This is a genomic window from Actinomadura madurae (assembly GCF_047130825.1).
Classification (GTDB): domain Bacteria; phylum Actinomycetota; class Actinomycetes; order Streptosporangiales; family Streptosporangiaceae; genus Spirillospora; species Spirillospora madurae.
Genome location: NZ_CP083237.1, coordinates 4,712,557 through 4,823,603, shown reverse-complemented (window position 1 = coordinate 4,823,603; position 111,047 = coordinate 4,712,557). Strand labels below are relative to the sequence as shown.

Sequence of the window (111,047 nt, the reverse complement as noted above, 5' to 3'; positions counted from 1 at the left end):
GGACGTATACGGGGCTTCCGCCAGGCGCGGCGGTGTTCGACTGGAACCAGTGCTCGCCATTCGAGGGGGGAAGACGATGGCAATGGGAGACCAGATCGGTCACGACTCGGGGCAGGTCACCGGGACGCGCGTGCTGCCGCCGACCGAGCAGGGCGAGGCCCGGGTCGAGGTCTCGTTCGAGTCCCGCGGCCGGCTCCTCGACGAGGACACCGTGGACATGGGGACGTACGTGTCGGTCCTCGGCGCCGACGGCGTCCTGCGCGGCAAGGGACAGGGCTGCACGATGTCCGCCGACGGCGACACCCTCCTGTGGGAGGGCGCGGGAACCGGCAGGCTGCTGAAGGACGGGGCGACCTCGTTCCGCGGCGCGATCTTCTACCGGACGACGTCCGAGAGGTTCGCGCGCCTCAACGGCATGGCGGCCATGTTCGAGTACGACGCGGACGCGAGCGGCAAGACCGAGTCCAAGATCTACGAGTGGAAGTAGCCGCCGGGGAGGCGATGCTCCGCTGAACGGCGCCCGAGAAGGCGGGAATCGCGTTCCGGGCGCGCGTTCGTTCGCGCCCGCACGCGCCGGCGCGGGGTGCGTTCAGCCGGAGATGGGGAAGTTGGCGCGGAAGGTGTTGTGCGGGTTGTGACGGCGTTCGAGGTCGCGGAGGCGAAGGAGCGCGGCGGGCGTGAAGGCGTCGGCCGGGGTCTCGCCGGGGCTGAGAAAGGTGAAGGGTTTGCGTCCGCTCAGCTGGAGGGCATCGGCGAGTGAGCGCTGCTTCGCGGTGATGGCCTCGGCTGTCGGCGAGTCGGCCGGCACGCCGAACATGTAGAGCGCATAAGGCTCGGTCAATGGGCCGTGAGGGCTGTCGGACGGGTGGGTGAACGCGCCGCCCAGGTGGCGTATCTGCACATTCAGCAGCGGGGCGATCGGGTCGGCCAGCAGGATTTCGGCCGCTGTGTCGTCCAGTCCGGTGAGCAGTTCGGCGCGTGAGGAGCCCGCACCGGGGTCCGTGGGCTCGGCGGTGATGGTGCCGAGTTCGGCGACCGTCATGGGCCGTCTGCTGTCGGCGACGGGACGGGGCAGGCGGTCCAGCGGGCTGAGCAGGTCGCATGCCGCGGCGGCCTGGCCGAGGAAGGCGGCATCGACGGCGATCATGGGGTCGGAGCCGGGGAAGTGCAGCAGGTCCAGCCAGAGCGTCAGGTCGTCGGGGGCGGTGGCGGTGAGCCGGCGGTAGGCGTCCATGACGTCGGGGGCGTGGTCGATGGGCCACAGCATCCGTCCGCCGTACAGGTGCGGCGCACGGTGGAGGGTGAGTTCCAGGGCGGTGACGATCGCGAAGGAGCCGCCGCCCCCGCGCATGGCCCAGAAGAGGTCCGGGTCGGTGTCGGCGGTGATGCGCCGCTGCCGCCCTTCGGCGTCCACGATGTCGAAGGCCGTGACGCTGTCGGCGACCCAGCCGTGGGTGCGGCCGAACCAGCTGAGCCCGCCGCCGAGGGCGACACCGGTGACGCTGACGACCGGGGAGCTGCCGGGCAGGCCGGTCAGGCCGTGCGGCGCCGCGGCGGCCTGGAGGCCGCCCGAGGACACGCCCGCGCCGACACGGGCGCGCCGGGCGACCGGATCGATCTGGAGGGAGTCCAGGCGGTGGGTGCGCAGGAGGACGGCGCCGTCCAGGTTCGTGGTGGCGCCGTGGCCGTTGGGCTGGACCGAGACGGCCGTTCCGCGGTCGCGGGCGAAGCGGACGACGGCCGCGACGTCGGCGGCGTCGGCCGCTTCGACCACGGCGGGAACGGCCTGGTCGACGGCGAGGTTCCAGGGTCGCCGCGCCTGGTCGAAACCGTCGTCGCCGGGAAGCAGGACCCGTCCGCGGACGACGGTGCGCAGGTCGTGGAGCTTACTGATCATTGTGGTCCGATCTCGGGTGGAGAGCGCAGGTCACAGCGCTGGTTGGCACGTTCCACCCTCGTCCGGCGGGAGGGGCCGATCAATGCGGCCCTGTGCAAGAATCGTGAAGCTGAAGTTAACGATATGGAGGTGTCATGCTGGAACGTCACGAGCTGGAGGCGTTCCTGACCCTGGCCGAGGAGCTCCACTTCGGCCGCACCGCCGAGCGCCTGCACGTGTCCACCGCCCGGATCAGCCAGACGATCGCCAAGCTGGAGCGCCGGACGGGGGTGCCTTTGTTCGTCCGTACCAGCCGCCGGGTCGAGCTGACCGCGGTGGGCCGGCGGCTGTACGAGGAGGTCCGGCCCGCCTGGGACGAGATCGCCGAGGCGTTCGCGAGGGCGATCGACGCCGGCCGCGGCCTGACCGGCGCCCTGCGGGCGGCCTTCGTCGGTGCGGCGGGCGGGCAGCTGCTCGCCGGAGCCGCCGAGTTGTTCCGCCGCCGCCTCCCGGACTGCGACGTCCGGCTCCGCGAGGCGCAGATGGTCGATCTGATGCCCTGGCTGCGCGATGGCCAGGTCGATCTCGCGCTGGGCACGTTCCCCATCGACGAGCCGGACATCGTCACCGGTCCCGTGCTGGTGTCCGAAGCGCGCTCGCTCGCCGTGTCGTCGAAGCATCCGTTCGCCCGCCGCAGCTCGATCACGCTGGAGGATCTGGCGAGGGTGAAGCTGCTCCAGCTACCGGACACCCTGCCCGTCTCGCTGCGAGAGGACCGCACTCCGCGCGTCACCCCCGCGGGACGGCCGATCGAACCAGGCCCTTCTGCCTCGACGTTCAACGAGATGCTCACCCTCATCGGCGCCGGCCACGGTGCCTTCCCGGTCGGCGCCCAGGCCACGCGCTACTACGGTCGTCCCGACGTCGCCTACATCCCCATCAGCGACGCCCCGCCGCTGCGATGGGGCCTGCTGTGGCGGGCCGACGCCGCCACCGCACGGGTCCGCGCCTTCGCCCAGGCCGCCCACGACGTGGCCGCTTCCTCCTGAACGGTGCCCGCGCGCGGGAGGGGTCTTGCGTGCTGGGACAATGGAGTCGCCAGTTGACGGCCTGGAGAGAGGCGGCCCAGCGTGACAGACCTATCCGTATTCGCCGAACTGGTGCCGCTCGATCACGGTTTGTGCGTGGTCAGCACGTTGCGGGGCGATGGCGGCGTGCAGTCGTCGGTGGTCAACGCCGGGGTGCTGGACCATCCGGTGCGGAAGGATCAGGTCGTCGGGTTCGTCGCCACCGGCGGCTCCCGCAAGCTGGCCCACCTGCGCGCCGACCCCCGGATCACGATCGTCGCCCGGGCGGGCTGGCGCTGGGCGGCCGTCGAGGGAGAGGCCGAACTCATCGGCCCCGACGACCCGCGTCCCGAGATCGACGGCGAAGCGCTCCGTCTGTTGCTGCGGGACGTCTTCGTGGCCGCCGGCGGCACTCACGACGACTGGGAGACCTACGACCGGGTGATGGCGGAGGAGCGGCGCGCCGCCGTGCTCATCACCCCGCGCCGCGTCTACACCAACCCGCCGGCCTGACGGCGCGCGTCCGTCAGAACCAGTACTCCTTGAGATAGGCCATGCCGAAGAAGAGAAGGGCCGGAATGAAGAACAGGAGGAGGACCGGCCAGGCCGCCCAATCCCACGTGAAGATCATGACCCCGAGGTAGAACACGCCGACCAGGGTGAGTAGCCCGCCGAAAACCAAGCATTTCGTCACGAAGATGGTGTGCGACATCGCCCGAAACCTCCCTGGCACTAGGACGCGATCGGCGGTGCGCGCGTTCCGCCTCCCGGCCTACGCTTCACGGACCGGGGTCGTCGCCGGGTCGGTGAAGTAGGCGGCGGTTTCGGGGTCCGCCGGGTAATACGACTCGATCGCGACCTCGTCCAGCGTGATGTCCATCGGGGTGCCGAACGTGGTGATGGTCGAGAACAGCCGCAGTTTCCGGCCGTCCAGACGGATGATCATCGGGATGGCCACGTCGGAGTCGACCGCGGGGCCCGGCTCCTCGGGTCCGGGGGCGAGGAGTTCCTCGTAGAGCGCGGTGAGGCCGGGGTCGGGGGCGGCGGCGAGCTGGCGCCTGATGCGGCGGCGGAACATCGCGCGGACGTCGGCCAGGTTGACGACCAGACGGGCGAAGCCGCGCGGGTCCAGCCCCAGGCGGACCAGGTTCATCGGCGGGCCGAGCAGCTCGGGGTCGACCTCGGCGAGGAACGCGTCCACGGCGCGGTTGGTCATCAGGATGTTCCAGTGGCGGTCGAAGACCAGCGCCGGGTACGGCTCGTGCGCGCGGAGCACCCTTCCGACCGCGTCGCCGGCCGCCGAGAGCGCGCCGCCGTCAAGCGGACGCTCGGTGTAGCGGGGCGCGAAGCCGGCGGCGAGCAGCAGCCGGTTGCGCTCGCGCAGCGGCACGTCGAGCTGGTCCGCGAGCCGCGACACCATGGCGGCGCTCGGGTTGGTCTTTCCGGTCTCGACCAGGCTGACGTGCCGGGCCGACACGTCGGCGGCGATCGCGAGATCGAGCTGGCTGAGCCCCCGGCGATGCCGCCACTGCCGCAGGAGGTCCCCGATGGTGTGCACGGATACCGAGGGTACTCATCGTGGCTCGGGACGCCATGAAATGGCATTTCATCGACAATCCGCGAGGCCTCCGGAAACACTGCGTCCATGAGCGCAGAAATCAAGAACTTCGTCCAGCGGGCGCTGGCGGAACTGATCCAGACGGGCGATGTCGACGCGTTCGGGAAGTACCTGAGCGATGACTTCGTCCACCGTCGGCCGGACTCGACCAGGAACAGGGTCGAATGGCTCGCGGCCCTGCGTTACGCGCTCGGGCCGCTCGCCGGGATGCGGGTCGAGATCCTGCATGTGCTGGCCGACGGCGACCGCGTGGTGATGCACTCACGGCGCGGGTTGCCCGGCGGTCCGGAGATCGTGGTCGTCGACGTCCTGCGGGTTCAGGACGGGCTGGTCGCCGAGGTCTGGGAGATCATCGAGCCGGTTGCGCAGGCGGCGGCCCATCTGGAGTGGTGGGAGACCGCCGGCCGCTGACCGGGGGGTTCGGCGTCAGTACGCGTCGGGGCCTTCGATGTAGCGGGCCAGCCACGCCGCCACGTACGGGCGCGGATAGGTGTCCAGGTCGTTGCCGTAGTGCTCGGGCGCGAGCAGGCGGTCGTGCGGGAAAGGGCCGTCGCCGTAGTCGTAGTTCACGGTCGTCTCACCGTGGTCGGTGACGGTCAGCATCAGCCGCCACCACGGCCCGGCCGGCATGTGCGCCGCGGCGTCCCGCTGGTCGCGGACGAGTTCGGCGACCGATTCCGGCACCGGGACGACCACCGAACCCTGATGGGACGAGAACCGCAGGTGGGAGATCTCGGCGGAGACGGTGAACGCGAAATCCGCCCATAGCCACCGCCACCCGTGCGGCCCGAGCAGGGCCAACTGCTGCACGATCGGCTCGATCCGCTGCGCGGCCTCGACACCGACCTCGTTCTCGTGATCCCTGTCGCCTCGGCCGACGATGGCGAAGTCGTCGACGGCCCGCCGATCGTCCGGCCCGTCCTCCGCCAACCACTGCGCGAACTCCTCCATGTACTCGTCGGCGTTCAGCCCGGCCCGGGGAGGACGGGGAACGCGTTCCTGGGCATTCGGCGGGGGATCCGAGGACGACACCTCTTCGACGAGGCCGGTCTCCCCCACGAGGAACACCAACCGCCCCACCGGCATCTCCAGGAACGCCACGGGGTCGCTCTCGTCGACGTCCACCGACGCGTACACGCACCAGCCGCCCTCGTAGCGATCCGCCACCAGTCCGTCGGTGGGGTAATCCAGGTTGCGCGACCTGATCCTCTTCACCACCAGGGCGATCGCCTGCGCCTCGTCCATTCGGTCGGCCTCCCGCATGTTGATCAAGGTGACCCTATGTGACGAGGTGAAGGCGGGGAAAGGCCCAATTGGTAGCTTGGGACGGGTGGAGGTCAGCTTCGAAGAGGACCACATCTGCTTTCGGCGCTACGACTTCCGCGGCGCCACCGTCCACCCCAGCGGAATGGTCACGCCCGCGCGGATCCGTGACGCCGACTGGAAGGCCGTCCGGCCCGAAATCCGCACGACCCAGGGCGAGACCCTGTTCGTTCCCCATGACCAGGCGGCCGATCTGGAGGCGTTCTGCCATCGGCACGGCATCGCCCGGAGATCCCGTCCCGACACCTGGGATGATCTGCTCGAACCGTTCCTCGACACCTCGTTCGACCCCGAACACGAGCGCGCCACCCTCGAACGGCTACGCGAAGCCGGGTTCCCTCCGGACGAGGTCACGCGCATACGGCGGCGGCTCGCTCCCCTCATGCTCGCCTACAACTTCGACGCCATGGTCTGGGAATGGACCTTCCTCGGCCTGTTCGACCTGCTCACCGCCGCCAACGCCCCGATCGTCGAACCGGGCCTGCAAGACGCGCTCGGCGACCCCGTGACGTTCTACGACTGGACCATGGAAGTAGCCGAACGGCACCGCTGAAGCAGCGTCCGCCCGACTCAGGTGAGCGCTTCGCGCTGCGCCTTGGTGAGGCGCGCCACCACCAGGTCGTAGGAGTGGTCGATCATCTCCAGCACTTCCTCGCCGGGCACCGAGCCGTCGAGGGTCACCGTGTTCCAGTGCCGCTTGTTGAGGTGGTAGCCGGGTGCGACCGCGCTGTAGCGCCGGCGCAGGTCGGCTGCCAGGTCGGGGTCGCACTTGAGGCTGACGCTCCCCGGCTCCGCGCTCAGCGGCACCAGCGCGAACATGCGGCCGGCCACCTTGAACACGGCCACCTCGTCACCGAACGGGTAGTCCTCCGCGGCCCCCGGCTTCGCCAGGCACTCCGCGATCACCCGGTCGCGCCGCGCGTCGTCCGCCATCACCGGCTCACCTGCCCGTCCTGCGCCGCCGCTACCACTCCCAGTACACCAGCCGCCTGCGACACCGGCGCCGCTCCAGGTCGGGTCGGTGCGGGGAAGGGGGAATGTGATGGCTATCACGCCAACTTTTGGTGTGCATTTCTGATCATGCGTTTTGATCTCCGTGTGGGAAAAGGGTTCGAACCAAACTGGGGCCGGCTTCATCGTATTGAGGTATAGGGGGGCACGGTTCCAGGGCTGAAAGTCGGGTAAGCCGCCGTGTCGTAATGGAGAGAACATGCGACTCGGAAAGGCGGCCGTCTTCGGTCTCGTCTTCGGAACGATGACGATCGGTCTTGCCGCGCCCGCGATGGCCGACCCGGGGGACGTCCTCGTCCAGCCGGGGCAGGCCCACCCCGGCGGCAAGGTCACCGTCGTCGGCAAGAAGTGCGCGACCGACGGCACGGCGGGCTCGCTGGCGTTCGTCGGCGGGGCGGTGCCGCTGAACGGGGCCGAGGAGGTCGACGGCCGGGCGGGCCTGGCCACCGTCAAGGACGACACCGTCCCCGGCACCTACACGGTGCTGGTCAGGTGCGGCGCCCACCGGTCGACCGGCCAGATCGAGATCGTGGACGGCAAGGCGCACCCGAAGACGAAGGCCACCCCGACCGGCGGGGTCGGGACGGGCTTCGGCGGCGGCGCCGGCGGCCCGGACACCGCCCTCCTGGCGGGCGGGGGCGTCCTGCTGCTGGCGGGGGCCGGGCTCGGGGCGATGGCCGTCCGGCGGCGGGGCGGTGCGGCCGCGTCCTGACCGGCGTCCGGTGGCCGTCCAAAGGGAAATCTCGTCGAGCGGGTGAGAGAGGTATGCGGGGAAAGGTCGGGTTGCGGGTGGTGGCGCTGGTTCTGCTGACCGGTGGCCTTCTCGTGGTGGGGCTGGGGCTGCGCGGTCCGGGGGGTCCGCCGCAGCCGCCCGCGTGGGCGGCGACGCCTCGTCCGGTCGATCACCACGGGCCGGTGCTGCCCCGCTCGCTGCCCGTCGAGGTGACCGTCCCGTCGATCGGCGTCCGGGCGCCGCTGACCAGGCTCGGCCTGGCACCGGACGGCTCGGTGCAGGTCCCGTCGGCCGACCGGCCGGACGAGGCCGGCTGGTACACCGGCGGGCCGGCCCCCGGAGAGCGCGGCGCCGCCGTGATCCTGGGCCATGTCGACTCCAAGAACTGGGGCGCGGTCTTCTACGACCTGGGCCGCGTCAGGCCGGGGCACCGCGTCGAGGTGAAGCGGGCGGACGGTCAGGTGGCCGTGTTCACCGTCGAGTCCGTGGAGCGGGTCGCCAAGGACCGGTTCCCCACCCGGCGCGTCTACGGCCCGCTCGACCACGCCGGCCTCCGCCTCGTCACCTGCGGCGGCCCGTTCGACCGCGGGAAGGGCAGCTACCGCGACAACATCATCGTCTACGCGTCCCAGACGGCCGTCCGCCGCGGTCCGTGAACCACGACGTAGATCGCGCCGGCGACGCGGAAACCGGGGAGGAATCCGGGCGCGGCGGTCATCAGGGGGCGGTGATGGGGGCGATGCGCGGCGAGGCCAGACGCAGGTAGTCGTCGGTGACCAGGGCGATCGAGCGGTCCAGCCGCGCGGCGTTGAAGAACAGCTCGGGCGCCTGGAGCAGCGCCGGATCGGCGACGACCTCCAGCCGGGGGTTGTAGGAGAACGGCAGTACGGTGCCGCTGACACTGCCGGCCAGTTCCTCGGCCCTGTCGCGACCGGCGAAGGCGACATAGGTGCCGTCCAGCAGGGCCTTGACGGCCTGCAGGTCGAGGCGCGCGTCACCGGGCACCACGGCCAGCACGTACCGGCTCTGCTTCTTGCCGATCTTGACCATGACGACCAGGCATTTGGCGGCGTGCGCGACGTCGTGGCCGCGCATCTCGCTGACCACCTCGGTCCGCCCCTCGGGCGGGTGGTCGATCAGCCGGTAGCGCGCGCCCGCCGCGTCCAGGTCCGCGATCAGCCGCTCGTACAGGTCCGCGCGCTCGGCGGCGGTGACGCCCGCTCCGCCCTCACCACTCACTGCTCAGTGCCTCCTTCGCCTCGGCGATCCGGTCCTCGTCCCGCCGGTAGAACACCCACTGCTTGATCTTCGTGCCGTGGACGAGCCCCGCCCGCGACAGCACGCGCAGGTGCTCGCCGCAGGTCGGCTGGCTCACGCCCAGCTTCTGGGCGATGAACAGCGAGCAGACCCCGTCCCGGACGAGGTCGCCGTCCCGCTGCGGCGGGAAGTGCCGCTCCGGGTCGCGCAGCCACTCCAGGATCAGCAGCCGCTTGTCGTTGGCCAGCGCCTTCACCAGCTCCACGTCCAGCATGGCGATGATTATGGCAGTTAGCTTATTTACTTTCTACTCGTCGGCGCGTCATTCCAGCATGTCGGTCTGGTGTGCGATGGCGCTGCGCACCAAGGCGACCGTGTCCTCGGCCTGCCGCAGTGCCGCTTCCGCCGATACCTCCCGGACGTAGCGCCCGGAGCCGGTGAGGACGCGCTGCGGATCCTCCAGCAACGCCCCCTTGTGGAAGACCAGCTTGACCCCCTTCTTGGTCACCGCGATGCCGCACAACCAGTGATGCCAGTCGTCCGCCGTCGTGAAGGTCAGCCGTCCCCACTTGATCGCCTGCTCCAGCCGTGGATCGGCGGAGAGGACCAGCGCGGACAGCTCCTCGGCCCGGCCGCGGCCCTGCGCGTCCAGGCCGCCCAGCCATTCGTGGACTGCCGTTCCGTCACCCATGGGCCCATGCTCGCGCCCGGCGCCGACAGTTCGGACGGCTCCGGCCGTTCGAAGCAGGCTTCGTCACCTGACGTGCTCGTCGAGGAGCCGGGCGAAGCCGTCGTGGAGGCGGGTCAGGCCGAACTCGAAGAGCTCCTCGAACGAGAAGTCGAAGGTGTCCTCGGAGAGGTCGGCCATGGTGGGGTAGTCGCCGCTGGTGAGCGCGGCCGTCAGGGTCGGCTCCTGGGCCCGCCAGAACTGCTCGTTGCTGACGCCGGTCCGCGCCTCGGCGCGGCGCTCGTTGATGTAGCGGCGCGCGACGCCCTCGACGTAGTCGACCTGGGTGCTGATCATCATCATCAGCGTCCGGTCGGGGAGCCCGAACGGGCGCAGCAGGCGCAGGAACCGGTCGAGGCCGCGCAGGCCGTTCGGGCCGAGGAGCGGCCGGCTCTGGTCCACGAACGGGTACCAGGGGTGGTCCAGGCACAGCCGCCAGTGGTACCGGGCGTCGGCCGTGAGGATCTCGCGCCAGGTCCGGCCGTCCGGCTGCGCGGCCTCCTCGGGGAAGTCGACGACGTGGTCGAGCATGAGGTCCAGCAGCTCGCTCTTGCCGGGGACGTAGCGGTAGAGCGACATCGTCCCCACGCCGAGGCGGGTCGCGATCGAGCGCATCGACAGCGCGTCGAGCCCCTCGGTCCGGGAGAGCTCGTCGGCGACCTCGACGGCGGCCGCGACGATCCGGTCCAGGCTGAGCGTGGCCGGGCGGCCCCGCGGGGGGCGGGTCCGGTCGCCCCACAGCAGCTCAAGGCTCCTTCCGAGGTCGCGGGCGTCGTCGTGCTCCGTCGTCATGGACATGACGCTACAACCACGCCGCCGGACCGGCGGCCCGGACTTTGGGTATGGTGTACTCTAATTCGCGTATGGCATACGCAAACTAGGGAGGCGGCATGCCGGAGGACGTGATCCTCGCCGAGGGGGTCCGCAAGGTGTACGGGGAGAAACGGGCGCTCGACGGCTTCGACCTCGCGGTGCCGAGGGGCATGGTCTACGGCCTGCTCGGGCCGAACGGCGCCGGGAAGACCACCGCCGTCCGCATCCTGGCCACGCTCGTCCGCCCGGACGGCGGCCGGGCGCGGGTCACCGGCCTGGACGTCGCCGCGCAGGCCCGGCGGGTGCGCCGGCGGATCGGGCTGGCCGGGCAGCACGCCGCGCTGGACGAGGTCCTCACCGGCCGGCAGAACCTGCGCATGTTCGGCCGCCTGTACCACCTCGGCAAGAAGCGCGCGGGCGAGCGCGCGGAGGAGCTGCTGGAGCGGTTCGACCTGCTGGACGCCGCCGACAAGGGGGTGAAGGAGTACAGCGGCGGGATGCGCCGCCGGCTCGACCTCGCGGCGAGCATGATCCTGACACCGGACGTGCTGTTCCTCGACGAACCGACCACCGGCCTCGACCCGCGCGGCAGGAACGAGGTGTGGGGATCGGTCCGGTCGCTGGTCGAGCAGGGCACGACCGTGCTGCTGACGACGCAGTACCTGGACGAGGCCGACCAGCTCGCCGGGCGCATCGCCGTCATCGACCGGGGCCGGGTCATCGCCGACGGCCCGCCCGACTCGCTGAAGCGGCTGATCGGCGGCGACCGGATCGAGGTCGTGGTGCGCGATCCCGCCACCCTGGCCGCGACCGCGGCCGTCGTCGCCCGGGTCGCGTCCGCGGAGCCGCTGGTCGACGAGGGCGCGGCGCGGGTGCACGCGCCCGTCACCGACCGGGTGGCGGCGCTGACCGAGGTGGCCCGCACGCTCCAGGACGACGGCATCGCGGTGGAGGACATCGGGCTCCGGCGCCCGACCCTGGACGAGGTGTTCCTGCGCCTCACCGGGCACCCCGCCGAGGACACGAAGGTGAAGGTGGAGGCATGAGCGTTCACGGCGGGACCGCCGCCGGCGAAGGCGCCGGCGCGCGGCTCTACTGGGCCGCCGCGGACTGCTGGACGATCGTCCTGCGGGGCCTGACCCACTACGTCCGGCAGCCGAGCAACATCGCCTGGCAGCTCGGCTTCCCCATCGTCTCGGTGCTGCTGTTCGGCTACGTCTTCGGCAGCGCGATGTCGGTTCCCGGGGGCGGCGACTACCGCGAGTTCCTGATGCCGGGCATGTTCGGGATGACGATGGCGATGGGGTTCATGAACACCGCGTACGTCGTCGTGTACGACAGCTCGCGCGGCGTCACCGACCGGTTCCGCTCCATGCCGATGGCGCCCTCGGCGGTCGTGACGGGACGCGGCGTCGGCGACCTGATCGGCGCGACGCTCGACCTGCTCGTGCTGGCCCTGACCGCGCTGGCGATCGGCTGGCGCTCCGGCGGCGGTGTGCTGGACACCCTCGCCGCGTTCGGCCTGTTCCTGCTGCTGCGCTTCGCGCTGATCTGGATCGGCGTGCTGCTCGGGCTGCTGGTGCCGAACGAGGAGGCCGCCGGGAGCCTGTTCGCGGTGGCGTTCCCCTTCGCGATGATCTCCAGCGCGTTCGTGGCGCCGTCCCTCATGCCGGACTGGCTCGGCGCGGTCGCGCGGTGGAACCCGGTGTCGGCGACGGTGACCGCGTCCCGCGAGCTGTTCGGCAACCCGGCCGCCGTCGGCGGCACCTGGGTCGAGCAGCACGCCCTGCTGATGGCGATCGTCTGGCCGGTCGTGATCACGGCGGTCTTCCTGCCGCTGGCGGTCCGCCGCTACCAGCGCCTCAGCCGCTGAGGCCGCCAGCCCAGGCCGGCGTCCAGCCGTCGGGGCAGGGGGTGTACGAGCCGGTGAGATGGTCGCGGAGCCGGACGAGGGCCGGGTGCGGGTTGCCGGTGTGCCAGACGAGCGAGTGCGGGTAGACGGGGGTCGGGCCGTGGACGGCGATGCGCCGCAGGTCGTCGTCCACGGGCCAGACGAGGCGGGTCCCCTCGCCGACGAAGGTCGCCAGCGACGGGGAGTCGGCGATCGTGTCGAGGAGCGGCTCGGTGCCGAAGTGCGGCCCGACCGTGTCGATGGCGATGCCGAACGCGGCGGCCAGGTCGTCGTAGAAGGCGGCCCATTCGGTGCCGGGGACGAGCGCGGGCATCCAGATCCGGTGCCCCGCGAGCCGGTCCGGGCCGACCGACCGGGCGGCGGCGAGCCGGTGGCCCGGCCCGGTGAGGAGCTGGACCGGCTCGTCGCGGACCCGCGCGGCCTCGATCCCTCCCGGGAGGGCGGACGGGACGACGGCGCGGAACGACGCGTCGATCGTCCCGTCCTCGACGGCGGCGATCGCCGCGTCCAGGTCGAACAGCGTCACCACGTCCAGCTCGATCGCGGGGTGGGCGCGGTGGAAGCCGCGCAGCAGCCCGGCCGGCTCCAGCCGCCGCCCGATCACGTCCACGCGCAGCGCCCGGCGGCCGGGGCGCACGGACGCGGCGGCCCGCTCCTCGGCCCGCAGCAGGTCGCGGGCGTGCGGCAGGAACGCCTGCCCGTCGATGGTGAGCCGCGCGCCGCGCGGCGTCCGGGTGAACAGCCGCACCCCGAGGTCCGACTCCAGCGCGGCGACGCGCTTGGACACGGCCTGCTGGGTGATCGACAGGTCGTCGGCGGCGCTCTGGAACCGGCCCGCGTCCGCGACGGCGACGAAGGTGCGCACGGCGTTGAGATCCACCCCGCCACGCTAGCGGCGACAACCCGTGGTTGTGGCGGCCCACCGGCGGTTGTTTGATCATCCGCCCGCCGCCCGGTTGGATCCCTGGGGCCGACGTCGGTGCGGGGAGGGGTGCGCGGGCCTATGGGGACAAGCCGGTCGCTGGGACGGCCGTTCGGGTGGCTCTGGGCGGCCTACGCGACGAGCACGTTCGGGACGTATCTCGCGTTCGACGCATTTCCCCTGATCGCCATCGTGGTGCTGGACGCGGGACCGGCCCGGGTGTCGCTGCTGGCCGCCGCGGGGCTGCTGGTGGGGGCCGCCCTGGCGGTGCCGCTCGGACCCTGGATCGAGGTGCGCCGCAAGCGGCCGGTGATGATCGCCATGGACCTCGTCCGGTGCGCCGCGCTGCTGACCGTCCCGGCCGCCTACGCGCTCGGCGCGCTCACCTTCGGCCAACTCGTGGTTGTGTCGATCCTCGTCGGCGCGGCCGACATCGCCTTCACGGCGGCGAGCGGCGCCTGCCTGAAGGCGCTCGTCCGGCCGGACGACCTGCTCGCCGCCAACGGGCGGTTCGAGTCGACGCTGTGGACCGCGACCATGCTCGGGCCGCCGCTCGGCGGAGCCGCGATCGGAGCGTTCGGACCGGTGACGACCGTGGCGGCCAACGCGGTCAGCTTCCTGCTGTCGGCGGCGGGCATCCGCGCGATCGGCGGGACGGAGCCGCGTCCGCGGCCCCGCGGGACCCGCCTGCGGGCCGGGGACCTGCTCGAAGGGTGGCGGCACATCCTGACAGATCCGGTGCTGCGCCCGCTCTTCCTCAACGTGATCCTCGTCAACGGGCTGATCGTGGCGACCGCGCCGGTGCTGGCCGTCCTGATGCTCGGCCGCCTCGGCTTCGCGCCCTGGCAGTACGCCCTGGCGTTCGCGGTCCCGTGCGCCGGCGGCCTCATCGGGTCGCGCCTGGCGGGCCCGCTCGTCGCGCGGTTCGGGCGGCGCCGGGTCATGCTCGCCGCCGGGTCCCTGCGCGCGTGCTGGCTGCTCGGGCTCGCCTTCGTCCAGCCCGGCGCCGCCGGGATCGCCCTGGTCATCGCCGTCGAGTTCGGCCTGATCACCTGCATCGGCGTGTTCACCCCGCTGCTCGCCACCCACCGCCTGGAGCGGACGCCGCCGGACCGGGTCGCGCGCGTGCTCTCCGCGTGGTCGGTCACCGGCAAGCTCACGATGGCGGGCCTGACCGCGCTGTGGGGCGTGCTGGCCGGCCTCACCGGCCCCCGCCTCGCGATCGCGGGGGCGGGCGTCCTCGTCCTCGCGACCCCGCTGCTGCTCCCCCGCGCCGCGCGGGCGCGGCCGGAGCGCGAGCCGGCCCTCGACCCGACGCCTTGACGCAGGTCAGAGCCCAGTGCGAGCGTGAGAAGCGATGGTGAAAGGGGGACCCATCATGCCGGAAATCAAGAGCATCGAGAAGCCGGACGAGCGGCGCGACTTCCCGCGGGGGCACCTGGAGGTCGTCAACCTCACGGGCCTGGTCTTCGGGAAGGCCACCTTCGAGCCCGGATGGCGCTGGACGGAATCGGTCAAGGACATCGCGGGGACCGACCTCTGCGAGGTGCACCACAACGGCTACATCATCTCGGGCCGGATGCGCATCCTCACCCGCGACGGCGCCGAGGGCGAGGTCGGCCCCGGTGACGTGTTCGTCGTAGCGCCCGGCCACGACGCCTGGGTCGTCGGCGACGAGCCGTGCGTCGCGCTCGACTTCGCCGGCGGCATCGGCGAGTACGCGAAGGCGCCCGGCTCCTGAGAGACACCGGCCGCACCGCGGGGGCCGGGGACACAGGGGTGCCCCCGGCCCCCGCGGCGCTCGCTCCCGGCGCTCCGGTCTGGCGAGAGTTGACGAGGCCGGGCGGGAGGCGGGCGGGTAGGTTTCAACAATGAACAGTCGGCCGACTCTTGAGGACATCCGGCGCGCGCCGAAGGTGCTGCTGCACGACCACCTCGACGGCGGGGTGCGGCCCGCCACCGTCATCGACCTGGCGGGGGAGTCCGGGTACGCGGACCTGCCCGCGACCGACGCCGGTGAGCTGCGGACGTGGTTCGAGGAGGCGTCCAACTCGGGGTCGCTGGAGCGGTACCTGGAGACGTTCTCCCACACCGTCGGCGTGATGCAGACCGTCGAGGCGCTCACGCGGGTGGCGTACGAGTGCGCCGAGGACCTCGCGAAGGACGGCATCGTCTACGCGGAGGTCCGGTACGCGCCCGAGCAGCACCTGCGGGCCGGGCTGTCGCTGGAGCAGGTCGTCGAGGCCGTCCTGGACGGGTTCGCGCGGGGCCGCGAGGACTTCGGCATCCGCGTCGGGACGCTCGTCACGGCGATGCGCCACCAAGCGCGCAGCATGGAGATCGCGGAGCTGGCCGTCCGGTACCGGGACGCGGGCGTCGTCGGGTTCGACATCGCGGGCGCCGAGGCCGGGTACCCGCCCACCCGCCACCTGGACGCGTTCGAGTACCTGCAGCGGGAGAACGCGCACTTCACCATCCACGCGGGCGAGGGGTTCGGGCTGCCGTCGATCTGGCAGGCGATCCAGTGGTGCGGCGCCGACCGGCTCGGGCACGGCGTCCGCATCATCGACGACATCGAGGTGGACGGGGACGAGCCGCGGCTCGGCCGGCTCGCCGACTACGTGCGCGACAAGCGGATCCCGCTGGAGATGTGCCCGACGTCCAACATCCAGACGGGCGCGGCGAAGTCGATCGCGGAGCACCCGATCGGGCTGCTGCGGCGGCTGAGCTTCCGCGTCACGGTCAACACCGACAACCGGCTGATGAGCGGCACGACGCTGTCGGAGGAGTTCGCGAAGCTCGCCGACGCGTTCGGCTACGGATGGGACGACCTGCAGTGGTTCACGGTGAACGCGATGAAGTCGGCGTTCGCGCCGTTCAACGAGCGGCTCGAACTGATCAACGGGGTGATCAAGCCCGGTTTCGCGCAGCTCAAATGGAGCGGCGCCCGGCCCCTGGCATGATCGGGCCATGACCATTCGCTCCACCGGAGGACGCGTCGCCGCCTACGCGTGGTTCGTGTTCGCCGTGCTGAACTTCGCGGACATCTTCGTCGGCTTCACCGGTGACCCCGACTACTCGCTGACGACGGCCGTGATCGCCTTCCTGCTGCTGTTCGGCTGCGGCATCGCCTACACCGTCGGGCTGCGCCCGCTGATCGCCGGGGACGACGACGGGGTCACGGTCCGCAACCCGCTGCGCGACGTCCGGGTGCCGTGGGGCGCGGTGCGCAGGATCGAGGGCCGCAACGCGGTGACCGTGACGTTCGCCGGCCCGGACGGCGTGGAGCTGGAGGCGCGCGCCTGGGTGCTCCAGACGTCGCCGCGCGCCCAGGCCAAGGCCGAGGCGCGGGCGGAGAAGGAGGCCCGGAAGAACCAGGGCCGGAACCTCGACCTGCGGGGACGGACGCCGACGACCTACGCGGCGCAGCAGCTGAACGAGCTGAAGGACCGGCGGCGACCGAAGGCCCGGTCCGGCGCCCCCGACAAGGCGGCCAGGGCGAAGGCCGAGGCGGCCGCCGGGAAGCCCGCCCGGGGGACCGTCCGCTGGTCGGTTCCGGCGGTGGCGGCGCTGGCCGTCCCGCTGGCCGTGCTGATCGTGCTGGTGATCGTGGGGCTCGTCAGCTGAGCATCGCCGAGAGGTCCGCGCGCAGGGCGTCCAGGCCGGCGGCGGCGCGCGCCCGGACAGCGGCGACGTCCTCGTCGACGGGCAGGACGACCTCCAGGTAGCACTTCAGCTTCGGCTCCGTCCCCGACGGCCGGATCACCACCCGCGACCCGCCCGCCAGGCGGAACCGCAGCCCGTCGGTCGCCGGGAGCCCGCCCGACGGCTCCGCGAGGTCGTCGAACGACTCGACGGGACGCCCGCCCAGCTCGCGCGGGGGAGCGGCGCGCAGCCGGGCCATCGCGGCGATGATCAGCGACAGGTCGTCCACCCGGACCGACAGCTGCGACGTCGCGTGCAGCCCGTACCGGCGGGCCTGCGCGTCCAACAGGTCGAGCAGCGTGCGCCCGTCCCGCTTCGCGTCCGCGGCGAGCGCGGCGACGGCGAGCGCGGCGCCGATGCCGTCCTTGTCGTTGACGAGCACGCCCCGGTCGTCGCCGACGCTGTAGCCGAGCGCCTCCTCGTACCCGAACACCAGCCGGTGGTCCGGGCCACCTGCCCGCATGATCCACTTGAAACCGGTCAGCGACTCGGCGGACCGCACCCGGTGCGCGGCGGCGATCGAGCGCAGCAGCGACGACGACACGATCGTCGTGACGACCAGCCGGTCGTCGCCGGTGGTGTGCCGCAGGACGTGCTCGGCCAGCAGCCCGCCGACCTCGTCGCCGGTCAGCGCCCGCCAGCCGTCCGGCCCGGGGACGGCGACCGCGCAGCGGTCCGCGTCCGGGTCGTTGGCGATCACCAGGTCGGCGCCGCGGGCCTCGGCGAGGCGCAGCGCCAGGTCCAGCGCGCCCGGCTCCTCCGGGTTCGGGAACGCCACGGTCGGGAAGTCGGGATCGGGGTCGGCCTGCTCGGGGACGACGACCGGCGCGGGGAAGCCGGCCCGCTCGAACGCCGCGAGCAGCACGTCCCGCCCGACGCCGTGCATCGGCGTGTACACGATCGAGATACCGCGGTCGCCGCCGAGCTTCAGCGACGACACCGCGTCCAGGTACAGGTCCGCGCCCGCGTGGACGGGCCGGCCCTCGCCGAGCGGCAGCTCGTCCACGCGGCCGACCGCGTCGATCGCGGCGGAGATCTCCGCGTCCACCGGCGGGACGATCTGCGCCCCGTCCGCCCAGTACACCTTGTAGCCGTTGTCGCGCGGCGGGTTGTGGCTGGCCGTGACCATCACGCCCGCCACGATGTCGTCGAACGACCGGGTGAAGTGGGCGAGGACGGGCGTCGGCACCGGATCGGCGAACACCTCCGGGCGCAGCCCGGCCCCGCTGAGCACCGCCGCGGTGTCGTCGGCGAACCGCCGCGACCCGTGCCGCGCGTCGAACCCGATGATCACCCGGCCGCCGGGCGGCAGGCACGCGGCGAGCCCGGCCGCGGCGCGCATCACCGTCACCCGGTTCATCCGGTTCGGCCCGGCGCCCAGCTCGCCGCGCAGGCCGGCCGTCCCGAACTCCAGCCGCGCCCCGAACCGGGTGGCGAGCGCCTGCTCGTCGCCCTCGTCCAGGATCGTCCGGAGTTCGGCCCGGGTCTCGGGGTCGGGGTCCTGCGCCAGCCACTCCTCGGCCCGCGCCCGCAGGTCGCTCACAGCTTCGCGAGGACGGTGGCGAGCAGGGTGCCCATGCGGCCGGCGGACGCCCGCCCCGCCGCGAGGACCTCCTCGTGGTCGAGCGGCTCGTCCGACAGCCCGGCCGCGATGTTGGTGACCAGCGAGACGCCGAGCACGTCGGCGCCGCCCTGCCGGGCCGCGATCGTCTCCAGCACCGTCGACATGCCGATCATGTCGGCGCCCAGCGTGCGCAGCATCCGGATCTCGGCGGGCGTCTCGTAGGTCGGGCCGCGGAACGCCGCGTACACGCCCTCCGACAGCGTCGGGTCGACCTCCCGGGCGAGCGCGCGCAGCCGCTTGGAGTACGCCTCGGTCAGGTCGAGGAACGTCGCGCCGGTCAGCGGGTTCGCCCCGGACAGGTTCAGGTGGTCGGAGATCAGCACCGGGTCGCCGACCCGCTGGTGCTCGGGCCGCAGCCCGCCCGCCGCGTTGGTGAGCACCATCGTCGTCACGCCCGCGGCCAGCGCCGTCCGGACGGGATGCACGACCGCGTCGACGCCGCGTCCCTCGTACAGGTGCGTCCGGCCGAGGAACACCAGCGCGCGGCGCCCGCCGGTCTCGACGACCCGGATCCGCCCGGCGTGGCCCTCCACGGCGGGGGGAGCGAACCCGGGCAGATCGGTCACCGTCAGCTCGGCGACCGGCTCGCCCAGCCGGTCGGCCGCCGGAACCCAGCCGGACCCCATGACGAGGGCCGCGTCGAAGGAGTCGAAGGACGTGCGGGCGCGCAGCTCATCGGCCGCGTCCCGCGCCAGTGCAAAAGCGTCGTTGCTCACATCGCCGACACTACAGCCGCGCTCGGGACGGCCCGCCTGGCTCAGTCGCCGAGCGACCTGCACGGGCGGGTGCGCAGGTCCTTGACGTAGTCGTCGGGCGCGCCGGCCTTCTCCGCGGCGTCGGCGAGGATGCCGAGGTAGCGCGCGGACGGCAGCCCGCCCTCGTAGTCGTCCAGGACGTAGAGCCAGCACAGCGCGTCGCCGTCGAGCGTCTGCACCCGGACCCGGATCTTGCGGTAGACGTCGAGCGCGGCGCCCTCCCAGGCGTCGAGCTCCTTCTCGTCCCAGGCGGGCACGTCGTACAGGACGACGAACACCTGCTCGGAGTCGTCCTCGACGACCGTCGCGAGGGCGCCGTCCCAGCCCTTGTCCTGGCCGCCGAAGGTCAGCCGCCAGCCGGCCAGCCAGCCGGTGCCGCGCATGGGGGAGTGCGGAGCCCGGCTCGCCATCTGCTCGGGGTCCATGTTGGAGGCGTACGCCGCGTACAGTGCCACGTTGGCCAAGGCTAACCCACCGGCGTGCGCGGGGGGCGGGGTTGCCCCGACCGGGACGGGGGCGGGCGGGCGAACCGGTCCGGTACCGGACTTTTCACTGCCGTGAGTAGGAAAGAATGGAAGATGTGACCCGTATCGTGATCATCGGAGGAGGCCCGGGCGGGTACGAGGCCGCGCTCGTCGCCGCACAGCTCGGCGCCGACGTGACCGTCGTGGAACGGGACGGTCCGGGCGGCGCCTGCGTGCTCACCGACTGCGTGCCCTCCAAGACGCTCATCGCCACCTCGACCCGGATGGCGGTCATGTCGGAGTCCGCGGGGCTCGGGCTGCGCTTCAACGGCGGCCCGGACGGCATCGTCGGCGCCCTGGAGGCCGACATGGCCGAGGTCAACAAGCGCGTGAAGGACCTCGCGCGGGCCCAGTCGTTCGACGTCGCCGAACGGCTCGCCTACGAGGAGGTCAAGATCGTCCGTGGTGAGGCGCGGCTGGTGGAGCCGCACGTCGTCGCGGTCGGCGACCGCCGCCTGCGCGCCGACACCGTGCTGCTCGCCACCGGCGCGACGCCGCGCGTGCTGCCCGGCGCCGAGCCGGACGGCGAGCGCATCCTGAACTGGCGGCAGCTGTACGACCTGCCGGAGCTGCCCGAGGAGCTGATCGTGGTCGGGTCCGGCGTGACGGGCGCCGAGCTCGCCGGGGCCTACCTGTCCCTGGGCTCGCGGGTCACGCTGGTGTCCTCGCGGGACCGGATCCTGCCGACCGAGGACGCCGACGCCGCCGCCGTCCTGCAGGAGGTGTTCCTGCGGCGCGGGATGAACGTCATGTCGCGGTCCCGGGCCGCGGGGGTGGAGCGGTCCGGCAACGGCGTGATCGTCACTCTGGAGGACGGGACGAAGGTCGAGGGCACGCACTGCCTCATGACCGTCGGAATGGTCCCGAACACCACCGGGATCGGCCTGGAGGAGGTCGGCGTGCGCTGCGACGCCCGCGGCTTCGTGGAGGTCGACAAGGTGTCGCGGACGTCCGTCCCGAACATCTACGCCTCGGGCGACTGCACGGGCGTGCTGATGCTGGCGTCGGTCGCCGGCATGCAGGGGCGCATCGCGATGTGGCACGCGCTCGGCGAGGCCGTCCAGCCGCTCAAGCTGGGCTGGGTCGCCTCCAACATCTTCACCGACCCCGAGGTCGCGTCGGTCGGCGTCACGCAGCACATGGTCGACTCCGGGGACGTCAACGCCCGGACGGTCATGCTGCCGCTGTTCACCAACGCGCGGGCCAAGATGCAGGGCTTCGAGGACGGTTTCGTCAAGCTGTTCTGTCGCCCGTCCACGGGGATCGTCCTCGGCGGCGTCATCGTGGCGCCGCGGGCGAGCGAGCTGATCCTGGGCGTGTCGATCGCCGTCCAGCAGCACCTCACCGTCGACCAGCTCGCGTACACGTTCGCGGTGTACCCGTCGCTGTCGGGCAGCATCACCGAGGCGTCGCGGCGGCTGATGGCCGAGCACGCCTACTAGAGGCGCGCCCGGCCGTTGTCGACCATGGCGCCGCGCTAGAAGTAGCGCAGGGCCACGTACACCCACGCCATCAGCGTGCTCAGCACCGTGACGATGATGCCGTAGCGGGTGAACTGCCAGAAGCTGATCGGGTGGCCGGTCCTGGCGGCGATGCCGATCGCGACGACGTTGGCGCTCGCGGCGACGGCCGTCCCGTTGCCGCCGAAGTCGGCGCCCAGCGCGAACGACCACCACAGCGCCTCGGCGGTGCGCGCGTCCGGCGCGCCCGCGGCCATCCCCTCCACGATCGGCGCCATCGTCGCCGCGTAGGGGATGTTGTCGAAGAACGCGCCGAGGACGGCGGAGCCGAACAGCAGGCTGGTCGCGGCGACGAAGTGGTTGTCGCCGATCGTCTCCGCCGCCCAGGTGCCGATCGCCTCGATGACGCCCGTGTGCCCGAGGCCCGCCACCATCACGAACAGGCCCATGAAGAACACCAGCACGGACCATTCGACCTCCCGCAGGACGTCGGCGACCTCGACCCGCGACACCAGCAGCATCACGCCCGCGCCGACCAGCGCCACGATCGCCGGCTCCAGATGCAGCACCGAGTGCAGCGTGAACGCGACGATGACCAGGCCGAGCACGACCAGGCACCGGACGAGCAGCGCCGGGTCCGTGATCGCCTTGCGCTCGTCCAGCGACATCACCTCGGCGACGTACCGCTCGTCGTACGTGAACGACTTGCGGAACAGCACCCGCGCCAGCAGCACGAAGGCGATGAAGACGAGCACCACGATCGGTGCCATGTGGACGAGGAAGTCGTTGAACGTCAGCCCCGCCCGGCTGGCGATGATGATGTTCGGCGGGTCGCCGATCAGCGTCGACGCGCCGCCGATGTTGGACGCCAGCACCTCGGCGATCAGGTACGGATGGGCCGGGATGCGCAGCCGGTTGCAGACCACCACCGTCACCGGGGCCACCAGCATGATCGTGGTGACGTTGTCCAGGAACGGGGAGGCGACCGCGGTGATGGCCATGAGCATCACCAGCAGCCGGTACGGCCGGCCCTTCGAGCGCTTGGCCGCCCAGATCGCCAGGTAGTCGAACAGCCCGGTGCCCTTGATGATCCCGACGATGATCATCATGCCGAGCAGCAGGAAGATGACGTTCCAGTCGATCCCGTCGTGCTCGGAGAAGAACACCTCGGCGCCGGGGGCGAGCCCGAGCACCGTCATCGCGCCGGCCGCGATCAGGACGACCTTGACCTTGTCGGCCTTCTCGGTCGCGATGAAGAAGAACGCGACGACGAAGATGGCGAGCGCCGCCACCGCCGTCATCCCGGGTCCCCCGGTTGTGGACAGGGCGGGTCTCCCGGTCGCGCGCCGCCTGGCGGCGCGTCCGTCAGCCCTCGGGGCCGGACAAAGCCAGTGCCGACAGCAGCCGGTCGAGGATGACGGCGCCGGTGAGGAGCCCGGCGTCGTCCACCACCGCGACCAGCGGGCTGCGCTGCCGCGCCATCACCGTGGCGAGTTCCAGCAGCGTCGCGGACGATCTGACGATGACGGGGCGGGGAGTGTGCTTGTCGAGGCAGTCGCCCACTTTCCTGTCGCGGATCTCGTGCCAGAAGACGTCCGCGTGCGCCTCGTCCACGGTGCGGGTCAGCGCAGGATCCTCCTGGTAGGCGACCGGCACCGCCAGCCGCAGCACCTGCGTGCCGGGCAGCACGACCTCGGGGCGCTGCGCCTCGTCCACGACGATGAGGCCGGGCAGGCGGCCGAGTGCCATGACCTGTATCGCGTGGGCGATCGAGTCGTCCCGGGTCACGGTCGGCACCTGTATGGCGATGTCCCGCGCTTGCATGTCGTCCCTTCGGCTTCCGGAAAGCCTGGTTCTCGTGACTGATAGGTGCCTCCTTCTAACGCCGGGGGCGGCCCCGTCGCAAGACGGCCTCCGCGGCGTTACGGGCGGGTGACGGTGCCCGCCGCTCATTCGCTGTGCCATGCGTCCGCCCCTTTCGCGTACGCTGTCCAGTCTTTGTGTGCGGGCCGCTCGCCTATATCGGGTGCGACCCCCATATCGGCGGTGTGGATCATGTATCCGCAGGTGGCGGAGGCGCCTTCCGGTGCCGCGCGCCTACCATGGACGCGGGAGACGCGGGACCGGAGGTGATCGGGTGCACACTCGGGAGTCGGCCACGCGGATACTGCTGGCCGACGATCACGCGCTGGTGCGGCGCGGGCTGCGCCTGATCCTGGACGCCGAGCCCGACCTGACCGTGGTCGCGGAGGCCGCCGACGGGGCGGAGGCGATCGACGCGCTCGGCGACGGCGGCGTCGACCTGGCGATCCTCGACATCGCGATGCCGCGCATGACGGGCCTGCAGGCGGCGCGGGAGATCTCCCGCCGCTTCCCCACGGTCCGGACGCTGATCCTGTCGATGTACGACAACGAGCAGTACCTGTTCGAGGCGCTGAAGGCGGGCGCGTCCGGCTACGTGCTGAAGTCGGTCGCCGACCGCGACCTGCTGCACGCCGTCCGGGCCGCGATGCGCGGCGAGCCGTTCCTGTACCCGGCCGCCGTCACGGTGCTGATCCGCGAGTTCCTGGCCCGCGACCGGGACGGCGACGGCCCCGACGGCATCCTCACCCCCCGCGAGGAGGAGATCATCAAGCTGATCGCGGAGGGGTACTCCTCCAAGCAGATCGCCGAGCTGCTGACGATCAGCGTCAAGACGGTCGACCGGCACCGCGCGAACATCCTCGGCAAGCTCGGCATGCGCGACCGGCTGGAGCTGGCGAAGTACGCGATCCGCGTCGGGCTCGTCGAGCCCTGACCCTCGGCCGCGCGCCTCAGCCGCGGCGGTCGCCGGGCGGCGGGACGACCAGCCTCACCTCGGTGCCGCCGCCGTCCGCCGGCCCGATCGTGAGCTGCGCGCCGATGAGCATCGCGCGCTCCCGCATCCCGTGGATCCCCGACCCCACCTCGGTGGGCGGGCCGGAACCGTCGTCCACCACCCGCAGGACCACGCGGCCGTCCGCGTCCTGGGTCAGCGACAGCTCGGCGTTCCGCGCGCCCGAGTGCCGCCACACGTTCGTCAGGCCCTCCTGCGCGATCCGGTAGATCACCAGCTCGGCGTCCGGGCCGAGCCCCTCCAGCCCGGCGTGGACGCGGCGGGTGACGTGCGGGCCGCCCGTCCCGGAGAACTCCGCGGCCAGGGCGGTGAGCGCGCTGCCCAGGCCCAGGTCGTCCAGGACGCCGGGGCGCAGCCGCCGGGCCACGCGGCGCACCTCGTCCAGGCTCGACCGGACGACCTCCTGGACGCCCCGCAGCTCCTCGGCGACCTCCTCCGGCGCCCGGTTCACCACCGACTTCAGCTCCAGCAGCACCACCGTGAGGGTCTGGCCGATCTCGTCGTGCAGCTCCTGGGCGATGCGGCTCCGCTCCGCCTCCTGCGCGTCGAGCACGAGGGCGGTGCTGGTGCTGCGCTCGGCCTCCAGCCGGTCGAGCATCGCGTTGAACTGGTCGACGAGGTGGAACAGGTCGCCGTTCCCGCCCTTCGCGAGCCGGTCGCCGGAGCGCAGCGAGTTCATCCGCGCCATCAGCGCGGTGAGGGCCTCCAGGGGCGCCAGGCTGGCGCGCAGAAGGAACGCGTTCGCCGCCATCATCACCGCCAGCCCGATCGCGAGGACGGGCAGCTCGCGCAGCAGGATCGGCGACGACACGGTCACCGGCCCGACGGCGAGCGCGGCCGTGCCGACCGCGAAGATCAGCCCGTTGATGCCGAGGATGCGCCAGTACAGCGCCGACGCGGGTGTCCTGCTCATGAGACCACGTCACCGCATCGGGGACGGTGTTGTCCATGCGTGACACCCGGCGGAGTGCCTGCATGACGGCCGTCCGCCGTTATGGGGTGTCGGCCCGATGGTGGCGCCCCGCCTCTTCGCCGATGGTGGAAGGCGAGCGCAGGCAGGAGGTGGGGATCATGGGCGCACTCGCCGCACAGGCGAGCCCGCTGGCCTTTCCCGCCGCCTTCCTCATCGTCCTCGGGCTGCTGGCGGCCACGGTCGCGGCCTCCGGGCTGCGGCGGGTCGAGCCGGACGAACGGCTGGTCGTCCGGCGGTCCGGGCGGACGCGCGGCGTCCGCGAACCCGGGCTGCGGTACCTGGTGCCGCTCGCCGACTCCGGCGTGCGCGTCCCCGCCGGGGCCCGCTCGTACGGCCTCTGGTTCAGGGCGATGACCAGGGACGGCGTGCCGGTGCGGATCAAGGCGCTGGCCGAGTTGCGGGTCGATGACCCGGCGGCCTACGCCGCGTCCGCCGAGACGCCGTCCTCCGCCGTGCCGTCCTTTGCCGTGCAGGCCGCCGCCGAGGCGGCGCTGCGCGGGGTGATGGCGGACCGGGACCTGGCGGACCTGCCGTCCCTGCTGGCGGGCGGGGACGACCCGGAGCTGGTCCGGCGCGTCGGCGAGGCGGTCCGGCCCTGGGGAGTGGCCGCGCGGCTCGTCTCCGTCACCGACGCGGCGGTCCCGGTCCGCGCCGGCCCGCGGCCGGCCGCCCCCGCCCCGCGGCTGCCCCCTACCGGCCGGGCGGCGGCAGGCCGTGGCGGTGCAGGCGGGACCGGCGCAGGTCGTCCGAGCTGATCGCGACGGTGAGCGTGCTGGCGGCGAGCGCGAGCAGGGGGACCGCCACGCGCACCCAGACCGGGCCCGGCAGGAGGGCCAGCAGCAGGCAGACGGGCGCCATCACGTACAGGTGCCGCAGCAGGAGCCTGCCTCGCCAGCCGGCGTCGGTCAGGTCGTGCCGGACCCAGTCGAGATCGCCGGGCGGGAGCCGGAACCCCAGCGCGTACCGGGCCCGCCGGAGCGGGCCCGGATCGCCGGGAAGCCGGGCCACGCGAACCCCTCAGAAGCCGCCGAAGTCTCCGCCGCCGCCGAAGTCGCCCCCGCCGAAGTCCCAGCCGCCGCCGACGTCTCCGCCGTCGCCGCCGAAGCCGCCCGACGGGTCGCCGTAGCCGCCGCCCCAGCCGCCCATCATCGAGCCGAGCATGGTGCCGATCATCATGCCGCTGAGCAGGTCGAGCCCGCCGTAGCCGTAGTAGTAGCCGCCGGCGTAGGGCGCGTAGGCGGGTCCGGCGTTCCAGTACGGCCGCCGGTCGCCGTCGTAGGGGACCATCCGGATGTCCGGGTCGTGCCCGTGCAGGACGGCCTCCGCGTCCGCCGCGCACGCCGGGACGGACCGGGCCACGCCGCCGGGCGGCGCCCACGTGACGTCCTTGGCGGACGGACCGTGCTGCGGGTTGAAGAAGCAGGGTGCGCGCCGCTCGGGGACGGGTTCGCCCGCCTGCCGGGCGCGGGTCGCCGTCATGTAGTAGCGGCCTTCCTCCAGCGCGGTGGTGACGTCCTGCATGTCCTCGGGCCTGGCCGCGCGTTCGGTGGCCGATTTCGCCTGGTCGTAGGCGTTCATCGCGCGCTCGTAGTCGGCGCGGGTGTCGGGTTCGAGGTCCTTGTCCATGACGTTCAGGTCGAGGCGGGCGATGTCCTCGCCGAGGAGGGTGACGTCCTCCTCCACCCCGGCCTTGAGGTCCTCCATGCGCCGCGCGTCCCGCTCCTGCCGCCGCTTGCGGACGACGAGGAACGAGCCCGTGGCGACCGCGGCCAGCGCGATGAGCACGCCGAGCGTCACGTACATGCCGATCGTGCTGGACCGGGCCTGGTCGTCGACCTTCTTCTCGGTGAGGTTCGAGAAGTCGATCAGCCGCTGCTTGAGCGGCACGCCGTTGGTCCGGGTGACGATCTGGTTGATCTCCCGGCTGTCGAGCTTCTTGGAGATCGCGGCCATGCGGCCGCCGTCGGCGGTGACCGCGACATAGGTCTGGCCCTCGCCGACGCGGTCGGCGACCGCCCGCAGCATCCGGCCGGCCTGCTCGCCGGTGACGCCGTCGCGCACCACGACGGCCCGGATGTCGGCGTCGCTGTCGCCGCCGAGAGTCGTCTTGATCTCGTTCTGGTCGGCCGGGGACAGCACGTTCCCGGCGCCGCTGGTCACGTACAGCCGCGAGTCGATGAGCCCCTTCGCGATCTGCCCGACCGTGTCGTCGGCGGCGGCCCGGGGCGCCGCGGCCTGGGCCGCGACGGTCCGCGCGGCCGGTGTGCTCTCTGCTGGGGCGGCCTGCGCCGGGGCGGCAAGGGCGAACGCCGGCGCGGCGACGGCGGCGATGATCGCCGAGACGGCGCCCCGGCGAGCCGCCCGGATGGCCCGGTTCTCGGTGTTCATGTCTCCAGTCTGCCCACGTGGACCCGCCGATGCGTCGTCCGCGGGACGGATTTGCGCGGACGATGCGTGGGTGCCGCCCCCCAGGGACCGGGCCGGACCGGTCAGGAGTCCTTGATGTCGCAGATCACCGCGCCGGCGGAGACGGTCTGGCCGACCTCGGCGGACAGCCCGGTGAGCGTCCCCGCCTTGTGGGCGGTGAGCGGCTGCTCCATCTTCATGGCCTCCAGCACGACGATGGTGTCGCCGGCCTCCACGGTCGCGCCGTCCTCGACGACGATCTTGACGATGGTGCCCTGCATCGGGCTGACCAGGGAGTCGCCGGACGCCTGCGCGCCGCCGCCCTTCCGCGCGCCGCGCCGCCGGGCGGGCCTGTCCTGGCCGGCGGGCGCCGCGGACGCGCCGAGCCCGGCGGGCAGCACGACCTCGATGCGCCGGCCGCCGACCTCGACGGTGACGCGCTCCCGCTCGCCCGGCTCCTCCTCGCCCGGCACGGGCGCCTCGTGCGGCGGGATCGTGTTCTCGAACTCCGTCTCGATCCACCGGGTGTGGACGGCGAACGGCGCCGCGTCGTCCGCCGGGACGAACGCCGGGTCGTCCAGCACCGCCCGGTGGAACGGCAGGACGGTCGGCATCCCCTCGATGACGAACTCGGCGAGCGCCCGGCGGGACCGTTCGACGGCCTGCCGGCGCGTCGCGCCCGTCACGATCAGCTTGGCGACCAGCGAGTCGAACTCCTGCGGGACGGTCTGCCCGGCCTCGTAGCCGGCGTCCAGCCGGACCCCGGGCCCGGTCGGGGGCCGCCACCCGGTCAGGGTGCCGACGGCGGGCAGGAAGCCGCGTCCGGCGTCCTCGGCGTTCAGCCGGAACTCGATCGAGTGGCCGCGCAGCTCCGGGTCGCCGTAGCCGAGCTCCTCGCCGTCGGCGATGCGGAACATCTCCCGGACGAGGTCCACCCCGGCGACCTCCTCGGTGACCGGGTGCTCGACCTGGAGGCGGGTGTTGACCTCCAGGAAGGAGATCGTGCCGTCCTGGCCGACGAGGAACTCGCACGTCCCGGCGCCGATGTAGCCGGCCTCCTTCAGGATGGCCTTGGACGCGCCGTACAGCAGGTCGAGCTGCTCGTCCGACAGGTAGGGCGCCGGAGCCTCCTCGACGAGCTTCTGGTGGCGCCGCTGGAGCGAGCAGTCGCGGGTGGAGACGACGACCACGTTGCCGTGCTTGTCGGCGAGGCACTGGGTCTCGACGTGCCGGGGCTTGTCGAGGTACCGCTCGACGAAGCACTCGCCGCGCCCGAACGCGCCCACGGCCTCCCGGACGGCGGACTCGTACAGCTCGGCGACCTCGTCCAGCGCGCGGGCGACCTTCAGGCCGCGCCCGCCGCCCCCGAACGCCGCCTTGATCGCGATGGGCAGGCCGTGCTCCTCGGCGAACGCGACCACCTCGTCCGCGCCGGACACCGGGTCCCTGGTCCCGGCGACCAGCGGCGCGCCGACCTTCTGCGCGATGTGCCGGGCCTGCACCTTGTCGCCGAGCGCGGTGATCGCCGCGGGCGGCGGGCCGATCCAGGTCAGGCCGGCGTTCTCCACGGCGGTGGCGAAGTCGGCGTTCTCGGCCAGGAACCCGTAGCCGGGGTGGACGGCGTCCGCGCCGGACTCGGCGGCGATCTTCAGCAGCTTCCCGATGTCCAGGTAGCTCTCGGCCGCAGTCCGCCCGCCGAGGGCGAACGCCTCGTCGGCGACCCGAACGTGCAGCGCCTCCAGATCGGGCTCGGCGTACACCGCCACGCTGGCCAGCCCCGCGTCGCGGCAGGCACGGGCGATACGGACCGCGATCTCACCGCGGTTGGCGATCAGGACTTTGCGCACGTGGGTCTCCTCCTTCAACCTCGCAGGCAGTCTAGATAACGGCCGTTCCAGGATTTCGTAAGCCCCTCCTTATCGGGCTCCCCGTCCCACATAGCGGGAGGTCGCAGGCAGGACGGTCCGCTGAGCCGGGGGCTGAGGGCGTCCCGCAGGCGTACGGCGATCGTCACCGCCGTGCCGCCGCGCTCAAGGGAAGGTGCTCAAGGGAACAAGCCCCGCCGGGACGGGTACGGCAAGTGCCCGACCTGCGCGAGGACCAAGGAGCTGAAGACGCTCCGGGAGGTCTCCCGGGACGCGGCCGCAGACCTGCTCGCCGAGATCGGCCGGCAAACGGTCGCCGTCCATTCCGGACGGCGACCCGAATGGGAGGAGCGCTGTCACGAGACGATGGCGGCGGACCGGTTCGGCAGGTGTACTCTCGGCTCGAATCTGCTCGCCAATGATCAGCGGGAGAGGCCGATGGTTCGCCCGTGGCCGTGCGCCGGCCTGGCGGTCGTCCTGGCCGCCTGCCTGCTGGCGCCCTCGTCCACGGTGCGGAGGGAGAACCCTCCCGTGGAGGACTACGTCACCGAGCAGCTCACCGTCGCCGCGCGCGCCTACCTCCAGCGCCGCTCCCAGGCCCTGGTGCAGAAGGGCGACCGCGACCGCGGCGACGCCCCCACCGAGATCCAGGGGGTGCGGATCTCCCCGCGGCTCGTCCGGTCGCAGGAGAGCGCCGTCCGGGAGCTGGAGGCCCGCAGCCGCGCCCCCGTCGAGGGCGGTCCCGCCTACACCGGTGCCCGCACCAGCCTGGACGGGGGGCACGCCTTCCGGACCGGGGACCGCATCACCCTGGAGGCGGTGGAGCACACCGAGATGCGCTACGGCAGCGGCAAGGTCACCCAGTCCGTGCGGCGCCGGTTCGTGTTCCGCACCCGGGGCGAGCAGATCACCCTGGTCGGCGAGCGCGTGCTGGACCCGGGCGCGCACCCGGTGAACGACCCGGTCGACGACGGGCGCTGAGGCGCTTTCCCGCATTCGACACGCTTCTGAAATCCGCTTGACGGGCTGTCATTATGGTCGTTTCGCTGGATAAACGTGATCGGTGAGGCGTAAGCTGGCGCCATTGTCCGCGAGCTGAAAACGTTCCACCGATCAGCGACGAAAGGGCCGGGGCGATGGGCGACAAGCGCGGTGCCAACCTGGGTGAACTCGAAGAACTGTCCCGCATCTTCAGCAAGCACTCCCGCAACCTGGACGCCCTGATCAAGGACCTGAACGGCCGCACCGTGAGCAGCAACGCCGTCTGGTGGGGCCCGAGCGCCGACCGTTTCCGCGCCGCCTGGGCCGAGGCCAAGACCGCGTTCGACAAGATGGCCATCGCCCTGGAGCAGGGCGGCCAGGACATCCGCAAGTCCCAGCAGAACATCGAGGCCGCCACCCGCTGACGCCTCCCACGGACCGCGGGTCCCGGCCCATCCCCCCGAGGCCGGGACCCGCACCCATGTCAGGCGGGCGATCGCCCGCACGGCTCCGCGTCGGTCGGCAGGCCCGCGTCGGTCGGCAGGCCCGTGTCAGTCGGCGGAGACCGGCGGCGGCAGGGCGACCTGGATCTGGGTCGTGACCCCCGCCGCCACGAACAGGCCCCGGCCGGTGGGGCCGCCGAGCGGGGCGTTGCGCGGCAGGCGGAGCCCGAACAGGTCCCCGTCGTCCGGCGACTCGACCGACAGCAGGACGCCGGAGCGCGACCGGCGCGTGTCCGACAGGAAGCCCCGGTAGCCGCGGCCCAGGTCGTCGGTGGTGCCGCCGATGACGACGGCGTGCTCGCCGTCCCTGGCGGTGCGCAGGACGTCCCGGAGCGCGTCGTCCAGCTCGGTCTCGTCGAGGAGCTCGGCGTCGTCCACCACGACCGCGAAGCGGTGCTCGTCCCCGACGGCCTCGGCGAGGTCGTCGGCGCCGGAGTCCGACGTCAGCAGGCCGAGCACCCCCGGGCGGCCGGACAGCAGGCGCAGCGGCGACCGGCGCGGCGTGACGAGGACGACCGGGACGAGCCCGCCGCCGACCGCCGGGTCGAGCAGGGAGTGGACGATCGTGCGGAGCGTGGTGGAGCGGCCGGAGCGGGGTGGCCCGGCGACCGCGAACCCGGGGCCCTCGTCGAGCAGGTCGACGCCGACCGGGGCGAGGGTGTCGCCGCCGACGCCGACCAGCGCCCACAGCGGGGACGGGGCGAGGAACTCGGCGTCGAGCGACATCGCCTCCCGGTAGGTGACGCGGACGGGCAGCTCGTCCACGTGCAGGGGACGCCGGCGGCGCGGGAGCCGGCCGTAGCGCGCCACGCAGCCGCGGGCGATCTCCTGCAGGACGGTCACCTGTGCCGTCCCGGACGGGTCGTCCCCGAGGAGGGCGATCTGCGACTCGCGCGGGGGCGCACCTGGCGCGCCGGGCTCCAGGGCACGGCCCGGCGGCATCGCGGCGGGGACCTGCCTGTCCTGGAGGCCGCCGTAGCCGTAGTCGTTCGGGTCGGCCATGCGGAGGATGAGCCGCCGGTCGAAGACCGCGGACACCTGGCCGCCCAGCCCGGAGCGGTCGCCGGTGAACACCGCGCGCAGGCCGGCGGCGGCGCCCTCGCGCAGGAGCCGGACGACCTGGTCGACGAGGCGGCCGTAGTCGTAGTGCTCGAACGCGCCGAGGAACCCCTCCCAGCGGTCGAGCAGCAGCACCATCCACGGGAGGCGGTCGGTGGCGGCGACGGCGGCGCGCTGCTCGGCCAGCGACGCGAAGCCCGCCTCGGCGAGCAGCTGCTGGCGGCGGGCGACCTCGGCGGTCAGCGCGGTGAGGAGCCGCTCGCAGCGGTCGAGCTGGTCCCGGGTGACGACGGCGCCGCAGTGCGGCAGCGACACCAGCGGCAGCAGCGCGTTCGCCCCGCAGTCGATGGCGTACAGGTGCGCGTCGTAGGGGGAGCAGGCACCGGCGAGCGACCCGGCGATGGTGCGCAGCGCGGTGGAGCGGCCCGACTGGGCGGACCCGGCGATGTACAGGTGGCCGCCCGAGGTGAGGTCGAGGGCGAGCTCCTCGCGAGACTGGACGGCAGGCAGGTCGGTGACGCCGAACGGGACGGGCGGGACGTCCACGACCGAGCCCCCGGCGGCGGTCCGGGGCGCCAGCGCGATCCGCTCGGGCAGCGGGTTCAGCCACGGTGACGGCTGCCGGGCGATCCCGGCGCGGCGGGCGGCCTCGCCGACGGCCTGGACGAGGACGCCGAGGTCGGTGGCCGGCGTCTCGGCGGCGGTGCCGGCCCCGCCCCCGCCGGGCGTGGGCAGCGGGTGGCCGAGGCCCTGCCAGGGCAGCGGCAGGACGGTCGGGCCGCCGGGGCCGGCCCCGGCGCCGGGGCGGCGGCCCCCGATCCGCGCCGACTGGACGGGATGCGGCGCCGACGCGCCGGAGCGGATGTAGCAGCGCCCCGGCGTGGCCTTGGAGATCTGCGCGGCCTCGGGGGAGTCGAGGACGTCGGTGGACTCGTCCGGGTCGGTGACGCGCAGCGCGATGCGCAGGTTGGTGTTCGCGCGGATGTCGGCGGTCACGACGCCGGCCGGGCGCTGCGTGGCGAGGATCAGGTGGACGCCGAGGGACCGGCCGCGGCGCCCGATGTCGACCAGCCCGGCGACGAAGTCGGGCAGCTCGGTGACCATGGCGGCGAACTCGTCGATGACGAGCACGAGCCGCGGCATGGCCGGCAGCCCGGGGGCGGCGGGGCGCAGGTCGTCGTAGTCGTCGACGTCCTTGGCGCCCGCGTCGAGCAGGATCTCCTCGCGGCGGCGCAGCTCGGCGGCGAGCGATTCCAGGGCGCGCTCGGTCGCGTGGCCGTCCAGGTCGGTGACCATGCCGACGGTGTGGGGGAGGCGGGCGCAGTCCTTGAACGCGGCGCCGCCCTTGTAGTCGATGAGGACGAACGTCATCTCGTCCGGGCGGTTCGCCACGGCGAGCGACGCGATGAGCGTCTGCAGCAGCTCCGACTTGCCCGCGCCGGTGGTCCCCGCGATGAGGCCGTGGGGGCCGTCCACGCGCAGGTCTACTTCGTGGGGTCCGCCGGAGTCGAGGCCGATGGGGACGCGGGTCGTCCGCCCGCCGGTCCGGTTCCACGACTGCAGGACGTGGTCCGCGGTCGGTTCCGGCATGCCGAGGACGTCCAGGAGCCGCACGTCGGCGGGGAGCGAGTCCTCGGCGTCCTCGCGGGAGACGTCCCGGACGGGGGCCAGCGCGCGCGCCACCCGGTCGGTCCAGGTGGCGGACACCTGGTCGGCCAGCACCGGGCCCAGGACGTCCAGCCCCTGCCCCTGGAGGCGCACCGTCGAGGGCTTCTGCGGGTCCCAGGCGGCGACCGCGCCGCACTCCTCGGGAAGGAGGCGCTCCTCGTCGTCCACGCAGATGGCGTAGAGCCCGTACTCGGCGCCGCGGGCGAGGAGCATCGGCATCCCCGGTATGCGGCGCAGCGCGCGGGCCCCGTCCAGCACGACGAGGATGTTGTACGGGACGGAATCGACGGGCCGGGCGCCCTTCCCGAAGAACGACGACTCCGCCTGCGCCGCCCGCCGCCGTTCGGTGACGCGCATGGCCAGTTCGGTGACGCGATGGGCCGCCGACTCGGGGTCGGTGCCGACGAGCGCGACGCAGTCCTCGCCCTCGCGCGGCGCGCAGTGCGGCAGCCACCGCACCCAGTTCCACTCGGCCCCGGCGTCCCGGTCCGCGGACAGGACGACGATGGCGAGGTCGCGGGGGCTGTGCAGGGCGGCGGCCTGCGCGACCATCCAGCGGGCCAGGGCCCGGGAGGCGTGCCGCGGCCCGGTCAGCCCGACGACGCCGAGGTCGGCGAGCGGCAGCGCCACCGGGACCTGCCGGGCCATCGGGACCCGGGAGCCGCCCGCGTGCGGGGACGCCCCCGAACCGCCCAGGTGCCCGTCGAGGTCGCCGGTCAGCTCGATGCGGGCGGGCAGGTCGGCGAGCCCCACCCGCAGGTGCAGGACGTCCGGGTCGCCGCGGCGGCGCTCCCACAGCCGCCGGCGCGGGCCGGTCGCGGTCAGCAGCACCTCGGCGGGGTCGGGGTGCAGCGCGCGGCGCTCCGCCTCGTCCTCGCGCCGCAGCCGGTCGACCTCGCCGTCGAACTCGCCGGCCCTGCGGTGGTACTCCTTCAGCGACCTCTTGTAGGACTTGCGGCCGTGCATCCGGTCGCCGATCCACTCGCCGAGCGTCATCACCGGCCAGGCCAGCGCGAACAGCGCCCACCACCACTGGCCGAGGCCGAACGCCATCGCGAGCCCGAACGCCGAGAACAGCAGCGCGCCGAACAGCCGGAGCCGCTCCCGCGGGTTCCGTTCCGGGCGTTTCGGGACCTCCAGCCTCCGCACGCGGTGCGGCGGGGCGAGGCGGGGCGGCCGGTTGAACGCCAGGCCGCCCTCCGGCTGCGGTTCCAGGTGGGCGTCGGGCGCGGTGCTCGGGGCGAGGGCCAGGACGCTGGATCCCACCGAGAGCAGCGCGCCCGGCGGCCAGGTCGTCCTGGCGCCGAGCGGCGTCCCGTCCAGGGTCGCGGCACCCTGCATCGTCATCGCGGACGCCTCGACCTGGACGGCGTCGCGGCCGACCGTGACCCGCAGCGAGCGGGCCGGGACGGACGGGTCGTCCAGCGTCACGTCCACGTCCCGCCCGGAGCCGATCGTGCTGACGCCGAGGCCGAGCCGGTGCACCGGCCCGGCCGCCGGGCCGCCGGCGACGCGCACCTCGACCAGCCCGGTCGGCTCGGCGAGGACGGTGGCGGCGGCGCCGCGCCGCTCGACGGCGACGACGGCGCCGTCCCGCAGCTCCTTCACGGCGAGGGCCTGCGGGTCGAGCATCCGGCCGTCCATCCAGAGGGCCTTGTGCGCGCCCCTGGAGAGTAAGGCGTCCTTGGAGAAACGGGGGGCGGGGATCTGGGGGCGGCCGTCCAGCGCGGCGAGCGACCGGGCGACCCCCTCGACGGTGACCTCGGAGTCGACGTTCACCACGACATCGCGGGGTCCCGAGCCGGTGAGCGCAGTGAACGAGATCCGCATCCGCTCAGCTTAATTACCCGCGGCCCGGTTGCCCGTGTCCTCCGCCGTTCGCGACGCGGCGACGATCGTCTTGAGCGCGGCGTCCAGCGGTGTCGGCACCGTCCCGAACGTCGACTCGAAGGCCGACGAGTCCAGGACGTACGGCCTGTCGAACTGGTAGCGGGTCTCCCGCATCTCCTTCAGCATCGGCACGACCGTCCCGGCCGCGTGGAAGACCGGGCGCGGGACCTCGTAGATGCGCGGCGCCGGCGCCCCGGCGATCCGGCACAGCCGCTCGCCGACCTCCCGGGTGGACACCGCGGGGCCGGTGGGGATGTGCCAGGGCCGTCCCCACGCGCGCTCGTCCGTCCCGGCGATCGCGAGGGCCTCGGCGACGTCCGGCAGGTACGTCCAGGCGTGCGGGACGGACGGGTCGCTGAAGTAGGGGACGCGCCTGCCCGCCAGCAGCGGCTTCACGAATCGCGTCTCGCCGATGTAGGCCTGGTCGGTGCTCCGGGGCCCGTAGTAGTCGGACCCGCGCAGCTCGGTGGTGCGGATGCGCCCGGCCTCGTGCGCCGCGAGCGCGTCCCGCCACATCTTCGCCCGGACGCGTCCCTTGGTGCCGGTCGCGGCGAGCGGCAGGTCCTCGGTCATCGGGCCGTCCACCGGCCCGTACCCGTAGAGGCAGCTGAGCGTCACCAGGACGGCGCCGGTGTCCTCGGCGGTGCCCAGGAAGGACGCCGCCATCGGCGGCCAGTCCTGCGCCCACCGGTGGTACTGCGGGTTCACGCAGTTGTAGAGGACGTCGGCCCCCTTGGCGATCTGCGTCATCCGGTCCCGGTCGGCGACGTTCGCCGCGACCCGCTCGACCGACTCCGGCCCCGAGCCGGACCGCGTCACCACGACGACGTCGTGGCCCCGCCCGATCAGCCGCTCGGCGAGGTGCGTCCCGACCTGGCCGGCTCCGACGATCACGTGCTTGCCCATGAGGTGCTCCTTGGTTCACTTGGTTCGGTGCTCTGTTTCGAGAGCAATGCTCTCTCTAGAGAGCGGCGATGTCAAGAGCAGTGCTCTCTGTTCGGTGCGACGCTCTGCTACGATCCGCCCATGAGCGCAGGCCGGACGGCACGGGAACGGGTGCGGGCGGAACTGATCCGGGAGATCACCGAGATCGCGCGGCGGCAGCTGGCGACCGAGGGCGCGGCGGGACTGTCGCTGCGCGCGGTCGCCCGCGAGATGGGCATGGTGTCGTCGGCGATCTACCGGTACTTCCCGAGCCGCGACGACCTGCTCACCGCGCTGATCATCGACGGCTACAACGCGGTCGGCGAGGCGGTCGAGCGCGCCGACGCCGCGGTCGGCGCCGGGGACTTCGCCGGACGGTGGCTCGCCGTGTGCAGGGCCGTCCGCGCGTGGGCGCTGGCGCACCCGCACGAGTACGCGCTGCTCTACGGGTCGCCCGTCCCCGGGTACGAGGCGCCGCAGGACACCGTCCCCGCCGCCATGCGCGACACGGTCGTCCTCGCGCGGATCATCGCCGGGGCGCACGCGGCCGGCGCGCTCGACCCGGCCGGGCCGCTCCCGCCGGCGCCGCCGCCCCTCGCCGGGGACCTCGCCGGCGTGCGCGCCGCGCTCCCCATGGACGTCCCCGACGAGGTCATACTGCGCGGTTTCACCGCATGGGCCGCGCTGTACGGGACGGTCAGTTTCGAATTGTTCGGGCAATTCAACAACGTGATCGAGGAACGGGCCGTCTACTTCGACCACACCATGATCCTGCTGGGCCGCCTCGTCGGCCTCCAGCCCCGCCCCTGACGGGGTCCCGAGACGCCCGCGATGTGGTCAGTGACACATGTGACTGGTGGTAAGTAGCCATGTGATCGGTGAATTCGCAGGTCATCGCGGTGTAGCCGGATTTCGGACGGCTCGGCATCACCGAATCCATTGACGTGACCTCACCGCCCCCGCAAGCATGGATCGCTCGGTGACGTGGAGATCTCGCGAGGCGGGATCCGCGCGGGGCGGGAAGGAGCGCGTGGGCAGCGCGATGAAGTCCAACCAGTCGACCATCTCCGGCGGGGGCGCGGCGGGCACGTCCGGCGGGACGGCGGGGCTCGGCCGCTCCGGGCTCGGCACCTCCGGGGGGCAGCGGCTCCCGGCGTCCCCGCGCGAGCGCAAGCCGGCGCTCGCGGCCCTCGCGGTGCTGCTGATCCTCGGCGGCGCCCTCGCCAGCGCCTACCTCGTGATGGCGAGCGGCGAGCGGGTGTCGGCGATCCGGATCGCGCAGCCGGTCGCGGCCGGGCAGCGGATCCCCGCGGGCGCCCTCGAAGAGGTGCAGGTCGGCGACACCGGCATCCAGTACATCAAGTGGTCCGAGCGGGCGAAGGTGACCCGCTACTTCGCGGCCGTCCCGCTGGTGCGCGGCGCGCTGCTGACCAACTCCATGATCAGCCCGTCCGACGCCCCCGCCAAGGGCCGGCTCGTCGTCGGGCTCGCGCTCAAGCCGGGCCAGCTGCCCTCGGGCGGCCTGACCAGCGGCAAGCACGTCACCCTGTTCGCCGTCGGCGGCGCGACGAACGGCGGGCCGCGCGCCGGGACCGTCCTCGCCCAGGACGCGATCGTGCTCGGCGTCGGCACCGGCGACTCCGGCGGCCCGACCCGGCTGCGCTCCGAGCAGACCAGCGTGGACGTCGCCGTTCTCCCGGCCGACGCGGCGAAGGTGACGCAGGCGGCCTCCGCCGGGGCGGTCGCGCTCGCGCTCATCCCGGACGGGACGTCGGTCTCCGCGCCGCCCGCGCCCCAGCAGCCGGCGGGGCAGAACGACGAGGGCGTCGACCCGGTCCCGAGCGGCGGCCCGGGGACGGGCGGCGGCCAGACGGGCGGCCCGCAGGTTCCGAGCACGGGCGGTAACTGACGGTGGCACTCATCGCGCTCGCGGCCGACAAGGGGGCGCCGGGCGTCACGACCGCGGCGGTCGCGCTCGGCGCCGTGTGGCCGCGTCCCGTGCTGGTCGCGGAGTGCGACCAGGCGGGCGGCGACCTGGTGTACCGGCTGCCCGCCGCGTCCCCGGCGGACGGCGACGGCGACGGCGGGATGCTCAACCCCTCCCGCGGCCTGCTCAGCCTCGCCGCGACCGCGCGCCGCGGCCTGCGGCCCGAGCAGATCGCCGAGCACTGCCAGCGGCTCGCCGGCGGCCTCGACGTGCTCGTCGGGCTCACCAACGCCGAGCAGGCGCAGGCGATGACCTGGCTGTGGGGGCCGCTCGGCCGGGCGTTCGCCGGCCTCGCGCCCGTCGACGTGATCGCCGACTGCGGCCGGCTCGGCGCCGGCAGCCCGCTGGCCGACCTGCTGCGCGAGGCCGACCTCGTCGTCCTGCTCACCCGCGCCACCCTGGAGCAGGTCGCCCACCTGCGCGAGCGCGTCGCCGCGCTGACCGCGGAGCTGCGCGGCGGCCCGCCGGTCGGCGTGCTGGTGCTCGCCGACCCGCGCGACTTCCGCGGCTCGATCGCCGAGGTCGACCGGATCCTCGCGGGCGTGCGCGGCCGCGTCCAGGACCCCGCGCAGGGCCCGCCGCCGCCGGACGTGACCGTCCTCGGCGGCCTGGCGCTCGACCCGAAGGGCGCCGGCCTGCTGTCCGGGAGCTGGGGCGGGCGGCTGGACCGCTCGCTGCTCATCCGGTCGGCGCGGGAGGTCGCGGGCGAGCTGGCGGGACGCCTCCCCGCGCCGTTCGCCGGAGTGCCGCAGGACGGGCGGGACGTCCCGTCCCCGCCCAGACCGACGGCACCGCAACCGCAGCAACCGCAGCCACCGCCGCCCGCGATGCCCGGCGTCCAGGCGCCCCCGCACGTTCCGGCGGGCGGCGGCCACGAGGAGGGGAGGCGCTAGATGGACCACGCGCTCGTCAAGCGCCTCCGCCAGGAGGTCGGCGACCGGCTCGCGCAGCAGCGCCGGCTGGACGCCGCGAACGGCCTGCCGCCGATGACCGGGGAGGACGAGCGGCAGTTCGCCCGCGCGCTGATCGGCCAGGTGCTGGAGGAGTTCGCCCGCGGCGAGATCACCTCCGGGCGGCGCCCGCCGAACGCCGAAGAGGAGGAGGCGCTCGCCGCCGGGGTCCACGCGGCGCTGTTCGGCGTCGGCCGGCTCCAGCCGCTGCTGGAGGACCCCGAGATCGAGAACATCGACGTCAACGGCTGCGACCGGGTGTTCATCGGGTACGCCGACGGCCGCGAGGTGATGGGCGAGCCGGTCGCCGAGAGCGACGAGGAGCTGGTCGAGCTGATCCAGATTCTCGCCGCCTACAGCGGGCTGTCGTCGCGCCCGTTCGACACCGCGAACCCGCAGCTCGACCTCCGGCTTCCGGACGGCTCGCGGCTCTCGGCCGTGATGGACGTGACCGTCCGCCCCGCGCTGTCGATCCGGCGCGCCCGCCTCGGCAAGGTGTTCCTCGCCGACCTGGTCGGCAACGGGACGTTCAGCCAGGAGGTCGGGCAGTTCTTCCACGCCGCCGTGCACGCCCGCAAGAACATCATGATCGCCGGGGCCACGAACGCCGGGAAGACGACGCTGCTGCGCGCGGTCGCCAACGAGATCCCGCCGTACGAGCGGCTCATCACCGTCGAGCGCGCCCTGGAACTCGGCCTCGACGCGTTCCCGGAGCTGCACCCGAACTGCATCGCGTTCGAGCAGCGGCTGCCGAACTCCGAGGGGCAGGGCGCGATCTCGATGGCCGAGCTGGTCCGCCGGTCGCTGCGCATGAACCCCTCCCGGGTGATCGTCGGCGAGGTGCTCGGCGACGAGATCGTCACGATGCTGAACGCGATGACGCAGGGCAACGACGGGTCGCTGTCGACGATCCACGCGAACTCGTCGGTGGAGGTCTTCAACCGCGTCGCGACCTACGCGATCCAGTCGGTGGAGCGGCTGCCGGTCGAGGCGACCCACATGCTCATCGCGGGCGCGATCGACTTCGTCGTGTTCATCGAGAAGCGCAACGACTACGCCTCCGGCGGGCGGCTGCGCCGCTACGTGTCCAGCGTCCGGGAGGTCACCGGCGTCGACGGGCGGGTCCTGTCGTCGGAGGTGTTCGCGCTCGGGCCGAACGGGTACGCCGTCCCGTCCGCGCCGATCGCGTGCGCCGCCGACCTCGCCGAGCACGGCTACGACCCGGCCGCCGGGGGTGCCTGGTGACCGGCCGGGGAGGTGCGTGATGTACGCGCCGGACGTGCTCCTCGCCGTCGTCGCGGGCGCCGTCGCCGGCGGCGGGCTCCTGCTGCTGGCCGTCGCGCTGCGCGGGCTGCCGCCGCGGACCGGGCCCGCCCGGGGGCGCAGCCGCGAGGACCTCGTCCGCACCCTGACCACCCGCACCGCCGTCGCCGTCATCGCCGGCGTGCTCGTGCTGATCGTGACGCGCTGGCCCATCGCGGCCGCCGGGACGGGTGCGCTCGTGCTCGCCTGGAACGGCCTCGCGGGCGGCGCCGCCGAGGAGCGCCGGGGCATGGCGCGGCTGGAGGCCCTCGCCGGCTGGACCGAGTCGCTGCGCGACACCATCGCGGGCGCCGTCGGCCTCGAACAGGCCATCCCCGCCTCGCAGCGCGCCGCCGCGCCCGCCCTGCAGCAGCCGCTGCGCAACCTCGTCGACCGGCTGCACACCCGCGTCCCGATGCCGGAGGCGCTGCGCCGGTTCGCGGACGACCTCGACGACCCGTCCGCCGACCTGGTCATCGCGGCGCTGATCCTGAACGCCAAGCTCCGCGGCCCCGGCCTGCGCGACATGCTGAGCGCGCTCGCGACCTCGGCCCGCGCCGAGCTGGACATGCGGCGCCGCGTGGAGGCCGACCGGCGCGCGACCCGCCGCAGCGTCCGGATCGTCGTCGCCGTCTCCGTCGGGACGGCCCTCGCCCTCGCGGTGTTCAACCACTCCTACGTCGAGCCCTACGACGACTTCCTCGGGCAGCTCGTCCTGTGCGTCGTCGTCGCCCTGTACGGGGCCGCGTTCCTGTGGCTGCGGCGGCTGTCGCGGTACGAGCTGCCGGGACGGTTCCTCAGCGAGCCGCGCCGGACCGCCCAGCCCGGCGTGCCGGGCGAGGTGCCGAGCACGGTCGCCGGCTGGCAGGGCGGGGACGCCCGGCGACAGGGCCCGCAGGAGCTTCCGCTGCGCGGCCGGCACACCACGGACGCGGGCGGGGGTGGCGCCTCGTGAACGGTGCGATGATCGCGGGCGCCGTCGTCGGGCTCGGCCTGTACGTGCTGGTCCGGGCGCTGTTCCCGTCCCGTCCCGGCCTCGCCGCCCGGATGGCCGCGCTCGACGCCGCCCGCCGCCGCGACCTGGAGGAGCAGCAGGCGAGCCGGCTCTCCCCGACCCTGGACCGGGTCGGCGGGACGCGCGCCCGGCTCGGGCGGGAGCTGGCGCGGTTCTGCGAGGCGCGCGGCTGGAAGCTGCGGTCCGTCCGCGCCGACCTCGCGATCACCGGGCGGTCGCTGGAGGCGTTCCTCGCGACGAAGTTCCTGCTGCCCGCCGCCGCGCTGCTGTTCATCCCGCTGATCGTCGCCTACTTCACGCTGCTCGGGCTCGGCTCGTCCGTCGCCGTCCCCGCCTGGATCTGCGTGCTGTTCGCCGCGCTGTTCTTCTTCTTCCCCGACATGCAGCTCCGGCAGGAGGCGCAGGCCCGCCGGCAGGACTTCCGGCACGTCGTCGGCGCCTTCCTCGACCTCGTCTCGATGAACCTCGCCGGCGGGCGCGGCGTCCCCGAGGCGCTGATGACCGCGTCCAACGTCGGCGAGGGCTGGGCCATGCACCGCATCCGGGACGCGCTGTCCAACGCCCGGATCACCGGCCAGACGCCCTGGCAGTCGCTCGGCCGGCTCGGCGAGGAACTGGACATCGCCGAGCTGCGCGACCTCGCCGGGGCGCTCGCGCTCGTCTCCGACGACGGCGCGCAGGTCCGCAAGTCGCTCGCCGCGCGGGCCGCGTCCATGCGCAGCCGCGAGCTGTCGGAGCTGGAGGGCAAGGCCGGCGAGCGCTCCCAGTCGATGCTCATCGCGCAGCTGTTCCTGTGCGCCGGATTCCTGATCTTCCTCGCCTACCCGGCACTGATGCGGGTGCTCGCCTCATGACGTCCCCTACTAGGCCCGCCCCGTCCGTCCCCCTGGAGGAGCCACGATGAATCCGCTCAATCCCCTGCACGACCCGGCGGTCGTCTACCTGCGCGCCCTCGTCGGCGACCGGCTGGCCCGGCTGCGGGCCGAGGACGAGCGCAGCCGGGGCGCGTCCGCGATCGAATGGGCGATCATCACCGCGATCCTCGCCCTGATCGCCATCACGATCGGCGCGGTCATCCAGAAGAAGATCCAGGACAAGGCCAACAGCATCAACACGGGCTGAGCGCCATGCGGCCCGGAAGACCCGGCATCTCCGCGTGTCGCCTGTGGGGGGACGACCCCCCACACCCCCCGAAAGAACATGAGGGCGGGGATGCGGGTGCGTCGTCGATGGAGTGGGCACTGCTCACTCCGATCCTCATCCTGCTGATGCTCGTCGTCGTGCAGTTCGCGATGGTGTTCCACGCCCGGCACGTCGCGCTCGCGGCGGCGCAGTCCGGCGCCCGCGTCGCGCGCACCTCCCCGGTCGGCGGCGGCTGGGAGGGCGCCGCGACGGCGAAGGCGTCCGGCAGCGTCCAGGAGATCGGCCCCGACCTGCTGAGCGGGCTCCAGGTCAGGGCGGGCGAGGAGAACGACGAACGCTGGGTCGAGGTCAGCGGCGAGGCGGTGCGGGTCGTCCCGTTCCTGACGTTCCACGTGTCGCAGCGCTCCCAGGGGCCGATCGAGTGCTTCCGCCCCGACGTGGGCGCGGGCACCGCCTGCCAGCGCGGGGCGGGGCCGTGACCGAAAAGGACCGCGGGTCGATGTCCCTGGAGATGGTGCTGGTCACGCCCATCTTCGTCGCGTTCCTTCTCTTCCTCGCCGGCGCCGGGCGGATGGTGGACGCCAAGAGCCAGGTGGACGGCGCCGCCCGGGACGCCGCTCGCGCCGCGTCCATCGCGCGCAGCGCCCCGTCCGCGCAGAGCCTCGCCGCCGACACCGCCGCCGCCGGGATGCGCGGCACCGAATGGTGCACGGGCGGTCCGAGCGTCCAGACCGACGTGTCCGCCTGGGGGCCCGGCGGGCGCGTCGGGGTGACCATTACCTGCGACGTCGACCTCGGCGACCTCGCGTTCATCGGGCTGCCCGGCAGCAAGCGGCTCCAGGGCCACGCGGTCGCCCCCGTCGACACCTTCAGCTACCGCGGGACGGACGGCCCGGAGGGCGCGCCGTGACCGGGCACCGCCGGCTCAGCCGGGCCCGCCCGCACAGCCGGGACCGCGGCACGATCGCGATGTACACGGTGCTGTTCACCCCGATCGTCCTCCTGCTCGCCGGGCTGCTCGTGGACGGCGGCCTCGCCATCCACGCGCGGCAGCGGGCCGCCGACGTGGCCGAGCAGGCGGCGCGGGCCGGGGCGAACCAGATCGACACCGATGCCCTGCGCGAGACCGGCCGGCCCGTCCTCGACCCGGGCCGGGCACGTGCGGCGGCGTGCGACCTGCTCGCGTCCTCCGGCGAGCGGGTCACCGCGGCGCAGTGCGACGCCGACGAGCAGGCGGTCGCCGTCACCGTGCGGATCAGCGTGCGGCCGCAGCTCCTCGGGATCATCCCGGGCTTCGGCGACTTCCAGATGACCTCCAGCGCGACCGCCCGTCCCGTCACGGGCGGACCGGGAGGAATCGGCCCGTGAGACTCGGCGGGATCAGTTCTACGATGAAGGCGACGTCCGGGGACCGGAGAACGGCAGGGGCGCGATGGTGACGCGGCAGGGGCAGAGGACGCCAGTCCGGGTGAGAGGGCGCCGCAGCGCGGGCGACGTCATGGCCGGCATCGGAGCGCTCGTCGCGCTCGCCGCGCTGATGGCCGGCGTCCCGTTCGCGCTGATCACGCTCTTCGGCTCGCCGCTGCCCGACCAGGTGCCGTCGGCGTCCGACCTCACGCACCGGGTCGGGCCGGGCTCGCTGATCGCGATCCTCGTCGCGCTGGTGTGGCTGGCCTGGCTCCAGCTCGCGGCGTGCGTGGCGGTCGAGGTGTACGCGGGCGTCCGCGGCGTCGGGGTGCCCGCCCGGGTGCCGCTCGCCGGCGGGACGCAGTCGCTCGTGCACCGGCTCGTCGTCGCCGCCCTGCTGCTGTTCACCGCCACCACCGCGATCATGCCGGCGTTCTCCGGCGGCGGGCTCTCGCAGCGGCAGCCGGCCGTGCAGATGCAGCCGCAGGCGCGGACGTTCCACCGGGTCCCGGACGCGCCGGAGCGGCCCGCCGCCGCCGAGCGGCTCGCCGAGGAGCTCACCGCGGACCCGGCGGAGAAGTCCGCGACCACCAAGATCTACCGGGTGCAGCCGCCGGAGGGCCGGCACCACGAGAGCCTCTGGGAGATCGCCGAGAAGTGCCTCGGCGAGGGACGCCGCTACAAGGAGATCTACTCCCTCAACAAGGGCCACATCCAGCCGGACGGGACGCGCCTGACGATCGCGAGCCTGATCCGCCCCGGCTGGATCCTGGAGATGCCCGCCGACGCCAAGGGCGCGAAGGTCATCCCGAAGAAGGACCTCGACGACTACTTCCGGTACGGGCACGCCGTCCCCGACCGGCCGGAGAAGCCGAAGCCGCCCGAGAAGCCGGCGCGGCCCGCGCCGCCGACGGCGCAGCCGACCCAGCCGCCCGCCTCGCAGGCCCCGCCGGCCACGCCGAAGCCCCCGGAGTCGCAGCCCCCGGCATCGCAGCCTCCCGCGTCGGAACCGCCCGCGTCGGAACCGCCCGCGTCGCAACCCCCTGCCTCGCAGCCGCCCGCCTCCCAGGCGCCGCCCGCCACGTCCCAGCCGCCGGCGTCGCCGACCCCGGCGCCGCAGCCGAGCGAGCCGCGGAACCAGGAGGCGCCGCACCCGCCCGTGCACGGCGGGACGGAGGGCCCGTCCGGCGAGATGGGCGGCGAGGCCGGCAGCGGCGGCGCCGAGGTGCCCGGGAAGGGCTCCCCGCAGTACGAGGAGACCGGCGGCGCGCTCGACCTCGGCTGGCCGCGGGGCCTCGCCGCGGCGTCGCTGCTCGCCGCCGGGCTGCTCGCCGTGCTCGGCCGGCGCCGCCGCACCCAGATGTGGCACCGCGCGTTCGGGCACATGGCCGTCCGGCCGGAGGGCGAGGCGGCCGAGGCCGAGCGGGCGCTGCGGATCGGCGCCGACGACGACGCGGCGAGGCTGCTCGACCTCGGGCTGCGGCACATGTCGAAGTCCATGGCGGCGGGCGGCCGGGCCATGCCGACCGTCTACGGCGTGCACCTCGGGCGGCTGCGGGACGGGCACGGCAGCCTCGACCTGTGGATCGCGCCCGCCGACCGGAACCCGCCCGCGCCCTGGCAGGCCTTCGACGACGGCCAGGTGTGGCGGCTGAACGGCGACGCGCTGCCCGCGCTGGAGGCGTCCGACCTCGCCGACGTCCTCGCCCCCTACCCGGGCCTCGTCTCGATCGGCACGAACGACAACGGCCGCATCCTCGTCGACCTGGAGGCGGCGCACGGCCTGATCGCGCTGCGCGGGCCCGAGGACGTCCGCCGCGCGGTGCTCTCCGCGGTCGCGCTCGAACTGGCCACCAACCGCTGGTCCGACCACATGCGGATCACGCTCGTCGGGTTCGACGGCGAGCTCGGCGAGGGCCTCGCGGAGATCGCCCCGGACCGGATCCGGTCCGTGCCGACGCTCGCCGACGCGCTGCCCGAGCTGGAGGGGCGCAGCGAGGAGGTGCGGCAGGCGCTCGCCGCGTCCGGCGTCGACTCGGTGCTCACCGGACGCTGCCGCGGCGTGTTCGGCGAGGCCTGGATGCCGCACTACCTGATCATGGCGGACCGGCCCGCGGAGGCCGAGGCGGACCGGCTCGTCGCGCTCGCCCGCACCGGCACCCGGATGGCCGCGGGCTACCTCGTCCCCGGCGACGTGCAGGGCGCCACCTGGACGTGGGACGTCGACGGCGCCGGGCGGCTCCAGGCCGGGGTGCTCGGCTTCGACGTCGACGCGCAACTCGTCCGCGACGACGACTACCGCGGCGTGTTCGAGCTGTTCCGCACGGCCGGCCGGCAGGAGTCCGTCGAGCTCCCCGGCCTGGCCGGCGGGGAGGAGCCGCCGACCGCGCAGCAGTCCTCGGCCGAGGTCCGGCTGCTCGGCCCGATCGAGGTCGAGGCGCCCGGACCGATGGACGAGGGCCGCCGCGAGCTGTGCACCGAGGTGCTGGTGTTCCTCGCGGCGCACCCGGAGGGCGTCCACCCGACCGTGCTGTCCGGCGCGATCTGGCCGCGCGGCGTGAGCGCCGGCGTCCGCGACGCGACGGTGGCGCGCGTGTCGGACTGGCTCGGCCGGGACGCGCGGGGCCGCCCGAACCTGTACCACGACGAGCGCGGCCGGATCCGGCTCGGCTCCGAGGTGCGGGTCGACCTGAACGTGTTCCGCTGGCTCGTGTGGCGGTCGGCGGCCGAGCCCGCGTCCGAGACCGCCTACATGGCCTACGCGCTGGACCTCGTCCGCGGCCCGCTCCTCGCGGGCCGGCCGCGCGGCCGGTACGCCTGGCTCGCCGACCACGACCTGGAGTACGAGGCGCCCGCCCGCGTCATCGACGTGGCGCACCGGCTCGTCGTGCTCCGGCTCGACGAGGGCGACGCGCGCGGCGCGGTGAGCGCGGCGCGCGCCGGGCTGCGGCTCGCCCCCGAGGACGAGGGCCTGTGGCGCGACCTGCTCCGCGCCACCCATGCGACCGGCGACGTCGCCCAGGTCCAGGTGGTCGTGGACGAGCTGCGCGGCCGTGTCGCCCGCGACCCGCTGCTGGACCGGCTCCAGCCCGAGACCGAGGCGCTCATGGAGGAACTGCTGCCCGAGTGGCACCATGTCGGCTCGCGCTAGCCGGCTCGCGCTGGGCGCCGGAGCGCGCTAGCGGTACAGGCCGGTGCCGCCCAGCGAGTACCGTCCGGGCTGCGGATGCACGCACAGCCCGGACGGGCGCCCTGCGACGCGCACCTTCCGCACGACGCGCCCGGTCCGGGTGGAGACGGCGTAGACGAGGCCGGCGGGGTCGGCGAGCCACAGCGCCGTCCCGTCCGACGACACCCCGCCCGGCACGGGGGAGCCACCGCCCGGCAGCCGCCAGCGGGACGCGACCCGCCGCGACCGGAACTCGACGGCGCTGAGGGTGCCGCCGCCCACGACGAACAGCCGGTCCGCGTCCCGGCTGATCGCGAGGCCGCGGGCGCCCGGCGCGGTCGGCACGAACCCCAGTGGCGCGAACCGCCGGGCGTCCACCAGCCACACCCCGCCCGCGCGCGCGTCGGCCACGTAGAAGGCGCTGCCGTCGGGGGACAGCCGCAGGTCGCCGGGCCGGGCCCCGTCCGGCAGCCGGAGCGTCCCGGACACGCGGCGGCCGGCGAGGTCGACGCGGACGAGCGTCCCGGCGGCCGTGCACGTCGCCACCAGGGACGTCTCGTCCGGCGTGAAGTCGGCGTGCCCGGCGTCGCACGGCAGCGGGGTCGCCGCGCGCGGCGCCATGGTGCGCGGGTCGCGCACGTCGATCCGGGACGGGCGGCGCGCCAGCACCAGCGCGTCCTGCCCGTCGGGGGTGAAGTAGAGCCCGGCCGGCGCGGTGACCGGGACGGGACGGCCGCGCCGCCCGCTGCGCGGCCCGACGGGGACGAGCGCGCCGTGCGCCCGGTCGATGGCCCACAGCCGCCGCAGATCCCACGACGGCACGATCCCCGACACGGCCGTCCAGGGCTCGGCGCGGCCGGCGACGCGGAGCGTGGCGGGGTCGACGACGCTGACGACCCGGCCGCCCGCGACGTACAGGCGGGCCGGCATCCCGCGCGCGTTCGGCGCGATCATCCCGGCCCCGGTGGCGGCGTAGACGCGCCCGCCGGCCGGTGCGACGGGCACCTCGCCGCCGGGCGGGGCGGGCGGCGCCGCCCCGTCCGCCGGGGCCCGGTCCGGCAGCGCCCGCGTGTAGGGCGCGGGCCCGCCGAGCCCGACCGCCGGATCGTCCGCGCCGCCCTCCCCGGGCCGGTAGAACGGGACGGGCGACTCGCAGCCGGACAGCGCGCCGCCGGTCAGCGCGAGGGCCGCGGCGAGCGGGAGCGCGGCGGCCCGTGATCGTCCTCGATGAGGCCCCATGCACGGCTCACCCCCCAATACGGCCGGGACCTTACCGAGGCGCGACGCGTGGTGTCCGAGCAATTGCTAAACGTGTTCACGTTCAGGGGGGAATCGGGACCGGCTCCGGGGACGGGCCCCCGCGGCTAGTCGGACTTGCCGATGCCGATGCCGAACTCCCGGTACACGCGCTCCCAGAAACCGTCCCGCAGCCAGGTGCGGGCCTCCTGGTAGGGGCGCAGGGAGGAGCCCAGCGTCTTCTCGGCCTCGATCAGCAGCTCCTTGTCGATCACGGGCGGCAGGATCGGGCCCGGCAGCAGGTCGCGGATGTTGTCCCGGCCCCGCTCGAAGATCCACTTCTGCGCGACGTGCTCGCCGATCTCCAGCATGTGGTCGCGGTCGGGGCCGAGCTTGCCGTCGGACGGGGTGCTGGCCGTGGAGTTCATCGACGCGGCCACCGTGGCGGGCGTCGCCGCGCCCGGCACCGGCACCGTCGTGCGGACGGCCGCCGCGGGCTTGACCGGGGGGCGTCCCGCGAACACCTGCGACGGCGACGGGACGGGGCTGGTGCGGTGCGCGGCGGCCGCGGCGTCCCGGACCGCGGCGGCGGTCCCGGGCGCGGGCACCGGCAGGACCTTGGCCTTGGTGAAGTAGGGGCGCAGGAAGTCGGCGGCCAGCACCTCGACCGTGTCGGACTCCCACACCAGCCATTCGGCCTGGTTGGAGCCGTGCGTCGGCTCCACGCCCCACAGGTGCACGCGGACGCCGTACCGCTGCGCGGCCTCGACGGCGGGCAGCATGTCCTCGTCGCCGGCCAGCAGCACCGCGTCGGTGATCGCGCGGTGCCGGGCGAGGGCCTCCAGGTCGGCGCGGAGCTGGGCGTCCACGCCCTTCTGCTGGCCCTGCGCGTTCAGGTTGCCGAGGCGCAGCTTCACCAGCGGCAGGTTCGCGATCACGCGCTGGTCGACGGTCGGCTGCCGCTTGGGCGCCGCGTCGAACCAGTACACCCGGAGCAGCTCACCGCGCCGCTGCTCGTCGGCGTGGTCGGTCAGCGCCTTGATCAGTTTCTCGGCGGCGACCCGGTACTCGCGGCGCGAGCCGCAACCGAGCAGCAGGGCCCCGGAGGCCGCGTAGAGGTATCCCGCGTCGACGAAGATCGCGTATCGCGCGGGCTGTGGGACGTACTCCGAGGTGGCCATGGCCTTCCACCCTATTCGTGCCGAGCCCCCACTGGGCGCGAACCAGGGTGACATGTCGCTACGCGGAGACCGGCCCGCCCGCGGTCCCGCGCACGGAAACGATCAGCGGGGCAGCCCGCTCGCCCGCCAGGCTCCCGCCCCGCGCGGCCGGGGACCGCCCGCGACCGTGCCGCGGACGAGCCGCGTCCGGTCGGCCCAGCGCGACGGCCCGGCACCGGTCCCGGCGCCGCCGCGGGCCGCGGCGGCGCGTGCGCGGGCGGTGAGCACGGCGACGAGCGCCGCGATCTCCTCCGGCGTGGGGTCGCCGCGGACGACCTGGAGGAACGGCTTGTTCTCGGCGGTCACCACATCTCCCGGTCCATGGGGCGTGCTCCGGTCACAGCGGGATGTTCCCGTGCTTCTTCGGCGGCAGGGTCGTGCGCTTGTCGCGCAGCGCCCGCAGCGCGCGCACGACCTGCCCGCGCGTCTCGGACGGCTTGATCACGTTGTCGATGTAGCCCCGCTCCGCCGCGATGTAGGGGTTGGCGAGGGTGTCCTCGTACTCGGTGATCAGCTCGGCGCGGCGGGCGTCCGGGTCGTCCGCGGCGGCCAGCTCGCGCCGGTACAGGATGTTGACCGCGCCCTGCGCGCCCATCACCGCGATCTGCGCGGTCGGCCACGCCAGGTTGATGTCGGCGCCGAGGTGCTTGGACCCCATGACGTCGTAGGCGCCGCCGTACGCCTTGCGCGTGATGATCGTGACGAGCGGGACGGTCGCCTCGGCGTAGGCGTACAGCAGCTTGGCGCCCCGCCGGATGATGCCGTTCCACTCCTGGTCGGTGCCGGGGAGGAAGCCGGGGACGTCGACGAACGTGATCACCGGGACGTTGAACGCGTCACAGGTCCGGACGAACCGGGCGGCCTTCTCGGAGGCGTCGATGTCGAGCGTCCCGGCGAACTGCATCGGCTGGTTGGCGACGATGCCGACCGAGTGCCCCTCGACCCGGCCGAACCCGACGATGATGTTGGGTGCGAACTGCTCCTGGACCTCCAGGAACTCGCCGTCGTCCAGCACGTGCTCGATGGCGGTGTGCATGTCGTACGGCTGGTTCGGCGAGTCGGGGATGAGGGCGTCGAGCTCCTCGTCGGTCTCGGTCACGTCCACGGGCACGTCGAACACGGGCGCGTCGGCGAGGTTGTTGGACGGCAGGTAGGACAGCAGCGCCTTGACGTACTCGATCGCGTCGTCCTCGTCCGACCCCTGGTAGTGCGCCACCCCGGACCGGGAGTTGTGCGATCGCGCCCCGCCCAGCTCCTCCATCGTCACCTCCTCGCCGGTGACCGTCTTGATCACGTCCGGGCCGGTGATGAACATGTGCGAGGTCTGGTCGACCATGACGATGAAGTCGGTGATCGCCGGCGAGTACACGGCGCCGCCCGCGCACGGCCCCATCACCAGCGAGATCTGCGGGATGACGCCGGACGCGTGCACGTTCCGCTTGAAGATCTCCGCGTACAGGCCGAGCGCGACCACGCCCTCCTGGATCCGCGCGCCGCCGGAGTCGTTGATCCCGATGACCGGGCAGCCGGTCTTGAGCGCGTGGTCCATCACCTTGACGATCTTCTCGCCGAACACCTCGCCGAGGGAGCCGCCGGAGACGGTGAAGTCCTGGCTGAAGATCGCGACCGGGCGGCCGTCCACCGTCCCGTACCCGGTGACGACGCCGTCGCCGTAGGGCCGGTTCCTCTCCATCCCGAAGTTGGTGGAGCGGTGCCGCGCCATCTCGTCGAACTCCACGAACGAGCCGGGGTCGAGCAGCGCGTCGATCCGCTCCCGGGCGGTCATCTTGCCCTTGGCGTGCTGCTTCTCCACGGCCCGCGCCGAACCGGCGTGCACCGCCTCGTAGCGGCGGCGCTCCAGGTCCGCGATCTTGCCCGCCGTGGTGTGGACGTCGTAACCGACGGGGGGTTCAGGGGCTTCCATCGCCATGCGGGCCAGGGTAACCGCACGCTGATCGGGCGGTCGCGGCCGGGTGCCGGTGACCGGGATGGGCGCCGGTCCCGGGCCGCTCGTTACGCTTGGGCGGGTGGCTACGAAGACGCGTGACACCTTTCGGCAGGAGATGCCCGAACCGCTGCGCCGCGACGTTCGGCTGCTCGGCGCCATGCTCGGCGACTCCCTCGTGGAGTACGGCGGCACCGGACTGCTGGACGACGTCGAGCGGCTCCGCCGCGCGGTGATCGCGGCCCGCCGCGGCGAGACGGGCATCGAGGAGGTCGCCGCCCTGGTCGACGGCTGGTCGCTGGAACGCGCCGGGCAGGTCGCCCGCGCGTTCACCGTGTACTTCCACCTGACGAACCTCGCCGAGGAGCACCACCGCATCCGGACGCTGCGGGAGCGCGACACCGGTGACACGGTGCCCGGCTCGGCCGCCGCCGCGATCGAGGAGATCCGCGCGTCCGGCGACGGCCGGCTCGACGCGATCATCGAGGGCCTGGAGTTCCGCCCCGTCTTCACCGCCCACCCGACCGAGGCGCGCCGCCGCGCCGTCGTCACCGCCATCCAGCGGATCAGCGACCTGCTGGCCCGGCTGAACGCGGGGCCCGGCGCGTCCGAGCGCCAGGAGACCGAGCGCAGCCTCCGCGAGGAGATCGACCTGCTGTGGCGGACGGCGCTGCGCCGCGGCACCCAGATCGACCCGCTGGACGAGGTCCGCACCGCGATGGCCGCGTTCGACGAGACGATCTTCCGTGTCGTCCCGGCCGTCTACCGGGCCCTGGACCGCGCCCTGGACGGCGAGCGCACCGGGACCCGCCCGCCGAAGGCCCGCCCCTATCTGCGGTTCGGGAGCTGGATCGGCGGCGACCGCGACGGCAACCCCTACGTCACCGCCCAGGTCACCCGGGACGCCGTCATGATCCAGGCGGACCACGTCCTGCGCGCCCTGGAGAACGCGTGCGCCCGCGTCGGCCGGGAGCTGACCGTCCACGAGTCGACCACGCCCCCGTCGAAGGACCTGCTGAACGCGCTCGCCGCCGCCCGCACCGCGCACCCGTCCCGCCTCCGCGAGATCGCCGAGCGGTCGCCCGGCGAGGAGCACCGGCAGCTCCTCCTCTACGCGGCGGCCCGCATCGCCGCGACCCGCGAGCGCGACGCCGACCTGGCCTACGCGTCCCCGGACGAGCTGCTCGCCGACCTGCGCACCGTCCAGGACTCCCTCGCCGGCGCGGGGGCGACCCGGCAGGCGTACGGGCGCGTCCAGCAGCTCGTCTGGCAGGTCGAGACGTTCGGCTTCCACCTGGCCGAGCTGGAGATCCGCCAGCACTCCGAACTGCACGAGAAGGCGCTGGCCGAACTCGACGGCGACCACTCCGAGATGACCGACGAAATCTTGGACACCCTCCGGACGGTCGCCTGGATCCAGAACCGCTTCGGCGTCCGGGCCTGCCACCGCTACATCGTGTCGTTCACCCGGTCCGCCGCCGACATCGCGAACGTGCACGAGCTCGCCGCGTCCCTCGGCGACGGCGCGCCCGTCCTCGACGTGATCCCGCTGTTCGAGACCGGCGAGGACCTGGAGCGTGCCCCGTCCGTCCTGGACGGGATGCTGGAGATCCCCGCCGTCCGGCGTCGCCTGGACGAGACCGGTCGCCGCCTGGAGGTCATGCTCGGCTACTCCGACTCCGCCAAGCAGCTCGGCCCGACCAGCGCGACCCTCCACCTGTACGACACGCAGGAGGCCCTCACCGCGTGGGCGGCCCGGCACGACATCACGCTGACCCTGTTCCACGGGCGCGGCGGCTCCCTCGGCCGCGGCGGCGGCCCCGCCAACCGCGCGATCCTCGCGCAGGCCCCCGGCTCGGTCGCGGGCCGCTTCAAGGTCACCGAGCAGGGCGAGGTGATCTTCGCCCGGTACGGCCACGCCGAGATCGCCAAGCGGCACGTCGAGCAGGTCACCAGCGCCGTCCTGCTGGCCTCGACCGACCCCGTCCAGGACCGCGCCCGCGAGGCCGCGGCCCGCTTCCGCCCCCTCGCCGACAAGATCGGCGAGGCCGCCGAGGCCGCCTTCCGGAGCCTCGTCGAGACCGACGGCTTCGCCGCCTGGTTCGCCCGCGTCAGCCCCCTGGAGGAGATCTCAGAGCTGCGCATCGGCTCCCGCCCCGCCCGCCGCAAGGCGGCCCGCGGCCTGGAGGACCTGCGCGCCATCCCCTGGGTGTTCGCCTGGACGCAGACCCGCGTCAACCTGCCCGGCTGGTACGGCCTCGGCAGCGGCCTGGCCGCCGTCTCCGACGACGGCCGCGACCTCACCGGGCTGCGCGAGGCCTACGAGGCGTGGCCGCTGTTCAACACGCTCCTCGACAACGCCGAGATGAGCCTCGCCAAGTCCGACCGCGCGATCGCCGAGCGCTACCTGGCCCTCGGCGAGCGCCCCGAGCTCTCCGCCGCCGTCCTCGCCGAGTACGACCGCACGCACCGCCTCGTCCTGGCGGTCACCGGACACGACCGCCTCCTGGAGAACCGCCGCGTCCTCTCCCGCGCGGTCGAGCTCCGCAACCCCTACGTGGACGCCCTCTCCCACCTCCAGCTCCGCGCCCTCAAGGCCCTCCGCGCGGGCGTGGACGACGAGGACGAGCGGACCCACCTCGAATCTCTGCTCCTCCTCTCGGTCAACGGAGTGGCCGCCGGCCTCCAGAACACGGGGTGACCATGATCAGAACCGCCGCACGACCCGACCGCCCGCGCATCGAGGAGATCGTCGAGGCGGCCTACGCCCCCTGGGCCGAGGTCATCGGCACCCGCCCGCTTCCCATGGACGCCGACTACGGGGCCCTCATCGACGCCGGCCGGGTCTTCGTGACCGGCGACGGCCCGGACGGCCTCATCGTCCTCATCCCCGAGGACGGCGCGCTCCTGGTGGAGAACGTCGCCGTCGCCCCCGCCCACCACGGCCGGGGCATCGGCGGCACCCTGCTCTCCTTCGCGGAGGAACGGGCCCGCACGCTGTCCCTCCCGAGCCTGCGCCTCTACACCAACGAGCTGATGACCAAGAACATCGCCCTCTACGAACGCATCGGCTACCGGGAGACGGGCCGCGAGGACATCGGCGGCCGGTACATCGTCCACATGGTGAAGCACCTCGAATGAAGTACGCGCTGCTGATCTGCGACGACGAGACGCGCTCCCCGTCCAACGAGGAGATCGCGGCCGATCCGGTGCACCAGGCATGGATCGCGGACCTGGAACGGCGCGGCGCCCGGCTCTACGGCGCCCGGCTGCGGCCGGTGGTGGACGCGACCACCGTCCGGGTCCGCGAGGGCGAGACGCTGGTCTCGGACGGCCCGTTCGCCGAGACGAAGGACGTCGTCGGCGGCATCGTGATCGTCGAGTGCGCGGACCTCGACGAGGCCATCGGCATCGCCGCCGGCCACCCCTACGCGCGCTGGGGCGGCGTGGAGATCCGTCCCCTGTGGGAATGACCGACGCCGTCCGGTCGGCGGTCGACGCGGCGTACCGGTCCGAGTGGGGCCAGGTGGTCGCGACCCTGATCGGGCTCACCGGCGACTGGGACCTCGCCGAGGACTGCGCGCAGGACGCGTTCGCCGCCGCGCTGGCGACCTGGCCGCGCGACGGCGTCCCCCGCAGGCCCGGCGCCTGGCTGACGACGGCGGCCCGCAACCGCGCGCTCGACCGGCTGCGCCGCGACGCCGCGGGCGCGGGCGCGCTGCGCCGACTCGCCGTGCCCGGCGAACCCGAAGAGGACGTCCCGGACGACCGGCTGCGGCTGATCTTCACCTGCTGCCACCCGGCGCTGCCGTTCCCCGCCCGGGTCGCGCTGACCCTCCGCACGCTCGCCGGGCTGACCACCGCCGAGATCGCCAGGGCCTTCCTGACCGCCGAGACCACGATGGCGCAGCGCCTGGTCCGGGCGAAGCGAAAGATCGGGGAGGCCGGGATCCCGTACCGGGTCCCGCCCCCCGAGCTGCTCCCGGAGCGGCTCGCCGCCGTCCTCGCGGTGCTCTACCTGATCTTCAACCAGGGCTACGACGAGGACGAGGGCCGGGACCTGACCGCGGAGGCCGTCCGCCTGACCCGGGCCCTCGTCGGGCTGATGCCGACCGAGCCCGAGCCGCGCGGCCTGCTCGCCCTGATGCTGTTCCACGAGGCCCGCCGCGCGACCCGCACCGAGGACGGCGTCCTGGTCACCCTGGAGAACCAGGACCGCTCCCGCTGGGACCGGACCCTGATCGCCGAGGGGGTGGCGACGCTCGACCGGGCGCTGGCCAGGCGCAGCGCCGGGCCCTACCAACTCCAGGCCGCCATCGCCGCCTGCCACGCCACCGCGCCCGACACCGCGAGCACGGACTGGCCGCAGATCGCGGCCCTGTACACCGAGCTGGCCCGGCTGGCGCCGTCCCCGGTCGTGGACCTCAACCGTGCCGTGGCGGTCGCGATGACGGACGGCGTCCCCGCCGGCCTGGCCCTGGTCGACGAGCTCACCGCGTCCGGGCGGCTCGCCGGATACCACCTCCTGCCCGCGACCCGGGCCGACCTCCTGCGCCGGGCCGGCCGCCCGGACGAGGCGAGGGAGGCCTACGAGGAGGCGCTCAAGCTGGCCCCCACCGAGCCGGAGCGCCGCTACCTGGCAGAACGCCTCCGCGCTCTCTGACCGCGAAAAACTTTGCCCGTGATGTCGATCCAGGGCGGATGCCCTTCGTCGGTGTGGTGACGATCCTCCGAAACGAAGGGAAGAACCATGAACGAGACACTGCCGAAGCCCAAGGTGACCGACCGATCGACCTTCCAGGCCGAGCTGGACGCGCTGCGCGTCCGCGAGAAGGCCCACACCCGCGCGGGCGACACGATCGCGGCGGCCCGCCGCCGCCTCCCGATGGTGGAGGTGGACGCCACGACGCCGCTGATCGGCCCGGACGGCCTGGTCACGCTGCTGGACGCCTTCGAGGGTCGCCGGCAGCTGATCGCCTACTACATGATGTGGCACGAGGGCCGGCCCGCCGCCGAGCAGTGCGAGGGCTGCACGTACTACAACGGGCAGGTCCGCGAGCTGTCCTCCCTGCACGCCGCCGGGATCACCTACGCCACGTTCTGCCAGGGCCCCTACAAGGAGAGCGTCCGCTACCGCGACTTCATGGGCTGGGACGTCCCCTGGTACTCCGCCCAGGACTCGGCCGAGACCCTGCTGGCAGGCCGCCGGCCCGGCATGTTCTACCTGGTCTGCTACTTCCGCGACGGCGACCGCGTGTTCGAGACCTACTGGACCACCGGCCGCGGCGTCGAAGCGCTGGACATCGCCTACTCCCTGATGGACATGACCGTCTACGGCCGCCAGGAGGACTGGGAGGACTCCCCAGAAGGCTGGCCCCGAGACGGCTCCATAGAAGGCGGCTTCTTCCGAACCAACGGCCGCCCCGCATCCCAATGGTCCCGCCTCGCGGCCGGCCGCTCCGACGCCCTCACCTAACCCACCGTCTCTTGGACGCGACCTCAGCCGGGGTCACGGGCAGGCGCGTGGAGCGAGCGCAGCGAGCGGAGGGCGCATGCCCGTCGACGCAGGCGACCGCAGCGACGCCGCGCACGCCGGTACAGGCACGACAGACCGCAACGGCGGCGTGAGGATCGCCTGCGTCGTGACGGGGGTTCCAGAGGGTCGTCCCCCTGGGCTAATTGGGCCAGACCGGGTTGCGCTTCTCGTTGAAGGCGGCGATGCCCTCGCGGCGGTCGGCGGAGAAGGCGACCGTGCGCCAGGCGTTCTCTTCGAGGTCGAGGCCGGCGTCCAGACCGACGCCGCCGCCGAGGCGCATGGCGCGCTTGGCGGCGCGGACGGCGGTCGGGGAGTTCTGCGCGATCGCGGCGGCCAGGGTGAGGGCCTCCTCGCGGGCCGTTCCGGCCGGGACCCTGCGGTCGGCGAGGCCGTAGTCGAGGGCCTCGTCGATGCCGAGCCGGCGGCCGGTGAAGACGAGGTCGGCGGCCTTGCCGGGGCCGAGGCGGCGGAGGGCGAGCTGGGTGCCGCCGCCGCCGGGGACGAGGCCGACGCTCACTTCGGGGAGGCCGAAGACGGCGGTCTCGTCGGCGACGATCAGGTCGGCGGAGAGGGCGAACTCGCAGCCGCCGCCGAGCGCATAACCGTGCACGGCGGCGATGACGGGTTGCGGCAGGTCGAGGACGCCGCCGAAGGCGGCGCGGAAGACGGGGCGCTGCGCGAGGATCTCGTCGTCGGTCATGGCGTTGCGTTCCTTGAGGTCGGCGCCGACGCAGAACGCCTTCTCCCCGGCCGCGGCGAGCACCACCGCGCGTACCACCGGGTCCGCCGCCACCTCGGCGCAGACGCCGTCGAGGCGGCGCGCCATCGCGGTCGACAGGGCGTTGAGGGCCTCGGGCCGGTCCAGCACGATCTCCGCGACATGTCCGTCGCGCCGCAGCGTCACACCATCCATGGACGGCACCTTAACGACCGGGTGCTCCGCCGCCGGACGCGGTCCCAAGATCGAACTCGCGGTGGGGTTGGATGGGTACGTGAGCGACTCACCTTATGGGGATCTCGATCGGCCGCCGTTGCACGAGGCGGCGCTCCAGCGCGCGCTCGTGCGGGACGGCGGGCTGTGGCGGGAGGTCCGCGTCGTGGCGGAGACGGGGTCCACGAACGCCGATCTCGCGGTCCGGGCGCGGGAGGGGGCGCCGGAGGGGACCGTGCTGGTCACCGAGCTGCAGACGGCGGGCCGCGGGCGGCTCGGGCGGGTGTGGTCGGCGCCGGCGCGGTCGGGGCTGGCGTTCTCGATGCTGCTGCGCCCGCGGGTACCGGTGCCGCTGCTCGGGTGGGGGTCGCTGCTGACCGGCGTCGCCGTCGCCACCGCCGTCCGGCGGATGACCGCTTGGTCGCAGACGGGTGAGGGGTTCCTCGGCGACGGCGGCGACGTGGCGGTGGACGCGCGGCTGAAGTGGCCGAACGACGTGATCGTCGAAGACCGGAAGCTGGCCGGGATCCTCGTGGAGAAGGTCGAGGACGGGCTGGTCGTCGGCGTCGGCCTGAACGTGGGCCTGCGGAAGGACGAGCTGCCCGTGCCGACGGCGACGTCCCTGGCGATCGAGGGGGCGCCGCTGAGCGACCGGGCGCCGCTGCTGCGCGCGATCCTGCGGGAGTACGCGACCTGGTACCGGGAGTGGACGGCGCTCGGCGGTGATCCGGAGACCAGCGGGCTGCGTACCGCCTACAAGGATCTGTGCGCGACGCTCGGCCGGCGGGTCGGGGTGGAGCTGCCCGGCGGCGAGCGGCTGGCCGGGACGGCGCGGGACGTGGACGGGGCGGGCCGCCTCGTGGTCGCCGGGACGGCCGGGGACAGCGCGGTCAGCGCCGGAGATGTGGTGCACGTCCGGTGAGCGCGGAGCGGGGATCGATGATCCGGGCGGTGATCCGGTTTCTGATCTGCGACGATATGGGCGGGTACCGATCCACGACGCCGCCGCCACGGCCCATGGCGGCGGCGGACTGAGGGGCGGATGATGGCGGCCGGATTGCCGGATCCGAAGGAGATCGAAGAGCTCCTGCTCGGAGGCGAGCTGCGGTACAACCGCGTGGACGCGGTCCGGCTGTCGGGGGTCTCCCGGGAGTTCGCGGGCCGGATCTGGCGGGCGTTCGGCTACCCGTCGATGCCGGACGACACGATCGCCTACACCGAGGGCGACGTCGCGGCGCTCGACCGCCTCCGCAGGCTCGTCGACGACGGGATCCTGGACGAGGAGGGCGTGGTCCGGCTGGTCCGGGCGTTCGGCCAGACGATGACGCGGCTCGCCGAATGGCAGGTCAACCTGCTGCGGAGCATGCTGACGCACGATCTGCACGAGGCGCCGTCCGCGGAGGCGGTGGACACGGTGGTGGACATCGCCGAGAAGCACATCGGCGAGTTCGAGCCGCTGGTCGTGCACGCGTGGCGGCGGCAGCTCGCCGCGGCGGGGACGCGGGCGCTGGCGGCGGCGGCGACCCGGGAGAACGGCGATCCGGCGGGGCGCCCGATGACCACGGTCGGGTTCGCCGACATGGTCTCCTTCACCCAGGTCAGCCGGGAGCTGGAGGAGATCGAGCTGGCCCGCGTCGTGGAGTGGTTCGAGGAGACCGCCGCCGACATCATCGCCACCTGCGGCGGCCGGCTGGTCAAGACGCTCGGCGACGAGGTGCTGTTCAGCGCGGAGACGCCGGAGGTCGGCGCGGAGATCGCGCTGACGGTGGCGGCGGCCATCCAGGACGAGACGGAGGTCCCGGATGTGCGGGTCGGCGTCGCGTACGGGCCCGTCCTACCGCTGATGGGCGACGTGTTCGGCACCACCGTGAACCTCGCGGCCCGGCTGACGTCGCTGGCCCGGCCGGGCGCGGTCGTGATCGACGGGGAGCTGGCGGCGCGGCTGGAGGACGCGCCGGGCTACGAGGTGACCCGCATCGTGCGGCGCCCGGTCCGCGGTCTCGGGATCATCCAGCCGTACGTGCTGCGCAGGAGCGGCGGCCCGGCGGCCGCGGAGGCGCCGTAGGGGTCAGACGGGGCTCGGGCCGTCGTCGCCGGGAGAACCGGTGAGCCGCTGCAGGTAGTTCTGCTCGCCGAGGGCCTGGACGAGGCTCAGCTCGGTCTCCAGGTAGTCGATGTGCTCTTCCTCGTCGGCGAGGATGTCCTCGAAGATGCGGGCGGAGGTGACGTCGCCGCGCGAGCGCATCAGCTCGATGCCGGGGCGCAGCCGCTCGACGGCCTCCATCTCGATCGCGAGGTCGGCCTCCAGCTGCTCGACGATGGTCTGCCCGATGCGCAGGGTGCCGAGCTTCTGGTAGTTCGGGAGCCCTTCCAGGAACAGGATCCGGTCGGTGAGCCGCTCCGCGTGCCGCATCTCGTCGAACGACTCGTCGCGGGTGTGCTTGGCGATGCGGGTGAAGCCCCAGTTCTCCTGCATCTTGGAGTGCAGGAAGTACTGGTTGATCGCCGTCAGCTCCGCGGTGAGCTGGTCGTTCAGCAGCGCGATGATGTCCTTGTCGCCATCCATGCCGCCCATGCTCGCATGTCCGGCTGTTTCTGGACAGCACTGACCCCCACACGAACCCGTCCGTTCCGTTCGTGCGGGGTCGTCGGTTCAGGCGGCGGTGGGCGGTGCGGCGCCTCCTTCGGCGGTCTCGACGGCGTCTCCGGGGACGCCGATCTCGGATGCGGAGGGCTCGGGGACGGCGGAGAGGCCGAGCGGTCCGCCGGTGAGGGCGTCGGCGAGCTCGCCGGCCGTCCGGTACTCGCTGACCATCTGGTGGATGCGCTTGGTGCACGAGCCGCAGTTCGGCTTGAACCCGCAGGCCGCCTTGACGGCCTTGGCGGTCGTGCAGCCGTCCGCCATGCAGCCGCGGACGTCGTCCTCGGTGACGGCGTTGCAGATGCAGACGTACATGCGGGCGGGAGACCTTCCGTGCGGCTCGTCCTGGGCGGACGCCCCGACCTGCGAAGGTAAGGGCGCCCTCAATAAGGTAAGGCTCCCCTAAGATAGCCCAGCCGTGTCCGTTCTTGCCAGAGGGGTCCGAATCGGTGTGATCCACCCCTCAGCGGGAAGGGCTTTCCGCGTGCGGCCCCGGCGCGCGTTCCGTCGTCCCCGGTGCCCGCACGGACGGGAGGCGGGACGGTGGCGCAGGTCTGGCCGGGGGACGCGTACCCCCTCGGGGCGCGGTTCGACGGCGCGGGCACGAACTTCGCGGTGTTCTCCGAGGTGGCGGAGCGGGTGGAGCTGTGCCTGTTCGACGGGCCGGCGGGCGACGGCGAGGAGACGCGGTTCCCGCTCCCGGAGGTGGACGCGTTCGTCTGGCACGGCTACCTGCCGGGCGTCATGCCGGGACGCCGCTACGGGTTCCGGGTGCACGGGCCCTACGATCCGCGCCGCGGCCTGCGCTGCAACCCGGCGAAGCTGCTGCTCGACCCGTACGCGCAGGCCGTCGAGGGCGAGATCGACTGGAACGAGTCGTGCTTCGGGTACGACTTCGGCGACCCGTGGTCGCGCAACGACGCCGACTCGGCGGGCCACACGATGCGGTCGGTGGTCGTCAGCCCCTACTTCGACTGGGGCGACGACCGCCCGCCCCGCATCCCCTACCACGAGACGGTGATCTACGAGGCGCACGTCAAGGGCCTCACCGCCCGGCATCCGGAGATCCCGCCGGCGCTGCGCGGCACCTACGCGGGCCTCGGCCATCCGGTGATCACCGATCATCTCCGCTCGATCGGCGTGACGGCGGTGGAGCTGATGCCCGTCCACCAGTTCGTCCACGACGACGCGCTGACGAGCCGCGGGCTGCGCAACTACTGGGGCTACAACACCATCGGGTTCTTCGCGCCGCACAACGAGTACTCCTCGTCCGGGCAGCGGGGCGAGCAGGTGCTGGAGTTCAAGGCGATGGTGAAGGCGCTGCACGAGGCCGGGATCGAGGTGATCCTGGACGTGGTCTACAACCACACGGCCGAGGGCAACCACCTCGGGCCGACGCTGTCGCTCCGGGGCATCGACAACGCCTCGTACTACCGGCTCGCCGAGGACGACCCCCGCTACTACATGGACACCACGGGCACCGGCAACAGCCTGCTGATGCGCAGCCCGCACGTGCTGCAGATGATCATGGACTCGCTGCGGTACTGGGTGACCGAGATGCACGTGGACGGGTTCCGCTTCGACCTGGCCGCGACGCTGGCGCGCGAGCTGCACGCGGTGGACCGGCTGTCGGCGTTCTTCGACCTCGTCCAGCAGGACCCGGTCGTCTCGCAGGTGAAGCTGATCGCCGAGCCGTGGGACGTCGGGGAGGGCGGCTACCAGGTCGGCAACTTCCCGCCGCTGTGGACGGAGTGGAACGGCAAGTACCGCGACACGACGCGGGACTACTGGCGCGGGCAGCCGGGCGCCATGCCCGACTTCGCGTCCAGGCTGACGGGCTCGTCCGACCTGTACGCCGACGACGGCCGCCGCCCCATCGCCTCGATCAACTTCGTGACGTGCCACGACGGGTTCACGCTGCACGACCTCGTCTCCTACGACGGCAAGCACAACGAGGCCAACGGCGAGGGCAACCGGGACGGCACGAACGACAACCGGTCGTGGAACTCCGGCCACGAGGGCCCGACGGACGACCTCGACGTGATCGCGCTCCGCGAGCGCCAGAAGCGCAACTTCCTGACCACGCTGTTCCTGTCGCAGGGCGTCCCGATGCTGCTGCACGGCGACGAGATAGGCCGGACGCAGGGCGGCAACAACAACGCCTACTGCCAGGACACCGAGCTGTCGTGGGTCGACTGGACAGGCCTGCGCGACGACACGTTCTTTGATGAGCGCGGCCCGCTGCTCGACTTCGTTCGCCGCCTGTCCGCGCTGCGCACCGAGCATCCGGTGTTCCGCCGGAGGCGGTTCTTCCTGGGCGACCAGCGGAGCAAGCGCGCCCGCGCGGCCTCCCGGCCCGAGGACCTGCCGGACCTCGTCTGGTTCACGCCGGGCGGGACGGAGATGTCGGACGGCGACTGGTCGGCCGGGTTCAACAAGGCGCTCGACGTGTTCCTGAACGGCGACGCGATCGGGGAGCCCGACCGGCGCGGGCGGCAGGTCAAGGACGATTCCTTCCTGCTGCTGTTCAACGCGCACGACGGGGACCTGCCGTTCACGCTTCCGCCCGCGCTGTACGGGCAGATGTGGATAAAGATGCTCGACACCGCCGACCCCCTGCTGGCCGAGGAGGAGTCGCCGATCGTGAAGGCCCGCGAGACCGTCCATGTGGGCGCGCGCTCCGTCCAGGTCCTGCGCCGGGTCTGAGGGTCCGCGATGGACGACGCGCCGCACGCCGAGCCCGCCCCCGAGGAACCGCCCCCCGCCGACGATCCCCCCGAGGAAGCCGTGTCCGAGGACCACAGCACCGAAGCGACCACCCCCGCCGCGGATCCGCTCGCCGCGCCCCCGACCGGGACCTACCGCCTCCAGCTCCGCGGGACCCCCGACGAGCGCTTCGGCTTCGCCGAGGCCGGCGCGCTCGCCCCCTACCTGGCCTCTCTCGGCGTCTCGCACGTCTACCTGTCCCCGATCCTGCAGGCCGCGCCCGGGTCGACGCACGGGTACGACGTCGTCGACCACTCCCGGCTGTCGGACGAGCTGGGCGGCCCCGAGGCGTTCGGCGCCATGGTCACCCGGTTCCACGCGCACGGGCTGGGGGTGCTGGTCGACGTCGTCCCGAACCACATGGCGATCCCCGACCCGCACGACCTGAACATGCCGCTGGCGGCCGTCATCGCCGACGGGCGGGAGTCGCCGTTCGCGAAGTGGTTCGACGTCGACTGGGACGCGGGCGGCGGCCGGCTCGTCCTGCCCGGCTCTCCCTCGCCCGGCAGGGGGGAGCCGAACTACCGGCGCTTCTTCGACATCTCCGGGCTGATCGGGCTCCGGCAGGAGGACCCGGAGGTGTTCGAGCGCACGCACGCGCTGCTGCTCGGCCTGGTCGAGGAGGGCCTGGTGGACGGCCTGCGCGTGGACCACCCGGACGGCCTCGCCGACCCCCGGGGCTACCTGCGGCGGCTGGCGGAGGCGGCCCCGGGCCGGCGGCTGCTCGTCGAGAAGATCACCGAGGGGGAGGAGCGGCTGCCGGCGGACTGGCCGTGCTCCGGCACCACCGGTTACGACTCGCTCGGCATGGTCGGCGGGCTGTTCGTCGACCCCGCCGGGGAGAAGCCGCTCACCGACTACTACGTGTCGCTCACCGGGAATCCGGCGCGGTTCGAGGAGGTCGAGCACGAGGCGCGCCGCCACGCCGCCGCGCACGGCCTCAAGCCCGAGATCGACCGGCTTCTGCGCGTCCTTCGACGGGTCGTGGGCGAGCGTCGCCCGGGTCTGGAGAAGGCGCTGGTCGAACTGCTCGTCGCCATGCCCGTCTACCGCGCGTACGTGGTCCCGGGGGAGGACGCACCGCAGCAGGCCGTCGACGTCATGAACGAGGCCTCCCGCCGCGCCCGTGAGCATCTCCCGGAGGAACTGCACGGCGACCTCGAAACGGTCGTCGCGCTGGCGCTCGGCCAGGGCGACCGCACGGACGCCGAGTTCATCGTGAGGTTCCAGCAGACGTCCGCCCCGCTCGCCGCGAAGGGGGTCGAGGACACGGCGTTCTACCGCTGGAACCGCATGGCCTCGCTGAACGAGGTCGGCGGCGACCCCGGGCGGTTCTTCGTCGGCCCGGAGGAATTCCACGCTCACTGCATCCGGATCGCCCGCGACTGGCCGTTGACGATGACGACGCTGTCCACGCACGACACCAAGCGCGAGGAGGACGTGCGGGCCTGGCTCGCCGTCCTGTCGGAGTTGCCGGGCGAGTGGATCGAAGCGGTGGAACGGTGGCGGACCTGGGGTTCCGGCCCGTCGCCCCTGGAGCCCGACCTCGAATACCTGCTCTGGCAGACGCTCGTCGGCGCGTGGCCGCTCACCGCCGGCCGTCTGGAGGAGTTCCTCGTCAAGGCGATGCGCGAGGCCAAGACCCGGACCTCCTGGGCCGAGCGGGACGCCGAGTACGAGGAGGCCGTCCTCGCCTACGCGCGCGGCGTCCTCGCCGACCCGGACCTCGTCACCGACATGACGTCGTTCGTCGCCAGGCTGGCCCGGTACGCGCGCGTGAACACGCTCGGGCAGAAGCTCGTCCAGCTCGCGATGCCGGGCGTCCCGGACGTGTACCAGGGCTGCGAGCTGACCGGCCTGGCGCTGGTCGACCCCGACAACCGGCGGCCGGTCGACTACGGCCGGCGCCGCGAGCACCTCCTCCGGCTCGACACCGGCCGCCGCCCGAAGGAGGTGGACGACGAGAAGCTGCTGGTCACCTCCAGGGTCCTGCGGCTCCGTCGGTCGCACCCGGAGTGGTTCGGGCCGGGAGCGCGGCACGAGCCGGTCGCCGTGCGGGGGCCGGGCGCCGAGCACGTCGTCGGATTCACCCGCGGGGAGGCCGTCGCGCTCGCCACGCGGCTGCCCGTCGGCCTGGAGCGCCGCGGCGGCTGGAAGGGCACGCGGGTGGACGTCCGCGGCCAGGGCTGGCGGGACGTCCTGACCGGCTGCACCCACATGGGCCCGTTCCTGGACGCCTCGCGCCTGTTCGAGCACCTGCCCGTCGCCCTGCTCGTCCCCAGGGAGATCGATCGGTGAGCAGCCGGTTCGAGGTGTGGGCGCCGGCCGCCGGACGGGTCGACGTCATGGCCGGCGGCGCCCGCCACCGCATGGAGGCGCTGGCCGGCGGGCGGTGGGCGGCCGAGGTGGCGGACGCCGGCCACGGGACGGACTACGGCTTCGTCCTGGACGGCGGCGGCGAGGTGCTGCCCGACCCGCGCTCGCCCTGGCAGCCGGACGGAGTCCACGGTCAGAGCCGCATGTACGACCACGAGCGGTTCGCCTGGACGGACCAGCACTGGCATGGCCGTCCGCTCCCGGGCAGCGTCCTCTACGAGATGCACGTCGGCACGTTCACCCCGGAAGGGACGTTCGACGCGGCGGCCGAACGTCTCGACCACCTGGTGGCGCTCGGGATAGACGCCGTCGAACTGCTCCCGGTGGCGTCCTTCCCGGGCAGGCACGGGTGGGGCTACGACGGTGTTCACCTCTGGGCCCCGCACGAGCCGTACGGCGGCCCGGACGGGTTGAAGCGCTTCGTGGACGCCGCCCACGCACGCGGGCTGGCCGTCGTCCTGGACGTCGTCTACAACCATCTCGGCCCGGACGGCAACCGGCTCGGCAGTTACGGGCCGTACTTCACGAGCGCCCATGCCACTCCCTGGGGCGACGCGGTGAATTTCGACCAGGAGGGCTCGGAGGAGGTCCGCGCATTCGTCGTCCAGAACGCGCTGATGTGGTTGCGCGACTACCACATGGACGGGTTGCGCCTCGATGCCGTCCACGCCATCACCGACCACAGTGCCGTGCACATTCTTGAAGAGATGGCTTGTGCCGTAGAAGCCCTGTCGGCCCATCTGGGGCGGGAACTGTTCCTCATCGCCGAATCAGACCTGAACGACCCGCGCCTGGTGACGTCCAGAGAAGCGGGCGGATACGGTCTGGACGCTCAGTGGAGCGATGATTTCCACCACGCCCTGCACGCCGCCCTCACCGGCGAGAGGCAGGGCTACTACTGCGACTTCGGGTCCCTGGAAACGCTCAAGAAGGCCCTTACCAAGGTCTTCGTCCATGACGGGACGATGTCCACTTACAGGGGGCGCCGCCACGGGCGTCCGGTGGACGTCCAGCGGACTCCCGCGCACAGGTTCCTCGGTTTTCTGCAGAACCACGACCAGGTGGGCAATCGCGCGGCAGGGGACCGCACGGCCGCCCTCCTTCCGTCCCCGGAATTGCTCAAGGTGGGCGCGGCGCTGCTCCTGCTCGCCCCGTTCACGCCCATGCTCTTCATGGGCGAGGAATGGGGCGCGTCCACGCCGTGGTGCTACTTCACCGACCACCAGGACCCCGACCTCGCGCGTGCGGTCAGCGAAGGGCGGCGGCGGGAGTTCTCCCGGCACGGCTGGGCCGGCGAGGTCCCCGATCCACAGGCTGTGGACACGTTCCGGCGGTCCGTCCTCGACTGGTCCGAGCCGGACGGCGAACCCCATCGCGAGCTGCTGGAATGGCACCGCTCCCTGATCGCGCTGCGCCGTGCCACCCCGGAGTTGAACGACCCCCGGACCGCCGGGGTCAGGGTCGAGGTGGACGAAAACTCGGCCCGCTGGCTGATGATGTGGCGCGGCGGCGTGTGCGTGGCGGCGAACCTCGGTGACCTCCCCGTCCTGCTCCCCGCGTCGGCGCCCGGCGCCGCCCGCCCCCGCCTGCTGCTCGCCTCGGATCCGGCGATCCACCTCGACACGGACGGCATCGGCGATTCCGGTACGGCCTCGCTGGCGCTTCCGGCCGCCTCCGTGGCGGTTCTCGGGTGACCGCCGGGCCCCGCGCCGCCGGGCGGGATGTGGACTACAGCCCGATTCGGCCGGGTTCGTGGTGATCAAGGATGTACTACGAGTGGCAAACCGCAGGTCAAGAGCGCGGCGGATGCCGGGCAATGTTCAAGAATGGTCATACGATCGGTCCATGACCTCAGTACTGCTCGCCGAGGACGACACGTCCATCTCCGAGCCTCTCGCCCGCGCGCTGCGTCGCGAGGGGTACACCGTCGAAGTCAGCCCCGACGGCCCGCAGGCGCTGGAGCGGGCGCTCGGGGGCGGCGTGGACCTGATCGTCCTCGATCTCGGCCTACCCGAACTGGACGGCCTTGAGGTGGCCCGCAGGGTACGGGCCGAGGGGCATGGCGTGCCCATCCTGATCCTCACCGCCCGCGCCGACGAGGTCGACACCGTCGTCGGCCTCGACGCGGGCGCCGACGACTACGTGACCAAGCCGTTCCGGCTGGCCGAGCTGCTCGCCCGCGTGCGGGCGCTGCTGCGCCGGGGCAGCACCGAGACACCGATCGTCCAGGGGGTGCGGATCGACGCCGAGTCGCGCCGCGCCTGGATGGGCGACCAGGAGCTCCAGCTGACCACCAAGGAGTTCGACCTGCTGCGCGTCCTCGTCCGCGACGCGGGCAAGGTCGTGACCCGCGAACAGATCATGCGCGAGGTGTGGGACACCAACTGGTGGGGTTCCACCAAGACCCTCGACATGCACATTTCCTGGCTGCGCCGCAAGCTCGGCGACGACGCCGGCAGCCCCCGCTACATCACCACGGTGCGGGGCGTCGGCTTCCGGTTCGAACGCGGCGACTAGCACCGGCCGCCGCGGTCGTGCGGGACGCCGGAGGCCTTCCCGAGAGGCCTCCGGGGCTCCGTGCCGCATCGCCCGCGGCCCCACCCTCGAAGGAGCCCTGATGAGGCGCCGACTGCTCCTGTCGACGCTCGCGGTGGCGGTGGTCGCGATCCTCCTGCTCGGCATACCCCTCGCCTACATCGCCCACAAGCTCGTCTACGAGGAGGCCGGCCGGTCGCTGGACCGGGAGGCGTCCTCCATCGCCGGCGGCGTCGGCTACCGCCTGGAGTCCCGCCTGCCGGTCACCGGCGCGGAGATCGCGCGGGAGTTCCCCGGCCGGCACATCGCGATCACGCTGCCGGACGGCCGGACGGTCACCGCCGGCCCGCCCCGGCGCGGCCGCGTCCTGTCCGCCGCGGCGGCGCACGGCGCGGTCCGGGTGCGGGTGTCGCGCCCGGAGGCGCAGGTCCGCGACGAGGCGCTGCGGCGGCTGCTGCTGATCGTCAGCCTGGCCCTGCTCGGCGTCGCCGTCACCGTCGGCCTGGCGATGGTGCAGGCCCGCCGGCTGACGCTGCCGCTGATCGACCTCGCCGAGACCGCCGACCGGCTCGGCAGCGGCAACGCCCGGCCGCGCCCCCGCCGCTACGGCATCCCCGAGGTCGACCGGGTCGCCGAGGTGCTGGACCACAGCGCGGTCCGCATCACCGACCTGCTGATCGCCAGCCGGGAGTTCGCCTCCGACGCCAGCCACCAGCTCCGCACGCCGCTGACCGCGCTGTCCATGCGGCTGGAGGAGATGATCGAGGCCGCCGATTACCCGGACGTCGTCCGGGAGGAGGGCGCCGCGGCCGTCGCGCAGACCGAGCGGCTCGTCGCGGTGGTCGAGCAGCTCCTCGCCCGCGCCCGGCACGACCGCACCGGCGGCGCCGTCCCGTCCCCGATCGACGAGATCATCCGGCAGCAGGTGGAGGAGTGGCGGCCGAGCTTCCGCAAGGCCGGCCGGGACGTGCGGATCGTCGGCGAGCAGGGCCTGGTCGGCATGACCAACCCCGAGGGCCTGTCCCAGATCATCGCGACGCTGCTGGAGAACTCGCTGATGCACGGCGCCGGGACGGTGACCATCCACACCAAGCCCGGCGCGAGCTCGGTGGTGGTCGAGATCGGCGACGAGGGCTGCGGCATCCCGTCCGAGCTGGAGCCCCGCATCTTCGAGCGGACCGTCAGCGGCGGCCGCGGCACCGGCCTCGGCCTCTACCTGGCCCGCTCCCTGGCGGTGGTGGACGGCGGCCGGCTGGAGCTCATCCAGGCCCGCCCCGCGGTGTTCGGCGTGTTCCTGCGCGAGGCCGCCGAGGCCCGGCTGGCCGCCGAACGCGTCGTGATCGGCCCCGCTTAGATCTCGGCGCTCCGCCTAGATCTCGGCGTAGTCCTCGGCGGCGTGCGCGTCGAGCGGGTGGCCGAGGCGCGGGGACGGGGACTGGGCCGGGGCGGCCGCCGCGCGGGTCGCGCCGGGGCCCTCCGGGGCGTCCGGCGCCTCGGGCAGGCCGGAGGCCGGGGCGACCTGCGGCGCCGACGCCGGCAGGAACACCCACTTCTTGTACGACCAGAAGCGGAACAGCGTCGCCACTCCGGTGCCGATGACCAGCGCGATGTTGTAGAAGACGGCGCCGTCCAGCCCGAGGACGTAGTGCGAGAACCCGATGAACAGCTCGGTGATCACCAGGCCGACGCCGTTCAGCGCGAAGAACAGGACGTACTCGCGGCCCAGCCCGGTGCGGTCGCGGTGCCGGAACGTCCAGTACCGGTTCGCCAGGTAGGAGAACGTCGTCGCGATCAGCGTGGCGACGCCGTTGGACGTGAGGGGCCCCACCCCCAGCCCGGTGTGCAGGCCGTTGCCGATCGCGACCGTGATGACGAACGCGATCGCGCCCACACTGCCGAACTTGGCGAGCTCGCGCACCAGGTGCTCGAACTGCCGGTGGAGATTGGCGACCAGGCTCACGAAGGGGAACCGTCCTTCCGGACTTTCGTCTGTACGCCACGACGTCCTGCTCGGCGGCCGCGCGGCTGCTGCTGCGGGGGCATCACGAGAATAGACGCCCGTGGCCCGTGGGACGTCCGAACATGAACGTTCCACACCCTCCACGGCGTTCCCTGCCCATTGCCGAGATCCCCACACACGTTCGACGCGGGCTCCGCGTGAATCGTTCGCTCCGGCCTCCCGATAGCCTTTCGACGTGAAGGTTCAGCCTCTTTCCAGCGGGGACGACGCCCCGCGCCCCCCGGCCCGGCCCCGCCGGGACGACATGCCGGTCGTCGGGATGGCGGGCGGGGGCCAGCTGGCCCGGATGACCCAGCAGGCGGCGATCGGGCTCGGCGTGTCGCTGCGCGTCCTCGCCGGGGGGCCGCGGGACTCGGCCGCCAGGGCCGTCCCGGACACGCGGGTCGGCGACGACCGCTCCCTCGACGATCTCGTGGCGTTCGCCAAGGGCTGCGACGTGGTGACGTTCGACCACGAGCACGTCCCCGGGCCGCACATCGAGGAGCTCCAGAACGCGGGCGTCCCGTGCCGTCCCGGGGCGGCCGCGCTGGCGCACGCCCAGGACAAGCTCGTCATGCGCGAGAGGCTCACCGGCCTCGGCGTCCCGTGCCCGGCCTACTCGCACCTGCCGCCGTCCGCGCCGCTGGCCTTCCTGGAGGCGTTCGCCCGCGAGCACGGCTGGCCGCTCGTCCTCAAGGCCACCCGCGGCGGCTACGACGGCAAGGGCGTCTGGATCGTCGAGAACCTCGACCGCGAGGCGTACGAGCTCGTCCGGGAGCTGCTGTCCGGGGGCGTCGACCTGATGGTGGAGCAGCACGTCCCGTTCGAGCGGGAGCTGGCCGCGCTCGTCGCGCGCTCCCCGTACGGGCAGGGCGCCGCGTACCCGATCGTGGAGACCGTCCAGGAGGGCGGGATCTGCACCGAGGTGATCTCGCCCGCGCCCGGCCTGCCCAAGGACCTCGCCGCCGAGGCGCAGAGCCTCGCGCTGCGCGTCGCGGACGAGCTGGACGTCGTCGGCCTCCTCGCGGTCGAGCTGTTCCAGACCGCCGGCGGGCTGCTGGTCAACGAGCTGGCCATGCGCCCGCACAACTCCGGGCACTGGACGATCGAGGGCGCCCGGACGTCGCAGTTCGAGCAGCACCTGCGCGCCGTCCTCGACCTCCCGCTCGGCTCCACCGAGCCGACCGCCCGCTACACGGTCATGGCCAACGTGCTCGGCGGCGACGACCCGGAGGTCTATCCCCGCTACATCCACGTGATGGCCCACGACCCGGCGGTCAAGGTCCACATGTACGGCAAGGAGTCCCGCCCGGGACGCAAGATCGGCCACGTGACCGCGCTCGGCGACGACCTCGCCGAGGTCCGCGAGCGCGCCCGGCACGCCGCCGCCTACCTGCGGTGGGGTACCCAGATGAAAGAGAAAGAGGAGAACAGGTGAGCGACCCGGTGGTCGGGGTGGTGATGGGCAGCGACTCGGACTGGCCCGTCATGGAGGGCGCCGCGCAGGCGCTCGCCGAGTTCGGCGTCCCCTACGAGGCGGACGTCGTGTCGGCGCACCGGATGCCGCACGACATGATCGCCTACGGGGAGGACGCGGCCGGCCGCGGGCTGCGGGTGATCATCGCGGGCGCGGGCGGCGCCGCCCACCTGCCGGGCATGCTCGCGTCGGTGACGCCGCTGCCGGTGATCGGGGTGCCCGTCCCGCTGAAGTACCTGGACGGGATGGACTCGCTGCTGTCGATCGTCCAGATGCCCGCCGGCGTCCCGGTGGCGACGGTCGCGGTCGGCGCGGCCCGCAACGCCGGGCTGCTGGCCGTCCGGATCCTGGCCGCGTCCGACGAGGACCTGCGGGCCAAGATGAAGGTCTTCCAGCAGGACCTCTACGGCCAGGCCAAGGCGAAGGGCACCCGCCTCCGCGAACGGCTCTAAACGAACGCCTCCAAATTGGTCAATCCGGGTAAAGTCGTCGCCTGACGTCATGCTCCCCGGGAGGCGTTCGATGGCTCGTAGAAAATCGGCCTATTGCGGCCTTCTTCTCCTAGGAATGCTGGCCACCGGCGCCTGCGGCGGGTCGGACGACGACGGCGGGGCCTCCGCGGCGCCGTCACCGAAACAGGTTTCGCCGACGGCGTCCCCGTCCGAGACGACCGACCCCGTCAAGGAAGACCCGGGCGCCGAGGAGGGGATCGAAGGGGCGCGTGCCGCACTCAGCGCGTTCCTCCGGGGGCAGGCGGCGGGTGACAGCTCGGTGTGCCGTTATGTCGCTGAAGACGGCGACTTCGTGACCGGCCCGGCTCTGAAGGGCGACTGCCGCAAGGGTGTGCGGACCTCCCCCCATTTCTTCAGGCCGAGGGAACGGCTGGCGCTCGGCCAGATCCTGGCCACCGGTGGAAGGATCACGAAGTCCGGCGAGGCCGAACTGCCGTTCTCGGGACTGCGCTGGACCGACGGGCACCTGTCGGAGCAGACGCTCCAGCCGGCGTTCGTGCTGCGCCGAAGCGACGAGGGCGTGTGGCAGATCATCCGCTGACATAACGGTGAGCCCGGCCTCCCGGCGACCCCGTGGCCGGGAGACCGCGTCCACCACCCGAAACCCCTCAAGCCCGACCAAGGCGTTCAGACGCCGTACATGCGGATCCAGTCGACCTCAAGGACCGCCAGGCGGTTCTTGCGCTTGAGGTCGATCGAGGGCGCGGTCAGTTTCTTGAGGTGGGGCATCCAGTCGAGCTGGATCGCCTGGCCCATCGGGCCCGGCGGCAGCACGTCCCGCCTGGAGGTGTGGAACCAGCGGCGCCCGTCGACGTAGCCGCTGATGCCCTTCTCCGTCCACTCGACCGCGAAGGTGTGCCAGGTGGTGAGGTCCACCTTCATGTGGTCTGAGATGCGGCCGGAGTTGCCTTCCCGCCCCTTCTGCTCCGAACCTTCTCGCTGGTCGAAGTGGAGGAAGAAGAAAGCGCCCTTCCGGAGACCGTTGTCCTCGTAGGTCTCCATGTAGTCGACCTCGCCCCCGCCGCCCTTCGGGGCGGTGCCGCCGCCGCCGTTGACCGGCCACAGCAGCATGTTCGCGTTGTAGCACGCGCAGGAGCGGTTGAGCTTCACCCGCGCCTCCCAGCGGCCCGTCTTCTGCTCGCACTTGCGCCAGCCGAGCCCCCCGGTGGTCCCGTCGGGCTTGCCGGTGATGCGCAGGACCCCGTCGCGGACGGTCACCGCGCTCGGGCTGCGCCGCCCCTTGCCGGCGTGCCCGCGGCCGTTGTAGACCTCCCAGGCCTTCTTGTCGAGGCGGTCGAACTCGTCGGCGGCCACGGGACGTCCCCACCCGTGACGCTGCGCCGCCGTCGACCCGCCGGAGGACTTGGCGGCCTTGCCGGTGCCGGCGGGAGCGTGGGCGGACGTCCGCTCCCCGGCGGGAAGCGGATGGGAGTCGGCGGCCGCCCCGGTGCGCCCGATGTCGGCCGCGCTCTCGTGCAGAGCGGCGAATATCAGGACGCCGACGGTCACCGCGGTGACCGTCACTATGACGACCTGTCTCCGGAAAGAAAAGGGCATGGTACAACCTCCGAACTGAACGAATCGCTTTCGCGGCCGATTCCGGCTCGCCAAGCGCACGACTTATTCAGTCGGAATCTAGCCGGGCGCGCATCGGGGGCCCTAGGGCTCTAGGGCCCTAGCCCGGGCGATAGGGGCCTCAATTCGAACGGGCAGATCAGTCCTGCGGCGGCATTCCGAGCCAGGTCACGATGGCTGTGGAGCGGTTCGGGGCCCCGAGCTTCGCATAAAGCCTGTTGATGTAATTCTTGACGGTCTTCTCGGTCAGAAATAGCTTGGCCGCGATCGTCGAGTTCGGATGGCCCTGCGCGATCAGGTTCATCACCTCGGCCTCGCGTTCCGAGAGCCCGAAGCGCTTGCGCTGCTCCACCGGATCGGCCGCCACCGGTGCGCCGGCGGGGCCAGTCCGCGCGGCGTCGATCAGGGCCGCCGACGCCGCCTGGGAAAGGGGGTGAGCCCGTTGCCGGACGCTGTTCAGGACGGCCGCGCACAGTTCCGCGGGAGTGAAGGTGTTGTGCACCATGTAGCCCACGGCCCCGTTGCGGACGGCCGCCAGCACCACCTCGGGGTCCTCGACCTGGGTGAGCATGATGACCCGGCCGATCCCGCTCAGGGCGGCCGCCGCGGAGACCCCGTCGACGTGCGGCATGCGCACGTCGAGAAGGATCACGTCCGGGACCGTCTCCCGCGCCAGCTCGATCGCCCGCCGGCCGTCCCCCGCCTCTCCGACGACCTCGATCTCGTCACTCGCCTCAAGCGCCAGCATGAGGCCCGAGCGGATGAACGGGTTGTCGTCCACCACCAGCACCCGGCACGGCGAATCGATGTTCACAGGCTCCTCCGGTCTACCGATGCGGTGCCGTTCCCACCTGCCGCCACCACGGCGTCGCTCTCGGACGCGTCGTCCGGGGAGGGGGCGTGGCGGAATCGGACGGTGATGCGGGTGCCGCCGCCCGGGGTCGAGTCCACGGTGAGCTCGCCTCCGGCTCTGCGGGCTCGCTCGTGCATGCCGAGGAGGCCGTAATGGCCGCCGTCGGCGAGCGCGTCCAGCCAGCCGTCGCGGCCGGGGCGTTCGGGGAGGCCGCGGCCGTCGTCGCGGACGACGACCCGCAGGCCGTCCGGGCCGTCCGTCACCGCGACCTCGACGGCCGTCGCGCCGGCATGCCGGCGGACGTTCTCCAGCGCCTCCTTGACGATCGCCACGGCCTCGTGCCGGGGGTGCAGCGGCAGGTCGGCGCCGTCCTGGACGCGGTCGGCCACCCGGACGCCGGTCGACTCGCCCCACTCCGCGGCCAGTTCGCGGACCACGACGTGCAGGGGGCGCTGCACGGCGTCCGCGCGCAGATCGGCGATGAGGGACCGGGCCTGCCGGGTGGCGATCTGCGCGGCGGCGGCGATGCGCTGGGACTCCTTCACCGCGCGGTCCGGCGACTTGCGTACGACCATCGGCAGGCTGGTCGCGGTGAGCGCGATCCCCGACAGCGTGCCGGTCAGGGAGTCGTGCAGCTCCCGGGCCAGGTGCGAGCGCTCCTCGGCGGCCATGGCCATCGCCTCCGAGCGCCAGAGCGCCTCCTCGGCCGCGGCCTGCTCGTCGAACAGCCGCCGGATCACGCTCCCGACCAGGGCGCCGATCCCGTAGAACGCGGGCATCGCGAGCAGCAGCGGGAGCGTGTCGCCACCCCGAATGCCGCCCGTGCCGTCGCCGTCCAGGAGGGCGACGTAGTACAGCACGGTCTGCTGAAGGCAGAGCACGAGCGTCGTCGGCCAGCGGTACAGCAGCCCCGCCAGACCGGCGGCGATCACCGTGACCAGGAAGTACGGGCCGATGATCCCGCCCGTCTTCAGCACCGCGAAGCCGAGCAGCACGTCGCAGGCCAGCAGGGCGGGCTGCGCGTACAGGCGCGAGACCACCTGCTCCCAGCCGAGCAGCATCAGCCCGGAGAACAGCGCCACCGCGGCCAGGGCGCTCAGCGCCCAGAAGTCGCCGCGGACCTGGCGATCGATCAGCACCGTCACCCCGACGACCAGCACCCGCACCTGGATGAGCAGGACGAACGTCGTGCCGATCCGGGATTCCACGGACCTGCGCGAAGACCCGGAGACGTGCTGGGTCAGGTCGGGCATCGAGGTGGTCCTCCCGCGGGCAGCACAGCTTTCTGCAAAAGGAACATTAGCCACATCTCTGGTGGAGGTCGCTACTATGCCCACGATCAACGACACATCCCTTGAAGAAGGGACGAAAACGTCAGGTCGCAGGACCGTTCCGCAGCCGAACGATGTCCGCGGCACCGCCGAGTTCATCGCCATGATGCGGCGGCTTCAACGCTGGTCCGGACTGAGTCTCCAGGAACTCGAAGCCAGAACGGCGCAGGCGCCCGTCCTCATGCCCGGAGGGCTGGCCGGAATACTGGGTGGCAGCACTCTGCCACGTCGTGAAGTGGTTTCGGCGTTCGTCAGCGCGTGCGGATGCGTGCCCGAGGTTCAGGCGGAATGGATGCGCGCGTACGCACGGGTATCCTCACCATCGCCGAGGCCGTCCGCCGTTGCCCCGGCGAAACTCGTCGCCTCGGCGAAACCCGTCGCCGCTCCGGAGCCGCCCGTGCCCCCGCCCCCCGACAAGAGGCAAGCCGAAGAGCAGCCGAAACGGCGCCCTCGTCATCGCAAGTCCTCCGGGAGGCGCGACCGTTCAGCGCGCCGTTCGCTCTCGCCGCTGGTCGCCGCGCCGGCGTTCATCACCGTCGCGGTCGTCGCGATAGCCATGGTGACCGCACTCGGCGACGACTCCGGGAAGCACGAGAACAAGGAGAGCGGCAAGCCGTCCCTCGCGAGCCCGCCGGGCAACGGCTGGTACTCCATTCAACCCGAGGCCTCCGTATCGGTGGGGAACTGCCTGACGATCCTTCCGGATGATCAGTTCGCGCCGACTCTTTCGCTTGAGGAGTGTGATGAGGAGGACGATCTACAACGTTTCTGGCTTGAAACCCACACCGCCAACACGCATGTCGTTCAGGGGCACACCGTCGACGGCAGGCTCTGGTGCCTCACGCTCGACGCGCCCGGCGAAGGATCCCGCCTGCACTTGACCGCATGCGACGAGGCCAACAAGTGGCAGCGGTTCAATCTGGAGGCGACCAGGCCGCAGGGTGAGACCGCGGCAGGAAAAGGCACGTCCCAGCCGACACCCCTTTTCAACCTGCGGTCCCCTGAGACCCGTCAGAACGGAATGTGCGTGGGCATCGACTCGGCGTGGAAGGGCAGCATCCAGGCGATGCACACCACCTGCACCAAGACGGGGATATGGGGCTACAGCTTCGTCCAGACCACGCCCCCCGCCGGCACCTGACCTGGTAAGTCCCGCTTGCCCTGCGTTCGACGCGAACAAGCCACCGGGTGCGCCCGAATTCCGGCGGCCGGTCAATCCGGCCGCCGTTCTGGCATGCGCTGAAACGGACAAGAATCATTAGGGCCTGCGAGGGGTCGTGTTGGGGTCCTATGGCCCTAGGGGGTCGAGCACCATTCTCCGTATCTTTTTCTCCATCGATCGGGCCGCATATCCAGAGGCCCGTGAATGGAAAGGGAGTGGAGAAATGCGCGAGGAGAACTCTGTGGAGAGCAAGCCGTCGCGGCGCCGGACCACGATCGCGGCGGCGGTGGGCGTCACCGCGCTGGGCGGCGCCATCGCCGCCGGCGTGCTCGTGGCCGGCGGCTCGCAGCCCGCGCCGGTCGACAAGGTCTCCGCGGTGTCCGGGCAGGACGCGCCCGCCCTGGTCGGCGGAGCCTCCGCCGGCGCCGAGGCCCCCACCGGCAGTGAGGCGCCCACCGGCGGCGAGACCGAGACGCCCACCGGTTCCGAGGCGCCCACCGGTTCCGAGGCGCCGACCGGTTCCGAGACGCCGACCGGTGCCGAGGCTCCCTCCGCCGGCGGATCCGCCGGCGGTGCCGGGGTCGCCGCGAAGAAGAAGGAGAAGTGCAACACCGTCGACCGCTACATCAACTCCGCCACCATCCCGAAGTACGAGTGGCACTCCAGCGTCAAGTACTGCTGGAACGGCAAGACGGTGCGGATCGTCCGGGCGAACAGCTACCTGAAGAACGCGTCCTGGAACGTCAAGGAGGAAGCGAAGCCCAACCGCATCGTCTTCAACAAGAACCGTTCCGCCGTGACGGTGATGATCAGCGCGAACGTGGTCCGGCCGAACCCGTGGTTCGAGGTCATCCGGCGCCCGAAGGTCCAGTACCGCATGTGGGCGGTCAACGGGGCCCACACCTACAAGCTCGTCGGCAACGAGGCGTAGCCGGGCCGGCGGGCCCCCGGCCGCGGCCGGGGGCCCGCCGTCGCGCCGCGCGCCAGACCCCCGCGGCCGTTAGCGGCGCAGGGCCCATTCGACGGCGGGGCAGCGGTCCATGACGACGTCGAGCCCGGCGGCTCGCGCGCGCCGGGCCGCCGCCTCGTCGATGACCTGGAGCGGCAGCCAGACCGCCTTCGCGCCGACCGCGATCGCCTCGTCCACCGCCGCGCCCGCGTGCGCGGCGCGGCGGTAGACGCCCACCACGTCGATCTCGGAGGCGTCCGGGACGTCGGCCAGCGAGGCGTACCCCTTCTCGCCGAGCACCTCCCGCGCCGCCGGGTGCACGGGGATGATCCGCTTCCCCCGCTGCCGCATCAGCCGCGCCTGGTCGTAGACCTCCCGCGCTGGATTGTCGCCCAGCCCGACGAACGCCCACGTCCTCGACTCGTTCAGCAGCCGCCGGATCACGTCCTGGTCGGCGAATTCAGCGCTCATGCCGGGCACAACACCGCCCGCGGCGGCTTTAGTTCCGCCGTCACGGACGTCCGAGCGCCCGGTAGTTCCAGCCCGCCGCGCGCCACCGCTCGGGGTCGAGGGCGTTGCGCCCGTCCACGATGTTGCGCTCGGTGACGGCCCCGGCGACCTCGTGCGGGTCCATGCCGCGGAACTCCGCCCACTCGGTCAGCAACAGGACGACGTGGGCGCCGCGGACCGCCGACAGCGCCGAGTCGCCGTAGTCGAGGGACGGCTGGGCGCGGCGCGCGTTCCGCATGGCCTGCGGGTCGTACACCGTCACCCGGGCGCCCTGGGCGCGGATCGACGCGGCCACGTCCAGCGCGGGGGAGTCGCGCACGTCGTCGGAGTTCGGCTTGAACGCGGCGCCGAGCACGCCGACCGTGCGGCCGACGAAGGACCCGCCGAGCAGCTGCCGGGCGAGGTCCACCATCCGGATCCGGCGCCGGATGTTGATCTCGTCGACCTCGCGCAGGAACGTCAGCGCCTGGTCGGCGCCCAGCTCGCCGGCGCGGGCCATGAACGCCCGGATGTCCTTCGGCAGGCACCCGCCGCCGAACCCGAGTCCCGGGCCGAGGAACTTGCCGCCGATCCGGTCGTCGTAGGACAGCGCCTCCGAGAGCTTGGTCACGTCGGCGTGCGCGGCCTCGCAGACCTCCGCCATCGCGTTGATGAACGAGATCTTGGTGGCCAGGAAGGCGTTCGCCGACACCTTGACCAGCTCGGCCGTCGGGAAGTCCGCGGTGATGAACGGGGTGCCCTCGGCGATCATCGTCCGGTAGATCTCGCGGAGCACCTTCTCGGCCCGCTCGGCGGCGCCCTGGTCGGCGGGCAGCCCGGCCACGATCCGGTCGGGGTGCAGGGTGTCCTGGACGGCGAACCCCTCGCGCAGGAACTCGGGGTTCCACGCCAGCACCGCGTCGCCGCCGGCCGGCGCCGTCCGGGCCAGGAACTCGCCCAGCCGGGCGGCCGTGCCGACCGGCACGGTCGACTTCCCGACGATCAGGCAGGGCCGCTGCAGCAGCGGCGCGAGCGACGCGACCGCGTCGTCGACGTAGCGCAGGTCGGCCGCGTACTCCCCGGCCTTCTGCGGGGTGCCCACGCACAGGAAGTGGACGTCGCCGAACTCGGCGGCCTCGGCGTAGGACGTGGTGAACCGCAGCCGCCCCGTCTCCAGGCCCCTGCGCAGCACGGGTTCGAGGCCGGGCTCGTAGAAGGGCAGGTCACCGGCCGAGAGCCGCGCGATCCGCTCCGCGTCGACGTCGAGCCCGAGCACCTCGAAGCCGAGGTCGGCCATGCACGCCGCGTGGGTGGCGCCGAGGTACCCGGTTCCGATGACCGTCAGCCGGTGGGACAAGGCCTGCTCCTTCCGATTCGCTGTCGCCGACGAGCGGCCTGCTACCAACGTGCCCGCTGCGGGCCGATACCTGCGCCGCCCGGCCTCCGCTACCGGCCGGTAGAATCCGCGGCGTTCGTTCCGACTTTCCCGCCTACGCCCCGTCCGGGAAGCGTGAGCTGCTGAGGGCCACGGTACGTGAACCGGCCGAGGCCAAGATCGCTCCTTTCCCGGCGGAGGCGGACGGGGAGTCCCGCTTCCGGCGGGAGGCGCTGGAGGCGCTGGAGGCCGGCGGGCTGCACGCGGGGCACGTGCCCGAATCGTACGGGGCGTGGGAGCCGACGCGCCGCCCACGGTGATCGATGCCGGTGTCTCGGAGTTCTCCACCGCGATGGCGGTGGCGGACCCGTCGACCGGTGCCCGCGGCGTCTCGGAATTCGTGGTGGAGAATCGGCTGCTCGGTGCGCGGGGCGCCGGGTTCGAGACGGCGCCGGCCACCTTGGACCCCACCGGGATCACCCTTTTCCAGGGTGTGCGGTTCATGCTGGCGGATGTGGCGACGCGGCTGGAGGGGGCGCGGCGGTCGGCCCATCACGCGGCGATCAAGTCCGAGCGGGGGATGGCGGGGGAGCAGGTCGGCGGCAGGAGGTCCCGCCGACCCCGGGGGACGGGACGGTGCCCGTCCCCCGGTGGCGGGTCAGGCGTGCGAGACGTCGACGATGACGTTGCCGTCCTTCGTCATGCGCGGACGGAACGTGATGCCGTTGTAGGTGGCGCTGGAGTCGCCCCCCGCCACGTCCATCACGGTCTTCGTCTTCGGGTTGCGGGCGTCCTCCAGGGTGAAGATCGCGCGGTTGCCGCGGACGTCGACCTCGACCGGCTTCAGCCCGTACTTGCGGTCGAGCGGGATCTTCTGGCCGTCGCGGACCTGGACCTCGCAGGTGGCGTCCATGCAGGCCGCCAGGTCGGTGCCGTCCTTGGCGCTGGACGACGACGACGCGGACGACGTGGACGACGACGTGGACGACACGGACGAGGCGGGCGGCGCGACCTCCGGCGCCTTGACGGAGGCCGGGTCGCCCGGTGGCGGCGCCGCGAGCGCCGAGCCCGCCATGCCGGCGGTGAGCGCCAGCGCGGCGGCGGTCGTGCTGAACAGGACGGGAATCCTTGCGGACATGCTGGTGACTCCTGACGTGTGACTACGTTCTGTCACCAGAATGTTACCCAGAGTGTTCGATCAGGAACGGGGCGGGGGCTCGTCCACGAGGAGCGTCTGCATCACGCGGCCGACCTCGCCGGAACGGTCCGCCAGCGTCCCGTGGCACAGGGCGCTGCCACCCGGGCTGGCGTCGAGGGAGGCGGCCAGGCACAGCCACTCGCCGGCCGGGTCGCGGTGCAGCGCCACGGTCACGTCCGTGTTGATGATCAGCCATTTGGCCAGGTCGAGCTGGCTGCCGATGCCGGACGCGCTGTCGGCCAGCGTCAGCGCGCGCACCAGCGGCGTGTCGGGCTCGCCGGGCACCAGCGGGACCCGGGAGCGCGCCCAGGCCGTGCCGGGGCCGGGCTCGCCGAAGGCGCCGTGGACGATGCGCCACTCCATCGCGGACAGGTAGCCGTCCAGGTGCACCCCCGGCCAGTCGCCGAACGGGCGCGGCGTCCCGGGCAGGTCCGGCGGGGCGGGGGCGTGCACGACGGGTTCGAGGCGGGACGGGGCCGCCAGGATCCGCCATCCGGTGGCGTGCACGACCGGCCTGCCCTCGTGGGTGATCGTCCCTTCGAGGAGGGTGACGCGCCGGCCGGGGCGGACGGTCCGGACGGCGACCTCCAGCTCCGCCACCGGGACGGGCGCGAGGATCTCGACCGTCACCCGCGCGACCCGGGTGCCCGGGACGGGGTCGTGCCGTTCGAACGCCCGCCCGATCAGGGCCGACACCGGGCCGCCGTGCTGGAGCTCCGGCGACCAGGGCCCGGCCGTGGCGGGGGTGGCGGCGAACCGCCCGTCCCCGAGCGGCTCGTAGAACGCCTCGGCGGGCGCGTCCTCGGTCATGCGGCTCCTCCCCACAAGACTAGAATCCCACTCTAGAAGATGGGGGCGACAGGGCGCGCGTCAGCCGCAGAGCTTCTGGGTGGCCGTCCCGGTCTCGATCGCGGGGCTCGTGGACGGCGACGCGCCCGGGGACGGCTTCACCTTGACCTTCTTCACGCCGTCCCAGTTCGCGCCGACCATCACCTGCACCCGCGATCCGAGCGAGGAGACCTTCTTCAGCTTGGCGTCCGGGATCGCGGCGGCCACCGTCTTCGCCGAGTCCTCCCGGCCCGGCCCGTACTGGACCTGGGTCGTCTGGAGACCGCGCCGCGCCACGCCCGGCACCACCGTCACCTCGAACCCGAGCCCGCGCAGCTGCCTGCCCGCCGTGGTCGCGAGACCCTGGGTGCCGATCGCGTTCAGGACGCGGAGGGAGATGTCGTCCGGCGGCACCGTCAGCTCGTCCTGCGGCTTCTTCGTCGGCGAGGCGCTCGGCTTGGCGGTGTGCTCGGTGAGCGGCTGGTCGCGCCGGAGCTTGGTGAACAGGTCGCGCGCCTTGGGCTGGTCCCACTGGACGGTCGACTGCGGCGTCGGCGAGTTCCACAGGACGGCGTTGTAATCGGGGTTGGCCAGCGGCACCTTCGCGAACGTGAGGTCGTCGGTCGACAGGTTCTTCATCTGGTCGGCGAGCTTCGGCAGGTCGTCGGCCAGCTCCTCGTCGACGCGCAGCGACTTCAGCGATGCGTTCAGGAAGCGCGTCGACTTGACCGGGTCGCTGAGCGTCTTCGTCGACAGCGCCTGCTTCATCAGCGACGCCATGAACTGCTGCTGCCGGTCGATGCGCCCGAGGTCGCTGCCGCCGGTCAGCGAGTAGCGGGCGCGGGCGAACGCGAGCGCCTTCAGGCCGTCCACGTGCGACGTGCCGGCCGGGAGCCGCAGCCCGCTCTTCTTGTCGTCGACGGCCTGCTCGGTGCAGACGTCCACGCCGCCGAGCGCGTCCACCATGCGGACGAACCCGTAGAAGTTCACCTCGACGTAGTGGTCGATGGACACGCCCGTCGCCTGCTTGATCGTGCTGACGGTGAGGTCGGGCCCGCCGAACTGGTACGCCCAGGTGAGCTTGCCCGGACGGGCCCCCACCCGCGTCCCCTTCGCGCCCTCCGACCCGTTCGACTTGTGCGGCGGGATCGTCACGTAGGAGTCGCGCGGCAGGCTCACCACCGACACGCTGTCGTGGTCGCGGGACACGTGCACCAGCATCATCGTGTCGGAGCGCTCGCCCTCGAAGTGCCCGAGCTTGGCGGCCTTCTGCTGCTCCTTCGTCAGCCCCTCGCGCCGGTCGACGCCCGCGACGAGGATCGTCATCGCGCCCTTGGGCGCGTCCTTGCCCTTGCCGAGCCCGCCGACCGACACCTTGTCGATCATGCCGGTGACGTAGTTCTGGAACGCCCACGCGCCGCCCGAGGTCAGTAGGACGAACGCCGACGCCGTCCCGGTGAGGGTGAGGAACCGCTTCTGCCGCCGCGCGCTCATCGCGGCGCGCGGGCTCAGCTGCCGGCCGGGGCGGCGCGGCCCGCGCGGGCTCTCCACCGGGACCCGCGGCGCGGGCATCCCGTCGATGGTCACGCCCTCGATGTCGCCGTCGCCGTCGTCCGCCGCGTGGGAACCGGGACGCGGCCGGAAGTAGCGTTCCAGCGGGTCGGTGTCGCCGCGACCAGAGTCGTGCCCGTCTGCCATGCGGCCGCCGCCTCCCGGAGATCTCGTTCTGACGCGAGTCCACACCACTCTAAAGTGGGGGACACCCGTCCGTTCGCTACCTGAGCCTCGTGTCCTTGCAGTAACGTGGCGCCGTCTTGACCACACCCCGGCGGCCCGCACGCAAACCTGGGTGGCGTGGGCTGCGTCAGACGAGCGAGCAGAGAGGAAGAGGTGCCCTGCTCCGGTCCTCCGGACGGGTGCGCCCGCGAGCCCACATGAATCCGTCTCCCCATGCCCAGCGCGCCATGAACCAGGAAACCCGGTACGCCGTGAAGCCCCTCTCCGAATCCGGTGAGCGCACCTGGCCCGCCGTCTCGGTCGTGATGCCGGTCCTCAACGAGCAACGCCACCTCACCGACGCCGTGCGCGGCATCCTGAGCCAGGACTACCCCGGCGAGCTGGAGCTCGTCCTGGCGATCGGGCCGTCCCGCGACCGCACCGAGGAGATCGCCCGCAAGCTCGCCGCCGAGGACCCGCGCGTCCTGGTCGTCGAGAACCCGACCGGGCGCACCCCGCAGGGCCTCAACATCGCGATCAAGGCGTCGCAGTACTCGATCATCGTCCGGGTGGACGGGCACTCGCTGCTGCCCGCCGACTACGTCCGCGCCGCCGTCGAGACGATGGAGGAGACCGGCGCCGACAACGTGGGCGGGATCATGGCGGCCGAGGGCGTCACCCCGTTCGAGAAGGCCGTGGCGCGCGCGATGACGTCCAAGCTCGGCGTCGGCAACGCCCGCTTCCACACCGGCGGCGAGGCCGGGGAGGTCGAGACGGTCTACCTCGGGACGTTCCGCCGCAGCGCGCTGGACCGGGTCGGCGGGTACGACGAGACGTTCGTCCGCGCGCAGGACTGGGAGATGAACCACCGCATCCGGGAGACCGGCGGCCGGATCTTCTTCACGCCCCGGATGCGCGTCACCTACCGGCCGCGCCCCAACCTGCGGGCCCTCGCCAAGCAGTACTTCCACACCGGGCGCTGGCGGCGCGTCGTGGGGCGCGAGCACCAGGGCACCCTCAGCCTGCGCTACCTCGCGCCGCCCATCGCCGTGGTCGCGATGACGGCGGGCGCGGTCGCCGGGGCGTTCGGGTTCTGGCCCGGCTGGCTGCTGCCCGGCGGGTACGCGGCCGCGATGATCGTCGGTGCCGCCGTGGAGGGGCGCGGCCTGCCGCTCGGCGCCTGGGCGCGGCTTCCGCTGGTGTTCGCGACCATGCACGTGACGTGGGGTGTCGGGTTCCTGACCAGCCCGCCGCGGCTGGGCCAGCCGACCCCGGTGAAACCGGGCGAATCCATCCAATAGCGGACAAAAGTTAGATCCACCTGCGAACCTCCGTGGTCTTCGGGCCGTCGGAGCCGTTAGGTTTGGCGGGATCTTGCCCGCCGCTGTTCGGAGGTGGCCATGTCCAGCGGAGCACGCCACGGCCTCGGCGTGGTGATCGGTCTCGTGGTGACACCGGTCATCGCGGTGTGCCTGATGTACAGCACGACGAAGTTCAGCGAGTACTTCCGGTACTTCTACACCCGAGGCGGTGGCGACCGCTGGCTCGGCGCCGCGGTCGTGCTGGTCGCGGCCGTCCTGGTGGGCGTGGTGGTGGGATCCAGGATCTCGCCGCTCGCCTCGCTGATCCCGGGGTTCGTCTACACGGCCGTCGGCGTCCTCTGGGTCGCGTCCCCGCGCTGGGCGATCGGGCACTCCGGGCGGGACCTGCTCCCTCGCGAGCTCTACCTCGGCTACACGTTCATCGCCCCCTACGGCATCTTCCTGCTGCTGGGCGTCGCGCTCCTCGCCGCCTCGGTCGCGCCGTCGCGCTGGAAGGCCCGTACAGGGGCCGCGCCGCGCTTCGCGGGGCCGCCGCCGGCGCCGATGGGCCCGCCGCCCCTGCCCGGCTCCCCGGCGCCCCTGGGAGCGCCTCAGCCGCCTCCCGCGCCCGGCCAGAGCCCGCCCTGGCAGGGGGCGCCCCAGTACGGGCAGCCGCCCGCTCAGCCGGCGTCCGCCGCCCCTCCGGCGCAGTCGCCGTCCCCGCCGTCGTCACCGCCCGCTCCGGCGTCCGGCGACAAGCCCAAGCCGTCCTCGTCCGGCTCCGGCCCGGACGACGAGGAGCCCGGCGACTGGACGCGGATGTACGGCGGGAACCGCCCCACGTAGCGTGCGGACGTAGCGCGGTCGGAGCGGAGCTCAGACGGCCGCGAGGACGCCCGGGACGTCGTTGACCACCATCGCGTCGAACCCGGCGGCGGCGTAGGTCGGCGCCGCCTCGGCGCTCGGGCACCAGGCGATCGTCTCCAGGCCCGCCTTGCGCGCGACGTCCACGCAGTGCTCCAGCGGGCGCAGCCGCGTGTCGGGATGCTCGATGCCGCACGACCCGGTGTGCACGGCGACGGCGTCCAGGCCGAGGCCCGCCGCCGCCGGGACGGCGTGCCACAGCGGGAACCGCAGCCACGTCAGCAGCCCCAGCGGGACGCCGGGCAGCTCGTCCTTCAGGAACATCAGCAGCGACGGGTCGAACGAGGTGACGAGCAGTCGGCGCCGCCGCGCCTCCCGCCGGAGCACCGGCAGCAGCAGCGCCCCGGTGCGGCGGGACGGCTCGTCCAGCGCGTCCTCCAGGACGGTCTTCACGTCCACGTCCACCGGGACGTCCGCGGGCAGGTCCGCGAAGATCTCGGTGAGCAGCGGCAGCCCGCTCGCGGTGGCGGGCAGGTCGACCAGGTGGTCGCCCTCCGACGTCGTCGGGTCGTGCCGCAGCACGAGATGGTCGTCGGCGGTCCGGGTCACGTCGATCTCCACCCAGGGCCCGCCGGGGGCGCCGCGCAGCGCCTCCGCGGCGGCGAGCAGCGAAGGCAGCGTGTTCTCCGCGACCGGCGTCTCGGACCCGGGCGGCGTCGGGTCGCCCGACCCGTAGCCGCGGTGGCCGATGACCGTGGGGGCGTGCTCGAAGATCAAGGGGAGTCCTCGGTGGCGAGATGTTCGGCGATGACGGCGTCGAGGGGCCGGGTGACCTTGAGGTTGCGCTCGCTGCCCGCGACGACCCGGATCGGGACGTCCGGCAGGTAGCGGTGCACGATCCCGCAGTCGTCCGTCGCGCGCAGCGCCGGGTCGGCGAGGGCCAGCTCGTAGGCCTTGCGGATCGTGCCGAGCCGGAAACCCTGCGGCGTCTGGAACCGGCTCATCGTCTCGCGCGGCGGCATCGACACGACCATGCCGTCCCCGTCCACCACCACGATCGTGTCGGACGAGGGCACGCCCACCGCGACGGCCTCGCCCGCGTCCAGCGCGTCCAGCACGCGGTCGATCACCGGGCGGTCGACGAACGGGCGGGCGGCGTCGTGGAACAGCACGCGGGCGTCGTCGGGGCGGTCGTCCAGCGCGCGCAGCGCCGCGACCGTGGACGCGGTCCGGGTCGCGCCGCCCTCGATCACCGCCGCCGTCTTGCGGAACGGCGCGGCTATGGCGGCGGCCTCGCGCAGATGGCCGGCCGCCATCACGACCACCACCTCGCCGATCCCCGGGTGCGCGTCGAACGCGGCGATCGCGCGCGCCAGGATCGGCCGCCCGCCGATCTCCATGAGCTGCTTGGGGCGCCCGGCGCCCATCCGCTCGCCGACCCCGCCGGCGAGTACCACCGCAACCGTCCGCGTCGCCATCTCTCCCCGGTTTCCACGACTGGTCACGCTCAACGTAACAGGAGCGTCCCGCGCCCACCCGCCCGGACCGAAAGGCCGCCGAAGCCGCCGAGATCGGCTCGTCCCGCCCTTCATGCGCGCAATCGAGTATGGTTACCTCGCCGTGTTGGGGGACGCGCGGGCAGTATCGGCGCCGCTCGTCTACGCGCTGATCACGGTCCTCGCGCTCCACCACTGCGACACCGCCCACGGCACCCGCCAAGGCCACCGGGTCCGGCTCGGCTGCGACGGCCGGATGCCGTCCGCCGCCCGCACGGGTCCGGCCGGGCCGCTTCCGTTCGCGTACGCGGCGCCGGCCGCCTACCTTGGCGTCCTGTCCGGGGACGTGGGGGGCGGCCCCCACGAGGAAAGGGAGAGAAGATCATGATCGGCATGGTGCTGGCGGCGGGCGCGGGCCGGAGGCTGCGGCCGTATACCGACACCCTCCCCAAGGCCCTGGTCCCCGTCGACGGCGAGACCACCATCCTCGACATCGCCCTCGGCAACCTCGCCGAGGTCGGGCTGACGGACGTCGTCATCGTCGTCGGCTACTGCGCGGGCGCGGTGGAGGAGCGCAAGGCCGCCCTTGAGGAGCGGTACGGCGTGACCCTCACGCTGGTTCACAACGACAAGGCCGAGGAGTGGAACAACGCCTACTCCATGTGGCTGGCTCGCGAGCACTTCTCCAAGGGCGTCCTCATGGTCAACGGCGACACGGTCCATCCGGTGAGCGTCGAGAAGACGCTACTGGCCGGCCGCGGACCGGACATCCTCCTCGCGGTGGACGACGTGAAAACACTCGCCGACGAGGAGATGAAGGTCATCCTCGACGGCGAGGGCCGCCTGAAGACCATCACCAAGCTGATGGACCCGGCCACCGCGAACGGCGAGTACATCGGCGCCACCCTGATCGAGCCCGCGGCCGCCGAGCCGCTCGCCGACGCCCTCAAGGCCACCTGGGAGCGCGACCCGGACCTCTACTACGAGGACGGCTACCAGGAGCTCGTGAACCGGGGCGGCCGCATCGGCGTCGCGCCGATCGGCGACACCGCCTGGGTCGAGGTCGACAACCACGACGACCTGGAGAAGGCCCGCCGGATCGCCAAGGGCTACTGACCGCAACGCCCGGCACGACGCGAGGAGGCCCATGCCCCTGCTCACGCGGATGCTGAACGCGCCGCTGTCCATCGACGTCCGGCGCGGCGCCGTCGCCTCCCTCGGCGAGCTGCTCGCCGACCGGCGGATCGCCACCGAGGGGCGCGTCGCGATCGCGGTCGGCCCCGGCCAGGGCGACCAGATCGCCGAGCAGGTGAGACCCTCGCTGGCCGCCTGCGAGGTGTTCCATGTCGAGGGAGGCACCGTCGACGCGGCCGTCAGCCTCGGCTCCAAGCTGCGCGCCGGGTCCTACGAGGCCGTCATCGGCATCGGCGGCGGCCGGACGATCGACGCCACCAAGTACGCGGCGACGCTGTCGGGCATCCCGATGGTGTCGGTCGCCACCAACCTGTCCCACGACGGGATCTGCTCGCCGGTCGCGTCCCTCGTCCACGACAAGGGCAAGGGCTCCTTCGGCGTCGTGATGCCGCTGGCGATGATCGTCGACCTCGACTACGTGCACGCGGCGCCCGACCGGCTCGTCCGCGCCGGGATCGGCGACGTGGTCAGCAACTTCTCCGCCGTGGACGACTGGCTGCTCGCGGCCGACGAGTGCGGCGAGCGGGTCGACCGGATGGCGCTCACCGTGGCCCGCACCGCCGCCGAGGCGCTGCTGCACCAGCCCGGCACGATCGGCTCGGACCGGTTCCTCACCGTCCTCGCCGAGGGGCTCGTCCTGTCCGGGATGGCGATGGCGTTCGCGGGCGACTCCCGCCCGGCGAGCGGCGGCGACCACGAGATCCTGCACGCCATCGACCACCTGTACCCCAACACCGCCAACCACGGCGAGCTGGCCGGGATCGGCGCCGCGTTCTGCTACCACCTGCGCGCCACCCGGCTCGGCGCGGGCGAGGAGCGGCTCGGCGAGATCCTCACCTGCCTCGACCGGCACGGGCTGCCGCGGGTACCCGGCGACGTCGGGCTGACCGCCGAGCAGTTCGCCGAGGCCGTGCACTACGCCCCGCGGACCCGGCCCGGCCGCTATACGATCTTGGAACACCTCAGCCTCGACGAGGGCGAGACCCGCAAGGCGGTGGAAGAGTATGTCCAGGCCCATGGAGGCTGAGCTGCCCGGGCGGAACCGTCCCCCGGAATCCCCCGAGCCGCCCGCCGACGACCACCGGCCGCACCGCAAGGGCGCCCGGGTCGCCGACATCCGCCGGTACGGGCAGCCGCCCGGCCTGAAGGACCGCCGCAACGAGGAGCACTGGGCCGGCCGCCTCTACATGCGCGACCTGTCCCCGTACTTCGCGTGGATCGCGCTGCGCCTCGGCTTCAGCCCCAACCAGCTCACCTACCTGATGATGGCCTGCGGCGTGGCCGCCGGCGCCGTGGTGTCGCTGCCCGTCTCCGCCCTGTGGACGGCGCTCGGCGGCGCCCTCCTCATCCAGGTCTACCTGCTGCTCGACTGCGTCGACGGCGAGGTCGCCCGCTACCTGCGGCAGACGTCGGTCGCCGGGGTGTTCCTCGACCGGATCGGCCACTACCTGTCCGAGGTGTCGCTGCTCATCGGGCTCGGCTTCATGGCGCAGGGCGGCTGGTCGAACGGCGGCTGGGTCGAGCTCGGCCTCGTCGCCGCGCTCGGCGCCGCGCTGATCAAGGCCGAGACCGACAACGTCGTCGTGGCGCGCGCCAAGTCGGGGCTGCCCGCCGACCCGTCCGGCGGCGACCGGGCGCTGCGCCCCCGCTCCACCGGCATCGCGCTCGCCCGGCAGGCGGCGTCCATGCTGCGCTTCCACCGCATCATCGGCGCGGTCGAGCTGTCGCTGCTGATCCTCGCCGCCGCCGTGATCGACACCGTCTCCGGCGCGGACGACCCCGTCGCGGTCCGCGTGCTGATGGTCGCGGTGGCCGCCGTCGCCGTCGTCCAGACGCTGCTCCACCTGGTCAGCATCCTGGCCTCCCGGAGGCTGAAGTGAAACTGTCCGTCGTCGTCCTCACGATGGGGAACCGGCCGGAGGAGCTGGCCCGCGCCGTCCGCAGCGCCCTGGAGCAGGAGCACGTGGACATCGAGGTCGTCCTCGTCGGCAACGGCGTCGACCCCGTCGGCGACCGCGCCGGAGCCGCCCCCTTCGACGACGAGCGCGTCCGGACCGTCACCCTCCCGAAGAACCTCGGCATCCCGGGCGGCCGGAACCGGGGCGTCGAGGCGTCCAGCGGCGATGTGATCCTCTTCCTGGACGACGACGGCTGGTACCGCTCCACCCGCCTCGGCACCTACCTGCGCGACCGGTTCTCCGCCGAGCCCGACCTCGGCGTGGTCTCGTTCCGCGTCCGCGACCCCGAGGGCGGCCGCGGCGAGCGCCGCCACGTGCCGCGGCTGCGCGCCGGCGACCCGGAGCGCTCGTCCGCCGCGACCACCTTCCTCGGCGGCGCCTCCGCGATCCGCCGCGCCGCGTTCGACGCCGGCGGCGGCCTCCCCGAGGACTTCTTCTACGCCCACGAGGAGACCGACCTCGCCTGGCAGATCCTCAACGCCGGGTACCGGATCGTCTACGACGCCTCGGCGGTCATGTTCCACCCGGCGGTCCTGCCGACGCGGCACGACATGTTCTACCGCTACAACGCCCGCAACCGCGTCTGGCTGGCCCGCCGCAACCTCCCGTGGCCGCTCGCCCTGACCTACCTCGCCGTGTGGGTCGGCATGACCCTCCTCCGCGAACGCAGGCCGAGCGCGCTCAAGCCGTGGTTCAAGGGCTTCCTGGAGGGCTGGCGCAAGCCCGCCGGCCCCCGCCGCCCCATCTCCTACCGCACCGCCTGGCGCATGACCCGCACCGGCCGCCCCCCCATTATTTGATCCGCAAGACCGAAGCGGCGGTCACGGGCAGGCGCGTGGAGCGAGTGCAGCGAGCGGAGGGCGCATGCCCGTCGAGCCGGGCGACCGCAGCGACACGTCGCCGACCTGCACGGTCACGGCTCACCCGTACCGTGCCGTGAGGATCGACCGGCTCGTGACGGGGGTTCCAGGGGGTCGCCCCCCTGGGTCAACACCGCGAGGATCAGGTGGGTGAGTTCGGCGGTGATGTCGTCCAGGGGGACGTCCTGGTCGCGGGCCGACCAGTGGTGGACGAGGTTGTTCACGGCCCCGATGATCGCGATCATCGTGAGGCGGTGGTCGCGGTCGACGGCCTCGCCGCGCTCCACGGCCTCGCGGGTCATCGCCAGCAGCGCCTCCTCCCAGCGGGTGCGCCAGCCGAGGCGGTGCCGCTCCAGGCCGGCGCTGACCCCGATGACCTCGACGAAGGCGATGCGGGCGCGGCGCGGGTCGCTCGCGGTGGCGGTGACGAACGCGCGGACGGCCCGCTCGACGCGGGTGGCGAGGTCGGCGTCCGCCGCCTCGGCGTAGGCGGCGGACACGGCCTCGGCGGCGCGCTCGTTGATGCCGCGGTGCAGCGTGGTGAGCAGCTCCTCGCGGCCGGAGAACTCCTCGTAGAAGTTGCGGGTCGACACGCTCGCGGTCGCGCACAGCCGCTCGATGGACGTCGCCGCGTACCCGCGGGTGCCGAACAGCTCCAGCCCGGCGGCCAGCAGGCGTTCCCGCCGTTCGGCGCGGCGCTCCTCGGCCGAACGGCCTCCGTAACTGCGTCGGGGCGCGGGGTTGCGGCCGCTCATCGCTCTCCGTCCACGCGTCCGAATGTGGGCAGCGTCAGCCTAACTCCCGCGCGGGGGCGGTTTCGTTCTCAGCGCGTGGCCTGGGCCCGCGGGCGGCCGGCGGTGACGCGCGGTCAGCCGTCGAGCAGCGTGTGCTTCCAGTCGGGGTCGGCGGTGAGGACGGTCAGCCGCTGCGTCGCCCGCGACACCGCCACGTACAGGACGCGGAGGCCGCGCGGCGACTGGGCGGCGACGGTCTCGGGCGCCACGATCACGGCCGCGTCGAACTCCAGGCCCTTGGCCTCCAGGACGTCCAGCACCTGCACCCGTTCCGGCAGCCCCTCGCCCAGCCGTTCACGGTCGGCCTCCGACCAGGCGGCATGGCCGGGCGAAGGGTCGAACAGGGACGTCTGGGCCTCTGGCGGCGCGGCCAGGGGGAGCGGGACGATCACGCCGATCGTGCCGTCGACCTGGCCCAGCAGTTCCTCGGCGGCCTCCCGGGCGGCCGAGGCCAGATCGTGTTCCGGGACGATGGAGACGATCGGGTCGATGCCGGACGTCCGGACGGCGCGGGCGGGGGAGGCGTCCGGCAGCGCGCGGGCCAGCACCCGGGCCGACACCGCGGCGATCTCGGTGGAGTTGCGGTAGTTCGTCGTCAGCTCGTACTCGTGCCGCGTGCGGGGCGCCGCCTTGCGGGTGCGGCGGCGGCCCCGGGACGGCCGCTCGCCGCCGAGCGCGGCCTCCATCGCCTGCCGGGCGGCGTCCAGGTCCTCCCAGGCGCTCTGCGCGGGGTCCTCGACGATCGTCCAGCTGGCCTGGCGGCCGCGGCGGCCGAGCATGCGCCACTGCATGGGGGAGAGGTCCTGCGCCTCGTCCACGACGATGTGGGCGTACTCGGGGCGTTCCTCCACCACGCCGTCGTCCACGCGCCGCGACCGCTCCACCCGTTCGATGGACGTGGTCAGCTCCTGCATCTCCGGCTCCCACGTGTCGTCCACGACCTCCTCGCCGGTGAGGATGTTGACGCCGTCGACGACGAACGGGTCGTCCTCGGACGGGGCGGTCCGGCGGCGGGACGGGCGGGGCGGCGGGCCGAGCAGCGCGTCCAGCTCGTCGAGCAGCGCGACGTCCTGGTAGCTGAGCGGAGCGTCGTCGCCGGCCCAGGACGCGGCGACCGGCTCGACGGCGGCGCGGTCGACGTCGCGGCCGGCGGCGCGGCGCAGCCGGGCGGGGTCGCCCAGCGAGCGGAGCACGTCCAGCGGCCGGCGGATCGGCCACCAGGAGACGAGGAAGTCGGTGAAGGCGCGCTGCTCGCGGACCCGCGCGTCGAACTGGCCGCGCTTGGGGTCGCCGTTCCCGTTCCGCCCGCCGCGCGCCGGCTCGTCGTCGAGGGAGGCGAGGCCGTCGGCGGCGAGGATCGCGTTCCACAGCCCCGCCTCGGCGCCCTCCTCGGCCTCGGCCGCCTCCGGGCCGCCGATGTCGGTGAAGCGCTCCCAGAGGGCGTCCAGGAGCATCTCCGCGGCCCGGCCGCGGGCCGCGTTCACGCTCCCGCGGCCGCGCCGGTGTAGTTCGGTCCTGATCCGGTCGAGGCGGGCGCGGTCGAGCGTCACGACGACGCCCTTGTGCACCACGCGGAGCTCGTCGGGCGCGCCGGGCGGGTGGTCGGCGACGGCGCGGCGCAGCACGGCCGCCATCGCGCCCGCGCCCTTGACGCGGGCCGTCTCCGGCGGGTCGTGGACGGTCGCGGTGACGCCCTCGACGAGGTCGCCGAGCGAGCGCAGCGTGGCCGAGCCCTCGCCGAGCGACGGCAGCACCCGCTCGATGTAGGCGGTGAACCGGCGGTTCGGGCCGATCACCAGGACGCCGCGCGAGCCGAACCGGCGCCGGTGCCGGAACAGCAGGTAGGCGACCCGGTGCAGGGCGACGGCGGTCTTGCCGGTGCCGGGGGCGCCGCGCACCAGGACCGTCCCGTCGGCGGGCGCGCGGATCACCTCGTCCTGCTCCCGCTGGATCGTCGCGACGATGTCGCGCATCGCGCCCTCGCGGGTGCGGGCGAGCGAGGCGAGGAACGCGCCGTCGCCGACGATCGTCATCCCGTCGGAGGCGTCCGGGTCGAGCAGGTCGTCCTCCAGGTCGACGACCGTGTGCCCGCGCGAGTGCAGCACCCGGCGGCGGACGACGCCGCGCGGGTCCTCGGGGGTGGCGCGGTAGAAGTCCTCGGCGGCGGGCGCCCGCCAGTCGATCACCAGGGAGTCGTGCTCGCTGGTGCGGACGCCGATGCGGCCGATGTAGCGGACCTCGCGGGAGGCCAGGTCGAGCCGGCCGAAGACCAGGCCGTCGTCGGCGACGTCGAGGGCCTGGGCGCGCAGCGCGGCCTGGTGGACCATCGCGTCCCGGTCGACCAGCGAGCCCTTGGTGCCGGCGAGGGACTGCCGGTAGCCCTCGCGGATCATGGCCTGGGCGTCCGCGCGCATCTCCTCCAGCCGCGCGTACGCGATGTCGACATAGCGCTGCTCGGCGGCGATCTCCTGGTCTTTCACCGTGCCGCCGGGGCCGGTCGGCCGCCCGTTGACCTGGGACGACATGCAGGCTGCTCCTCGCGCGTGTCTCGCGCCGGGGACGTCCCCCGGCACCCCGAAGGGGCGAAAGAGACAGCTTATGCGGTCCCGCGGGGGTTCATCGCAGGGCGCGGATCAGGGCAGGTGGGCGGCGGGTCGGCCGGGCCCGCACGTGGATCCGCGCGGCGGGCCGCGCGAGGGAGCGGTCCATCGCGTCGAGGACGAGCCCGTGCGGGGCCCCGTCGGCGTGGACGCAGCGGAGCGTCACGCCCTGCCCGCCGTGCTCGGCCCAGAGCGCGTCGGCGTAGGCGGTTACGGCCGCGGCGGCGGCGCTCGCCGGCGGGCCCGATCCGCCGGGGCACAGGAACAGCTCGCCGGCTCCGCGGTCCAGCATCCCCGGCAGCGTCGCTTGGACGACCGTCACCGCGCCGAGGACGATGGTCCGCAGGACGCGTTCCACCTCGGCGGGGGACTGCGCCAGCACCGGACCGGGCGCGGTGGCCGCGGCGGCGTGCACGACGCGGTGCACGGGGCCCGCCATCGCCAGCACGTCCGCCAGGGCGGCGGGGTCGGTGGCGTCGCACGTCCGGACGTGCGTGTTGGGGGAGCGCAGCGCCGTCGCGGCCAGGCCCGCCTCGTCCACGTCGACGGCGACGACGTCCCAGGCCGCCGCCGCGAGCCGCCGCGCCGCGAGCGCGCCCAGCCCGCCCGCGGCACCGGTCACGAGCGCGGTCCGTCTCATGCGCGCACCTCCTCGGCGCCCTGGAACACCATCCGCAGGTGCCCGACGGTGCTGCTGCTCAGCGCCCGCGCCCGGTCCAGGCCGAGCCCGCGCAGCTCCTCCGCCACCGGGTGGTCGCCGAGGACGACCTTCGCCCCGCCCGGACGGGTCCGGACCCGCGACGGCGTCAGCGTCCACGGCGTCCGGCGGGTCACTCCGTCCAGGCACGAGTAGGCGTCCATGCTCGGCGCGCCGGCCGCGTCCGGCATCGGGATCCCCGGCCGGACGGCGACCTCGATCGCCGTCCGCCCGCCGAACCGGACCGCGCACCGCCGCACGCGTCCGGACAGGTCCATGGGGATGTCGGCGATCTCCTTGGGGAAGCCCCAGATCGTCCGGCCGGCCTCCAGGGTGAACTCCTGGTTGACCGGGAGCCAGTGGATGAACGCGCCGATCCCGCGAAGCCGCCCGAGCACCCCGGCGGATCCCGTCCCGCCGGGCGGGCGCACCAGGAACGCGACGGCGAACTCGTGGTACGGGCCGAGGTCCCCGTCGGCGTACCGGACGAAGGCGAGCGAGCAGATCGCCTTGCCGGGCAGCGGCTCGGCGACCTCCAGGCCGGAGTAGGCGATGACGGCCTGGGCGGCGCCGGCGGGGACGGCGAACATCGCCGACCCGACGGCGGCGTCGCGGATCCGCACCGGAAGGGTGACCCGCTCGCCCTGGATCGGATACGCGTGCACGGTGCTTGTCACACCGCTTAGTAGAACAGGTTCTCGTTTTGCTGCCAAGCGGTGGCGCGCGCGGAGGTCACCCCTTCTCGGCGGCCGTCCGGATCCGGTCGAGGGTCGCGCGCATGCCCGTGCGGTTGACCTCGGCGCGGCGTTCGGCCGGGACGCCGGTGAAGACCTTCCCGAGCAGCGAGACGAACGCCGCGCCGCGGTTGTCGCGCCGCAGGTCCTCCCAGTACTCGGTCAGCCGGGTCCGGGGCGAGGCCGGATCGGCGGCGACGTCCTCGATGCGGTAGCCCCACAGCGCCACGGGCATCCCGAAGCTCGACACGCGGAACGCGAACGCCTGGCCCGGCACGGCCGAGGTCACCTGGCACGTGGTGAACCACACGCGCCACCGGAGCCGGTTGAACCCGACGAACTTCGTCCCCGGCGCGACCGACCGCCCGCGCACCCAGATCGCGAACACCTCCGGGCTCCACTCGCCCATGCGGCGCAGATCGGCGACCGTCGCGTACACGGTGCGCGCGTCGGCCGCGACGGCCACGCTCTCCTCGACCACCCACTCACGGTTCATGGCCCCGATCATCCCACTTCATGACCATCTGGTCATTTAAGGTGGGCGAACCGCCGCCGCCAGGAGGAGTACCAGTCCCGGAACCACGGCTCGTCCTCGGCGAGGGGGACGATGTAGGTGATGGTCTCGGCGTAGTAGCGGCGCTGGAAGTCCGGGGGCATCCGGTCCAGGGTCTGCACGTTGCTGGCGCGGTCGGCGAGCTTGACCAGCACCGCCTCGCGCGGGGCGTCGTTCAGCCGGCGGAGGTAGGCGGCCCTGGCGGCGCGCTTGGCCTGCCGCCCGGTGCCCGTGGCGGGCGGCTTGGTCACCCAGTCGACCAGCTCGGTCACCTCGGGGCCGAATCCGGCCTCCACGTCGGCGAGCGTCGCGGGCGTGTCCTCGACGGCGTCGTGCAGAATGGCCGCGGACAGGACGGCGGGTGCCGTCACCCCGGCCCCGCGCACCAGGACTTCGAGGGCCTCCAGCAGGTGCTCGACGTAGGGCGCGCCCGTCGGCCGCCGCTGGTCGCCGTGCCAGCGCTCGGCGGCGGCGACGGCCTCGTCCAGGCCGTCCAGGCCGATGTCCGCGCCGGACGCGGCGATGTCCGCGCGGGCCGTCTCCCAGGCGTGCCAGCGGGTGAAGAGCTCCACGGTTCCTCCGTTCTTCCCTCCCGTGTCGCGCGCGAGGCCCGCACAGGGCATGGTGGGTGTCGTCCTAGATGAGCCTTGGTGAGCACAGTAGGGGAGGAGGCGGCGCGGTCGTGGTCGGGAGCCGGCAGCGGCCTGACGGCCGACCGGAGTCCGTGGGCAGGGTCCGCGTCGCTCTCGGGCTGGTCTCCGCGGTGGTGGCCGTGGTGCTGTGTGTCGTGCTCGTCGACAAGTACGTCCTGCGCGCCGAGTGGTGGCAGGTCCGCCACACCGTCACCGGGACCCCCGTCACCCCGCAGAGCGAGGTGGGGCCGCCGCCGGGCCCGCTCGCCGTGAGCTGGGAGCGGACGACGCGCACCCACCACGGCTCCGTCGCCGGCTACGACGGCATCGCGCACGAGGTCGCGCAGGGGCAGGTCGTGACGGCGTCCGGGAACGGCGTCGAGGTGCGGGACGCGCGCACCGGTGACGGCCGCTGGAGCTACCGCCGCTCCGGGTGGACGCTGCTCGGCTGGGCGTCCACCGGGTCCCGGCTGGTCGCCTACTTCGAGCGGGACGGCGACCGGACGGACCGGGTGCTCGTCGCGTTCGACGCGCTGTCGGGCGGCCTGCTGTGGCGGCGCGAGGGGGAGCGTCCCGCCGCCGTCTCCCGGACGACGCTGCGCTGGCCCGCCGGGTCGGACGTGCTGCTCACCACCGACGACGCGCGGCGGACGCTGTTCGGGGTCTCGGCCGTCTCCGGCAACCGGGTGTGGCGGATGGCCCTGCCGCGCGGCTGCCGGCTGTTCGAGGGCGGCGCGCACCCGTCCGACGGCCGGGAGAGCCTCGCGGCGCTGGGCCTGCACTGCACGGCGGCCGCGGGGAAGGAGGGGGCGGGCAGCCGGCTCCTCGCCGTCGATCCGGCGAAGGGCGCCGTGCGCTGGGACCGGCGCCTCGGGTCCAGGGAGTCGCCCGAGGTGTCGATGCTGGACGGCGTCACCCTCGCCTCCGACGGGACGGCCCTGCGCGCCTACGACGACAAGGGGCGCCAGGTCGGGGTCTGGAAGGGCGACGGGGTGTGCGGCGACCTGATGTGCCCCGGCGTGCGGGTCTCGGACCGGCTCCTGGTCGTCTACCACCCGGAGGGCTCCGGCCCGGACGACGCCCGCATGGAGGCGGTGGACGTCTCGACCGGGCGCGTCCGGTGGGGCCGCGACGTGCCCGCGTACGCGGCGCTCGCCCAGGCCGGCGGGCGCGTGTTCGCGCTGCGCCCCCGGCTGTCGGCCGACCTGCTGCCGGCGGCCGTCGACATCGTGGACCCCGGCGGCGGGGGCGCCACGACCGCGCCGGTGCCGTTCTCGCTGGACCCCGACCTGCCGGGCGCCCGGCCGTGGCTGGCGGCGGCGGGCGGGCTGCTGTACGTGGCCGTCCCGCAGGCGGCGCCCCGCCCGGACGGCGCGGCGCGGCTGCTGGCGCTGCGCGGCGGGCTCACCGGCCCCGGCCCGGCCGAGCTCGGCGGCGTCCCGGTGGCGGACTGGCCGGACGCGTGCGCCCTGCTGAGGAAACCCGACCTGGCCGCCGCCCGGCTGACCGACCACGTCACCCGGCCGCGGCGCACTTCCGCCGGGACGGTGAAGCTGCCGCACCCGGTCTCGTGCGCCTACGAACCGCGCCGCAAGGCGAAGCCGGAGGACCCGCCGGAGCCCGGCGAGCGGGCGTCGCCCGAGCCGGAGCCGAGCGCGACCGGGTCCGCGGCGCCCGATCCGTCGGCGAGCCCGGAGGAGACCGGCCGGCCGGACATGACGGTCCGCGGCCTCGCGGTCAGCGTCCGCTGGGTGGGCGACACCGACCAGGCGGCCTCGCGGATGCTGGACGCCCTCCAGGCCACGCAGGCGCAGGCGCGGCGGCGCCCCGACATCGGCGCCGACGAGGCGTACGAGATCGGCCCGGCGGCCGGGATGATCGTGCTGCGGGTGGGCCGGTACGTCGTGGCGGTCGAGGCCAGCCGCCCGCCCGGGGCGGCGGCCCGCGTCGCCCGGTCGGTCGCCTACCGGCTGCACCACCCGTCCTGACGCGCCACCCGCCCCCCGACAGGGCGGCCGGCTCAGAACTCGGGCACCGGCCGCGCCTCGGGCTCCGGGTCCGGCGCGGCGCTCGGGGAGCGGCCCGCCCAGGCCTCCAGCTGGGCGACGAAGCGCTCGGCGTGGACGGGCCAGTGGAACCGCTGCCGGGCGGCCTCGTAGCCCCGCCTGCCGAGGTCGGCGCGGAGGTCGGGGCCGTCCCGCAGCCGCAGCACGGCCTTGGCGGCGGCCTCCGGGTCGCCGAACGGGACGATCAGCCCGCATCCGGCGGGCTCGACGATGTCCACGGCCGGCGGGTTCGGCGTGCTGACCACCGGCACGCCGCGGGCCATGTACTCCACGACCTTCGTCGGCATCGAGTGCCGGTAGTTGGGCTCGTCGTGCAGCAGCGCCAGCCCGGCCATCGCGCCCTCGGCGATGCGCAGCGCCCGGTCGTTCGGGACGAACCCGTACCAGCGCACGATCCCCTCGCGCTGCGCCTCCCGCAGCTCCTCCCGGACGTCGGCGTCGGCCGCGCCGATCAGCTCGACCAGCACGCCCGCGGCGGTCAGCGTGCGGGCCATCTCGATCATGTCGAGGGCGCCGCGGGCCCGGGACAGCTGCCCGACGTACACGGCGCGGCGGCCGTCCGGCGGGCCCGGGGGCAGGTCGGAGACGTAGGTGGTGTTCGGCACGACCGGGTGGTCCTCGCGGAACCGGGACCGGTAGCCCTCCTCGGCGAGCAGCAGCCGGTGCCGCCGCTCGCTGCGCCGCTCCAGGCGGTGCACGGCCGGGCGCAGCACGGGCCGGGCCGGGCCCGGCAGCCAGCCCTTGGCGGTGAGGGCGGCGGCGGTGTCCTCGTGGACGTCCCAGACGACCGTCCGCTCGCGGACCTGGCGGGGGAGGGACACCAGCAGCTCGGGGTCGTGCAGCAGGATCAGGTCGGCGTAGGAGGCGTGCTCGGCGAGGGCCCGGTGGGCGGCGCGCAGGGCCCGCAGGCGCCGCCGCCCCGTGGCGCGCGGGATGTCCACCGGGCTGATCTGCCGCCACGGCGTCGCATTGCATGCCCGGAATGGCGCGATATATGTGACCTCATGGCCGGCGTCGAGCAGCGCGCGTATCTGCCGGTGCAGAATGCGCGCGTCCTCGGGATGGTGCACCACCGTGCAGACGCAGACCCGCATAACACTCACTCCGCAACATGCCGAAAAACGTGCCCTCGCCGCCGAGTCTCGGACGTCGATGGAAATTGCCGATGAATTCCCGCTGTCCCTGACATGGACGCTGCCGGGCGACTCGTTCCCGTCTGCTAGAGAAGCTCGACGGTGTCCGATTGGACGTTCCTGGTGCGGCCCCGGGTGTCGAAGAGCAGCCGCGCGTGCCGGGCCAGCGTCGCCGCGTCGTAGGCGGCGTGGTCGGCCAGCACGATCGCCAGATCGGCCGCCTCCAGGGCGGCGGGGAGGTCGTCTCCGGCGGGCGGCACCGGCGTCCCGTCGACGTCCCACGACGCGACGAGCGGGTCGTGGAACGACAGCTCGGCGCCGAGCCGGGCCAGCCGCCGGGCCACCGGGCGGGCCGGCGACTCGCGCTGGTCGGCGATGTCGGCCTTGTAGGTGACGCCGAGCAGCAGGACCCGGGCGCCCTTGAGCGCGCGCCCCTCCCGGTTCAGCAGCTGCTGCGCGCGTTCCGCCACGTACCGGGGCATCCGGTCGTTGATCTCCTGGGCCAGCTCCACGAACCGGAACGGGTAGCCCAGCGAGCGGACCTTGTACGACAGGTAGTTCGGGTCGATCGGGATGCAGTGCCCGCCGACGCCCGGCCCCGGCCGGAACGCCTGGAACCCGAACGGCTTGGTGGCCGCGCAGTCGATCGCGTCCCACAGGTCGATGCCCAGCTCGTTGCAGAACACCGCCATCTCGTTGACCAGCGCGATGTTGACGTGCCGGTAGGTGTTCTCCAGCAGCTTGGCCATCTCGGCCTCGCGCGTCCCCTTGGCCTGCACGACCCGGTCGACGAACTTGCCGTAGAAGGCCGCGGCCGCCGACGCGCACGCCGGGCCGAGCCCGCCCACGATCTTCGGGGTGTTGCGGACGCCGTACACCGGGTTGCCGGGGTCGATCCGCTCCGGCGAGAACGCCAGGTGGAACTCCTCCCCGGCGACCAGGCCGGACGTCTCCAGGATCGGCCGGACGACCTCCTCGGTCGTGCCGGGGTAGGTGGTCGACTCTAGGACCACCAGCGTCCCCGGTTCCAGATGCCGGGCGACGGTCTCGGCGGCGCCGCGGACCGCCGTCAGGTCGGGGCCGCCCTCGGGCGACAGCGGCGTCGGCACGCAGATCACCACGGTGCGGGCGCCGTCCAGGACGTCCTCGTCGAGGCTCGGCGCGAACCCGGCGGCCAGCATCCGCTCGACCTCGCCGGGCGACACGTCGTCGACGTGCGACAGCCCGGCCTTCAGCCCGGCGACCACCCGCGCGTCCCGGTCCAGCCCGCCGGCCCGCAGGCCGGCCCGGCAGGCCTCCCGCACGAGCGGCAGGCCCACGTAGCCGAGTCCGATGACCACAAGATCCACGCGGCCGGCTCCCTTCGGTCTATGTCCTTCGGTAGGCGGCCCGGTATCCGGCCGTCACGGCGCGCCAGGTGCGTTCCGCCGCGACCCATTCGCGGGCCGACCGCCCGATTTTCTGTCTTCTTTCCGGACTGTAAGCCAGATCTTCCAGGCAATTCGCCCATGCTTCCGGGTCTTCCGGAACTGTTAACGCGCCGGTCACGCCCGGTTCCACGATTTCGCGCAGAGCCTTGACATCACTGGCTATTACCGGGATTCCCCCGGCCATCGCCTCGATCGGTTTCAGGGGCGTCACCAACTGGCAGACCCGGTCCGCCCTGCGCGGGACCGCGAACACATCGAGGACGGCGTGATAGCGGCGAACCTGCTCCATCGGCACCCGTCCGGTGAACACGGCGTGAACGCCGTGCCCGGCCGCGCGCCGTTCCAGCGCGCCGCGCTCCGGGCCGTCCCCGACCAGCAGCAGCGTGACGGGCGCGCCGCGGTCGCGGAGCAGCGCCGCCGCGTCGATGAGCGTGTCGATGCCCTCGTATCCGTAGAAGGACGAGGTGAGCCCGACGACGGTGGCGCCCGGCGGGACGGCGAGCCGCTCGCGCAGGCCGGACGCGTCCGGGAGCGGCTCCAGGAACGCCTCGTCCACCCCGTTCGGCACCGTGAAGATCTTCTCCGCCGGGACGCCGCGGGACGCGATCTCCGCCCGCATCGCCTCGCCCAGCGTGACGACCGCGTCCGCCTCGGCCATGCGGCGGGTCTCCAGCTCGCGGGTCAGCCGGTAGAAGTCGTCGGCCTCGTCGTGCGCGGGGTCGCGCGACAGCCACGAGTCCTCCAGGAAGCCGCGCACCTCGTACACGACGGGCAGCCCGTGCCGCCGTCCGAGCTCCAGCGCGACGGCCGCGTTCAGGTGGTTGCTGACCGCGTGCAGGACCGCCGGGCGCAGCTCCTCCACCAGCCGGCCCGCGAGGTCGGCGCTCTTCTCCACGACGCGCCGCGGATCGGCCTCCGGCATCCAGGACAGCAGCCGGTGGTACGGGACGCCGTCCACGTCCACCCGCGCCCGCGCGTCGCCGATCCCCTGGCTGAGCGGATACCCGAGCCGGGTCACGATGTGCGGGTCGAGGCCCATGGCCCGCTGCGCGAGCGCGATCCGGTGCGTGCGGACGGTGTAGCCCGCGTTCGTGCGCGGCAGCGCGTTCGTGACGAACTGCAGCACGGTCCCGCCCTGGACGGCCCGGCGCTCGCGCGGCCGCGAGGGCTCGTCCAGCAGCAGGCGCAGGTCCCGCGTCTCGCGCCGGACGTCCCTGGGCCTCGGGACGGCGAGGCGGGAGCGCCGCAGCCGGGCGCCCGCCGGGGTGCGGGCGGCCAGCCGGACGGCCAGCCGGGACGCCCGGCCGGGGTCGTCGCGGAGCTGCCGCCAGGCGAGCCCGGCCAGGTAGACGGACTTCTTCACGGATTTCTCGGCCACAGGGCCGGACGTTAGGCAAGCCCGATGAACAGAAGGGAAATCGTGTTGGCACCCATCGTGCACGTCCTCGGGGCGCGGCCGAACTTCGTCAAGGCCGCGCCGGTGATCTCCGCGCTGCGCGCCGCCGGCGCCGAGCAGACCGTGATCCACACCGGCCAGCACTACGACGCGCGGATGTCGGAGATCTTCTTCGACGAGCTGGGGCTGCCCGAGCCCGACGTCAACCTCGGCGTCGGCTCCGGCGGGCACGCCGAGCAGACCGCCGCGCTGATGATCGGGCTGGAGCGGGAGTTCACCGGGCGTTCACCCGCGCTCGCCATCGTGTACGGCGACGTGAACTCGACGATCGCCGCCGCCCTCGTCGCGGCCAAGCTGCACATCCCGGTCGCCCATGTGGAGGCCGGGCTGCGCAGCTTCGACATGACCATGCCCGAGGAGGTGAACCGCCGGGTCACCGACCAGCTGTCCGCGCTGTGCTTCGTCACCAGCCCGGAGGGGATCGGGCACCTGGCCGCCGAGGGCGTCCCGGTGGAGCGGACGCACCTGGTCGGCAACCCGATGATCGACACGCTGCTGGCGAACCTGGACTCCTTCGACACGGCCGCGGTGCGCGAGGCCCACGGGCTGCCGGAGCGGTACGTCCTCGCGACCATGCACCGCCCCGCGAACGTGGACGCCCCGGAGACGGCGGCGGTCCTCGTCCGGCACCTGCACGGCGTCGCCGACCTCGCCGACCTGGTCATCCCCGTCCACCCGCGCGGCCGGGCGAACCTGCTGGCCGCCGGCCTGGACGAGCACGCCGGGGTGCACATCCTGGAGCCGCTCGGGTACGTCGACTTCATCGCGGCGGTGCGGGGCGCGGCGGCGGTCGTCACCGACTCGGGCGGCCTCCAGGAGGAGACGACGATCCTCGGGGTGCCGTGCCTGACCGTCCGCCCGAACACCGAGCGGCCGATCACCATCACGCACGGCACCAACCGGCTCGTCACGTTCAAGGATCTGGTGCCTGGGGTTCGCAAATGCTTGGACGGGGGGCCAGGGGGGTCGTCCCCCCTGAGCGACGGAGAGTCGGGCGCTGGGGCGGGGGACCGCAGGCCGCCCCTCTGGGACGGCCAGGCCGGGCCCCGCATCGCCGAAGTGATCATGGAGTACCTGAGTGACTGACGCAGCCCGGGACGCCAAGGCGTACCAGCAGGTCGCGCGGCTGAAGGCCACGCTGCGGGAGCGCGAGGCGCGGCTCGGCGAGATGGAGAAGCGGCTCGCCGCGCTGGAGACCTCGACGGCCGTCCAGTTCGGCCGGCTTCGTCGCGGGCGCCGCCCGCAACCCGAAGCGCGGCAAGCGCCTGCCCAAGGACCTGTACCGGCTGTGGCGCAAGCGCAACGCGCCGGTGCCGGCGTCCGGCTCGGGCGGCGCGGGCGGCGTCCAGCCCGATCGCGCCGACCGCCCGGAGAACCGCCTGCTCGTCGCGGGGGTGCAGGACGGCCTGATCATCGCGGGCGTGCTGAACCCCGCCACGGCGTCCGCGCTCGCCGCGCACGCCAAGGTCGTCCCGCTGTACCCGCACGACGCCGCGACCGCCCTCGGCTCCGCCGACGTGGACATGGTCGTGGTGGACGCGGCGGCCGGCGAGCCCGGCGGTCCCTGGGCGTACCTGGGCGTGCCCGGCATGTACGACCGCGATCTCGCGCTGGACGAGATCCGCCGGATCGCCGCCGCGCGCTCGCTTCCGCTCGTTCTGTGGGGCGAGGCGCCGCCCGCCACCCTCGCGTCCCTGCGCTGGGACGCCACCGCCACGACGCCGGGCCGGCTCGTGGAAATCCTGGAGCCGGTCAGTTGAAAGGAACCACCGTGCGACCACGCGCCCTCGTCTACGGCGACGTCGACCTCAACATGATCGACGGTTCGGCGATCTGGGCCCAGGGCATGGTCCAGGCGCTCGCCCGCGCCGGCTGCGAGGTGACCCTGGTCCTCAAGGCGCCCGTGCGGACCGGCCGGCTCGTCGACCCGCTGCGCGCCCTGCCCGGCGTCACCGTCCGCAGCCCGCACGCCGAGGGGCTGTTCGACGGCCCCGGCGGCATGGTGCCCCGGCACGCCGCCGCGATCCTCGCCCGCGTCGACGCGGAGAACCCGCACGACCTCGTCGTGGTCCGGGGCCGCCGCCTCGCGGGCAAGCTGGCCATGGGCCCGCTCGCCGGGCGGCTCTGGACGTACCTCACCGACGTCCCCCAGTCCGCGGCCGAGTTCGGCGCCTCGGCCAAGGGCGAGCTGCGCCGGATCGCCGACGCCTCCCGCGTCCTGCTGTGCCAGACCGAGGAGCTGCGCGGGTTCCTGGAGGGCGCGGTCCCGGCCACGGCCGGGAAGAGCGTGCTGTTCCCGCCGGTCGTGGTGCTTCCCGAGGGCCTGGAGCCCCGTCCCGCCGGACCGCCGGACGGCCCGCTCCGCCTCGTCTACACGGGCAAGTTCGCCCCGCGCTGGAACACCTACGAGATGACGTCGCTCCCGCGCCTGCTCTCCGTCCGCGGCGTGGACGCCGAACTCCACATGGTGGGCGACAAGATCCACGACGACCCGTCCGACCCCGGTTTCGCGGCCCGGATGCGGACCGCGCTGGAGACGGGCCAGGGCGTCGTCTGGCACGGCGGCCACCCCCGCGCCGAGGCGATGCGCCTGACCGCCGCCGGCGACGTGGGCCTGTCCTGGCGCGACCCGTCCATGGACACGAGCCTCGAACTGTCCACGAAGGTCCTGGAGTGCGGGGCGCTCGGCGTCCCGGTCGTCCTCAACCGCACCCCCATGCACGAGCGGCTCCTCGGCGCCGACTACCCGCTCTTCGCCGCCACCGAGGACGACGTCCTGGACTCCCTGACCCTCATCGGCAAGAACCCCGAGGTCTTCACCCTCGCCGCGGACCGCTGCCGCGCGGCCGCCGCCGGGTTCACCCTGGACGCCGCCGCCGGGCGGCTCCGCGCGTACCTGTCCCAGGCCTTCCCCGAACCGTCCGCCAAGGTCATGGCCGTCAAGGAGCGCCGCCTCCGCGTGGGGGTGGCGGGCCATGACCTGAAGTTCTTCACCCGCCTCCTCGACTACCTCAGCTCGCGTCCCGACATGGAGGTCCGCGTCGACCACTGGGCCGCCCTGAAGGCCCACGACGAGAAGCGCAGCCAGGACCTCGTCGACTGGGCGGACGTCGTCGTCTGCGAGTGGTGCGGCCCGAACGCCCTCTGGTTCGCCGCGCGCAAACGCCCGGACCAGCGCCTCGTCGTCCGGCTCCACCGCTTCGAGCTGTACGCGAACTGGCCGAAGCAGCTCGACATCGACGCCGTCGACCGGGTGGTCTGCGTCAGCCCGCACTACTCCTCGCTGACGCGGGAGATCACCGGCTGGCCGGACGCCAAGGTCGTCACGATCCCGAACTGGGTGGACGACCACCAGCTCGACCGCGCCAAGCTCCCCGGCGCCGAGCACCACCTCGGGATGATCGGCATCGCGCCCTCCCGCAAGCGCCTGGACCTCGCGCTGGACGTCGTCGAGGAGCTGCGCCGCGACGACCCCCGCTTCACCCTCTTCGTCAAGTCCAAGCTCCCCTGGGAGTACTGGTGGATCTGGCAGAAGGAGGAGGAGCGGGCCCACTACGACAAGGTCTTCCGGCGCATCCGCCGGTCCCGCCTGCTGTCCGGAGGCGTCGTCTTCGACTCCTACGGCCGTGATGTGGCGTCCTGGCTGCGCCGCATCGGCTTCGTCCTCTCCACGAGCGACGACGAGAGCTTCCACCTGGCCCCCGCTGAAGGCATGGCGTCCGGCGCCGTCCCGGCCCTGCTCCCGTGGCCCGGCGCCGACACCATCTACGACCCGCGCTGGATCCACGAGGACACCGCGGCCATGGCCGCGTCCATCGCCACGACGGTCGCCCTGGACCGCTGGCAGGACGACGCCGAGGCGGCCCGCGGCCAGGTGACGTCCGCCTACGGCCTGGACGAGGTCTGCCGCCAGTGGACGGACCTCCTCGCCGGGGCCCTGTAGTCCGGCCGTGCAGCTCAGCCCTGGAGGGCGGGGCGAGGGACGGAGGCGAAGGGGGAGAGCGCGAACCAGCCGGGCAGGCCGCGGCGCAGCGGCTCCGGCCCCTGGATGTCGACGGCCCCGGAGCGGAGGGCCTCGGGCCAGCGGAGGTCGCCTCGCCAGATCCGGACCATGGTGCGCAGGGCGGTGGCCACCGTGACCGAGACGTCGTGGCCGGGGTCCTCGTCGCACACATCGGCGCCGCCGGCCGAGAGGACGAACCACCAGTGGCGGGCGCGCGCCGGGACGTCCTCGAAGGCGAAGAGGATCACGGTCCGGCCGTCCGGGACGTTGCCGTGGTCGACGTTGCGGCGCATGTCCCAGAGGAGCAGCTTCGGGTCGAGGTCCCGGTCGCCCAGCTCGCCGATCCAGCGGAGCCCCCACACCGCCAGGGCCTCCACGACGGGGCGCAGCTCCTCGCCCGCCGGGGTCAGCACGTAGCGGTCGCCCCGCTTGTCGACCACCCCCGCCCGGACCAGCTGGTTCAGGCGCTTGGCGAGGAGCGTGGGCGACATGCGCGGCACGCCGCGGCGCACCTCGTTGAAGCGCTCGCTCCCGGACAGCAGCTCGCGGACGATCAGCAGCGTCCAGCGCTCGTCGAGCAGTTCCATCGCCTTGGCGACGGGACAGAACTGGTAGTACGAAGCCCCCATACCGGGAAGGCTAGGTCGCCGCGCTTCCAACCACCAGATCCCGGTACAGATCCTGTACTAGGAGCGCGCTCGCCCGGCTCCTAGCGTGGACACCTCGACACGAGGGGAGCCGTCATGGGGGACGCGCTGAAGACCGCGCACCGGAGGATGTGGGCGCTGGGGGACTATCCGGAGCTGGCCGCGGAGGTCATCCCGGACCTGGGCCGCGTCCTGGTCCAGGCCGCCGGGGTCGGCCCCGGCGAGCGGGTGCTGGACGTCGCGGCGGGCGCGGGGAACGCCGCCGTCGCCGCCGCGCTCGCGGGCGCCGACGTGGTCGCGAGCGACCTGACGCCGGAACTGCTGGACGCCGGCAGGGACGCGGCGGCGCGCCGCGGCGCGACGCTGCGGTGGCGGGAGGCCGACGCCGAGGCCCTGCCGTTCGCGGAGAACGAGTTCGACACCGTCCTGTCCTGCGTGGGCGTCATGTTCGCCCCGCACCACCAGGCCGCGGCGGACGAGCTGGTGCGCGTCTGCCGGCCGGGCGGCACGATCGGCCTGCTCAACTGGACGCCGGAGGGCTTCATCGGCCGGATGTTCGCGACGATGAAGCCCTACGCGCCGCCGCCCCCGCCGGGTGCGCAGCCGCCGCCGCTCTGGGGCGACCCCGGCCACGTCCGGGCGCTGCTCGGCGACCGCGTCACCGGCGTCACGGTCCGGCGGGAGACGGTCCGGGTCGACCTCTTCGAGAAGCCGGACGGCTTCCGCGACTACTTCAAGAGCCGCTACGGCCCGACGATCGCCGTCTACGACCGCATCGCGGACGACCCCGGCAAGGTCGCCGACCTCGACCAGGCGCTGGCCGACCTCGCCCGCGACCACGATCAGGGAGGCACGGGCCTGACCCTGGACTGGGAGTACCTGCTGGTCACCGCGCAGAAGGCGTAGCCGGATCGCATCGGGCCGGGCCGCGCCGGGCCGCCGGGTCAGCCGGAGCTGCCCACGGCGGCCTCGGCGTACTCGGCCGGAAGCTCGGAGCGGTAGGTCTCGATCTTGGCGTTCAGCTTGGCGAGGCTCCGGCTGTAGTCGCGGCTGGACAGCCAGAACTTGTAGATGATGATCAGCTCGAAGACCAGCAGGCCGGCGCCGCTGACCATCACCACGGGGATGATGGCGCCGGAGACGATCGCGGCGGCGATGGGCGCGACGATGAACACGCCCATCTGGAACTCGATGCCGCTGATCAGGTGCGGCCGGATCCGGCCCGCCATCAGCACGTTGCGGATGCGGGCGTACCAGGGGAAGCGCTGGTTGAAGCCCTGCTGCATCGCCGCGATGGCCGGGTCGTCGGCGACCACCCGGTCCTCCAGGTCGGCCTCGGGGTCCCCGGTCAGCGCCTCGGCGGAGCGCAGGTCCTCGTCGGCGTCGGGGATCTCGCCGTTGGCGCGGCGGGCCGCGAGTTCGAGCGAGCGGGCCTCCTCGCGCGCCGCGTTCAGCGTCGACCGCATCTGGGAGCGCACCTTGTAGATCTCCAGGGCGTCCATGTAGCGGAGCATGTCGAGGAAGACGACGCCGAGGGCCGTCCAGACGTAGGCGACGTTGCCGGTGGCCGCGTACTGGCCGGCCATCAGCGCGATCGCGCAGGCCAGGACGCGGACGCGGTCGAAGATGTAGTCGAGCCAGGCGCCGAAGACCGAGCCGGTGCCCTTCAACCGGGCGATCTTGCCGTCCATGCAGTCGAGCGTGAACGACAGGTGGTACAGGACCGCGCCGGCGAGCAGCCACGGCCAGGACGCGACGGCGAAGCACGCGCCCGCGCCGAGGCCGAGGATCAGCGCCGCCACGGTGAGCTGGTTGGGGGTCACGCGCGTCCGGTTGGCCGTGAACCTGACCAGCCGGGACGCGAGCGGGTCGACCAGCAGGACGGTCCACCAGGCGTCACGCGCCTTGTACGTCCGTTGCCGAACGTCATCGAGCGTGAAGTTCGCCATGGAGTTCCTTTCAGAGTGCGGAGCGGTCCGATGTTATCGGCTGTCCGGTTCAGGACACCGGCAATGTCTCCGATCCGAGATCCGCCGGTTCACATGATGATCATCGCGCTGGGTAGTGTTGCCGGGTGCGCGTCCGTTTCCTGCTCCACCTGCCGTTCGCCTGCGTGCTCGCGGTGGCGGTCTGGATCCGGGTGATCGCGGTTCTCGGCTACCCGGCGCCGATGTGGTTCGGCGACTCGCCCGAGTACCTGGAGTCCGCGATCGAGTTCCGGCCCGGGCCGACGCGTCCGAGCGGCTACCCGTTCCTGCTGTGGCTGATCAAGCCGTTCCACAGCTTCACGGTGATGGTGTCGGTGCAGCACGCGATCGGCGTGCTGACCGGCGTGCTCGTCTACGTCCTGGTCTGGCGGGCGGGCCGGGCGGCGGTGGCGCCGGGCCCGCCGTCCGCCGAGACCGGACGGTGGGCGTGGCGGGCGTGGCTGCCCGGGGCGCTCGCGGCGCTGCTCACGGTCCCGGTGCTCCTGCCCGTCCACCAGGTCGCCCTTGAGCACATGCTCATGTCGGACTCGCTGTTCACCTTCCTGCT

At 73.3% G+C, this 111,047-nt stretch carries 110 protein-coding genes (1 of these 110 running past the window's edge); 60 read left to right on the top strand and 50 right to left on the bottom strand.

What is annotated here, in order from left to right:
- Positions 1-76: 76 nt before the first annotated feature.
- The gene (locus K8Z49_RS21730; RefSeq protein ID WP_143118342.1) at positions 77-487 is read left to right on the top strand and encodes a hypothetical protein; all 411 of its coding nucleotides are present in this window, start codon (positions 77-79) and stop codon (positions 485-487) included.
- A 102-nt stretch (positions 488-589) separates the two neighbouring features.
- On the opposite strand, the gene K8Z49_RS21725 is transcribed toward K8Z49_RS21730, so the two are convergent.
- Positions 590-1,897: an FAD-binding oxidoreductase gene (locus tag K8Z49_RS21725; RefSeq protein ID WP_412520502.1), complete on the bottom strand. Its 1,308-nt coding sequence runs from the start codon at positions 1,895-1,897 to the stop codon at positions 590-592.
- A 134-nt stretch (positions 1,898-2,031) separates the two neighbouring features.
- Here K8Z49_RS21725 and K8Z49_RS21720 point away from each other — a divergent pair, with 134 nt between their 5' ends.
- Both K8Z49_RS21720 and K8Z49_RS21715 read left to right on the top strand, forming a co-directional pair.
- Positions 2,032-2,925 carry a LysR family transcriptional regulator gene (locus K8Z49_RS21720; RefSeq protein WP_075020656.1) on the top strand — a complete coding sequence of 298 codons (894 nt, stop codon included), beginning with the start codon at positions 2,032-2,034 and terminating at the stop codon, positions 2,923-2,925.
- 81 nt (positions 2,926-3,006) lie between these two features.
- Entirely contained in the window at positions 3,007-3,456 is a 450-nt protein-coding gene (locus K8Z49_RS21715; protein WP_412520501.1) for a TIGR03618 family F420-dependent PPOX class oxidoreductase, read from the top strand.
- 13 nt (positions 3,457-3,469) lie between these two features.
- On the opposite strand, the gene K8Z49_RS21710 is transcribed toward K8Z49_RS21715, so the two are convergent.
- Together K8Z49_RS21710 and K8Z49_RS21705 are read right to left on the bottom strand one after the other, a co-directional pair.
- Positions 3,470-3,655, bottom strand: coding sequence for a hypothetical protein (locus tag K8Z49_RS21710; RefSeq protein WP_021595221.1), 186 nt, complete (start codon positions 3,653-3,655; stop codon positions 3,470-3,472).
- Between the two features lie 60 nt (positions 3,656-3,715).
- Entirely contained in the window at positions 3,716-4,501 is a 786-nt protein-coding gene (locus K8Z49_RS21705) for a helix-turn-helix domain-containing protein (protein WP_412520500.1), read from the bottom strand.
- 87 nt (positions 4,502-4,588) lie between these two features.
- On the opposite strand from K8Z49_RS21705, the gene K8Z49_RS21700 reads away from it, so the two are divergent.
- The gene (locus K8Z49_RS21700; protein ID WP_021595223.1) at positions 4,589-4,972 is read left to right on the top strand and encodes a nuclear transport factor 2 family protein; all 384 of its coding nucleotides are present in this window, start codon (positions 4,589-4,591) and stop codon (positions 4,970-4,972) included.
- A 15-nt stretch (positions 4,973-4,987) separates the two neighbouring features.
- On the opposite strand, the gene K8Z49_RS21695 is transcribed toward K8Z49_RS21700, so the two are convergent.
- On the bottom strand, positions 4,988-5,824 hold the full coding sequence (locus K8Z49_RS21695) for a hypothetical protein (RefSeq protein WP_075020659.1): 837 nt from the start codon (positions 5,822-5,824) through the stop codon (positions 4,988-4,990).
- Between the two features lie 67 nt (positions 5,825-5,891).
- Between K8Z49_RS21695 and K8Z49_RS21690 the strand changes: the two genes are divergently transcribed.
- Positions 5,892-6,437, top strand: a complete 546-nt coding sequence (locus tag K8Z49_RS21690; RefSeq protein ID WP_075020660.1) for a hypothetical protein — start codon at positions 5,892-5,894, stop codon at positions 6,435-6,437.
- Between the two features lie 17 nt (positions 6,438-6,454).
- Here K8Z49_RS21690 and K8Z49_RS21685 read toward each other — a convergent pair whose 3' ends face one another.
- Positions 6,455-6,817 (bottom strand): MmcQ/YjbR family DNA-binding protein, encoded by a 363-nt coding sequence (locus tag K8Z49_RS21685; protein WP_075020661.1) that lies wholly within the window; start codon positions 6,815-6,817, stop codon positions 6,455-6,457.
- A 277-nt stretch (positions 6,818-7,094) separates the two neighbouring features.
- Between K8Z49_RS21685 and K8Z49_RS21680 the strand changes: the two genes are divergently transcribed.
- Together K8Z49_RS21680 and K8Z49_RS21675 are read left to right on the top strand one after the other, a co-directional pair.
- Positions 7,095-7,607 (top strand): hypothetical protein, encoded by a 513-nt coding sequence (locus K8Z49_RS21680; protein WP_075020662.1) that lies wholly within the window; start codon positions 7,095-7,097, stop codon positions 7,605-7,607.
- Positions 7,608-7,660: 53 nt separating this feature from the next.
- Complete coding sequence (locus tag K8Z49_RS21675) at positions 7,661-8,284, top strand: class F sortase (protein WP_024936140.1); 624 nt, start codon at positions 7,661-7,663, stop codon at positions 8,282-8,284.
- A gap of 61 nt (positions 8,285-8,345) precedes the next feature.
- Here the strand turns inward: K8Z49_RS21675 and K8Z49_RS21670 are convergent, their stop codons facing one another.
- The 4 genes from K8Z49_RS21670 to K8Z49_RS21655 all read right to left on the bottom strand — a co-directional run bounded on the left by K8Z49_RS21670 (position 8,346) and on the right by K8Z49_RS21655 (position 10,404).
- Positions 8,346-8,867: a YbaK/EbsC family protein gene (locus tag K8Z49_RS21670; protein WP_218163618.1), complete on the bottom strand. Its 522-nt coding sequence runs from the start codon at positions 8,865-8,867 to the stop codon at positions 8,346-8,348.
- A complete protein-coding gene (locus K8Z49_RS21665; protein ID WP_021595231.1) occupies positions 8,857-9,159 on the bottom strand; it encodes an ArsR/SmtB family transcription factor in 303 nt (100 codons plus the stop codon). The genes K8Z49_RS21670 and K8Z49_RS21665 overlap by 11 nt, the downstream gene beginning before the upstream one ends.
- A 48-nt stretch (positions 9,160-9,207) precedes the next feature.
- The gene (locus K8Z49_RS21660) at positions 9,208-9,576 is read right to left on the bottom strand and encodes a DUF1801 domain-containing protein (protein ID WP_021595232.1); all 369 of its coding nucleotides are present in this window, start codon (positions 9,574-9,576) and stop codon (positions 9,208-9,210) included.
- Between the two features lie 63 nt (positions 9,577-9,639).
- Complete coding sequence (locus K8Z49_RS21655; protein ID WP_024936139.1) at positions 9,640-10,404, bottom strand: TetR/AcrR family transcriptional regulator; 765 nt, start codon at positions 10,402-10,404, stop codon at positions 9,640-9,642.
- A 98-nt stretch (positions 10,405-10,502) separates the two neighbouring features.
- On the opposite strand from K8Z49_RS21655, the gene K8Z49_RS21650 reads away from it, so the two are divergent.
- Positions 10,503-11,471, top strand: a complete 969-nt coding sequence (locus tag K8Z49_RS21650) for a daunorubicin resistance protein DrrA family ABC transporter ATP-binding protein (RefSeq protein WP_021595234.1) — start codon at positions 10,503-10,505, stop codon at positions 11,469-11,471.
- Positions 11,468-12,298 carry an ABC transporter permease gene (locus tag K8Z49_RS21645; protein ID WP_412520499.1) on the top strand — a complete coding sequence of 277 codons (831 nt, stop codon included), beginning with the start codon at positions 11,468-11,470 and terminating at the stop codon, positions 12,296-12,298. The genes K8Z49_RS21650 and K8Z49_RS21645 overlap by 4 nt, the downstream gene beginning before the upstream one ends.
- Here K8Z49_RS21645 and K8Z49_RS21640 read toward each other — a convergent pair.
- Positions 12,288-13,217, bottom strand: coding sequence for a LysR family transcriptional regulator (locus K8Z49_RS21640; RefSeq protein ID WP_075020665.1), 930 nt, complete (start codon positions 13,215-13,217; stop codon positions 12,288-12,290). The genes K8Z49_RS21645 and K8Z49_RS21640 overlap by 11 nt on opposite strands.
- A 123-nt stretch (positions 13,218-13,340) precedes the next feature.
- On the opposite strand from K8Z49_RS21640, the gene K8Z49_RS21635 reads away from it, so the two are divergent.
- From K8Z49_RS21635 to K8Z49_RS21620, 4 genes are all read left to right on the top strand, one after another.
- Positions 13,341-14,582: an MFS transporter gene (locus K8Z49_RS21635; RefSeq protein ID WP_412520497.1), complete on the top strand. Its 1,242-nt coding sequence runs from the start codon at positions 13,341-13,343 to the stop codon at positions 14,580-14,582.
- Positions 14,583-14,637: 55 nt separating this feature from the next.
- Positions 14,638-15,000 carry a cupin domain-containing protein gene (locus K8Z49_RS21630; protein WP_021597744.1) on the top strand — a complete coding sequence of 121 codons (363 nt, stop codon included), beginning with the start codon at positions 14,638-14,640 and terminating at the stop codon, positions 14,998-15,000.
- 130 nt (positions 15,001-15,130) lie between these two features.
- Positions 15,131-16,222 (top strand): adenosine deaminase, encoded by a 1,092-nt coding sequence (locus tag K8Z49_RS21625; protein WP_412520495.1) that lies wholly within the window; start codon positions 15,131-15,133, stop codon positions 16,220-16,222.
- Positions 16,223-16,229: 7 nt separating this feature from the next.
- Entirely contained in the window at positions 16,230-16,886 is a 657-nt protein-coding gene (locus K8Z49_RS21620) for a PH domain-containing protein (protein ID WP_075020668.1), read from the top strand.
- On the opposite strand, the gene K8Z49_RS21615 is transcribed toward K8Z49_RS21620, so the two are convergent.
- The 3 genes from K8Z49_RS21615 to K8Z49_RS21605 are packed head-to-tail and all read right to left on the bottom strand — an operon-like array spanning position 16,879 to position 19,798.
- The gene (locus K8Z49_RS21615; protein WP_021597747.1) at positions 16,879-18,507 is read right to left on the bottom strand and encodes a phospho-sugar mutase; all 1,629 of its coding nucleotides are present in this window, start codon (positions 18,505-18,507) and stop codon (positions 16,879-16,881) included. The genes K8Z49_RS21620 and K8Z49_RS21615 overlap by 8 nt on opposite strands.
- Positions 18,504-19,304, bottom strand: a complete 801-nt coding sequence (locus K8Z49_RS21610; protein WP_412520492.1) for a purine-nucleoside phosphorylase — start codon at positions 19,302-19,304, stop codon at positions 18,504-18,506. Before K8Z49_RS21610 ends, K8Z49_RS21615 begins: the two co-directional genes overlap by 4 nt.
- Positions 19,305-19,345: 41 nt before the next feature.
- On the bottom strand, positions 19,346-19,798 hold the full coding sequence (locus K8Z49_RS21605; protein WP_024936136.1) for a gamma-glutamylcyclotransferase: 453 nt from the start codon (positions 19,796-19,798) through the stop codon (positions 19,346-19,348).
- 125 nt (positions 19,799-19,923) lie between these two features.
- Here K8Z49_RS21605 and K8Z49_RS21600 point away from each other — a divergent pair, with 125 nt between their 5' ends.
- On the top strand, positions 19,924-21,309 hold the full coding sequence (locus K8Z49_RS21600; RefSeq protein WP_021597750.1) for an NAD(P)H-quinone dehydrogenase: 1,386 nt from the start codon (positions 19,924-19,926) through the stop codon (positions 21,307-21,309).
- Positions 21,310-21,344: 35 nt separating this feature from the next.
- On the opposite strand, the gene K8Z49_RS21595 is transcribed toward K8Z49_RS21600, so the two are convergent.
- Positions 21,345-22,628 carry an SLC13 family permease gene (locus K8Z49_RS21595; RefSeq protein WP_021597751.1) on the bottom strand — a complete coding sequence of 428 codons (1,284 nt, stop codon included), beginning with the start codon at positions 22,626-22,628 and terminating at the stop codon, positions 21,345-21,347.
- A 64-nt stretch (positions 22,629-22,692) separates the two neighbouring features.
- Positions 22,693-23,151 carry a CBS domain-containing protein gene (locus K8Z49_RS21590; protein ID WP_021597752.1) on the bottom strand — a complete coding sequence of 153 codons (459 nt, stop codon included), beginning with the start codon at positions 23,149-23,151 and terminating at the stop codon, positions 22,693-22,695.
- Positions 23,152-23,464: 313 nt separating this feature from the next.
- Here K8Z49_RS21590 and K8Z49_RS21585 point away from each other — a divergent pair, with 313 nt between their 5' ends.
- A complete protein-coding gene (locus K8Z49_RS21585; RefSeq protein WP_075020670.1) occupies positions 23,465-24,124 on the top strand; it encodes a response regulator in 660 nt (219 codons plus the stop codon).
- A 16-nt stretch (positions 24,125-24,140) separates the two neighbouring features.
- Here the strand turns inward: K8Z49_RS21585 and K8Z49_RS21580 are convergent, their stop codons facing one another.
- On the bottom strand, positions 24,141-25,115 hold the full coding sequence (locus K8Z49_RS21580; protein WP_021597754.1) for a HAMP domain-containing sensor histidine kinase: 975 nt from the start codon (positions 25,113-25,115) through the stop codon (positions 24,141-24,143).
- Between the two features lie 158 nt (positions 25,116-25,273).
- On the opposite strand from K8Z49_RS21580, the gene K8Z49_RS21575 reads away from it, so the two are divergent.
- The gene (locus K8Z49_RS21575; RefSeq protein ID WP_412520488.1) at positions 25,274-25,930 is read left to right on the top strand and encodes an SPFH domain-containing protein; all 657 of its coding nucleotides are present in this window, start codon (positions 25,274-25,276) and stop codon (positions 25,928-25,930) included.
- Here the strand turns inward: K8Z49_RS21575 and K8Z49_RS21570 are convergent.
- The 3 genes from K8Z49_RS21570 to K8Z49_RS21560 form a co-directional block, all read right to left on the bottom strand.
- Complete coding sequence (locus tag K8Z49_RS21570) at positions 25,866-26,183, bottom strand: DUF5313 family protein (protein WP_024936134.1); 318 nt, start codon at positions 26,181-26,183, stop codon at positions 25,866-25,868. The genes K8Z49_RS21575 and K8Z49_RS21570 overlap by 65 nt on opposite strands.
- A 9-nt stretch (positions 26,184-26,192) precedes the next feature.
- A complete protein-coding gene (locus K8Z49_RS21565) occupies positions 26,193-27,563 on the bottom strand; it encodes a hypothetical protein (protein WP_177287661.1) in 1,371 nt (456 codons plus the stop codon).
- Positions 27,564-27,664: 101 nt separating this feature from the next.
- Complete coding sequence (locus tag K8Z49_RS21560) at positions 27,665-29,428, bottom strand: acetyl/propionyl/methylcrotonyl-CoA carboxylase subunit alpha (RefSeq protein ID WP_412520486.1); 1,764 nt, start codon at positions 29,426-29,428, stop codon at positions 27,665-27,667.
- A 171-nt stretch (positions 29,429-29,599) separates the two neighbouring features.
- Here K8Z49_RS21560 and K8Z49_RS21555 point away from each other — a divergent pair, with 171 nt between their 5' ends.
- Together K8Z49_RS21555 and K8Z49_RS21550 are read left to right on the top strand one after the other, a co-directional pair.
- Positions 29,600-30,427 (top strand): hypothetical protein, encoded by an 828-nt coding sequence (locus tag K8Z49_RS21555; protein ID WP_235206523.1) that lies wholly within the window; start codon positions 29,600-29,602, stop codon positions 30,425-30,427.
- Positions 30,428-30,582: 155 nt separating this feature from the next.
- Positions 30,583-30,852 (top strand): WXG100 family type VII secretion target, encoded by a 270-nt coding sequence (locus K8Z49_RS21550; RefSeq protein ID WP_021599788.1) that lies wholly within the window; start codon positions 30,583-30,585, stop codon positions 30,850-30,852.
- 126 nt (positions 30,853-30,978) lie between these two features.
- On the opposite strand, the gene K8Z49_RS21545 is transcribed toward K8Z49_RS21550, so the two are convergent.
- On the bottom strand, positions 30,979-35,487 hold the full coding sequence (locus tag K8Z49_RS21545; RefSeq protein ID WP_412520483.1) for an FtsK/SpoIIIE domain-containing protein: 4,509 nt from the start codon (positions 35,485-35,487) through the stop codon (positions 30,979-30,981).
- A 9-nt stretch (positions 35,488-35,496) separates the two neighbouring features.
- Positions 35,497-36,453 (bottom strand): NAD-dependent epimerase/dehydratase family protein, encoded by a 957-nt coding sequence (locus tag K8Z49_RS21540; RefSeq protein ID WP_412520481.1) that lies wholly within the window; start codon positions 36,451-36,453, stop codon positions 35,497-35,499.
- Positions 36,454-36,573: 120 nt separating this feature from the next.
- On the opposite strand from K8Z49_RS21540, the gene K8Z49_RS21535 reads away from it, so the two are divergent.
- The 11 genes from K8Z49_RS21535 (at position 36,574) to K8Z49_RS21485 (ending at position 47,426) form a co-directional block, all read left to right on the top strand.
- A complete protein-coding gene (locus K8Z49_RS21535) occupies positions 36,574-37,281 on the top strand; it encodes a TetR/AcrR family transcriptional regulator (protein WP_024936131.1) in 708 nt (235 codons plus the stop codon).
- A 220-nt stretch (positions 37,282-37,501) separates the two neighbouring features.
- A complete protein-coding gene (locus K8Z49_RS21530; RefSeq protein WP_075020937.1) occupies positions 37,502-38,380 on the top strand; it encodes a hypothetical protein in 879 nt (292 codons plus the stop codon).
- A 2-nt stretch (positions 38,381-38,382) separates the two neighbouring features.
- Complete coding sequence (locus tag K8Z49_RS21525; protein WP_412520479.1) at positions 38,383-39,351, top strand: hypothetical protein; 969 nt, start codon at positions 38,383-38,385, stop codon at positions 39,349-39,351.
- On the top strand, positions 39,352-40,653 hold the full coding sequence (locus K8Z49_RS21520; protein ID WP_021600129.1) for a CpaF family protein: 1,302 nt from the start codon (positions 39,352-39,354) through the stop codon (positions 40,651-40,653).
- A gap of 19 nt (positions 40,654-40,672) precedes the next feature.
- Positions 40,673-41,665 carry a type II secretion system F family protein gene (locus K8Z49_RS21515; protein ID WP_024936770.1) on the top strand — a complete coding sequence of 331 codons (993 nt, stop codon included), beginning with the start codon at positions 40,673-40,675 and terminating at the stop codon, positions 41,663-41,665.
- Positions 41,662-42,579, top strand: coding sequence for a type II secretion system F family protein (locus tag K8Z49_RS21510; RefSeq protein ID WP_024936771.1), 918 nt, complete (start codon positions 41,662-41,664; stop codon positions 42,577-42,579). Before K8Z49_RS21515 ends, K8Z49_RS21510 begins: the two co-directional genes overlap by 4 nt.
- A gap of 46 nt (positions 42,580-42,625) precedes the next feature.
- A complete protein-coding gene (locus K8Z49_RS21505; RefSeq protein ID WP_021599820.1) occupies positions 42,626-42,847 on the top strand; it encodes a Flp family type IVb pilin in 222 nt (73 codons plus the stop codon).
- A gap of 107 nt (positions 42,848-42,954) precedes the next feature.
- Positions 42,955-43,347: a TadE family protein gene (locus K8Z49_RS21500; protein WP_021599819.1), complete on the top strand. Its 393-nt coding sequence runs from the start codon at positions 42,955-42,957 to the stop codon at positions 43,345-43,347.
- Positions 43,344-43,778: a TadE family protein gene (locus K8Z49_RS21495; protein ID WP_235206597.1), complete on the top strand. Its 435-nt coding sequence runs from the start codon at positions 43,344-43,346 to the stop codon at positions 43,776-43,778. The genes K8Z49_RS21500 and K8Z49_RS21495 overlap by 4 nt, the downstream gene beginning before the upstream one ends.
- Positions 43,775-44,236, top strand: coding sequence for a TadE/TadG family type IV pilus assembly protein (locus K8Z49_RS21490; protein ID WP_075020674.1), 462 nt, complete (start codon positions 43,775-43,777; stop codon positions 44,234-44,236). Before K8Z49_RS21495 ends, K8Z49_RS21490 begins: the two co-directional genes overlap by 4 nt.
- Before the next feature lie 100 nt (positions 44,237-44,336).
- Complete coding sequence (locus K8Z49_RS21485; RefSeq protein WP_412520475.1) at positions 44,337-47,426, top strand: BTAD domain-containing putative transcriptional regulator; 3,090 nt, start codon at positions 44,337-44,339, stop codon at positions 47,424-47,426.
- A 27-nt stretch (positions 47,427-47,453) separates the two neighbouring features.
- On the opposite strand, the gene K8Z49_RS21480 is transcribed toward K8Z49_RS21485, so the two are convergent.
- The 4 genes from K8Z49_RS21480 to K8Z49_RS21465 form a co-directional block, all read right to left on the bottom strand.
- Positions 47,454-48,683, bottom strand: coding sequence for a YncE family protein (locus K8Z49_RS21480; RefSeq protein ID WP_075020676.1), 1,230 nt, complete (start codon positions 48,681-48,683; stop codon positions 47,454-47,456).
- Between the two features lie 125 nt (positions 48,684-48,808).
- On the bottom strand, positions 48,809-49,861 hold the full coding sequence (locus K8Z49_RS21475) for an NYN domain-containing protein (protein WP_024934287.1): 1,053 nt from the start codon (positions 49,859-49,861) through the stop codon (positions 48,809-48,811).
- 102 nt (positions 49,862-49,963) lie between these two features.
- The gene (locus K8Z49_RS21470) at positions 49,964-50,206 is read right to left on the bottom strand and encodes an acyl-CoA carboxylase subunit epsilon (protein ID WP_024934288.1); all 243 of its coding nucleotides are present in this window, start codon (positions 50,204-50,206) and stop codon (positions 49,964-49,966) included.
- 31 nt (positions 50,207-50,237) lie between these two features.
- Complete coding sequence (locus K8Z49_RS21465; protein ID WP_177287662.1) at positions 50,238-51,830, bottom strand: acyl-CoA carboxylase subunit beta; 1,593 nt, start codon at positions 51,828-51,830, stop codon at positions 50,238-50,240.
- Positions 51,831-51,963: 133 nt separating this feature from the next.
- Between K8Z49_RS21465 and K8Z49_RS21460 the strand changes: the two genes are divergently transcribed.
- From K8Z49_RS21460 to K8Z49_RS21440, 5 genes are all read left to right on the top strand, one after another.
- Positions 51,964-54,546, top strand: a complete 2,583-nt coding sequence (locus K8Z49_RS21460; RefSeq protein WP_021599613.1) for a phosphoenolpyruvate carboxylase — start codon at positions 51,964-51,966, stop codon at positions 54,544-54,546.
- A 2-nt stretch (positions 54,547-54,548) separates the two neighbouring features.
- Positions 54,549-54,986, top strand: coding sequence for a GNAT family N-acetyltransferase (locus tag K8Z49_RS21455; RefSeq protein WP_033330213.1), 438 nt, complete (start codon positions 54,549-54,551; stop codon positions 54,984-54,986).
- Positions 54,983-55,318: a YciI family protein gene (locus tag K8Z49_RS21450; protein WP_024934291.1), complete on the top strand. Its 336-nt coding sequence runs from the start codon at positions 54,983-54,985 to the stop codon at positions 55,316-55,318. Before K8Z49_RS21455 ends, K8Z49_RS21450 begins: the two co-directional genes overlap by 4 nt.
- Positions 55,315-56,508, top strand: coding sequence for an RNA polymerase sigma factor (locus tag K8Z49_RS21445; RefSeq protein ID WP_412520471.1), 1,194 nt, complete (start codon positions 55,315-55,317; stop codon positions 56,506-56,508). Before K8Z49_RS21450 ends, K8Z49_RS21445 begins: the two co-directional genes overlap by 4 nt.
- 87 nt (positions 56,509-56,595) lie before the next feature.
- Positions 56,596-57,321: a DUF899 family protein gene (locus K8Z49_RS21440; protein WP_021595307.1), complete on the top strand. Its 726-nt coding sequence runs from the start codon at positions 56,596-56,598 to the stop codon at positions 57,319-57,321.
- 199 nt (positions 57,322-57,520) lie between these two features.
- Here the strand turns inward: K8Z49_RS21440 and K8Z49_RS21435 are convergent, their stop codons facing one another.
- Positions 57,521-58,294, bottom strand: a complete 774-nt coding sequence (locus tag K8Z49_RS21435; protein WP_412520469.1) for an enoyl-CoA hydratase/isomerase family protein — start codon at positions 58,292-58,294, stop codon at positions 57,521-57,523.
- A gap of 79 nt (positions 58,295-58,373) precedes the next feature.
- Between K8Z49_RS21435 and K8Z49_RS21430 the strand changes: the two genes are divergently transcribed.
- Complete coding sequence (locus K8Z49_RS21430) at positions 58,374-59,234, top strand: biotin--[acetyl-CoA-carboxylase] ligase (protein WP_024934293.1); 861 nt, start codon at positions 58,374-58,376, stop codon at positions 59,232-59,234.
- A gap of 123 nt (positions 59,235-59,357) precedes the next feature.
- A complete protein-coding gene (locus K8Z49_RS21425; protein ID WP_024934294.1) occupies positions 59,358-60,377 on the top strand; it encodes an adenylate/guanylate cyclase domain-containing protein in 1,020 nt (339 codons plus the stop codon).
- A gap of 3 nt (positions 60,378-60,380) precedes the next feature.
- Here K8Z49_RS21425 and bfr read toward each other — a convergent pair whose 3' ends face one another.
- Positions 60,381-60,878, bottom strand: coding sequence for a bacterioferritin (gene bfr, locus K8Z49_RS21420; protein ID WP_024934295.1), 498 nt, complete (start codon positions 60,876-60,878; stop codon positions 60,381-60,383).
- Between the two features lie 87 nt (positions 60,879-60,965).
- Positions 60,966-61,268, bottom strand: coding sequence for a (2Fe-2S)-binding protein (locus K8Z49_RS21415; RefSeq protein ID WP_021595301.1), 303 nt, complete (start codon positions 61,266-61,268; stop codon positions 60,966-60,968).
- A gap of 228 nt (positions 61,269-61,496) precedes the next feature.
- On the opposite strand from K8Z49_RS21415, the gene glgX reads away from it, so the two are divergent.
- From glgX to K8Z49_RS21390, 5 genes are all read left to right on the top strand, one after another.
- The gene (gene glgX, locus K8Z49_RS21410) at positions 61,497-63,659 is read left to right on the top strand and encodes a glycogen debranching protein GlgX (protein WP_412521116.1); all 2,163 of its coding nucleotides are present in this window, start codon (positions 61,497-61,499) and stop codon (positions 63,657-63,659) included.
- A 9-nt stretch (positions 63,660-63,668) separates the two neighbouring features.
- Positions 63,669-66,017 carry a malto-oligosyltrehalose synthase gene (treY, locus tag K8Z49_RS21405; RefSeq protein WP_412520466.1) on the top strand — a complete coding sequence of 783 codons (2,349 nt, stop codon included), beginning with the start codon at positions 63,669-63,671 and terminating at the stop codon, positions 66,015-66,017.
- Positions 66,014-67,789, top strand: coding sequence for a malto-oligosyltrehalose trehalohydrolase (gene treZ / locus K8Z49_RS21400; protein WP_412520464.1), 1,776 nt, complete (start codon positions 66,014-66,016; stop codon positions 67,787-67,789). The genes treY and treZ overlap by 4 nt, the downstream gene beginning before the upstream one ends.
- 151 nt (positions 67,790-67,940) lie before the next feature.
- Entirely contained in the window at positions 67,941-68,612 is a 672-nt protein-coding gene (locus tag K8Z49_RS21395) for a response regulator transcription factor (RefSeq protein ID WP_019629095.1), read from the top strand.
- Positions 68,613-68,712: 100 nt separating this feature from the next.
- A complete protein-coding gene (locus K8Z49_RS21390; RefSeq protein WP_412520461.1) occupies positions 68,713-69,984 on the top strand; it encodes an ATP-binding protein in 1,272 nt (423 codons plus the stop codon).
- 15 nt (positions 69,985-69,999) lie between these two features.
- Here the strand turns inward: K8Z49_RS21390 and K8Z49_RS21385 are convergent, their stop codons facing one another.
- On the bottom strand, positions 70,000-70,590 hold the full coding sequence (locus tag K8Z49_RS21385; RefSeq protein ID WP_021595296.1) for a GtrA family protein: 591 nt from the start codon (positions 70,588-70,590) through the stop codon (positions 70,000-70,002).
- Between the two features lie 304 nt (positions 70,591-70,894).
- On the opposite strand from K8Z49_RS21385, the gene K8Z49_RS21380 reads away from it, so the two are divergent.
- The 3 genes from K8Z49_RS21380 (at position 70,895) to K8Z49_RS21370 (ending at position 73,159) form a co-directional block, all read left to right on the top strand.
- Positions 70,895-72,067, top strand: coding sequence for a 5-(carboxyamino)imidazole ribonucleotide synthase (locus K8Z49_RS21380; RefSeq protein WP_021595295.1), 1,173 nt, complete (start codon positions 70,895-70,897; stop codon positions 72,065-72,067).
- 23 nt (positions 72,068-72,090) lie between these two features.
- Complete coding sequence (gene purE / locus K8Z49_RS21375; RefSeq protein ID WP_052357269.1) at positions 72,091-72,558, top strand: 5-(carboxyamino)imidazole ribonucleotide mutase; 468 nt, start codon at positions 72,091-72,093, stop codon at positions 72,556-72,558.
- Between the two features lie 115 nt (positions 72,559-72,673).
- Positions 72,674-73,159 (top strand): hypothetical protein, encoded by a 486-nt coding sequence (locus tag K8Z49_RS21370; protein WP_021595293.1) that lies wholly within the window; start codon positions 72,674-72,676, stop codon positions 73,157-73,159.
- Between the two features lie 86 nt (positions 73,160-73,245).
- Here K8Z49_RS21370 and K8Z49_RS21365 read toward each other — a convergent pair whose 3' ends face one another.
- From K8Z49_RS21365 to K8Z49_RS21355, 3 genes are all read right to left on the bottom strand, one after another.
- Positions 73,246-74,175, bottom strand: a complete 930-nt coding sequence (locus K8Z49_RS21365; RefSeq protein ID WP_412520458.1) for a glycoside hydrolase family 16 protein — start codon at positions 74,173-74,175, stop codon at positions 73,246-73,248.
- Between the two features lie 157 nt (positions 74,176-74,332).
- Positions 74,333-74,974 (bottom strand): response regulator, encoded by a 642-nt coding sequence (locus K8Z49_RS21360; RefSeq protein ID WP_412520456.1) that lies wholly within the window; start codon positions 74,972-74,974, stop codon positions 74,333-74,335.
- Between the two features lie 29 nt (positions 74,975-75,003).
- Complete coding sequence (locus K8Z49_RS21355; RefSeq protein WP_075020686.1) at positions 75,004-76,299, bottom strand: sensor histidine kinase; 1,296 nt, start codon at positions 76,297-76,299, stop codon at positions 75,004-75,006.
- A 76-nt stretch (positions 76,300-76,375) separates the two neighbouring features.
- On the opposite strand from K8Z49_RS21355, the gene K8Z49_RS21350 reads away from it, so the two are divergent.
- Positions 76,376-77,518 (top strand): hypothetical protein, encoded by a 1,143-nt coding sequence (locus K8Z49_RS21350; protein ID WP_412520454.1) that lies wholly within the window; start codon positions 76,376-76,378, stop codon positions 77,516-77,518.
- Between the two features lie 244 nt (positions 77,519-77,762).
- Positions 77,763-78,470 (top strand): hypothetical protein, encoded by a 708-nt coding sequence (locus K8Z49_RS21345; RefSeq protein WP_412520452.1) that lies wholly within the window; start codon positions 77,763-77,765, stop codon positions 78,468-78,470.
- 69 nt (positions 78,471-78,539) lie between these two features.
- Here K8Z49_RS21345 and K8Z49_RS21340 read toward each other — a convergent pair whose 3' ends face one another.
- Entirely contained in the window at positions 78,540-78,959 is a 420-nt protein-coding gene (locus tag K8Z49_RS21340; RefSeq protein ID WP_024934299.1) for a CoA-binding protein, read from the bottom strand.
- Between the two features lie 40 nt (positions 78,960-78,999).
- Complete coding sequence (locus tag K8Z49_RS21335; RefSeq protein WP_021599022.1) at positions 79,000-80,334, bottom strand: UDP-glucose dehydrogenase family protein; 1,335 nt, start codon at positions 80,332-80,334, stop codon at positions 79,000-79,002.
- Positions 80,335-80,354: 20 nt separating this feature from the next.
- Here K8Z49_RS21335 and K8Z49_RS21330 point away from each other — a divergent pair, with 20 nt between their 5' ends.
- Entirely contained in the window at positions 80,355-80,672 is a 318-nt protein-coding gene (locus K8Z49_RS21330) for an acyl-CoA dehydrogenase family protein (protein WP_218163628.1), read from the top strand.
- Positions 80,673-81,010: 338 nt separating this feature from the next.
- Here the strand turns inward: K8Z49_RS21330 and K8Z49_RS21325 are convergent, their stop codons facing one another.
- From K8Z49_RS21325 to K8Z49_RS21315, 3 genes are read right to left on the bottom strand one after another with little or no spacing between them, the layout of a single operon-like run.
- On the bottom strand, positions 81,011-81,490 hold the full coding sequence (locus K8Z49_RS21325; protein WP_161790968.1) for a hypothetical protein: 480 nt from the start codon (positions 81,488-81,490) through the stop codon (positions 81,011-81,013).
- Between the two features lie 60 nt (positions 81,491-81,550).
- Entirely contained in the window at positions 81,551-82,360 is an 810-nt protein-coding gene (locus K8Z49_RS21320) for a thioesterase family protein (RefSeq protein WP_021599019.1), read from the bottom strand.
- Between the two features lie 60 nt (positions 82,361-82,420).
- Entirely contained in the window at positions 82,421-84,076 is a 1,656-nt protein-coding gene (locus K8Z49_RS21315; RefSeq protein WP_021599018.1) for an LCP family protein, read from the bottom strand.
- 266 nt (positions 84,077-84,342) lie between these two features.
- On the opposite strand from K8Z49_RS21315, the gene K8Z49_RS21310 reads away from it, so the two are divergent.
- Complete coding sequence (locus tag K8Z49_RS21310) at positions 84,343-85,395, top strand: glycosyltransferase family 2 protein (protein ID WP_412520449.1); 1,053 nt, start codon at positions 84,343-84,345, stop codon at positions 85,393-85,395.
- Between the two features lie 99 nt (positions 85,396-85,494).
- Positions 85,495-86,241, top strand: coding sequence for a hypothetical protein (locus K8Z49_RS21305; RefSeq protein ID WP_024934301.1), 747 nt, complete (start codon positions 85,495-85,497; stop codon positions 86,239-86,241).
- A gap of 30 nt (positions 86,242-86,271) precedes the next feature.
- Here the strand turns inward: K8Z49_RS21305 and K8Z49_RS21300 are convergent, their stop codons facing one another.
- A complete protein-coding gene (locus tag K8Z49_RS21300) occupies positions 86,272-87,036 on the bottom strand; it encodes a glycerophosphodiester phosphodiesterase (protein ID WP_021599498.1) in 765 nt (254 codons plus the stop codon).
- Positions 87,033-87,737: a 2-C-methyl-D-erythritol 4-phosphate cytidylyltransferase gene (gene ispD / locus K8Z49_RS21295; RefSeq protein ID WP_021599499.1), complete on the bottom strand. Its 705-nt coding sequence runs from the start codon at positions 87,735-87,737 to the stop codon at positions 87,033-87,035. Before ispD ends, K8Z49_RS21300 begins: the two co-directional genes overlap by 4 nt.
- A gap of 112 nt (positions 87,738-87,849) precedes the next feature.
- Between ispD and K8Z49_RS21290 the strand changes: the two genes are divergently transcribed.
- The 5 genes from K8Z49_RS21290 to K8Z49_RS21270 are packed head-to-tail and all read left to right on the top strand — an operon-like array spanning position 87,850 to position 91,707.
- The gene (locus K8Z49_RS21290; RefSeq protein ID WP_021599500.1) at positions 87,850-88,143 is read left to right on the top strand and encodes a hypothetical protein; all 294 of its coding nucleotides are present in this window, start codon (positions 87,850-87,852) and stop codon (positions 88,141-88,143) included.
- Entirely contained in the window at positions 88,140-88,871 is a 732-nt protein-coding gene (locus K8Z49_RS21285) for a sugar phosphate nucleotidyltransferase (RefSeq protein WP_021599501.1), read from the top strand. The genes K8Z49_RS21290 and K8Z49_RS21285 overlap by 4 nt, the downstream gene beginning before the upstream one ends.
- 49 nt (positions 88,872-88,920) lie before the next feature.
- Positions 88,921-89,976, top strand: a complete 1,056-nt coding sequence (locus tag K8Z49_RS21280; RefSeq protein ID WP_075020941.1) for an iron-containing alcohol dehydrogenase family protein — start codon at positions 88,921-88,923, stop codon at positions 89,974-89,976.
- Entirely contained in the window at positions 89,966-90,829 is an 864-nt protein-coding gene (locus tag K8Z49_RS21275; protein WP_083597533.1) for a CDP-alcohol phosphatidyltransferase family protein, read from the top strand. Before K8Z49_RS21280 ends, K8Z49_RS21275 begins: the two co-directional genes overlap by 11 nt.
- A 23-nt stretch (positions 90,830-90,852) precedes the next feature.
- Positions 90,853-91,707, top strand: a complete 855-nt coding sequence (locus tag K8Z49_RS21270; RefSeq protein ID WP_052357271.1) for a glycosyltransferase family 2 protein — start codon at positions 90,853-90,855, stop codon at positions 91,705-91,707.
- A 113-nt stretch (positions 91,708-91,820) separates the two neighbouring features.
- On the opposite strand, the gene K8Z49_RS21265 is transcribed toward K8Z49_RS21270, so the two are convergent.
- From K8Z49_RS21265 to K8Z49_RS21240, 6 genes are all read right to left on the bottom strand, one after another.
- The gene (locus K8Z49_RS21265; RefSeq protein ID WP_021599971.1) at positions 91,821-92,522 is read right to left on the bottom strand and encodes a TetR/AcrR family transcriptional regulator; all 702 of its coding nucleotides are present in this window, start codon (positions 92,520-92,522) and stop codon (positions 91,821-91,823) included.
- Between the two features lie 113 nt (positions 92,523-92,635).
- Positions 92,636-95,086: a HelD family protein gene (locus K8Z49_RS21260; RefSeq protein WP_024934304.1), complete on the bottom strand. Its 2,451-nt coding sequence runs from the start codon at positions 95,084-95,086 to the stop codon at positions 92,636-92,638.
- 91 nt (positions 95,087-95,177) lie between these two features.
- Positions 95,178-95,801, bottom strand: coding sequence for an SDR family NAD(P)-dependent oxidoreductase (locus tag K8Z49_RS21255; protein WP_412520445.1), 624 nt, complete (start codon positions 95,799-95,801; stop codon positions 95,178-95,180).
- Positions 95,798-96,535: an acetoacetate decarboxylase family protein gene (locus K8Z49_RS21250; protein WP_021600106.1), complete on the bottom strand. Its 738-nt coding sequence runs from the start codon at positions 96,533-96,535 to the stop codon at positions 95,798-95,800. The genes K8Z49_RS21255 and K8Z49_RS21250 overlap by 4 nt, the downstream gene beginning before the upstream one ends.
- Positions 96,536-96,590: 55 nt before the next feature.
- Positions 96,591-97,088, bottom strand: coding sequence for an SRPBCC family protein (locus K8Z49_RS21245; protein WP_024934307.1), 498 nt, complete (start codon positions 97,086-97,088; stop codon positions 96,591-96,593).
- A gap of 32 nt (positions 97,089-97,120) precedes the next feature.
- Positions 97,121-97,717: an HD domain-containing protein gene (locus tag K8Z49_RS21240; RefSeq protein WP_111830252.1), complete on the bottom strand. Its 597-nt coding sequence runs from the start codon at positions 97,715-97,717 to the stop codon at positions 97,121-97,123.
- Positions 97,718-97,869: 152 nt separating this feature from the next.
- Between K8Z49_RS21240 and K8Z49_RS21235 the strand changes: the two genes are divergently transcribed.
- The gene (locus K8Z49_RS21235) at positions 97,870-99,765 is read left to right on the top strand and encodes a PQQ-binding-like beta-propeller repeat protein (RefSeq protein ID WP_412520442.1); all 1,896 of its coding nucleotides are present in this window, start codon (positions 97,870-97,872) and stop codon (positions 99,763-99,765) included.
- Between the two features lie 32 nt (positions 99,766-99,797).
- Here K8Z49_RS21235 and K8Z49_RS21230 read toward each other — a convergent pair whose 3' ends face one another.
- The 3 genes from K8Z49_RS21230 to K8Z49_RS21220 form a co-directional block, all read right to left on the bottom strand.
- Positions 99,798-100,937 (bottom strand): glycosyltransferase, encoded by a 1,140-nt coding sequence (locus K8Z49_RS21230; RefSeq protein ID WP_075020695.1) that lies wholly within the window; start codon positions 100,935-100,937, stop codon positions 99,798-99,800.
- A gap of 125 nt (positions 100,938-101,062) precedes the next feature.
- Positions 101,063-102,325: a nucleotide sugar dehydrogenase gene (locus tag K8Z49_RS21225; protein ID WP_024934309.1), complete on the bottom strand. Its 1,263-nt coding sequence runs from the start codon at positions 102,323-102,325 to the stop codon at positions 101,063-101,065.
- A 19-nt stretch (positions 102,326-102,344) separates the two neighbouring features.
- Positions 102,345-103,784 (bottom strand): glycosyltransferase family 4 protein, encoded by a 1,440-nt coding sequence (locus K8Z49_RS21220; RefSeq protein ID WP_244938439.1) that lies wholly within the window; start codon positions 103,782-103,784, stop codon positions 102,345-102,347.
- A 24-nt stretch (positions 103,785-103,808) separates the two neighbouring features.
- Here K8Z49_RS21220 and wecB point away from each other — a divergent pair, with 24 nt between their 5' ends.
- From wecB to K8Z49_RS21205, 3 genes are all read left to right on the top strand, one after another.
- A complete protein-coding gene (gene wecB, locus K8Z49_RS21215; protein ID WP_033330215.1) occupies positions 103,809-104,948 on the top strand; it encodes a non-hydrolyzing UDP-N-acetylglucosamine 2-epimerase in 1,140 nt (379 codons plus the stop codon).
- A 224-nt stretch (positions 104,949-105,172) separates the two neighbouring features.
- The gene (locus tag K8Z49_RS21210) at positions 105,173-105,622 is read left to right on the top strand and encodes a hypothetical protein (protein WP_412520439.1); all 450 of its coding nucleotides are present in this window, start codon (positions 105,173-105,175) and stop codon (positions 105,620-105,622) included.
- 53 nt (positions 105,623-105,675) lie between these two features.
- Positions 105,676-107,805, top strand: a complete 2,130-nt coding sequence (locus K8Z49_RS21205) for a glycosyltransferase family 1 protein (RefSeq protein ID WP_412521113.1) — start codon at positions 105,676-105,678, stop codon at positions 107,803-107,805.
- A 14-nt stretch (positions 107,806-107,819) separates the two neighbouring features.
- Here K8Z49_RS21205 and K8Z49_RS21200 read toward each other — a convergent pair whose 3' ends face one another.
- Positions 107,820-108,494, bottom strand: a complete 675-nt coding sequence (locus tag K8Z49_RS21200) for a winged helix-turn-helix transcriptional regulator (RefSeq protein ID WP_075020697.1) — start codon at positions 108,492-108,494, stop codon at positions 107,820-107,822.
- 114 nt (positions 108,495-108,608) lie between these two features.
- Here K8Z49_RS21200 and K8Z49_RS21195 point away from each other — a divergent pair, with 114 nt between their 5' ends.
- Complete coding sequence (locus K8Z49_RS21195) at positions 108,609-109,418, top strand: class I SAM-dependent methyltransferase (RefSeq protein WP_412520437.1); 810 nt, start codon at positions 108,609-108,611, stop codon at positions 109,416-109,418.
- 38 nt (positions 109,419-109,456) lie between these two features.
- On the opposite strand, the gene K8Z49_RS21190 is transcribed toward K8Z49_RS21195, so the two are convergent.
- Positions 109,457-110,461 carry a CDP-alcohol phosphatidyltransferase family protein gene (locus tag K8Z49_RS21190; RefSeq protein WP_021599346.1) on the bottom strand — a complete coding sequence of 335 codons (1,005 nt, stop codon included), beginning with the start codon at positions 110,459-110,461 and terminating at the stop codon, positions 109,457-109,459.
- 125 nt (positions 110,462-110,586) lie between these two features.
- On the opposite strand from K8Z49_RS21190, the gene K8Z49_RS21185 reads away from it, so the two are divergent.
- On the top strand, positions 110,587-111,047 hold the 5' end (the start) of the coding sequence (locus tag K8Z49_RS21185) for a hypothetical protein (RefSeq protein WP_412520434.1). Its footprint extends 1,039 nt past the window's final position; the window shows 461 of its 1,500 coding nt (coding positions 1-461); it begins with the start codon at positions 110,587-110,589; its stop codon lies off the right edge, out of view.

Bases quoted from the DNA above. Each gene is read 5' to 3' on its own strand.
- K8Z49_RS21195 (WP_412520437.1), top strand. From the start codon at position 108,609: ATGGGGGACGCGCTGAAGACCGCGCACCGGAGGATGTGGGCGCTGGGG.
- K8Z49_RS21450 (WP_024934291.1), top strand. From the start codon at position 54,983: ATGAAGTACGCGCTGCTGATCTGCGACGACGAGACGCGCTCCCCGTCC.
- K8Z49_RS21500 (WP_021599819.1), top strand. From the start codon at position 42,955: ATGGAGTGGGCACTGCTCACTCCGATCCTCATCCTGCTGATGCTCGTC.
- K8Z49_RS21340 (WP_024934299.1), bottom strand. From the start codon at position 78,959: ATGAGCGCTGAATTCGCCGACCAGGACGTGATCCGGCGGCTGCTGAAC.
- K8Z49_RS21580 (WP_021597754.1), bottom strand. From the start codon at position 25,115: ATGAGCAGGACACCCGCGTCGGCGCTGTACTGGCGCATCCTCGGCATC.
- K8Z49_RS21700 (WP_021595223.1), top strand. From the start codon at position 4,589: ATGAGCGCAGAAATCAAGAACTTCGTCCAGCGGGCGCTGGCGGAACTG.
- K8Z49_RS21520 (WP_021600129.1), top strand. From the start codon at position 39,352: ATGGACCACGCGCTCGTCAAGCGCCTCCGCCAGGAGGTCGGCGACCGG.
- K8Z49_RS21680 (WP_075020662.1), top strand. From the start codon at position 7,095: ATGCGACTCGGAAAGGCGGCCGTCTTCGGTCTCGTCTTCGGAACGATG.
- K8Z49_RS21255 (WP_412520445.1), bottom strand. From the start codon at position 95,801: ATGAGACGGACCGCGCTCGTGACCGGTGCCGCGGGCGGGCTGGGCGCG.
- K8Z49_RS21660 (WP_021595232.1), bottom strand. From the start codon at position 9,576: ATGGGTGACGGAACGGCAGTCCACGAATGGCTGGGCGGCCTGGACGCG.
- K8Z49_RS21675 (WP_024936140.1), top strand. From the start codon at position 7,661: ATGCGGGGAAAGGTCGGGTTGCGGGTGGTGGCGCTGGTTCTGCTGACC.
- K8Z49_RS21590 (WP_021597752.1), bottom strand. From the start codon at position 23,151: ATGCAAGCGCGGGACATCGCCATACAGGTGCCGACCGTGACCCGGGAC.
- K8Z49_RS21260 (WP_024934304.1), bottom strand. From the start codon at position 95,086: ATGTCGTCCCAGGTCAACGGGCGGCCGACCGGCCCCGGCGGCACGGTG.
- K8Z49_RS21455 (WP_033330213.1), top strand. From the start codon at position 54,549: ATGATCAGAACCGCCGCACGACCCGACCGCCCGCGCATCGAGGAGATC.
- K8Z49_RS21655 (WP_024936139.1), bottom strand. From the start codon at position 10,404: ATGACGACGGAGCACGACGACGCCCGCGACCTCGGAAGGAGCCTTGAG.
- K8Z49_RS21310 (WP_412520449.1), top strand. From the start codon at position 84,343: ATGAACCAGGAAACCCGGTACGCCGTGAAGCCCCTCTCCGAATCCGGT.
- K8Z49_RS21265 (WP_021599971.1), bottom strand. From the start codon at position 92,522: ATGAGCGGCCGCAACCCCGCGCCCCGACGCAGTTACGGAGGCCGTTCG.
- K8Z49_RS21365 (WP_412520458.1), bottom strand. From the start codon at position 74,175: ATGCCCTTTTCTTTCCGGAGACAGGTCGTCATAGTGACGGTCACCGCG.
- K8Z49_RS21565 (WP_177287661.1), bottom strand. From the start codon at position 27,563: ATGAACACCGAGAACCGGGCCATCCGGGCGGCTCGCCGGGGCGCCGTC.
- K8Z49_RS21285 (WP_021599501.1), top strand. From the start codon at position 88,140: ATGATCGGCATGGTGCTGGCGGCGGGCGCGGGCCGGAGGCTGCGGCCG.
- K8Z49_RS21710 (WP_021595221.1), bottom strand. From the start codon at position 3,655: ATGTCGCACACCATCTTCGTGACGAAATGCTTGGTTTTCGGCGGGCTA.
- K8Z49_RS21370 (WP_021595293.1), top strand. From the start codon at position 72,674: ATGCTGGCCACCGGCGCCTGCGGCGGGTCGGACGACGACGGCGGGGCC.
- K8Z49_RS21440 (WP_021595307.1), top strand. From the start codon at position 56,596: ATGAACGAGACACTGCCGAAGCCCAAGGTGACCGACCGATCGACCTTC.
- K8Z49_RS21320 (WP_021599019.1), bottom strand. From the start codon at position 82,360: ATGACCGAGGACGCGCCCGCCGAGGCGTTCTACGAGCCGCTCGGGGAC.
- K8Z49_RS21395 (WP_019629095.1), top strand. From the start codon at position 67,941: ATGACCTCAGTACTGCTCGCCGAGGACGACACGTCCATCTCCGAGCCT.
- K8Z49_RS21270 (WP_052357271.1), top strand. From the start codon at position 90,853: ATGGGGAACCGGCCGGAGGAGCTGGCCCGCGCCGTCCGCAGCGCCCTG.
- K8Z49_RS21540 (WP_412520481.1), bottom strand. From the start codon at position 36,453: ATGGGCAAGCACGTGATCGTCGGAGCCGGCCAGGTCGGGACGCACCTC.
- K8Z49_RS21465 (WP_177287662.1), bottom strand. From the start codon at position 51,830: ATGGCGATGGAAGCCCCTGAACCCCCCGTCGGTTACGACGTCCACACC.
- K8Z49_RS21315 (WP_021599018.1), bottom strand. From the start codon at position 84,076: ATGGCAGACGGGCACGACTCTGGTCGCGGCGACACCGACCCGCTGGAA.
- purE (WP_052357269.1), top strand. From the start codon at position 72,091: ATGGGCAGCGACTCGGACTGGCCCGTCATGGAGGGCGCCGCGCAGGCG.
- K8Z49_RS21575 (WP_412520488.1), top strand. From the start codon at position 25,274: ATGGGCGCACTCGCCGCACAGGCGAGCCCGCTGGCCTTTCCCGCCGCC.
- K8Z49_RS21720 (WP_075020656.1), top strand. From the start codon at position 2,032: ATGCTGGAACGTCACGAGCTGGAGGCGTTCCTGACCCTGGCCGAGGAG.
- K8Z49_RS21245 (WP_024934307.1), bottom strand. From the start codon at position 97,088: ATGAACCGTGAGTGGGTGGTCGAGGAGAGCGTGGCCGTCGCGGCCGAC.
- K8Z49_RS21725 (WP_412520502.1), bottom strand. From the start codon at position 1,897: ATGATCAGTAAGCTCCACGACCTGCGCACCGTCGTCCGCGGACGGGTC.
- K8Z49_RS21730 (WP_143118342.1), top strand. From the start codon at position 77: ATGGCAATGGGAGACCAGATCGGTCACGACTCGGGGCAGGTCACCGGG.
- K8Z49_RS21650 (WP_021595234.1), top strand. From the start codon at position 10,503: ATGCCGGAGGACGTGATCCTCGCCGAGGGGGTCCGCAAGGTGTACGGG.
- K8Z49_RS21545 (WP_412520483.1), bottom strand. From the start codon at position 35,487: ATGCGGATCTCGTTCACTGCGCTCACCGGCTCGGGACCCCGCGATGTC.
- K8Z49_RS21415 (WP_021595301.1), bottom strand. From the start codon at position 61,268: ATGTACGTCTGCATCTGCAACGCCGTCACCGAGGACGACGTCCGCGGC.
- K8Z49_RS21275 (WP_083597533.1), top strand. From the start codon at position 89,966: ATGGAGGCTGAGCTGCCCGGGCGGAACCGTCCCCCGGAATCCCCCGAG.
- K8Z49_RS21695 (WP_075020659.1), bottom strand. From the start codon at position 5,824: ATGCGGGAGGCCGACCGAATGGACGAGGCGCAGGCGATCGCCCTGGTG.
- K8Z49_RS21550 (WP_021599788.1), top strand. From the start codon at position 30,583: ATGGGCGACAAGCGCGGTGCCAACCTGGGTGAACTCGAAGAACTGTCC.
- K8Z49_RS21350 (WP_412520454.1), top strand. From the start codon at position 76,376: ATGCCCACGATCAACGACACATCCCTTGAAGAAGGGACGAAAACGTCA.
- K8Z49_RS21480 (WP_075020676.1), bottom strand. From the start codon at position 48,683: ATGGGGCCTCATCGAGGACGATCACGGGCCGCCGCGCTCCCGCTCGCC.
- K8Z49_RS21645 (WP_412520499.1), top strand. From the start codon at position 11,468: ATGAGCGTTCACGGCGGGACCGCCGCCGGCGAAGGCGCCGGCGCGCGG.
- K8Z49_RS21535 (WP_024936131.1), top strand. From the start codon at position 36,574: ATGAGCGCAGGCCGGACGGCACGGGAACGGGTGCGGGCGGAACTGATC.
- K8Z49_RS21190 (WP_021599346.1), bottom strand. From the start codon at position 110,461: ATGGCGAACTTCACGCTCGATGACGTTCGGCAACGGACGTACAAGGCG.
- wecB (WP_033330215.1), top strand. From the start codon at position 103,809: ATGAACAGAAGGGAAATCGTGTTGGCACCCATCGTGCACGTCCTCGGG.
- K8Z49_RS21620 (WP_075020668.1), top strand. From the start codon at position 16,230: ATGACCATTCGCTCCACCGGAGGACGCGTCGCCGCCTACGCGTGGTTC.
- K8Z49_RS21290 (WP_021599500.1), top strand. From the start codon at position 87,850: ATGCGCGCAATCGAGTATGGTTACCTCGCCGTGTTGGGGGACGCGCGG.
- K8Z49_RS21685 (WP_075020661.1), bottom strand. From the start codon at position 6,817: ATGGCGGACGACGCGCGGCGCGACCGGGTGATCGCGGAGTGCCTGGCG.
- K8Z49_RS21595 (WP_021597751.1), bottom strand. From the start codon at position 22,628: ATGACGGCGGTGGCGGCGCTCGCCATCTTCGTCGTCGCGTTCTTCTTC.
- K8Z49_RS21200 (WP_075020697.1), bottom strand. From the start codon at position 108,494: ATGGGGGCTTCGTACTACCAGTTCTGTCCCGTCGCCAAGGCGATGGAA.
- K8Z49_RS21665 (WP_021595231.1), bottom strand. From the start codon at position 9,159: ATGCTGGACGTGGAGCTGGTGAAGGCGCTGGCCAACGACAAGCGGCTG.
- K8Z49_RS21625 (WP_412520495.1), top strand. From the start codon at position 15,131: ATGAACAGTCGGCCGACTCTTGAGGACATCCGGCGCGCGCCGAAGGTG.
- K8Z49_RS21325 (WP_161790968.1), bottom strand. From the start codon at position 81,490: ATGTCCGCAAGGATTCCCGTCCTGTTCAGCACGACCGCCGCCGCGCTG.
- treY (WP_412520466.1), top strand. From the start codon at position 63,669: ATGGACGACGCGCCGCACGCCGAGCCCGCCCCCGAGGAACCGCCCCCC.
- ispD (WP_021599499.1), bottom strand. From the start codon at position 87,737: ATGGCGACGCGGACGGTTGCGGTGGTACTCGCCGGCGGGGTCGGCGAG.
- K8Z49_RS21380 (WP_021595295.1), top strand. From the start codon at position 70,895: ATGCCGGTCGTCGGGATGGCGGGCGGGGGCCAGCTGGCCCGGATGACC.
- K8Z49_RS21205 (WP_412521113.1), top strand. From the start codon at position 105,676: ATGATCGACGGTTCGGCGATCTGGGCCCAGGGCATGGTCCAGGCGCTC.
- K8Z49_RS21435 (WP_412520469.1), bottom strand. From the start codon at position 58,294: ATGGATGGTGTGACGCTGCGGCGCGACGGACATGTCGCGGAGATCGTG.
- K8Z49_RS21355 (WP_075020686.1), bottom strand. From the start codon at position 76,299: ATGCCCGACCTGACCCAGCACGTCTCCGGGTCTTCGCGCAGGTCCGTG.
- K8Z49_RS21505 (WP_021599820.1), top strand. From the start codon at position 42,626: ATGAATCCGCTCAATCCCCTGCACGACCCGGCGGTCGTCTACCTGCGC.
- K8Z49_RS21280 (WP_075020941.1), top strand. From the start codon at position 88,921: ATGCTGAACGCGCCGCTGTCCATCGACGTCCGGCGCGGCGCCGTCGCC.
- K8Z49_RS21475 (WP_024934287.1), bottom strand. From the start codon at position 49,861: ATGGCCACCTCGGAGTACGTCCCACAGCCCGCGCGATACGCGATCTTC.
- K8Z49_RS21635 (WP_412520497.1), top strand. From the start codon at position 13,341: ATGGGGACAAGCCGGTCGCTGGGACGGCCGTTCGGGTGGCTCTGGGCG.
- K8Z49_RS21515 (WP_024936770.1), top strand. From the start codon at position 40,673: ATGTACGCGCCGGACGTGCTCCTCGCCGTCGTCGCGGGCGCCGTCGCC.
- K8Z49_RS21345 (WP_412520452.1), top strand. From the start codon at position 77,763: ATGCGCGAGGAGAACTCTGTGGAGAGCAAGCCGTCGCGGCGCCGGACC.
- K8Z49_RS21445 (WP_412520471.1), top strand. From the start codon at position 55,315: ATGACCGACGCCGTCCGGTCGGCGGTCGACGCGGCGTACCGGTCCGAG.
- K8Z49_RS21425 (WP_024934294.1), top strand. From the start codon at position 59,358: ATGGCGGCCGGATTGCCGGATCCGAAGGAGATCGAAGAGCTCCTGCTC.
- K8Z49_RS21460 (WP_021599613.1), top strand. From the start codon at position 51,964: ATGCCCGAACCGCTGCGCCGCGACGTTCGGCTGCTCGGCGCCATGCTC.
- K8Z49_RS21305 (WP_024934301.1), top strand. From the start codon at position 85,495: ATGTCCAGCGGAGCACGCCACGGCCTCGGCGTGGTGATCGGTCTCGTG.
- K8Z49_RS21390 (WP_412520461.1), top strand. From the start codon at position 68,713: ATGAGGCGCCGACTGCTCCTGTCGACGCTCGCGGTGGCGGTGGTCGCG.
- bfr (WP_024934295.1), bottom strand. From the start codon at position 60,878: ATGGATGGCGACAAGGACATCATCGCGCTGCTGAACGACCAGCTCACC.
- K8Z49_RS21230 (WP_075020695.1), bottom strand. From the start codon at position 100,937: ATGCGGGTCTGCGTCTGCACGGTGGTGCACCATCCCGAGGACGCGCGC.
- K8Z49_RS21630 (WP_021597744.1), top strand. From the start codon at position 14,638: ATGCCGGAAATCAAGAGCATCGAGAAGCCGGACGAGCGGCGCGACTTC.